Raw genomic sequence first — 111,093 nt, 5'->3', positions numbered from 1 at the left:
TCGCCGGATGGACCTCCAGGCGATAGGGGTCGATCTCCCGGACGAAGCGGCCGAGGGGTTCCTCGAGTTGTGGCCGAAGGTGCGCTCGACGCCCCAGCGCCGCGGAATCATCCTGAGTCCTTCGGCGCCCGGCCCGCGTTGGACGACTCCGACGTCGACTTCGACGCCGACGCCGACGCCGACGCCGATGCCGCGCCCGATGCCGAGGCGGGCGCCGTGGTCGATGGCTTTGGTGCGGTGGCCGGTGTCGGCCCCTGCTTTGGTCACGCGGGGTGAGCGGCGGCGATGTGGGACATCAGGTGTATGCCGACGTCGTCGGAGACACTCGCTGCGGTGACCCAGACGGCCAGGAGCAGGCCGGCTGCCGCCGCGGCCGCAGGCGTGCCAGGCCCTCAAGGCGCTGCACGGCTGCGGTCCCTCTCCGCGACTACGGGTACAGCTTTTCGCCCTTGGCCAGCATCGCTACGTACTTCTCGATCCGGCGCGCCCGGGTCTCGGGCCTCTTGGCGTCTTGGACCCGGTACAGGATCGCGTAGCGGTTCTGCCGGTCCAGTGTCTCGAAGAACTCCGCCGCGGCCGGGTCGGCGGTCAGGGCCGCCGCGAGGTCGTCCGGCACCGTGGCGTTCTTCGCCCCGTCGTAGGCCGCCTCCCAGCGGCCGTCTGCCTTGGCGCGGTCGACCTCGGCCTGCCCCGGGGGATGCATCCGGCCCTGCTCGATCAGGGCGGCCACCTTGTCCCGGTTGACCTTGGACCACTTGCTGCGCGGCTTGCGCGGGGTGAACCGCTGGAGCCACCACTGGTCGTCGAACTTGGCCTTCTGGCCGTCGATCCAGCCGTAGCAGAGTGCCACGTCGAGCGCCTGGGCGTAGTCCAGCGCGACGATTCCGGGGCCCTTCTTGCGAAGCTTGAGCCAGATGCCGGGCGAGACGGCGTGATTCTCGCCGAGCCATGCCTGGAATGCCTCGGCGGATTCGAATGCGACGATCTCCAAGTCCTGAGTCACCCCAGCAGCGAACCACACCCGGCCGGTGGGCATGACGCATTCGGGCCCGGCCCCGGATGCGGGATGCCCGTGGACCTGCGTGATCATCTGTGTTCTCGACGCAGAACGATCATGCGGGAGCCACGGGCTTGCCCAACCGTACGACGTCGCTGCTCGACCTCGACGAGACAGTGAAGGCCTGCCCGACCTGCGGGGGTGTTCCACCCAGGTGAAAGGCTCGGCGGTGACCCGGCCACGCGATCTCCCTTACGGCGAGAGCGGATTGGAGTTCCGCTGGCACAAGCGCCGCTGGTGGTGCCGCGAGGCCGGCTGCCCTCGCCGGTCCTTCACCGAGCAGATCCCGCAGATGCCGGCCGGTGCCCGGCTGACCGCCCGGCTGCGGGGTACGGCCGGGCGCCGCATACGGGATGCCGGCTGCACGATCATCCAGGTCGCGCGGGATCTGCGTCTGTCCTGGCCGACCGTGATGGAAGCCTCCGCACGCAGGCCCGCGACATCGCCGAGGCACCTCCGCCGCAGGTCGCAGTCCTGGGCATCGATAAGACCCGGCGCGGACGGCCCAGGCGCCACTTGCCGGGATCCGCATCTCATTCCCGGCGGGCCGCAGCCACCTGCGCCGCCAGCGGTTCGAGCAAGGAGAGTTCGGTCGCGGACAGGGTGAGCGCCGTCGCGGCGGCGTTCTCCCGCAGTCGGGCGGACCTGCGGGAGCCGGGTATGGGCAGGACGGTGAGGCCGTGGACGCGGGACTGTTGGTGCAGCCAGGCCAACGCGATCTGTGCGGGGGTCGCGGCGTGGTCCGCGCCGATCGCGCGGACGGCTTCGAGGAGCGCGTAGTTGGTGCGAGCGTGTTCGCCGGTGAACCGGGGCATCGACAACCGGGTGTCGCCCGGGCTCAGTTCGCTGTTGTCGGGGAGCGCGCCGGTGAGCAGGCCACGGCCGAGAGGCGAGTACGCGACGAATGCCACGCCGAGTTCCGCGGCCGTGGGGACCGCCGACGTCTCGACGTCGCGGCTGAAGAGCGACCACTCGGACTGCAGCGCGGTGATCGGGTGGACGGTGTGGGCCGCGCGCAGTTCGGGGCCGGTCACCTCGCAGAGCCCTAACTGATTCTTTCAGAATGAGCCGTTGGCTGACCGCCCACCGTCGTCCTCTGCCGTCGTAGCCGCGAGCGTCGCTTTGGCGCGCTTCTCAGAGGGCGGTACGTGACTTGATGTCTGTATTGCCCTGTCGGCTGGAGTAGGCAGGCTGCTCGGAGGGCCGCCGGGCGGCTATGGTCGCGGCTGGGCGAACAATCCCTGCTCGGTCTCGACCAGGATGCCGCGCTCGGTCAGCCGCTTGAGTTTCAGGCGGGTGTTGTTCATGTTGTTGGGCGCGATCTCCATGTCCATCGCCTCGCAGACCTGCCGTGCCCGCAGCGGGGCGTGATCGCCGGCGTGACCGCGGGCTCACAGGGGCGGGCACAGTGTCGCCGGTCGGGCGCCTGTCCATGGGTGAGTGGGGCTGCCGCATGGACAGGCGTGACCGTGGGCCTCAAGCCGCTTCGAGGAAGGGATAGTCGGTGTAGCCCTCGGCGCCCGGCCCGTAGAACAGTTCCGGCCGCGGCTCGTTCTCCGGGTGGCCACCCTGCCAGCGCTCGACCAGGTCGGGGTTGGCGATGAGAGCCCGGCCCACGACCACGGCGTCGGCGTGGCCGGCCTCGATCTGCTGGAGCGCCTGCTCGCGGGTGGTCTGCCCCCCGAAGGGGCCGTTGTTGACGATCAGCTTGCCGTCGAAGCGCCGCCGCAGCTCCTGTACAAGGTCGCCGCCCGGCTCGGTGTGCAGTACGGAGAGGTAGGCCAGGCCCAGCGAGCGCAGTTGGTCGAGCAGGGTGCCGTAGGTGGCCAGGACGTCGTCCCGGTCGGTCTCGAAGACGTCCCCGAAGTCGACCTCCGGCGAGATCCGCAGCCCGACCCGATCGGCACCGACGGCCTGGGCGATGGCCGTGACGACCTCGACGACGAAGCGGGCGCGGTTGTTCGGCGAGCCGCCGTATCCATCGGTGCGCTGGTTGGCCGCCGGGGAGAGGAACTGGTGGAGCAGGTAGCCGTTGGCGCCGTGGATTTCCACGCCGTCCGCTCCCGCCTCGATGGCCCGGCGGGCCGCGGTGACGAAGTCCTCCACTGCTGCCCGGATCTCTGCGGTGGTCATCGCTTCCGGTACGGGGTAGGGCTGTTCGCCCTTCTCGGTGAACGTCTTATTGTCGATGGCGATCGCGCTGGGGGCGAGGATGCGGCGGCCGCCGTTGATGTCGGGGTGGGTGCCACGGCCGGCGTGCATGATCTGCAGGACGATGCGGCCGCCCTCGGCGTGCACCGCCTCGAACACCCGCTGCCAGCCGGCCGCCTGCTCGTCGGTGGCGATGCCCGGCTCACCGACATACCCCTGCGACGCGCGGTCGGGGTAGGTGCCCTCGGTGATGATCATTCCGACGCTCGCCCGCTGCCGGTAGTGCTCGACCATGAGGTCCCCGGGGATGCCGGAGGAGCCGGCGCGGACCCGGGTCAGCGGTGCCATGACGATGCGGTTGGTGAGCTCGATCTTCCCGAGTGCGACGGGGGAGAAAAGCGACGGAACGGGCGAAGCTTCTGAAGTGTTGACAGGCATGGGTTTTCTTTCTGTGATATGGAGGGAGATGGGATGAATGTCTGCGGCGCAGGGGGTCCAGGCTGTCCCGGGGCAGGCGCGGATGCGGTCCTCGGGCAGGCGCGGGCCCGCCGGCGGTGACGCGGTTCCAGGACCGCGATCGGGGTGTGGGTGGTGTTGGCGGCGAACGCGGTGAGAGCCGCATGCCGTCGGCGTCGGTGTCGACGCCGGTCAAGTGCAACTGCCCGCCGGGGTACGGGTGTTCACTCCTTGCGCACGATCAGCGGCCGGCCAGGTGACGAAGTCTTGGGTGCCGCCGCCGGAGTCGGTACGGATCGGTGTCTGCAGCGCGCGCCGCGGCCGACTCCCTTGACGCGCCCCCGCGATGAGGACCGATACACGGCTTCGCCTGGAACGCGAGTGCGGCGGGGGTGGGAACAGCGATCTCAGGGATCCTCATTCTCACCGGCCTGCGGCACGTCCGCCGGCCGATCGCCCATCGGACAGCCTGCTTCACGAAAGCGCGAGGCTAGTTGAGCGGGACGTCCGCGACGGCCTTGAGGTGGCTGAACGTCTCGAGGGAATACCGGCCGTGGTACCGGCCCATGCCGCTTTCGCCGACGCCACCGAACGGCAGGCCGGTCATGAGCAGCTGCATCACCGGCTGGCCCCAGGCGACGCCGCCGGAGGACGTCTCGTTCACCAGGCGCGACTTGGTGGCCTCGGACGTGGTGAAGGCGTAGAGCGCGAGGGGCTTGTCGCGTTCGTTGATGAAGGCGATGGCGGCATCGAGGTCTTCGACTTCGACGACGGCGAGGATCGGACCGAAGATCTCCTCCTGCATGACCGGCGACGCGGGGTCGACATCGGTGAGAACCGTCGGTGCGATGAACAGGTCGTCGCGGTCGTGCCGGCCTCCCACCGCCGCCCGGCCGGAGTCCAGCAGACGGGTGAGCCGGTCGAAATGCCGCTCGTTGATGATCCGGCCGAAGTCGGACGCGGTCTGCGGGCTGGTGCCGAACTGGGTGTCGACCGCCGCACGCAGGGCGGGAACCAGTGCGGCGGCGGTGGCAGGATCGGCCAGGACATAGTCGGGGGCTATGCACTGCTGCCCCGCGTTGCCGAACTTGGCGCCCACCAGCCGCTTCGCGGTCTCCTCCACGTCGGCGTCGGGCGCCACGAAGACCGGCGACTTGCCCCCGAGTTCGAGCGTGACGGGGGTGAGGTTCTTGGCGGCCGCGGCCATGACGATCCGGCCGACCGTGCCATTGCCGGTGTAGAAGATGTGGTCGAAGCGTTGTGCCAGGAGGGCCGTGGTCTCCTCGGCGCCTCCCTCGACCACGGTGAGCACATCGGCGTCGAAGTACTCACGCAGGAGTCGTGAAGCGACCGCCGAGGTGTGCACCGACATCTCGCTCGGCTTGGCCACCACGGTGTTCCCGGCGGCCAGCGCGCCGATGATGGGGTCGATGAGAAGGTGCAGCGGGAAGTTCCACGGAGCGATCACCAGGACGACCCCGAGCGGGTCGTACGTGGTGTAGGCCGTGGTCGTGGGACCGAAGTGGGCGGGAACCTCCACCGGGCGGGGCTGAAGCCAGTTTTCGAGGTTCGCCAGTGCCTCGTCGATGTCGGCGACGGTGAAGTCGATCTCCTGCGTCTTGGCCTCGGCGGGGTTCTTCCTCAGATCCGCCCAGAGGGCTTCGGTCAGTTCCTGCTCGTTCTCGACCAGAAGGGCCCGCAGCCGCTGCAGCTGGCTGACGCGCCAGTCCAGGCCGCGGGTGACGCCGGTGTTGAACGTCGCACGGAGGCGGCCGACCGCCTCCGCGGCCGTTTCCGTCCGGTGCGTCCTCGACTCGGTCGCCTGTGTTGTGGTCATGGGGTGTGCTCCGTTCTTGATGCAGGCCGCGCCGTCAAAGACGTTCGTGGCATGCCGTAGTACCGGTGATGGGCAACCCGGTGGATGACGGATGAAGGGTCAATCCGTGCCTTCACCGTAACCCATGTACGCGTAAACGCGAACATGAGGTGAGGGTTATTCTTTTCTCATGGCCAGCCGCACCTCATCCCCCCTCGTCCACCCCGACACGGACGACCTCGACCTCTTCAAGATCATGAGCGCGCTGACCGACGAGACCCGGCTCACCATCGTCGTCACCCTCTCCGTCTCCCCTGGCCTGGCCTGTAGCGGCTTCACGCAGGACGTCACCGCGTCCGTACTCACCCGCCACTTCCGCGTCCTGCGCGAGGCCGGTCTCATCCGGCAGCACGATGTCGGCACCCGCCGTTTCAACACCCTGCGCAAGGAAGATCTGGACCAGCGCTTCCCCGGACTGCTCGACCTCGTCCTCAAGGAGAGCGTCGGCCGCGTCGAGCCCTACACGAGCACCGAGAGCGCCTAACGCTCCGGGGCGCCCCTCCGCGGCCGCGACGAACCGGACCCACCGCAGCCAGGTGTCCAGCTTGCAGCCGGCTTCGATCACGTCGAACAACACCCCGTGCGCCGAGCGGCAGTAACCGGTGCCCCAGCAAGGCGATACGCCACCGGCCCCGACGTACCCGCTTACACGGAGGCGACGTACTACGCCGAACCCGGTTCCCCGTCGGCGGAGGCACTACGATTGCTGGCCAGCTGGGGCACCGACGCGGCAAGGGCGGGAGCCGGGATGCCGTCGGCACGCACGGCTTGATGAACAGTTGATCATCGGTAGTTGGCTGCGCGCCACGCCCAGCGTCCCTTCGCACGCCAGACGCCTCCGGGGGCAGTGCCGGATTCAGGACGGCGCGGGCGTGCTGCGGGTAGGCAGTGGAAGAACGGCGGCGCCGCTGCGCAGGGCGTCGTTTTCGAGGGCCGGCTGGCGGATGGCCTCCTCGTACAGGTTCCGGCGGGATGACTTCTCCCCGCACGTCTGCCGCGTCGACATCAGGCACCGCTCCAGGTGACGCACCCGCAGCTCCTCCACCCGTCGCGGCGGTTCCGTGAGCCCGTTGACCGTGGACACCTCCCGGTCCCAGCTCGTGTCCTACAGACGAGGTCCACGCTCGTCGCGACGACGCCACCACTCGTACGCCGCCCGGTCATCCATGGACGCGTCGCGCCAGTCAACGCCGGCCTCGCGCGAACCACAGAAAGTCGAAGTACGTGCGCAGATCCCGCCGCCCAGGTCGTGGCGGTCACCATCGACGCGGTCCAGTCGGGTGTCCTCCTGGAGAGGACCGGCCTGACCGCCGGCGACGCGTTCTCCGAGCTCGGTGACCTCCTGCTGGACGGGCTCAGTTCGGAGCAGGGCGCATTCGAGCCTCCGTCCACAGCTGTGCGCTCGCCCGGGGACCAGGTCTCGGCGCCCAGGTAAAGCCCGAGGCAAGGGGGGCACCTCCCGGATCGTCTCTGACAGGCACCACCCCCGCATCCCACGACGTGCGCTCTCAATGCCTTCCGAGGGCAGACCTCGGACCCGTTTTCGACACAGGCGCGCGTCAGAGACCCGACCGACTTGGCGCCGATGAGCGTCGGCACGTTGCGCTGTCACGTCGTGGACGGTCCGGCTTTCACTACATGAGGGCGCACGTGGGTGACTCGGACACGGCCAGGAACTGGTGAAACTGGCGCACCTTGCGCGGCGGCAGGAACACCCGGCGGCCCTGCGCCGCTTGGCCGCCGCCCCCGCCACCCTGAACTCCCCCAGCCCGCCCGGCGGGGGCACCTCAGGCACCAGCAGGGACCCCTCACCCAGCCGCATCCCGCAGTGAACAAGACCATCGGCGAACAGGGCGTTGCGCTCGCCGTGCCGTCCCCGCCACGCCGGGTCAGCGCCGCCTTCCGGTACCTCCCCGCGCAGTCCCACGTTCTGCCACAACAGGTTGTCCTCGAAGGACACGAACCGCAACGGCTCGTTCTCTGGATCTTGCTCTTCGATGCCTTTGCGGGCGATGCGGTGGCGGATGCCTCGCTTGCGGAGCCATCGGCGCACGGGCTGCGGATCACCCGGCTTTGCAAATCCACCGGAACGGCCATGCCGGAGCCGTGCACGAGCGGGCCGTGTCGGTTCTCTCAGCCGTCGCCGTCAGCGCTTTCGTCCTCGCTGCGGGCGATCCGCCACAGGAGCACGGCTACTGCGGCGCGTTGGCGTCCGCCGGGCTTCGTGACCGCGTAGCCGAGCTGGGTCGACAGCCAGGACAGGCGTTCTTGCAGGGTCGAGTGGTGGAGGTGGAGGCCGGTCGCGGCCTGCCGCAGACTCGCCTGGTCGAGCACTGCCCGGAGGGTGTCGATCACCCAGGGATGGGTGACCGGCACCTGGTCCAGGCGGTGCACGTCGGTGGTGGTGGCCGCCTCTCGCGGTGTGATCCGCTCGGCGAGCACGGCGAGGGCTCCGAGATCGTCGTATGCCACCAGGGACGGGCCGGGGCCGTCCGCGCGGTCGGACAGCCGCAGCGCGACACGGGCCCGCTCCAGGGCGGTCGGCAGGTGGGCCGGCCGCCGGGTGACGGCCGGCCCGGCCCGCAGGTCCTGGGGCAGGGCCGCTGCTTCCGGGACGAGGGCGACGGCGTCGGCCCCGATCCGGGTGGTGCGCGGTGTGGACGGTCCGGGGGAAGCCGTGACGACTACGGTCACGGGGCAGGTGAGCCCCAGCATGCCGACGGCGTCGAGCCGGTCGGTCTCGGAGACATCGAGGTCGCAGGCGATCCTCACCGCGGTATCGGCATCGCGTGGACGGAGTCGCCCGTGAGCGTCTGGATCGCACCGGTATCAGGTAGTGGACAGTGTTCCGGTCGTCGAGCATCGGGCGGATGAGGTTCTGGCCAAGACGTGGACGCCGGTGCCCGGTGCCCGGTGCCGTCGACGGTGAGGGCGGCTGGCTTCCCCCGACGGGGCAGGCCGGGTCACCGGCTGCTCGCGCTGGTGGCGATCGCGGGGAGGACGGCGAGAGCGAGGATGCCGCCGGTGATGGCGAGGACGGGGTAGCCGGAGGCACAGACGACGAGGCCGGACCTGAAGCCCCCGGTGGCTTGGCGCGGGTGGCCGGCGGCACGGCATCGGTGATCATCGCGGTGCCGGAGACGAGGCCCAGGTTCTAGCCCAGCCGCGGCTGGCGCTGCGGCGGCGGTGGTTCCGGCGGCGAGGGGGGGGGGAGGTCGGAGGCTGCGGCTATCGGCGTACGGCCGTACCGGTCGACAGCCAGCCGGTCAGCGGGGAGGGCAATACAGACATCAAGTCACGTACCGCCCTCTCAAGAGGCGGGGCTGTGCCCGTGTCGACCGCTACTGAGTTCCGGTGCACACGAGGGACGCACCCTAGTGTCGGCCAGCACCCCGCCTTCGGCGTTCCCGCAGACTCACCGCCCAGGCGGCCAGGACCAGGACGAGGCTCGAACCCGCGACGATCCGGTCCGCCGGGGTGCCGAACATCTGCTCCGACGCGGAGACAACCCCCGCCACTCCGGCGGCGAGAAGCAGCATCGGCAGCCGGCGCCACCAGGCTGGCAGCACGTCCATACGCCAGACAGACCAGCTCATCCAGGCAGTGACGAGCACGATGCACCAGGCCAAGCCACTCATGAGAACTCCATGAACTGCAGGCACCCGAACTTCGTTTGATCGGCGCGAGGATCTTGCTCCCTGCGGGTGGGCGAAGGCAAGGGCTCACTGCCGGGAGATTCCGGAGCACTTCCTTCGGGGCTGTGTGTGCAGACTAGGTAGGGCGTGTCGGCTGGTGGGCGACGATCTTCATCGGCAAGGTCTGTGGAGTGTCCGATGATCTTGTCCCTGATGACCTGTGGCAGCGCATAGCCCCACAGCTGCCGCAGCCCGCTCGAAGGCACCTGTACCCGGGCCGGCTTCGGGTGCCTGACCGTGTTGCACTGGCCGGCATTGTCTACGTGCTGCGCAAAGGTGTGGCCTGGCGGGATGTGCCCGCCAGTGTGGTGGGCTGCTCGGGCGTGACCCCCTGGCGCCGCCTGCGGGACTGGACCGAAGCGGGCGTCTGGCCCCGGCTGCACGCGGAACTCCTTGCCGAACTGCGCAAGGCGGGTTTGCTGGAGATGGACGACTGCGCGGTCGACGGCTCCCATGTCAGGGCCCTCAAAGGGGGGATCACGTCGGGCCGTCGCCGGTCGACCGAGCCCGTCCCGGCTCCAAGCACCACCTGATCGTCGACCGCCGCGGAACCCCGCTGGCCGTGTCCGTGACGGGCGGAAACCGGCATGACGTGACGCAACTGATCCCACTGCTGGACGCGATCCCGCGAATACGGGGGCTTCGAGGACGTCCGCGCAGCAAGCCCAAGCGCCTGTTTGCCGACCGCGGCTACGACTACGACAAGTACCGCCGGCGGCTGTGGCAGCGCGGCATCAAGCCCTTCATCGCCCGACGCGGCGTCACCCACGGATCCGGCCTGGGCAAGACCCGCTGGGTCCTCGAGCGCACCTTCGCCTGGCTCCACCAGTTCAAACGACTGCGCACCCGCTACGAACGCCGCCGACCTCCACCAGGGCCTCTTGGAACTGGCCTGCAGCATCATCTGCCTCCGACGACTCCGCACGTCATTGTGAAACGATCAGTAAGTAGCGGCGTTCATGAGATCGAGGGCGCTGTGCTGTCGTGCGGCGTCGACGGTGTCCACAGGGCCGTACCAGTGCAGGCCGTACTGGTCCAGGGCGTTGCGGTCGCTGCTGTGGGCAAGGTTGGCCTGGCGCTGGAGGTAGGCGGTGTAGGGGTGGTCGGTCAGTGCGCTGTTGAGCTGTGCCAGGCCCCGGACGTCGGCGCCCTTGAAGGAGGGCCCGTCGGCTCCGCAACTGCCCGTTTCGCAGGGGTCCTTCAGGGTGCCGTCGGCAGTGTTGAGCTGCGACGAGGTGGTGTTGGCGTCGGCGATACGCCGGGCGGTGTCCAGCAGGGCACTGTCACCGGTGGCGGTGTGGAGCTCGGTGAGGGCCGCGATGAGGACACCCTGGTTGTAGGACCAGACGGTGGTGTCGCCGGTCTTGCAGGTGGACAGTGACAGGCCGTCGGAGACGGTGTTGCCGGAGGTGATGAGACCGGTGCCTTTCAGCCATGACCATGCCGCCTGGGCCCGGCCCAGGTAGACGGTGTCACCCGGGATGCGGTTGTGCAGTGCCGCGTTGAGCTGGATGTAGAGGGAGTTGGGGATGGCGTTCTTGGTCGACTTGGCGGTGCTCCAGTACACCCCGCCACCGCATGTGGAGTCCCAGTACGACGCCATGTAGTCCGCGTCCGCTCGCGCGGTGTCGAGGTAGCGGCTGTCCTTGGTGAGATCGTAGGCCGCCACCCAGGCAAGGCCCCACCAGCCCGTGTCGTCGATGTAGGAGTTTCTGAACTGACCACTCTGGGCGTTGATGTTGAGGTCGTATGTCCGTCCGACGGCGTACTGGTAACTCGTGATGCCGGTCTTGCGGATATCGCCGATCAGGGATGTCAGCGCGTTGGCCGAGTTCCACCACCCGGTCGTCGAGAACAGCCCGGTCCCGTAGTCATAGAACTCCATGAGCGCGGTGGCCGCGGCGCCGCGGCGGTCCGCGGCATTCCAGGTGGTACGGGCCCAGGGCGTGCACGCGATGTCGGCTCGGTCGCCTGCCTTGCCGCAGGCCCGCAGGGCCCCCACTCCGTGGTTGGCCCAGTCGTCGGCGTTGTACATCAGGGTGCGCCATCCCCGCTGACCGGACGGGATGGTGGTGTCACCCAGTCGGCTGCCCGAACTCCATGTGCGGCCGCCGTCGAAGGACCGGTCGAGCCAGACTTCGTCCGTGGGGCTTCCGTTGTCGATCGAGGCCCAGCCCATGTCGTCGCTGTCGTCGAGGTGCAGCGTGATGGAGCGCGAGAACAGGGTGGTGGTGACGGGCATACGGTCGCCGGGGGAGAGCGCAGGATCCCTGCCGTCGCAGTACTTGTCGCACACGGTGACGGCGGCCTGGGCCGCGCCGGGCACGAGGACAGCCGACATCGTTGTCATCATGCTGAGGGCGAGAGCGGTGATGGTGGTGCGGAGGAGATGCATGTGAGCTCCTGTGGGGGTACGGCGCGCCATGCTGTGCTCGCGAACGGGGAAGGGGCACACGGCCGGGATCGAAGCTGCCGGCATGCGGTCTGCTGTCAGCTGCTGAGCCATGGTGCCGCTGCGTGCGGATGGTGAAGGCGGCCCGGGAGGCAGGGAGTTGGCCGGACACCCGGCTGGTTGCGGGTGACCGGATGGGTTGTGGGGGTCCTGGGCCGCTGCGGGGCTGAAGACCATCGTGTGCAGCCGGTGTCGGATGCGCCGTCTTGGTCTGTGCAGGCAGCCCCGCCCGTAGGATCGGGAAATTGCATGCGCCTGTCAATGGCCAAGTAACCTGAACTGCCCCTAAAGGCGGCTTGCATGGGGAACCTGGCAAGCCCAGCGGTCCAGGAGGAGGGGACGAGCCGTCAGTGATGGTGGGCGCCATCTACCAGTGTGCTGACGTGTGGGGTGCCATGCCCGGTGCGAGGCCTCCCGCGGATCCCCCCCCGGGGGCGGGAGGCGAGTCCAGGGAGACGCGGGAGACGACGCTTCGCGGTGTTCCGGCCGCGTGCTGGTGGACCCGACACGAGGTCGAGTCGCCGCTGACCATGCTCGAGCGTGAGGTGATCAATGAGGGCCTGGCCGCCTCGCGTTCGAATCCCGGAGGCTGGAAGTAAGGCCGGCGCTCTGACCACATACGTGCACCGACTCGGGTAGCCGGAACCCGGCTCACATGGGGCGGTAATCTCTGCGCTCGGCCGGATGTTCCGCCGGCAGTCGAAGGGAAGCGGGCAATGGGGTTTGCGCGGCAGGTCGGGACGGGTGCGGGAGCGGAGAGAGAGCCGAGCCTGCTGCCGGCTCTTGGGATGTTCATCGTGCTTGCCGCAGTACTGGAACGCTGTCTGTCGCTGGTCGGTGGACCGGAGACGTACATACTCTGCGGTGACCTTGTAGCGCTGTCCAAACGTCTCGACCGGGAAGCCGGCGTGAACCGGTGGCTCCTGCTGGCCGGCCTCGTGCTGTCCGTGGCCGCTCTGGTCATCCCACACGTGCGCCGCGGACGAGTTCTTCCCGTGCTCATGCTGTCGTCGGTTTTGATTTCGGTCGTTCTGGCGGACGATTATGCGGCGCGTGCGGATGCCGTCGCCTTGCGGATCTCGACATCCCAGACTTGCGACGAACCCACGAACGTCTACGACACTTCCCGAGGCTGGTTCAACTGGAATCCGCTCGGCTGACCGTGCACGAACTCGCTGCGGATGCGGCCACGTTCCCGGCGTTCGGCGGCCAGGACGTCACGGTGGCTGCCGTTCGCTGCGTTACGCCACCGGAGGTAGGTAGGCGGGTCGGGGCGCGGCGCTGTCCGACCTTGATGGAGGGCTTCACGGCTGTCGCCGACGGTCTTCCACGGTCCCTCTTGCTCGTCAACGGAAACGGCAGCACGGGCTGGTCGCCGGAGGGACAGGCAGGGGGGCGGCGGTCGCGCACGCGGGCGTGCCGCGTCCCGGCGGTGGACGATGCCCTGTGTCGAGCGGTACGGCGGTGGCGAGTGCCACCTGCGGCGAGGTGCCGCGGCAACAAGGACCGTCGCACGGCCAGCGGCTCACTCCTGGGCGAACACGGTGCCTCACGGGGCCGCGCGGTGGGCTCAGGCGGTGCTCCGGCGAATGCCGCGCTGTGACCAGTGGCCGGTGGCCGGTGGCGGTGGCGGTGCCGGAGCCGAGGCCCCGGCACCGCGCCGCAGCTACGCGCGCTTCACCGTCAGCGTCACCGCGTTGCCGCTGGCGTCGGTAGCGGTGACGAGCAGCCGAGAACCTCCACCAGTCGCCTGTGCCGACCGGGGCTTCCGTGTCGGGTTCGCGGTGTGGCTGCTACGAGGGAGGTGCTGGGTGTGTCTGCCGGGCTCGGGGTGGGCGTGGGTGGCGGGATCAGTGCGGGTCTCCTACCAGGCGACGGGCAGCTCGATCGGGAAGCGCCGGATTGTCTCGGTGTCCCAGCGGATTTCCTGAGGTGGGACCGCGAGCCGCAGACCGGGGAACCGGTCCAGCAGCCGTCCGATGGCTACTTCCAGTTCTGCCATGGCCAGGGGTACGGCGATGCAGCGGTGTCCGCCCCAGCCGAAGGTCATGTGCGGTGCCGGGGGCCGGTCGGGGTCGATGGACTGCGGGTCCGGGTATCGCTGCGGGTCGCGGTTCGCCGTCAGGTACGACACATGGACGAAGTCGCCCTTTCTGATCCGTACCCCGGCCATCTCCACGTCCTCCCGTGCCACGCGGGGAATGCCGACTCCCTTGCGGAAGGGGATGACGCGGAGCAGCTCGTTCAGGACGTCCGTGAGGGTCTCCGGCTGGCTGCGCAGGCGTTTCATCAGTTCGGGCCGGGTCAGGAGGAGGTAGCAGATGTCGCTGATCTGGCAGGTGGCCGTGTCCTGCCCGCTGAGCGTCAGCGTGAGCGCCATCACGGCCACTTCCTGGTCGTCGAGTGTGTCCTCGCCGTCCTTCGCGCTGGCCAACGCGCTGATCAGGTCGTCGCCGGGAGAACTCCGCCGCTGTTCGACCAGTGCGGTGAAGTAGTCGCGCAGTTCGGTCTTGGCGGCTGCGGCGGTCGTGCGGCTGTCCGGGCCGGTGGCGAGGAGTCGCTGCAGGTTCTGCTGCATCCGGCTCCAGTCGCCCTGGGGAATGCCGAACAGGTCGAAGACGGTGTGCCGGGGGAGAGGGTTCGACAGATGGCCTACGAGATCCGCCGGCGGTCCCTGCTCGGCCATCTCGTCGAGCAGGGCGTCCGCGAGGCGGGTGATCCTTGCTCGCATTGCGTCCACCCGCCGCTGGGTGAACGCCTGCGAGGCCAGGTGGCGCAGGCGGCTGCTGTGCGGCGGGTCCATCACATTGATCGACTCGGCGGAGACGATGGGCTCCGGCGTCAGCCGGGGGAAGTCGGACCCCATGATTCCCGCCCGGCTGAACCGCTGATCAGTGGTCACCTGCTGCACCCCCTCGAAGCCGGTGACCAGCCAGGCATCGGCGTCACCGTAGGGCAGCCGGATCCGGGCGATGGAACCACGGTCCATGAGCGCCGTCAGGGAGGGATCGAACTCCAAGCCCTCACTGAAGTCGAACGGACAGGTGATTGCTTCGTCGCCTGAGGTCATCGCACTGTTCTCCCTGGTTCGCCGACTTTGCTCTTTCATGAATAGGTCACTCGGCGGCATCGGGCCACCGCTGTACCTCCGGTGCGCTTCCCCGCCCCGACGCCCGCGCGGCCGGCGGACAGCGCCGTGGGTACACGGAGTCGCGCCGCTGGAGCCGCATGTGTCCGTTGAGCGGGCGGCGTGGAGAGCGATGGGCCCATCACAGGAGAGTGATCAAGGCAGCCCTGTTCCGGAAGCGGACTTGGATCCCCTGGCGTGATCCTTGAGAGCGTTTCGGCAGGTGGAAGGCGGTCCACGTACGACACGACGGCTGGCACCCCGGACTGCGCGGCGAGCGGCCTCGACAAATACCTCCACGCCCGCGACCAGCAGCCCGGCAGTGGCGTCGCCGCGCTGTCCGCCGACGCGTCGGGCGGTGCGACCCGCACGACCGCACGGCCCTGGGGCGTCCACACGCCCTACGTCGAGTCGGTGGCCGCGCCGGGCCATGCTCCCCGACCCCCACCCACACGCTCGCCGTCCCGTTCCAGCTCCCGCCCGCCGCCACCGCCCTCACCCTCAGTGCCCCGGCCATCTCGGCCCGGGCGGCGTGGCTGACCGTCGTGGGGGGCAGCTCGCCAAGGGCTTCAACACGACCGACAGCCGTACGAGCACGGGCTGCTCACGGCCGAGGTCGGCGAGGCACTCACGGCGTGGCGCAAGGGCCCGCCCGACCGCGGTGAAGAACTCGCCGACGTCTTCCGCCACCCCACGGCGATCGCGGAGATGCTGGGCGTCGACCTTGGTGAAGAGGACGAACGAAAGATCGCAAAGAACGCCCGACGTGAGTACACCGCCAGGGCCAACGGCGTACTGGTGCCATCCACGCCCTCGGCGTGTTCACCGGCGGCCAGGCCGTCCAGCAGGTCAATGCCGGCCTCCGAGCCATCTACCTGTCCGGCTGGCAGGTCGCCGCCGACGCCAACCAGGCCGGCACACCTGCCACGGAGGTCCAGCCGCCGGGCATGGCCGGCTCGGCGCGCCCCAACTGAACCCCGCGGACCGGCTGAGCACAGCGCCCCGACTCCACCCCCGCGGACCGGCTGACCGGCTGAGCACAGCGCCCCGACTCCCCCCGCTGAGCGGCTGAGCACAGTCGAGGCAGGCGGCTGCTTGTCGCCATACCGGTTTCACCACCGTTGCCAGACCTGAAAACGCTCTGAAACCGCGCTGAATGGGGGTTCGGCCACGCTCTGCGGCATGACGACGACGGCCCCGTCAGGGCCGGCGGCCCGGGAGGGGATCACCATGAACGGCCTGCGACTGATCCGTCGGCACGCGGCGGCCTTCGGGCGCTTCGCCGGGCTGGGCAGTGTGGTCACCCTGGCGGCTTCCGCAGCCCTGGTCCTGCTCTCGCGGTGGATTCCGTGGATGGCGGCGAATGCGCTGACCACCGTCGTCTCCACCGTGGTCGCGACCGAGCTGCACGCTCGTGTCTCGTTCGGCCACGGACGGCCCGGTCTGGCCGGCCACCTGAAGAGCGCGGCCACCACTGCCCTCGGATGGCTGGTCACGTCCGCCGCGGTCGGCGCGCTGACCGCACTTCGCCCCGGCGCCGGACTCGTCCTGCAGCAGACGGTGTACCTGTCGGCCACCGCGCTCGTCGGGATCGGCCGCTATCTCGTGCTGCGTACGGGTGTGTTCGCCCAGCGCACCCCTCGGCCGCGAACCGACGGCGTGCGCTTGCGGGCCGCGTACGACCCGGAGGTGCGACGGCGGGCGGCAACAGGACGGCGGCCCAAGGGTCTGGGCCGGCGGCGCGTGCCGTGGGGGTCGGCAGTAGCACGGTCAGGCAGTCAGGAGGTTGCGGCGTAGGTCCAGAAGTCGCGCATCCAGGCGGTGAAGGCTGGGCCGGGCAGGCCGCAGGGGGTGAGGAGGACGGTGACCGTATCGGTGGCCGGGACGATGTGGGCGGCGGTGCCGGTGCCGCCCACCCACCCGTAGCGGCCGGGGACGTTCCAGGGCTCCGCAGAGGTGATGTCGACCGATCCGCCGTAACCCCAGCCCTGGCCCTGCAGGAAGAGGGAGCCCTCTTCGCGCTGCACGGGGGTGAGGTGATCCGTCGTCATGAGGCGCACGGACTCCGGGGAGAGCACGGTGCCGCCACCGGCCAGCAGCATGCGGCCGAAGGCGAGCCAGTCCGCGGCGGTGGCCACCAGACCGCCCGCACCCGAGGGAAACACGGGCGGAGTGGACCAGGCGCCGTCGGGAGCGTCGGCGAGGGTGAGGGCGCCGTCGGGGTCGGTCCGGTAGTAGGGGGTGAGGCGGTGTCGCGCCGCGGCCGGTACGGCGAATCCGGTGTCCACCATCCCGAGCGGCTCGAAGATCCGTTCGGCCAGGAATTCCGGCAGCGGGCGCCCCGCCGCGCGTGCGACGAGTACTCCCTGCAAGTCGGAACTGGCGTTGTAGAGGAACGCCTCTCCGGGCTGGCGCAGCAGCGGAAGGCCCGAGAGCGCGGCTACCCACTCGTCCGGAGTCGCCGTCGGACGCGGCCCGCCGTTGTACACGGCCACGTCCGCGAACAGGGGCTGAAGGACCGGCGCGGCGAAATCCGCCCCGAAGCCCCACCCCGAGCGCGACGACAGGACGTCTTCCACGGTGATGGGACGGGCGGCCGGCACCACGTCGTCCAACCCGCTGGCGGGAGTACGGACGACCACCGGGGACGCCAGCTCGGGCAGCCAGCGCGCGATCGGCGCGTCCAGGGTGAGCACGCCATCGTCGACCAGCGCCAGCACGGCGGCGGCAGTCACGGGCTTGGTGATCGAGGAGAGCCGGAACAGAGCGTCGGCCTGCAACGGCGCCGAGCCTCCCGGCTCCGCCGATCCCACGGCCGCGACCTCCACGTCGCCGGCACGGTCCACCAGAGCCACCGCCCCGGGAAAGACCCCCTCGGCAACGTACTTCTCCAACATCGCGGTCAGGTGGCTCATCAGGCCCAGCCTCTCGTTGTCGGCGCCGGTTACAACTCTAGGACCGGCCGTCCGCCAAAAACTCATCGGCGCCGACCCGCACACCCCGCTTTGCCGGCCCTCGGGCAGAACACGCCGACGAAGCCCTGCCCTCGACCGCTGGTGCCCGTGGTTCCCCGCCCGATCGAGCACGCGAGGGGCACGACTCACTCCGACAACGCCAACGCGTGCGGGAGATCGTAGGCGTCCCGTAGCAGGCGTCGGACTCTCGAGTGGACCTCTGGAGGGAACCGCAGACCAGGGTGAGCTCGTGTCCTGGTGCAGACGGAAGGGGAGACGCGGCGCGGTACGGAGGAAGGGAAAGGAGGGACCATGCAGATCATCGAAGTGACCGGGTACGCCGTCCGCTCTGCTGTGATCCGCATGAGGCGGACGGGGACGCCACTTGAATTCGTGATCTTCCCGATGCTGCATGTGGCATCGCCGACGTTCTACTCCCAGGTCCGCCTCCGACTCAGGGAATGCGACCTCATAGTCATCGAGGGAATCCGGGGAAGATCGGCCGGAGTGAGCGCCCTCACGCTCGCCTACCGGTTCGCTCCGCGCCGACGGCGCAATGGCCTGCAGGAACAGCGCGATGAACTGGTGCTCCCCGAAGGCGTACCGGTGATCAACCCGGACGTGACCGCCGCCGAGGCGATCGCGGACCTGAAGACACTGCCGCGGTGGACGTACGTACTGCTCATGGTCGCGGCCCCCGTGATGGGCCTGGTGTTCGCGCTGCGCGGCCCCCGCGCCTTCCTCGACGAAGACCAGGAGGTCGAGGACCTGCCGTCGACACTGCGGGCGGAGATGATGGCAGACAGCCCTGTGGTGCACGCGATGACCGACCGGCGCGACCAGCGACTGCTCGACGCGCTCGGCGAGATCCACTCGGAACGCGGCGACGAAGCGATCCGGGTGGCCGTCGTCTACGGAGCCGGGCACGTCCCGGCGATCGTCTCAGGACTGTGGAACCACTACGGGTACCGGCCGCGCGAAGCCGAGTGGCTCACCGTCCTTGTCCCGGGGTAGACCGCTACGGGACTGTCCCCGCCCGTGGCGGGGCCGGCGCCGCACTTGGGCGGCGCGGCCCGTGCCGTTCCCGCCGGTGGTTGTCGCGGCAGCATCGACGGCGGCGGTCTGCATCCCGACCGTGCCGACGGCCCGTCAGTACCCGCCCGCCCTGCCGTTCGTGACCACGCAGCACTGGAGCCTGACTACAGGCAGCCGGGTCGCGGTACCAATACCGCCCGCGGACTCCGGCACCCGGCATCCCATCCCGTTCGTGTACCTCAACGGCGGACCGGTCCGTGGAATCTCGGTGCTCGACCACCGGTTCCTGCGGCTCCTGGCACGCCAGGGCTACGACGTCTACGTCTGCGAACAGGCCGGTGGCGGACGAAGCGATCTGTACCCGCGACGAGATCCCTGCCTTCCTGCACGACCACAAATGAAGACGTTGCAACCCGACACCGGCGACGGCGGGCCAACCCTCGAAGCCGCCCGGGCCCTGCGGCGATTACGGCAAAGGACTTGGAGCTTCCCTGAGGAAATGTGGTGGCGGATGCACGGCGGCGGGGCGACGATCTCCCGGTACTCGCCGATGAAGGGGATTCTTATGGGCGGTGTCGCTCCGAGGGAGCTCATCTCCCTCGCCGATGACGAGGGGAACAGCGTCACCGTCAACGTCCTGGGGCGCAGTCCCGGGTGGGCTGCCGGGCTCGATGCCGAGATCGTCGTAGGGACGCCCTTTGTGTCCGGCCGCTGCTACCTGGCGTTGTGCGTTTCGAAGCTGGAGAGCTGGTCCGACGCGCTGAACAGGCTCGACGCCGGCGAGGATGTCGCCTGGATGGAGATGAGCAGGGGGGCGTCCATCTTCATCCGGCTCACTGGCGAGCGTGACTGTCCGGAGGTGGTCGTGGAGGACGAGTCAGGATCCATGGTCACCGTGCATGTGCCGATCGCTCTGCCGGACGACTGGATCGCCGACCACCGACAGCGTCTGCACCAGCTGATGAAGCACTGGGTTCCGATGCTCTCGGCGTAGGGAGACAAGCTGCCGCCGGCAAAGGACACGACAACCGTGGTCGCACCCGTCCGCCGCCGTGGGCCACGGGTTTGACGGGGTATCAGCGGTGGTCGGCCGCGTCGAACCGGGCCCGTCGCAGGTTCACCTTTTCGAGTGTGGGGCCCACCGTGGCGGGCCCCACACCGGTCTCGGCGGGTCATGGCGTCGATCAGATGGTGGGCACCGTCGCGGATCAGGTCCTCGGCGACGGCTTCGCCGGGAACCTGGGGACGCTCTCTCGGAGCCCTGCGCATCTGCTCGCAGCCCATGTTCAATCTGTCCTGCGTGACGGTCCGTTTCACTCGCCTCGCGGCTGGACGCACATGGGCACCGTCATCTGCGACGCCGACTGTCATGCCCGACGCCGCCACCGCTCGGCCATCGGGCCGAGGCTTCTCCGGCGTCAGTCGGTGTGGCCTGACGCGGCACGGTCCGTGGCTCCCAGGCACGGATCACCACGGAAGACCTGGCCTTCGCCGTGGACTTCAACGCCCAGGGCAGCGTGGCGACGGCTCACGCCGTCCCCCTGGCCGCTCAAAGCGGCGTCGGCGAGGGTGAGGCCGTGGCAACCCGGGCAGCCTCCGGGTCATCGGCCCGCGGCTCTGTGAGCCACTGGCGGCGCGCGCAACGTGGGCGCGTGTAACCACCCACATGCCGCTGTCGCGCTGAGCCGGGCCGCGTGACCGGCTCGTTCGCGGTTGCCGCCCGTCCACTCACCGTGTGCGGCCAGGCGCAGGGCGACCAGCCGACGGTCCTGTGCCCCGCGGCCGTTCCTGATGTCCCGGGATCCGTTGCCGCGTCGATGCCGGCGGCCGTGGCCACCGGCCGTGACCGGGCGAGGACCGATTTCGGCCTCCTGCTGGTCGGCTGGTGCCATGCCCGGCTGGGAGCCTTGGACATCGGCGGCCTCCTGGAACCGGCGTAGCCGCGGGGCTGACCCTTCGGCCTCTCGCGCCGGCGCCGCCGGGCCGCTCTCCTCCTGCGGGCGACACCCGGTCCCTGGCGTGCGATGGGGGCCGGTCGGACAGACCGGAAGGCCGACAGGTGGCGGCCCATCCGGGAGCAATGTGCGGCGGCAGGCGCCCGATCGCCCGATCGGGTGAACGCGTCACCGGACGCGCCCCGCCCGACGCCGTGTCCACCCCCGCCACCCCGCCGCCCCCGGCTCGCACGGGTGCAGGCGCCGAGAACGGCTGCACGTCGGCGCGGCCCGGGCGCGGCTGTGCCCGTGGCGGGCTACCAGATCAGGCACCAGTAGTCGCCGTAGTGCCCGATGCCGATACGCCGGCCCTGCGGTACGAGGTTGGGGTCCGGCTGTCCCACGGCCGAAAGCGAGCAGACCGGGTCGCCGACCGCCTTGGCAGCTGCCATCCGCTTGGCGGCGGCCACCGCTTCCGGCGACGTGACCCAGGTGGTGGTTCCCGGTTTGTTGCCGGTGGTCGTCGGGGCCGGAGTCACGGGCAGCGGTGTCTGCGAAGGCTGCGAGGTTGCCGGGGGCGGGCTCGGCCGCGTCGTCGTGGGGACCGGCGAGGGCCGGGGCGGGGTCGGCCGGGGCGGGGTCACGGACGGTCTGGGCACCGGTGTCTGCGAAGGCGGTGGGGTGACCGGGGGCGGGGTCGGCCGGGGCGGGGTGACGGACGGTCTGGGCGTCGGTGTGCGGGGAGGGGCCGGCTTCGTGGTCGGGGTGTGCACCGGCGGCGGGGGAGCGGGTTTCGTTTGGTGAGGCGCGGGCCGGGTGGCGGTCGGCACCGGCCGTACGGTGCGGGTCGGTCTGGGTGCGGGGGTGCGTGCCGGCGGCGGGGTCGCCGGGGCCGGTGAACTCGGAGTCGCCGAGGCCGGTGAACTCGGGGCCGACGGCCGCGGCGAAAGGGACAGGGACGGACTCGGCGTGGACGGTGACACCGGTATCGACGGCAACGCTGTCACCGAGGGTGACAGCGTCGAGTGGGGGGCGCTGCCGCCGTGGTGGGACGACACCAGCGCCCAGGCCCCCAGACCGGCTCCCAGGGCGACCACGGCCGCTCCGCCCGCTATCCACGGAGTCCGCCGCGATGGCTGCCGGTGCCGGTTCATGGTTCTCACTGTCTATCCGATCGCCGACGGCCTCAAGCCGGAGCCCGAGCCGCCGCGCACCTCCCGGCAGCGTCCGCGGGTGCCGTGCTCGTGGCCTGGCACGGCATGTGCCGGGACGATAGTGACCCTTCGAGTGGCTGCCGCCTGCGGCACGAGCACCGGTGCCACAGGCACCGCGACCGCCTCGGTCGCCGCGAAAGTGATGCCGTTCCAGGCTGGTGACGGGGACCAGGTCGGCGGCGGGGACTGGGTCGAGTCCGCCGGGCGCCAGTCCGTCCCTGCTGCCGCCGCGACGGCCGAAGCAGGGACAGCGGCGTTCATCAGGGCGGATGCGGCGGCCTGTGCCGGCGACGGGCCATGGCCGCCCCAGCAGCCGCACGGCAACCGGCGCGCCTTGTCAGCCGACGCCTCGTCCAGGGCGTCCAGACCGGAGGGTGAGGCAAGCAGCCGGTCCCGCCCCGGCGTCCGGTCCCTCCCGGAGTTCGGACGCCGGGCACCAAGGTGGCGTGCTTGTTCTCGTCAACCTGCGTCTGCAGTGTCCGGGGCGTGTTTGACCACCGCCGCGGCAACCGCCGACCGCGGCTTCCAAGGGGTCTGGCTTCACTGGTGTGTGAGCACGCGGAACTCATTGCCGTCGGGGTCGGCCAGCAGCACCGCGCCGTCCTCGCCGTAGGTGGAGTCGAGACGCTTCGCTCCGAGGGAGAGCAGGCGATCGACCTCCGCCTGCTGATCGCCGTCCGGTGCGAGGTCGAAGTGCAGGTCCTTGCCGGGGTCCGGCATCAACGGTGGACCGCCCCACGTGATCTTCGTACCACCGTTCGGTGACTGGATGGCGGTCTCCTCGTCCTGGTCCCAGACCAGCGGCCAGCCCAGCGCCTCGCTCCAGAAGTAGCCCACGGCCTGCGAACCATCGCAGGCCAGCGCTCCGATGAAGCCACAACCGGCGAGGAAGCTGTTGCCCGGCTCGATGACACAGAACTCGTTGCCCTCGGGGTCGGCGAGCACCACATGGGCCGCGTCCGGTCCCTGGCCGACGTCGGCGTGCTGCGCGCCGAGGCTGAGCGCCCGGGCCACCGTCTTCTGCTGGTCCTCCAGGGAGGAGCTGGTCAGGTCGAAGTGCAGCCGGTTCTGGGCGATCTTCTGCACTTGGGTGGGGCGGAAGGCGACCCGGTACCCGGCGTCATTCCCGGATATCAGGGCGACGCTGTGGTCGGAATCGTCGGCTCTCTCCAAGCTCAGGACCCCGGACCAGAAACGCGCCAGGCGGTCCGGCTGGTGCGCGTCGAAGGAGAGTGCGATGAGTCGGCTGGTCATTGCGTCACGCTTCCTTGGTCCGTTGAGCGCCAACTGTCGGCAGGGCGCCATGTCAGCGCCTCGAACGAGGGTAGTTACAGCTCTCCCGCGCGGAAGTGCTGAGCTGCTGCTGATTTGTTGATCGGGGCTGTTGCCGTATCGCTGTCCTCAGACACGTGGGACGGCGGCCCACCGGTCACGGTTGATTCCGAGCGCCTTGTACGGACGTACCCGCGGTGCACACGGCACGGGCGCCAAGGGGCAACGCGACCGAGGCCGTTCGCGGCTCGGGGAGGAGACGAGAGAGAACGGCGCGCCCTGGACCGCCCCGTGAACGGTCACTTCTTCCCGCTGCCGAGGATCTGGCCGGGCAGGTCGGGTCGCCGAGTGGGCCGGTGTCCGGGCCGCGCGGCTCGCGTGCGTGGTCCCGGGGCCGGCGTTCCTGGCGGCGACCGCGCGCCTGGCGAGGGCGGACAGCACCACGGGATGAGCACGTCGATGACCCAGGCGGCTGTGCCGGTTTCTCCGGGGGCCGTCTGTTGGTGACTTCGGGCGTCGGGCCTTGCTCCTCGGCGTCGCTGCGTAGGGTTGGGACTCCGGAGGGATCAGGGGGGCTCGTGAGTCTGAAGAACGCTTACTTGGAGACCGCCGCGCAGGCCGTGGCGTTGCTGGACGCACCGGAAGTGGCGGCCTCGTGGGAGAAGCCCAGCGCGTTGGCGCAGTGGACTGTCGGCGGTCTGGCCGGCCACCTCGCGTATCAGGTTTTCAGCGTGGATCCGGCGCTGGAGGGCCCCGCCTCTGAGCAGGAACCCATCCCTGTGCTGGAGCACTATGCGCGGGCCCTGTGGATCGACTCGCCGCTCGACGGCGAGATCAACTCTGGGATTCGGGCGAAGGGTGAAGGCATCTCATCTGACGGTGCGCGACGGCTGGTCGAGCGGATCCGTGTCTCACTCGACCGGCAGCGAACCGGCCTTGAGGAGGTGCAGGGTGACCGGGTGGTGTTCATGCCTCAAACAGGGTGGGCGTTGAGGCTGGACGACTTCCTCGTGACGCGGATGGTTGAGCTCTCTGTGCATATGGATGACCTGGCGGTCAGTGTGGGCCTCGGCGCTCCGGAGCTTCCCGGCGACGCTCTCGATCCTGTCCTTGCCCTGTTGACCGGGCTCGCCGTCCGGCGCCATGGCCAAGCGGCCCTGCTCCGGGCCCTGACTCGCGCGGAGCGGGCACCGTCTGCGATCAACGTGTTCTGAACGCTGCGTCAGCTCGCGTCAGCCCGTTCGGCCTGGGCTTTGGTGTGGTCACCACGCCGCGCGGCTTGATGCGCTCCCTCGGCCTGGTCAAGCTCGTCGCCGCCGGGGACAGCGCGAGCGGCTGGTTCCGCGAGGACGACCCGAGCTTCATGATCGCCCGGCAGCAGGAGGCGCTGGAGAGCCTCGCAACGGCCCCGCAACCTGCCGACGGAACGAGGCGGAAGGCCGGGTACGCATCGGCGTTACGCACCGAGGCCGGGCCGGCGTTCATGGCGCACCGCACCGATTCCTCCGCCAACTCACTCGCCATAGACAGAGGCCGGCAGGTCCCTCAAGGTGGCTGCCGACGCCTCTGTGGACGCGATCGAGGCGGCGGTCGCCACTTGGGAGGAGCACGGCGCACCGGGCACCGCTGCGTTCGGTGTGACCGTCTCCCGCGGCCTTCGGTCCGTTCACGTGCGCCTCGGCCGGCGTGCGGGCGGCCGCGGGGTTCGGTGCCGGCGGCCGTCGCAGCGCAGTGCCGGCCGGTGCAGGAGCTCGCCCAGCAGCAGAAGGCGGAGGGCTCGGCGGCGACCGAGGTGCCGCTGATCCGGGAAGCGTGACCACAGGCCCTCTGCGGGCCTAATGAGACCAGGGCGGCGTGATGGTGTTGCCGTCGGCCAGCTTGGCAGTGAGCCCGACACGTGTGGTGACCCATATGTGCGCGGGCTGGTCGGTCATGTTGGCGACGGCCAGTTCGGAGCCTGCCGGAGCCACCGCCGCGTCATCGACGCCGAGTTCGGCGCTCTCGCCGTCGATGGTAAGCCGAAGGCGACCGGACAGAACGTAGAACGTTTCCTCGTGACTGATCGTGTGGGCCGGGGCCACCGTTTTGGCCGGGATCTCACCGCGCCAGGCGGCGAGATCCCGGCTCCCCGTGCCCGGACGGACGTAGGAAACGAAGCGGGCGCCGTGGAGCTCGTGCACGACGGCTTCGTGACTTCTGATGAAGGACACGCCAGCCTCCTTATAGACAAGGTACTTGTCTATAAAGACAAGCAGCTTGACGGCTTATAGCCAAGCCCATGGATGACGCTCTGGCCTTCTCCGCAGTCGTGTTGGCACTCTCCGGGCAGTTGGTGCAGGAGATCCACGCTCGCGTGTCCCAGCAGGGATTCGAGGACCTGCGGCCGGCACACGGCTTCGCCTTTGCCCGAATCTCCGTCGGCGACGCCACTACGGCCGACCTGGCCGAGCACCTGGGGGTGACCAAGCAGGCCGCCGCCCAGCTGGTCGAGGAACTGGTCCGCAAGGGATACGTGGAGCGGCATCCCCACCCCTATGATGCCCGCGCCCGGCTCCTGGGGCTGACCGAGGCCGGCTGGGCCGCCACCCGGGCCGCCGACCAGGCGGCCCGGGCAGCCGTCGCACCATGGCGGGAGGCGCTGGGCGAGGCGCGCTTCAGCGAATTGGTCGCCGACCTGACCCGGCTTACGCCACCGGGACCGATCCGCCCCGCCTGGTGAGCCGGTCAACCACCGGCCCGGACGGCCGTAGGTCAACAAGGAGGAGCCGGGCAACGAATCTGCGCATCCCCGTGTCGGGGATGCGCAGGAAGTCGTGAATCCCACAACCCCCCCGAAGTGCTCCCGGAGTTGACCACTACGGAGGCGACTGGCCGGCGGTCCACGGCAGGCAGGTGATATCAGTCGGTGACGTAGGTGCACCGGTAGCGGCGCGTACCGTGGCGGCCGATCGGTGGAGTCCTCGTCGGTCATGAACCGGTTGGAGGCCGCGGAGACGGCGTTGAGCACGCTGGGGTCGCCGAGGTCGTTGGCGTAGGCCTCACACTCCTTCACCGTCCAGGCCGGCCCGCCCGAGGTCCAGGCCTCAGCAAGCGGGACCAGGTGGTCGACGTCGAGCCTCCCCGTGCTGCCAGGTACCGGTCGTCGTACGGGCTGTCCCAGCTGCCCCCGGTCAGCGGGTACTTCGCGCCGATCTCGGGGGAGGCGACGGCCTCCTCGGGGAAGCCCTCGGCGCGGGTGTCGCAGCGTTCTTGTCCGCGTCAGTCCAGTGCTTGAACGCGTGCCGGGTGCAGCGGGCGCGGCTTTCGTCCGCGACGGTCAGGGCGGCCAGTGCGTCGTGGACGGGCAGGGTGATCGAAGGCCTTTTGACGGCTCTCGCGCGCCGGGCGGCAGATGCCGGAACTCCGCGTGCAATCCCCTTGCGAAATGGTCAAGAATCGTTGACCATTTCTCGCATGCCTGCCGATGACCTTCCCGAGACCTTTCACGTCACCACTGACGAGCAGCTGCGCGCCGTCTCCAATCTCACGCGTCACCGGATCATGGCCGTGCTCCGCTTCGAGCCGGCGACGATCACGCAGATCGCCGAGCGCGTCGGCCTGGCGAAGGGGAGTTCCAGCTATCACGTACGGCTGCTGGAGCGGGCCGGCCTGGTGAAGGTGGTGCGGACGCGGAAGGTGCGGGGGGTCACCGAGCGGTACTACGCGATGGCCGCGCGGGCGATCGTGCTGCCGGATCCGGGCGAGGGAGGGCCGGATGTGCTGATGCGGCATGCGGTGGCGGACTTGGAGGCAGCGCCGGCGGATGGCGCACGGCACGTGCGGATGGCGCATCTGCGGCTCACCGAAGAGCAGTTCGCAGAGCTGGGGGCGCGGCTGCAGGCGCTGGCGGACGAGTACCGGGAGCTGTCCGATCCGTCGCTGCCGGACGCGTCACTCGTCTTCGCACTGTTCCACCCGGCACCGCGCCTGCAGGCCGAAGGGGACGCCAAGTGACCTCAGACATCCAAAAGCTGCCGACCGGGTTCGGACGGCTGTGGACCGCACAGACGGTGTCCTCGGTCGGTGACGGGGTGACGCATGCCGCACTGCCGCTGCTCGCGTTGACGTTGACGCGGGATCCGATGGCGCTCGCCGTCGTCACGGCCGCCGGAACCCTGCCGTGGCTGCTCTTAGGGGTCCTCGGCGGTGCGCTGGTGGACCGCTGGGACCGCCGGCGCACGATGTGGGTCACGGACACGGCACGTGCGGTGCTGCTCGCGATACCGGCGGCAGCGGCCGCGCTCGACGTGCTGAGCATTCCACTGCTCGCGGCCGTCGCCTTCCTCCTCGGCCTCGGCGGACTCTTCTTCGATACGGCCGCCACGGCCTACCTGCCGGATCTGCTCGGCCGCGACCCCGCACTCCTGGAGCGGGCCAACTCCCGCCTGCGCGGCACCCAGACCGCCGCGTCCGGCTTCGCCGGGCCGCCCGCGGGCAGTGCCCTGCTCGTGCTCGGGCGGGCAATCCCGCTGCTCGCCGACGCGGTCTCGTTCGCGCTCTCCGCACTGCTCGTACGGTCACTGCCCGCCGCACCCCGGCCCGCACCACAGGCCCGTGAGTCGCTGCTGCGGCAGGCGCGGGCCGGCGCGTCGTACGTATTCCGGGATCAGCTGCTGCTCGGGCTCGCACTGCGTCCGGCCGTCGGGAACATCGCCTTCCTCGCCGTGGAGACCGTACTCGCCCTCTTCGCGCACGATCGTCTCGGCATCGACACCCTCGGCTTCGGCCTGCTCCTCACGGCGGAGGCCACCGGCGGTCTGCTCGGCGCAGGCATCGCCTCCTTCCTCGGCCGAAGACTCGGCACCGGGGCCGCGCTGACCTGCACGGCCGCAGTCGAGGGATTCGCCATCGTGGGCCTTGCCGCCGCCCCGAACCCGTATGTCGCCGGCCTCGCGCTCGCCGTCTGCGGAGCGGGCATGGGCGCCACGATGGTGCTCGCGCCCTCCCTCCGACAGGCGATCGTCCCCGCCCACCTGATGGGCCGGGTCGCCTCCACCTCCCGCATGCTCGCCATGTGCGCCGCCCCGTTCGGCGCCTTCCTCGGCGGCTGGCTGGCCACCACCTACGACGTACGCACCCCGCTCTACACCGCGGCCGGCCTCCTCCTCACCATGACCACCATCACCGCGACCATGACCAGCAACCGCCGGGTCACGGCAGCGCTGCGTGCCGCCGCCCAGGCCGATGATCCAGGTCGCCCCGAATCCCGGGACCGCGTTCAGGAAGGTGCCATCTAGGGCTCCGCGAGATTGTTGAGCCAGTGCTGAGCCCAGCCCGCGTTCCCCGGCCTCGACTGGCTATCCGTGCGCGGGGACACGCTGTTCGAGCTGACCGACACTTTCTTGTGCGCGGACGGGCCGGTGACCACACCGGTGGACCCCATGCTGACGGCCGAGCGCCGGCGCGGGCACGGCGCGATGTACGACGCGCCGAACCGTGGGAACGTCGATGTACCCCGGCTGCGGCAGGTCCCAGGCCGGGCTGCAGCCCGGGGCCGCCGGCGGGCGTCTGGTCCTGGCGGTGGACATCACCCACTGGCTCCGGCCGCACGCGCCAACCAGTCCGGGCCGCTTGTTCTGTCACGTCCATGGCCGTAGCGGGCGCTCGTCGGACCAGTTCGTGCCCGGCTGACCCTACTCGTTCGTCGCCGCCCTGGAGTCGGGCCGAACCCCGTGGTGCCAGATCCACCGGCGAACTCCCCGTCATCGGGGGCACGTTGATCCGCCTGGAGCCCGACGGCCTGCCCGGCGGCCACGCACCTCTCCCCATCTGGCTGTGGGCGTCGGCGTCCGGCCTGCCGGGCGAGAACACCGACCTGCGCCGGCAGGATTTCCTGCGCAGATTCGATCCTGACCACACCTTCCGGATGATCAAGCAGACGCTGGGCTGGACCCGCCCGAAGCTCCGCACATCCCAGGCAGCGGGCCGGTGGACCTGGCTGGTCGTCTCTGCCCACACCCAACTCCGGCTCGTCCGGCCGCTGGCCGCGGACTTCCGCCGCCCCTGGGAGAAGTCGGCCGAGCCCGGCCGGCTCACCCCTGCCCCGGTCCGCTGGGGGTCCAGGAACCGCCGCCCGAACCTGCCCTGCCCGGCCCGTGCACCGAAACCCACCAGACCTGGCGGCTGACGAACTGGACCTGTCCTGCGCGCTCGCGCAGTTCCCTCCGCCGTCGGAGCCCGACGGCGTGGCGGTGGGCGGGGCCGTCGCGATCGAGGGCGATCAGTGGATGGTGATGCTGATGGCCTACGGGGAAAATCGACCGTCCACGTCGACCGAGGCGTTCCGCTCCGCATGCGCGAAGATGCCGCCGGTCTTCAAAGAGGCGGCCAGCGGTCGCGTCACCCGCGAGATCCCGCCGAGGCGACGTTCGGCGCCACCCGGGGCCCTGCGATCCCCGACACGCCGTCGTCTTGGAGTGCATTCAATCGCAGCCGACCTCCGACCAAGGTCTCGCCCTTGCCTACCGGCCTACAGCCCTGTGCAGCGGCGGTCCATCGCGGCCGCGATACGGCATCCGGGCGATCACTCAGGCGTGATCGGCCAGATGTCGTCAGAGGTGGGGGAGAGTCCTCCATGGAAGCGCTGGTACAGCACGGCGCTCCAGACCCTGGAGGAGACGATCGTATGAACGATAGCGGTGACGGTGACGAACATGTACCCGTGCTGATTGCCGGGGGAGCGCTCGTAGGACTGTCCGCATCGTTGTTCCTCGGGCGCCTGGGTATCCGCCACCAGGTTGTCGAACGCCGCGCGACGCTGTCAGAGCACCCGCGCGGCCGGCGCACCAACATGCGGACGATGGAACTCTTCCGGACCGCAGGGCTGGAGCCGGCGATCCGACGGGCGGCGGGAACCCTGTCCCACAACCGGGGCATCCTCCGGGTGGACACGCTGCACGGCGAACACCGGGAGTGGCTGCAGGCGCCGGTCACCGGCAGACCGCCCGAGGACGGTCTTTGTTCGGCGGTTCGCTGCGATTGCCCCCAGAGCGACCTCGAACCGGTGCTGCTGCGGGGCATCAGGGAACTCGGCGGGGACGTACGGTTCGCGACGGAGCTGATGTCGTTCACACAGGACGATCGTGGGGTAGCGGCTGTCGTGCGCGACACGGAATCCGGTGAGTCCCGCACGCTGCGCGCGGACTACCTGCTCGCTGCCGATGGACCACGCAGCACCGTGCGCGAGCGGCTCGGCATCGGGCAGACGGGACCGGGAGTCCTGTTCAACCGCCTCAGTATTGCCTTCCGCAGCAGGATGTTGCGCGAGATGGTGGGGGAGGACCATTTCGTCCTGTGCTACGTCACCGATCCTGCGGGCCAGGGCGTGCTGCAGCCCGTGGACGACAAGGAGCGCTGGATCTTCCAGCTGCCCTGGTTCCCCGAAAGGGGACAGACGGCCGAGCAGTTCACTGACGAACTGTGTACCGAGCACATCCGCGCGGCGGCCGGAATCCGCGACCTGGATATCGAGATCACCAGCAAGGCGCCCTGGTGCGCCGCGGAGCGGCTGGCGGACGTCTACCGGGACGGCAGGGTGTTCCTCGTCGGTGACTCGGCACACGAAATGCCACCGACCGGAGCCTTCGGCGCCAACATCGGCATCCAGGACGCACACAACCTCGCGTGGAAGGTCGCCGCCGTCCTGCACGGCTGGGCGGACCCCCGCCTGCTCGACACCTACGAGGCCGAGCGCCGCCCCCTGGCCCAGGCCATCAGCGCACGCTCGACCGCTCAGGCGCGCAGCGACCAGAACTCCGGTTATACCGCCAGGAAATCGGCGGGCTACTCCGAGGTACCGATCACGATGGCGCTGGGATACCGCTACACGTCCCCGGCGGTGGCCGGTGCCGGCGGACCCGTCGTCCCCGACGTGTCGCGCCTGTGTGCCGACCCGGGCACCCGCGCCCCCCACATGCAGGTCGTACGCGACGGTGAGGTTCTCTCCACCATCGACCTGTACGAGCACTCCTTCGTCCTGCTCTGCGGGCGCCCGGACTGGTCTGAAGCGGCGCGTAGGTCGGCCGGACGGCTGGGTGTGCCGCTCGAGGCCTACCTCATCGGCAGCGGAGCCGCGTACGACCTCGACACCGGACAGGGTCCCGACTGGTCGGCGGTTCACGGGACGACCCCCGACGGCGCGGTCCTCGTACGCCCGGACGGATTCGTGGCCTGGAGGACCGACGATGAACCGGCAGCCGACGGGAGCGAACTGGACGACGTGATCCGGCGGCTGCTCGGACGGTGAACGACGGCCGACGACCGTGCTCCCGCATGCTTGCGACAGAGGTGCCGTTGGCGCGCTTGGGGCATCTGATCCGCTCAGGGTGGCCTCCGCTAGGTTGACGGCATGGCCGCCTCAATAGCTGAGTACGAACTGACCGAGCCGTGGGCCGGCTTCATCGCTGAGCCTCTAGAAGGTGGCGGCAGTGCGGGTGTCCTAGTGCTGTCCGGATCGAGCGGCCGGATCGAGAGGGAACGATGTCGGCTCTTCGCCCGTGCCGGAGTGGTCGCAGCGACGGTTCGGTGGTTCGGTGGGCCCGGGCAGCCGCCCGGCATCTGCGAGGTTCCGCTGGAGACCTTCGTCGAGGCGACCGGGCTGCTGCGTGAGCGTGGAGTTGAACGCGTCAGCGTTCTGGGGCTTTCGAAGAGCGCCGAGGCGGCCTTGCTGGTGTCCACGCTCTCGGAATGTGCTGATGCTGTGATCGCGCTTGCCCCCTCGTCGGTCGTCTGGGCCAATGTCGGCCCTGGACGTGACGGCCGGGATCGCCCTTATCGATCGAGCTGGACATGGCAGGGGCAGCCGCTGCCCTTCGTTCCTTATGCCGAGTCCTGGCTCCCTCCAGAGCCTTCAGGCGGACTGGTCGCCGTGCTCGACTGGTATGAATGCAGTCTCAAGGCATACGAGGACCGCCTCGACGCCGCAGCTATCCCGATCGAGAAGACCGACGCCGATCTGGTGTTGGTCGCGGGCGGCGCTGACAAGATGTGGCCGTCCGTGCGGTTCGCCCAGGAACTTGCTGACCGGTGCACTGCCGCCGGGCACGAGGCGATTGTGATCACCCAGATCGACGCGGGCCACCGCATCACTTTCCCGAACGAGCAGGCACCACCTCCATCTACTCGCTTTGACCACGGTGGAACCCCGGAGGCGGGCGCGGCGCTGGGAGCGGTCGCCTGGCCGCGCGTGATGGCGGCCATCCGCGGCTTCTGAGCATGTCGGGCATCGCTGCTCGGGAAGCCGGATCCCCCAAGACCGTCCTCATCGGCTTCGCTCGCGCCCTGCAGGGCTGGCTCCGCAAGCCCCAGGCCCGCCGCCTGCTCGACCGGATCACCGGCACCGTCATCGGCGTCTTCGGTATCAGGCTGGCACTCAGCAACTGACGATCCGAAGGCCAGGGTCCAGCGACCTGCTCAACAGCGGACCCAGATCAAGATGGACGCGAAGTGGTGTGCGGCCTGGTAGGCAATGGCGAGTTTGTCCGTCCGTAGGGCCAGGCGTTCTGATGGGGTGACGAACTCGAAGGTGTTGGTCAACCGGCGAGAGTGGTGTCTGTCCTGGCGGGAGGTTCTCGCGTGCTGGTACCAGGTACGTATTCGAGGTGCACGGTATTCGTGCGCTAGCCCGGTACATGGTTGAGGGAGAGCGCCTGCTCTCATGGGCTCAGCCCTGGTAGTCGCAGCCTGCTGCCGACGATGCCCTGGCGGGTCCTGGTAGGCCTGGGCCGGGGTGCAGCAGACTTTGTGTCGCAGCATGCATTGGTGGTGCCACCGTTTCGCATGCGCCCATCCTTCAGCCGAGCGATGGCCAATACCCGCCCTAGCCGGACCAGAGAAGAGCGCCCCATGAAGATCCATCTGACCAGTGTCTTCGTCGACGACCAGGCGAAGGCCGAGCATTTCTACACTGAGATTCTCGGCTTCGTGAAGAAGCACGACGTCCCACTGGGCGGGGAAGCCCGATGGCTGACCGTCGTCGCGCCCGACGAGGTCGACGGCACCGAACTCCTCTTGGAGCCCGCGGGCCACCCCGCGGTCAAGCCCTACCGCGAGGCGCTCGTCAAGGACGGTATCCCCCTTGCCCAGTTCGCCGTCACCGACGTAGAGGCGGAGTACGAGCGCCTGTATGCCCTCGGTGTGCGCTTCACCCAGGAGCCCCTGGCCATGGGTCCTGTCACCACCGCCGTCTTCGACGACACCTGCGGCAACCTGATCCAGATCGCAACGCAGGCGCAATGAGCAGTCGACCGTGACTCCGGCCGGGCGGAGCGGAAGGTGGCTTCCCGGCCGGACCGGTCGCGGTGTGCAGTCGACTTTTCCCACGTCAGGGCGTTAAGAGCCGACGGGTGGCAAACCGCTCCGGTCTGATGGAGGCTCTGATGTGCCACGGGTCTGATGGAGCCGGGTTGCCCGAGAATTGACCGTCCAGCAGCGTCCGGAGGCTGTCATGCCCCCTTCGCGCTCCCGACGACTGCCTGGGACCGGGCGGGGATCAGCTGTGGGCGCGGGACGCGTCGGAGTCGAAGTCCGCTCGTGCCGGCCAGTTGTCCCGCCGTTCCCGCGCCACTGCCGCGCGACTGCCGATCCGCTCGCCGCCGGAGCCGACCCTTTCTCCGCTCAAGGGCCTGTTCCCTGTCAAGTCGTGCGTGTTGAGGACTCTCAGACCGATTGCCGGCCTCCCAGGGTGCGTGCCCCGGGAGCCTCGTCGTGGATTCCGGGCTGTTCTCGGTCCAACGTCAGATTGCCCAGTGCCTCCGGGCCTCGGCGGTGACCGTACAGTTCCGCGCCGGCTGCGGCACTCCAACCGTCCCTCGACGCCCTTGGAGCGAGGTGGTCCAGGACCTTGACGCTGGTGTCGGACGACGGTCAGGTCGCGGTCGACAGAGGTGCCCCGGGCTCCGGTTGAGTGGCGGCGGTGGGAGTCGTGCGCACCGTCAGGGTTGGGCAGCGTCCGCCAGGGGGAGCCTGTGTCCTGCGGACCGCTGACTGGCGCGGAACCCCTGTGGTGTAGCGGCCGTTGTTCGAGAGCCGGAGAAACTTCAGGGATGGAGTTGATGCACGGTGGAACGACGCATGCCGGTGGCGACGCACTGGGGCAGTTTCGTAGCCGTGGTCGATTCGGGTCAGCTGGTGCGCATTGAGCCCAGGGGTGATGACCCCGCGCCGTCGCCGATCGGCCCGGGCATGGTGACGGCTGCTGAGGACAGTGCGCGTGTGCTGCGTCCCGCGGTGCGCAAAGGGTGGCTCAATGGCTTACCGCGCGCCGATGAAACGGCCAGAGGTGCGGACGCCTTCGTAGAGGTCAGCTGGGACGACGCGCTCACGCTGGTGAGCGAGGAATTGCGCCGAGTGCGCGCACAGCACGGGGACAGCGCGGTGTTCGGCGGCTCGTACGGCTGGGCCAGTGCGGGCGGGTTCCACAATGCGCAGGGTCAGCTCCAGCGGTTCCTGGCGTTGGGCGGGGGCTACACCGACTCGCGCAACACGTACAGCACCGCCGCTCTTGAGGTCATCCTTCCGCATGTGATCGGCGGGGCTCCGTGGAGCTACCAGTCCCGGATGCCGATGTGGGACGAGATCGCCGAGAGCTGTGAGCTCGTGGTGGCGTTCGGTGGGCTGGCTCTGAAGAACAGCCAGATCAACCCTGGCGGGCTGGCCCGGCACCAGACGCGGGACCTGCAGCGGAAGTGCCGTGAGGCCGGGGTGCGGTTCGTGAACGTCAGCCCGATCCGCAGTGACACCGCCGACTTCCTCGACGCCGAGTGGCTGCCGGTCATCCCCAACACCGACACCGCCTTGATGCTCGGCATCGCGCACACGATGCTGGTCAACGACTGGTACGACGAGGACTTCCTCACCCGCTGCTGCGAGGGGTTCGACCGCTTCGCCTCCTACCTGACCGGCGACGTGGACGGCGTCGTCAAGGACGCCGACTGGGCCGCGAGGATCACGGGCATCAGCCGAGACACGATCCCCGATCTCGCCCGCCGCCTGTTCACACAGCGTTCCCTCATCATGGTCAACTACGCCATTCAGCGGGCGGACCACGGTGAGCAGCCGATCTGGATGTCCGTCGTGCTGGCGGCCATGGCGGGTTCGCTGGGCCGGCCCGGCTGCGGCTGGGGCGCGGGCTACGCAACGATGGACGCGACCGGTGTTGCCCCGGGCCGCCCGTCTGTGGCGTCGATGCCGCGGGTGGCGAACCCTGTTGCGGACTTCATTCCGGTCGCCCGGATCGCCGATACCCTGCTGGAACCGGGCGCGACCATCGACTACGACGGTCAGCGCCTGACCCTGCCGGACCTGCGCCTGATCTACTGGTGCGGAGGAAACCCCTTCCACCACCACCAGGACCTCCACCGCCTCACCCGAGCCTGGCAGCGCCCGGACACGGTGGTGGTCCATGAAGCCTGGTGGAATACCACGGCGAAGTTCGCCGACATCGTGCTTCCCGTCGCGACCAGCCTGGAGCGTGACGACTTCGCCGCGGGGTTCTCCGACCCTCACCTCGTCGCGATGCCGAAGGTCCGCGAGCCGGCCGGCGAGGCACGCACCGACCACCAGATCTTCGCCGCTCTGGCTGCCCGGCTCGGCTATGAGCGCGAGTTCACCCAGGCGCGTTCCGAGATCGAATGGGTCCGGCACCTCTACGTCCAGACACGGGCGGACCTCGGCGACGACGCGGCCCTGCCAGACTTCGACGACTTCTGGCAACGCGCCTCCGGTGTCGAACTGCCGGCACTCAGCGGGCCGTTTCCTGGCAGCTTCGAAGCACTGCGCTCCGATCCGCAGCGCTTCCCCCTGACGACGCCGTCGGGCCGGATCGAGATCTTCTCCGAGGAGATCGACTCGTTCGGCTACGACGACTGCACCGGACATCCGACGTGGTTCGAACCCGTGGAGTGGCTTCGCGCCGACCTGGCGGACCGCTTCCCGCTGCACCTGATCTCGAATCAGCCTGCCTCACGCCTGCACAGCCAGTACGACAACGGTGGCCACAGCCTCAAGTCAAAGATCCACGGCCGCGAGCCCGTAACGATCAACCCGCAAGATGCGGCATCACGCGGTATCGAGAACGGCATGATCGTGCGCGTCTTCAACGACCGAGGCAGCTGCCTGGCGGGCGCGACCCTGTCGGACGCCGTTATGCCCGGCGTCATCCAGCTGTCCACCGGAGCGTGGTGGGACCCGGCCCAGCCGGGCCGGAGCGGAACCCTGGACCGCCACGGCAACCCGAACACCCTCACCGGGGACCGCGGGTGCTCGCGTCTGTCCCAGGGACCCAGCGCGCACAGTGCTCTCGTCGACGTCGAGGTCTACCACGGGCCGGTCGAGGAGGTACTCGCCTTCACACCACCACACCTCGAACACTGAAACGACGCCAACTCAACCACGGGCGAGTTTGCCGAGTTCACCCTCGTCGGGCGCCCGGTCGGCAGGTCCGGCCGGTGCCCAGCCTCCACTCGGACGTTTGCGTCGCCGTAACTGCGTTAATACGGTGCGCAGTCATGACTGCACTTCAAGATCTCAAGTACGGCCAGTGGTTCAGGGGCGCCGATGTCGACGGCGACGGGTTCATTACCCAGCACGACGTCCGCAAGATGAGCGAGCGCTACATCAGCGCCCGCGAGACCACGCCTGATGCCGAGACCGTCCGCCGGCTCATCGAGGGGATGGACCAGTTCTGGTCGAACGTCATCGCCCCGATGGATCAGGACGGTGACGGGAAGGTCGATGTGCGGGAGATGACCGAAGGCTTCAAGAGTGTCCTGACCGACCGCGCGCTCTACCCGCAGCAGATTGCGCCGGTCACCAACTGCTTCTTCGACCTCGTCGACCTCAACGCAGACGGCAAGATCGACCAGGCCGAGTTCCAGCAGATGTTCGACTCGGTCGCCGCCGTCCCCGGCGAGGACTGCGCCGCCGTTTTCGCCGCTCTGGACCTCGATGGTTCCGGCGGACTGGACCGTGACGAGTTCCACCAGGCACTCGAAGAGTTCTTCTACGGCAACGACCCCGACGCTCCCGCCAACCACATCTTCGGCAAGGTCACCGCCTGACAGTCCCCGGATACGCCCCCGGACCCGCGCCTATGCCAGGGCCTGCCCCCCTGGCTGGCGGCCGCGTGGCGGCGTGGGTCACGTAGCACCTCAGAGCGTCGGGTGTGGTGGGGTTGGCAGCGTGCGCACTGTGGCGGCGGGCTGCGACAGTGCACCGCGCAGTTGTCGGTTTCCCACGCTCAACTGGTTGACTGCGCGGACCAGGTGTTCGACATCGGTTCGCAACTGGGACAACTCTGCAGCGTCCTTGGCTCGGAGTTCATTGAGCTTGACGATCTGTTGGCGCAGACGGATCTCGGAGTCCGGCGTCCGCCCGCGTGCCCTGACCTGAGCATAGAAGCCGTTCTTTCAGGTCCGGGTGGCGTTGGGTGAGCGCGTTGCGCGGTACGCCGGCTTCCTGGGCCAGGGCGACGATCGTGAGCGCGCCGTTGGAGTGCTGTGCGGTTCCCTGCAGGATGTGGTCCATGGCCGCGCGGACACGGTCGCGTTCGTCGGGTACGGGACTCATTCGGCGCCGTCCTGGAGGCTGATGCGGGTGCGGTGGTGGGCGTCCGCGAGCTCGCGCAGCCGGGTGGCATTGCCACGCAGGCGCTCGCCCAGCGGGCCAGGAACGTGGCCTGCCTGCTGTTCGAGTGAGGTGGCACGGCGGATGAGGTCGGCTGCGTGCTGGTCGGCGGGCGATGTTTGCGCAGGCGGGGACGCACTGGTCGAGGCTGGGGACGTCCATGAGGCGGCGGTGGCACCGCGCCTTATCGCGCTTGTACACGCACATCAGCAGCGCGTGCGGGTTGTCGTAGACGGCCAGGTGGGGGTTGGCGAGAAGCTGCCGGACCTGTCGGGCACTGATGAAGGTGCCGGTGAACTGAGCGGCGGAGGCGGCGGCCTTGATCGCTCGGCGGGCGGCGGGCCCGGAGACGCCGAGGCCGTCCTCGAGTGCCGCGTTCAGGTCGGCGACGGTGTCGATGGTGGCTCGGGCCGTCTCGACGTCGAGGAGGTCGTGGATTCCGTCCCGCCGGAGCAGGAGACGGCCGCGTGGCGGGCGAAGCAAGCCCGGCAGATCCTCTTGCCCTCAAGCAGTTTAGACAGCGCCTTCACCTCGTGGCAGCGCGGGCAGGCCGGCCGGGCGACCTTGGTCGCCCGGGCTCGACGAGCTCGTTGATGAACCGCAGGGCAGCCGGGGTAGGGGCTTCGTAACCGGACCCGGTCAGCAGCTCGGGGCGGGCGACGACGGCCCAGGCCCGGCGCCTCTGCCCGGCGGGCCGGACGGTGGCTCGTCCCAGAGCGGCCAGGACCGCGTCGTCGGTGAGGGTCGGATCGAGGCTCGTGACCTGCTCGGTCAGTTCCCGAAGCGGATCGCCATCGGTGTCGGGACAGTTCTGGCAGCGGGGCTCGCCGTTGCGGCCCCGGTGACGACGCGTCGTTCTTCGTGGCAGCCCTCGCAGACGGCCGGCTTGTCGAAGCGGGGCGAGCATCCCCACCGTCCTCCGGAGCCGCTGCCGAGGTAGCGGCCATGCGCGGCCGCAGTTGCCGCAGCGGGGCAGCGCGACGTCCTGGGCTCCGGCGTCGTGCAGAGCCATCAGCAGTTTCGCGACGCAGTAGGGTGCCGGTGGCTGTCCGGTCCTCAGCAGCGACGGGTCGTCGTGCAGTGCCTGGGCGAGGCTGCGGCGACCTGCTCGTGCGCGTACGACCGTGAGGACGACGTCGCGGACGTGCTCGGCGGTCAGGTGCTTTTCGACGTTCCCGACGAGCCGCACGTTCGGGTGGCCGGCCGCGCCCGCAAGTGCTTGCCGTCGGCGCCTACGAGCGTTCAGGGGACCACCTTGAGCGGATGGCACTCGTCGAAGTCGAGGTAGCGGGCGAACGGACCCGGCTCGACCTACCAGCAGGAGCCGACCTGTATCTGGTCAAGGATGAAGACCTGACCTTCGCCTCGACGAGACCTGAGGCCACGACGAGAGACGCCTTCTTCGGCTACGCCGCCCGCCTGCCCACCGCGACCGCGCGGGGTGTCGCCGTCACCACGGCCTGGGACATGCTGATCAACGGCGAAGCGACAGCCGCCGAAGCCGTGCACTGCCTGACCGGAGTGTCGGCTGTCGAGACCCCGCGTCGGTGATCGAGCCGTATCTCAACCTGGCTGTCGAGGCCGCAGATCTGTAGAGCCCAAAGTCGGAGCGGGACGAAGTGCTGCGAGCAGGGGCCGCGGCGTGCCGCAGTCTCAGGCGTCGGCGCCTAGCGCAAAGCGGGGTTGCGCGGCTTCGCTCGCACCGCGGCCGAACCGGAGGAGGTGGCCTGGCTCCAGATCGAGGCCGGGGAGGACATCGATCTCCAGTGGCGAGAACTGGTTCGCAAGGCTCAGCTCGGAAGCCCGACCGCCACCGAGGCACAGGCTCTGCTCGACCGCGACCCGGACCCCGACGCACGGGTCAGCAGGCTCCAGGTCCGCGCTGCGACCCCGGACGCGGCAGAGAAGAACGCGGTGGGGCAGACGCTGGTGACGGACCGCGCGGTGCCTCTCATCACTTCGGTCCACTCAGTTGCGGCGCTGTTCTGGAGCGCCGATGGGACGACTTGCTGAGGCCCCACGCCGAGGCTTACCTCGATCTCGTGCAAACCATCCACCGCAGCGGAGCCATGTACCGGGCAAGCGGCAGAGGGGATCATGCGCGCACTGGTGGACTGTCGGTATTCGAGGCTTGCAGTATTCGCCGTAGAGCGAGCAGTTCCGTACCCGGCTCGGTCAAGTCAGCGGTGACAAGGTGCAAAGCTCTCGCCGCAACGGGCGCTGTCTGCGCGAAGACGTCGGATCAAGAAGAAGACCGGCCTCTTGCGGTGAACCCGCGACGGACGCCCGCGCTCCGGTGCGGGCCTTCGCCCTCTGCCACCGCGCCGTACGGCCCCCTCCCGGCAGCGGCAATCCCGCGCGGCAGAAGGCTCACCCGGCGCTACGAGGTTCACGGGGCCGGTACGGCACCGATCTGCTGCATCACCCCGAGGAGATCGGGCTGGCCCCGTTCGCCGACGATCCGGCCGTCGGCCAGGTAGTAGAAGTTCATGGCCTGCACCGAGATCTTGTTGCCGCTCGCCGGGATCCCGAAGAATTCACCGTCGTGGGTTCCCCGCATAGTGAATCGCGCGGCCACGGTGTCGCCTTCGGTGACCGTCTCCTCCAGCGTCCACTGGACGTCGGGGAAGGCGCTGCGCATCATCCCGATGACTTCCATGTACCCATCGGGCCCTCGCAGTGGTTCCGGGTGGCTTGGCGCGTGGAACACCGCGTCCGGAGAAATGACCTCGCGGGCGAGATCCTCGTTGCCCGTGTTGATGAACTCGACGAAACGGTTCATCACTGACTCGGTGGACTGCGATGGCATCTTGCTGTGCCTCTCCAGAGACGTTTGGGCGGGTACCTGCCACCATGACATCGAATCGATGTTCACATCGATTCGATGTTCACGTGCGAAGATGGACTCATGCTGGAACTCGCGATACTCGGCTTCCTCGCCGAGGGACCCCTGCCTGGACACGAGCTGCGCCGCCGCGTCTCACAGCTGACCGGCTATACGCGGCCGGTCAGTGACGGCAGCCTGTATCCGGCGATCAATCGCTTGACCAGGGCGGGCTTGATCGAGCGGCGCGCCGACCCGGCCGCGGGGGCGGCCCGGTACATGCTCAGCCTGACTGCGGCCGGACGGGCCGAAATGCTTCAGCGCCTGCGCAAGCCCGCCGACCACGAGATCACCGACTTCACCCGGTTCTACGTCGTCCTGGCATTCCTCTCCCACCTGCCCGACGTGGCCGAACAGCACACGGTGCTGCGCAGACGGCTGGAGTTCCTGGAAGAACCGGCGAGTTTCTTCTACGACAACGAGCGGCCCCTGCGCGCCGAGGAGATCGCCGACCCCTACCGGCGGGGCATGCTGCTCACCGCCCGCGCCACCAGCCGCGCCGAACGGACCTGGCTGCGCGAAGCCCTCGGGGAGGAACCGCCCGTATTCGACACCGCATGCCCCAACAGCGATCCGCATGCGCCCGCCGCTCCCGCGAGCTGACCGCCCACGGAGGTACCCCCATGCTTGCATCCTGGTACGACGCCCAGGGCCCCGCCGCCGATGTCCTGCACGTCGGTGAACTCCCTGATCCCGTCCCCGGCCCCGGCGAGGTCCGCGTCCGCGTCACCGTCTCGGGCGTCAACCCCGGCGACACCAAGAAACGGCGCGGCTGGCTCGGCTCGTCCATGCCCTTCCCGCGAGTGATCCCGCACAGCGACGGCGCCGGAGTCATCGACGCCGTGGGCGCCCAAGTCGACGCCCGCCGCGTCGGACAACGGGTCTGGGTACACGGCGCCCAGTCCTACCGCCCCTTCGGCACCGCCGCCCAGTACACCGTCGTACCCGACCACCAAGCCGTACCTCTGCCCGACCACCTCAGTGACGAGCTGGGCGCGAGCCTCGGCATCCCCGGCATCACCGCCCACCGCACCGTCTTCGCCGACGGCCCGGTCGACCGCCAACTGGTCCTGGTCCACGGAGTTCTCGGCGGCGTCGGCTCCCTGGCCGCCCAGCTCGCCCACTGGGCCGGCGCCACTGTGATCGCCACCGTCCGCCGCACCGCGGACCTCGACCACGTCGACCCGGCCGTCGCCCACGCCATCGCCCTGGACACTGGCGAGCCCGCCGCTGCCATCCGCTCGTACGCACCGCGGGGCGTCGACCGGATCATCGAGGTCGCGCTGTCCGACAACGCCGATCTCGACAACGCCGTCGCCGCCAACAACGCCGTCATCGCCGCCTATGCCACCCGCTCGGACCGCACCGAAATCCCCTTCTGGCCTCTGCTGTTCAACAACGTCACCCTGCGGCTGCTCGGCAGCGACGACTTCCCCGCCGAGGCCAAGCGCCAGGCCGCCCGCGACCTCACCTCCGCCGCCGCCGTCGGCGCCCTCACCGTCGCCGTCGGCGACCGTCACCCGCTGGACGACATCGCCAAGGCCCATGACCGCGTCGACGCTGGCGGTGGCCACGGCCGCATCCTGCTCACTATCCCCCAATAGCGCAGACTCGGAACAATGCCCTGCTCCACTGCCTAGCTCTGCGGGGCGGCCCGTCGTGTTGCCCAGTATTCGGACCAGTTCCCGCCAGCGAGGGTGGCCCAGCGTTCGGCTGTCTTGGGGTGGATGCCGAGCAGGTCGGCGATGACCATGGGAGGCAGGTCTACCAGGGCGTCCATCATGGCGGTGTTCCGTGCTGCGCGGGCGGGCAGACCGTGGTGTCTCAGGGTGTCGGCGAGGCCGAGGAGGTTGCGCGGGCGTCCAGGGCTGTGACCGGGCTAGAGGTATCTGCACCCGGCCGTGTTGCTGTGCCGGGAGCTGTGCTGGAGCTGATCGTCAATGAGGCGGGCGAGCTTCGGCGGGAGCAGGATGGGAGCAGGATGGGGAGGAAGTTGATGTCGGCGAGGACGTTGCCGCAGTTCCCCTTATGTGCGGCGTAGGTGTAACGGCCGCGGGATGAGCGTCGGCGGGCGTCGCGGATGATGTGCCACTCGGCGAACGGACGGATGAGATTTGCGTGCCGTGGTGGCAGTTCGGCCACGGTCCGTGCGACCCAGTTGGTGAGGAGGGCGAGATTCTCATCGCGTGGCGGCAGGATGCCGGCGGGGACGAGCAACCCGTGCACATAGGCGGTGGCAGTCCGTTGCGGCAGCGTGTCGAGGGATTTGCGGTTCAACGCTTCGGGATCGAGTGCCGGGCGTCCCAGGAGATGGGCGGCAGGGCTTCGGCGCAGCTACTGCAGGACGCGGTAGCCGCGGTACTGACCGGCGCGGATCAGGATGCGCTGTCGGTTGCATGAGGCGCACGGTGCAGGGGTCGACAGGGCTGTTCTGTAGCAGGAGTTGCACATCGGACCTCGCGGCCAGAAGACCTTGATCTTCGCGACGTGCCCGCACAGGGCACATGCGCACTCTTCGCGAGGGCGGCACGTGTCGCAGTGGAACGGTCCCAGGCCACAGTTGATGTGGTGGCCTGGGCGGACCCTGTCGCAGATGGCGCAGGTCTTCTCGTGTCGCTTGTAGCACCGGTCGCAGCGCTGCGTCCGACCAGGGTGCGCAGCATCGGCCACACCTCAAGGAGCAGGTCCTGGTCGAGGTAGCGGGGCAGGTCCTCGCGCAGGCCTCCGTGCAGGACGGTGCGGTACAGGCCCGTCCGCTGGCGGGGCTCGCTCAGGTCGAACGAGGTCATCCCCGACCACGCCACGTGCAGGGGCAGCTCCACCACACCGGTCGTCGGCCCGTGCAGCTCGTCCAGTGATGTCGGAAGACGCCGGCGAAACTTCTCCCAATACAGCGCAGCATCATCGGATTCCGCACCCGCAGGGTGCGTTCCGGACGCTGCATGCTGCTGTGAACTGCTGGACATGCCTCCCTTATCGCCGTCGGAGAACCGCAGCGGGACCCAGACGGCGATACACGGGACACGTGATCTTCCGTTCCGCGGGCATCCGACCTCCACATCAAGGAGGTTGTCCATGACTGCCACGCCGGCCGAGAGACAAGCGCCGACGCCGCACGGCGCGCAGCCCGGAAGCGAGGAAGACGCCCACGAGAGGGTCAACCGACGCTGGGCGGAGATCCTGCAGGAGACGCGCGTGGCCCAGACCGGCGTGCAGATCCTCTTCGGCTTTTTGCTCAGTGTCGCGTTCACTCCTCGCTTCGGTGATCTGGGCGCCTTCGACACGTCCGTCTACGTGCTGACGGTGATTCTCGGGGCGGCCGCGACCGGCGCTCTCATCGCACCGGTCTCCCTGCACCGGCTGCTGACCGGCGAGCGGATGAAGGACGATCTGGTGGCCGTCGCCGGGCGTCTGATGGTGACCGGGCTCGTTCTTCTCGCGCTCACCATCAGCGGCACGGTGCTGCTGATCCTCCACGTCGTACTGCCCGATCAGCTTGCCGAGATCCTCGCCGGCGGGGTTCTCCTCTGGTTCGCCATGTGCTGGTACGCACTGCCCCTGTGGCTGAAAAAGCGCGCCGAGCGCCGGCACCGGACGTCTGACTGACGCGTGCCGCGTTCCGTCCCAGGACGCGCGGCCACACAGAACGGGGATGCCCGCCGCGCGGTCGGGCATCCCCGTCCCGCCGGCCGGGGATGGCTCAGGGACCACGGCTGGCAGACCGCCCCATCCGCCCGGTGCCACGCTCCTCCCGGCCGAGTGTGCCCGCGTGTGCACCTGGCGCCCCTGCCGCATGGGTGTCGACCCGACGGTTCGATCAGTGGAGCAGGTACAGGGCAACCCCGCCGAGCAGCAGTACGAGGCACACAGCCAGATTCGTACGCCAGTAGGTGACGCACAGCGCGACGAACTCGCGGATGGCCGCACTCGGCCAGAAGTAGGCGGCGGTGCGTGATCCCACGACGTTGCCCCGGACGCCCTCCCGGCGCGCGGTCACCGCGGCACGGAAGACGTGGTAGTTGCTCGTGACGATCACACACCGGTACCCCGGGCGCGCCTCCTCCATGATCTTCCTGCTGAACCGCAGGTTCTGCTCGGTGCTCGTCGAGCGGTCCTCGCATGTGACGGACCTGGAGGGGAAGCCACGGTCGACGAGATAGGCGGCCATGGCGTGCGACTCGGGGAGTTCCTCGTCCGCTCCCTGGCCTCCGGAGACGAGAAGCACCGGATGACCGCCACGCGCGGTGATCCTCTCGTGCACGGCGCGCCCCCGCTCCAGCCGGTGCGCCAGCAGCGGCGGCACCGTGGAACCGCCCGTGAGTCCTGACCCGAGTACCACCACGAAGTCCGCTTTGCGGTTGAGCGGCAGACGCCCGTAGACGAGGGCGTATCCGAGGAAGCAGAGGAACAGAAAGCCGGCGTATCCGGCGGCGGCGGCCGCCGCAGCGGCTGTGGATGTCAGGACAGGATCGCGCACGGCCACCGCCGCGGCCACGAGTGCGAGCAGCGCCATCAGGCCGGCACCCGAGAGCAGTGACAGCAGATTGCCCAGGCCGAAGCCTTCCCTGCGGACCATGCCGACGCCGTTGACGAGCAGGAAGCAGGCCAGGGTGACAATGCCCAGCGCCACCACGGCGGCCAGGACGACGGAGATGTTCCTGGCGAGTTCGGGTCGTCGTTCCGCGAGGACCAGCAGCGAGCCGGCCAGAGCGAACACGAGGGACAGGCCGAGCAGGACGGCGTTGCCGACCTTTCGCCGCTCGCGCACCACTTTTACGCAGAACAGAAGAAACACCACGGCCGCCGGGACGTAGATCAGCATGCGGCACATCGTATGCAGGAGCCCGCACGGCAATGTTCCCGAGGCGCGGAACCGGCTACGCCCAGCGGGTCCGGGACAGGCGTCCCGGACCTGGGCGCCATCCCCGCGTCACCGCGGGGTTCACCTTCACGGTCGAGACGGCGGAAGGGCATTCAAGGGGTGCCGCGACGGTCGCCGGAGACGCGACGCGACGCCGCGCCGTGCTCCACGGCCGCCTCGGCGATCGCACGCGCCGCCCGGCGGCGCGCGGTGACGCTCGGAGGGGGACCTGTTGGTGTACGGGTCCACTGTTGATCTGGGGTGTGTTGGTTCGCTGAGAGGTGGGGCAAGCGATTTTGGTGGCGGGATGGGGGTGTGTGAGCTGGGGTTGTTGGCTGTGTGTGGTGGGGAGAGGCGGCTTGTTGTGGGTAGCTCTGGCGTGAACAGGCTCGACGTGTATTTGTGCTGGTGAGGGCTGTTTGTGCCTGTCGTTGGGGTGGTTAGCGGGTTGGTGTGGGGCGGTGGTGGGTTTCGGCGAGGCGGTCGAGGCGGATAGCTTCGAGTGAGGCTTGGGTCTGCAGGGCTGAGACGAGTTGTGGGCGTATCACGTACGCGGCCAGCGATGGCGCGGCCTGCTGTGCAGGAGCAAGAGGATCAGACACCGGCTCACCGTTGCCGCCCGGCCCGAGCATGGTGCGTGCTTGGCCAGCGCCCCGGCCCGGGCAGGAGGCCGGGGAACGAACCCGAGGGCCGGGCTTGTCCCTCAAGCCAGGGCGCCGTCTGGCTTGTGTGAGGATCGCCAGTCGTCTTGCGGTTTTGCCCGCCTCGCGGCGGGTTGCTATGGATACCGCGAGTCGCTGCGTGTCGGTGCGAGTTCGATGCCGCGAATTCTGCGGAGCCAGCTGACAAACAGCCGGAGTGTGATTCCGCACCCGGCACACCAGCCCCAGCCCTCTGTGACCAGAGCATGCAAACCGTCCTCGTGCTCGATATACAGAATCTGCGCACCGACGGCCAGCGCAATGAGCGTGCGTGCGCGCGACTCCACCACCAGCAGCCAGTCCACAGGCATCCACAGCGGTGCAACGAGGTCGCGGAGCCGCATCCGGAGCGCTGCCCACAGGAAGCCGATCGCGTAGTGCATCCTGCGGCGTGGAGAGAGGACGATGCCGTTCCCGGGGTCGCCGGCGAGGACCGCGGCCCACTCCTCCCGGAGGTGTGCCCGACGCTCTCCAGCGAGAGAGGAAGCGATGGCCAGAGTCCGAAGTCCGGCCCTGCCGCTCGGGACGTCTGTGCCGGTCGGTGCCTCGAGCTCCTCCTCCGCCCCCTGCGGAGCAGAGCGGTGGCGCACAGCAATGAGCAGCAGACCGACGGCGGCGGCCAGGATCGCGACAGCCGTTACCACGCCGCACACCCAGCCAGCCGTGAGCATGGTCTGGGCGAATGTCGGCGCGGGGTCGAGCGTCTTGAGGACGTAGCCGATGAGCAGCAGGATCGCTGCCACCGTACCGGAGAGCACCGGTGCCAGCACGGCGGCAATAGCAATCGCTCCGGCGCCGGCGCTCTCAGTACGTTGCTCTTCTGTGCTCACGCCGAGCCCCCTTCAGGTGCAGCATGCAGTCCGAAGAGCCGAGGCTTGCGTTCCCTGGCCTGGTGGGCTGCATGCTGGCCGAGGGCGGTGAGTTCGTAGTAGTACCGCTTCGGTCGGCCCGGGTGCTCGCCTGTCTCCTCGTACCGGGTGGCCCATCCGGCGTCGACCAGGCGCTCAAGGATCGGGTACACGGTCCCGGACCCGAGGTCGGCTTCCTCGCAGATCTTCAGACCCCATGCGGGGTCGTCGGCAGTGGACGCCAGCAACACCTTGATCACCTCAAGTGTTGGGCGTGTGAGGCGAATTGATGCCATGTCACGAGTGAAGCACTGCCTCGACCATATGTCGAGTACGACATTCGATCGGGTTTGGGCTTCCGCCGGGGGAGCAGGCGCAGACGCCGAGAGCCAGCCTGCCCACACGGCCCCGGGCCCCGAACTCGGAGGAGGCCTCTATGGGCTTCTTAGCAGGAGAGTGGCCGGTCCCAGGGGCGGGGGAGGCGTTTCCTGGGTGCTGTCGCGGACGTAGACCGTCAGACGGGGGAGAGACGGACACCGTCCGCCGTACGGCGGCCCCGTTTGTGGTCGCGGCGGGTGCCGGCACCCGGCCGGGCAGGCTGCAGTGCCTTGCGCACGGGCCGCCAGTCTGCGGGTTTGACCGCCGGCGCGGCGGTCGCCACGGCATGCCAGTCCTGCTGCACGAGGTCGAGGGCGTGCAGGACTTCGGCAGGGATGCCGGAGACGGGACGGGCGGCCGCGGGGGAGCCGGGCTGGCAGTTCGGGCAGTGGTTCCCTGTGGCCGTCATCGGGGTCAATCACGATGGGGCTGTCCGGGAGGGTACTGGCGACGGGAGCGCACGGGGCTCCGGCGACCGTCGCGGCACCCCTCGAATGCCCTTCCGCCGGCGGCATCGCGGGCCGAGGGTGAGTGTGCGCCGTATACCGGCACGCGCAGGCCTGTGGCTCCCGCCCGTCCGCTGGGACCCCGGCCACGGTCGCTGGCCTGCGGTGGGTCGGCATCGAGGCAACAGTCGCCGGTACGTCAACATGATCGTATGCGCGGATGGCCTGGAGAACTTCCGGGTCAAGGGTGTCTACAGCGAAGCTCTGGTGCGCAGCCTCAACGGTTACGAGCACGACCCGGCTGCCCCGCGGACCCTGCAGAACCCGTGGTCCCGCGAGCGCGCCCAGAACTGGGCGGACGGCCAGAATCGCCACCGGGAGCCTCTCTTCATCGAAGGCCACCGCTACGCCCACCCGCGGATCTCCGTTCCCAACCCTCCGCCGGCTGAAGTCCAGATTGACGGTGAGACCCTCCACCTCGCCCGCTACGGCACCAGAGGGGCCCACTACAGCCGCATGCCCCCTCCTGTGGAATGGACCCCGGAGCCGTGATCCGCACTTTCGAACGACAGGGCGGGGAAGTTGGCGTCACGGGTGGGGAATTACGTGACGCTCCACGGCAGGTGAGGACGCGGTGCGTACGGCCGTTGCCCGGGCAACGTCCCACTGGTGCACCAGCCCCTCCTTGGCGGCAAGCAGGATGAGTGGGGCGAGTGGCCTCTGCTGCGGCGAAGGTGTCGTAGTCGGTTGAGGTGAACTCCATGTTGTCGGCGGTGAGCCAGCTGGTGTAGTGCCCGGTAGCGGCCTGGGGAGTAAGGCCGGTGACCGATATACGGCAGGCCTCTTCGTGGCGGGGACTGCGGTGCTGGTGTTCTACGCGGGGCGTGTTGTCCTAGAGGAACCTGAACTCGGCGTTCCCGGAGTGAGCATGATCCGTCAGTTCAATGTGCTGGCAGACGTCGTGAGGCCAGCACCGAGCGCACAACCTGCAAGGTCAGGGGTCAAGTGGGGAGGGTTGCGAGGGCGGCGCTCACGGCGGCGAGGGTGACGGCCGCGACGAAAGCTGTGGCCGCACGGGTGAGGGCTTCGGGGTAGGTGGCGCCCAGGCGGGCGAGCTTGCCCGCACCAGCGGCGGCCAGCAGCGCGGCGACGAACACGAGCGCGGTGGTGAGAAGGACGACGTCGACGATCACGGCAAACTACCAGTACACGATGAGGTGTTGACGCAACCAACGCTCGTGAAAGTGGTGTGCGCCGGGGTTCACCGGGACGAAGATGAACACCGGCCAACACTTCGGGGCTCGGGGGGCATTCCTCCCCGCCACCGTTGTGGGCCGGCACTTCGGACGCGGGCAGACCTTGCCGACGGAGACTTCACCATCAGCCACCGCGACCTGTTCAGCGGCGACCTAGACCGCATCGAACGCCCGCAATCGATCCGCCCGCTGAAAGAGCAGCACGGGCGGGAGGGCGCATGTCCGCCCGAACCCGACACCACCCGATCAGGGCATGCATTCCCGCACCGGCCGCCGGTGGACCGGAGGTGGCGGAAAGCACAGGGATCCCGACCGCGATCCGTGCCGCCACGCGACCTGCACCCGCGCACGCGGCGTCCGCCCTTTGTTCGCCGCCTACGAACTGAGCAAAGATCAGCTCTACGCCGTGATCAAGAAGACTGAGCAGCTCATGGTTCAACCGCATCGAGCCCAGTTCGCCACCCTGCGTTGCCAGGGCACGGGCCTCATCGCTGAGATGCCCGAAGCGTCGAGCGGTATGGCCCAGGTACATCCCAGCCAGCCCGAGCAGCGGACTCCCCAACACGGCCCGCGTCCCGACCGGCACGCATCAGTGCTCGACGAACCGCGCGTCGTCGTCGTTCGACGCCGTGCCGACCAGGACTCCCGCCGCCTCGCCCTCTGCCGAGCGCTCACGCAGAGCCCGCTCCAACGCCTCGACCACCACCCTGTGAGGCAGCGCTGGAGGGTTCTCGACGCTCAGATGAGAGTGCACCCCGCGAGACTACGCACACGACATCCAAAGGCAGGTCGGATGTCACCACGTAAATTCCGTCCCAGGTCTAGGACTTCGAGGAATGGTTCCGTACATTCATCGGATGTCTGAGCCTTCGCTCGTCCTGTGGGAGATCGACCATGCGCACCATCGTCGCCGCGTGCCTTGCTACCGCCGTGGCCTGTCTGGGTTTCACCGGCGGCGCACCCGAAGCCGTCACCGCCGACGCGTCCGCCCACGCGCCGGACACTTTGCAAGTCGCGCCCGACGGGCGCGGTTCGGCCTGCAGTAACCGGAATCCGTGCAGTCTCGAGACCGCTCGCGACCGTGCGAGATCTCTCGTCCCGCACGCCTCGGGCGACGTCGTGGTCGAACTGGAGGGCGGGACCTACCGGCTCACCGCTCCCTTCCGGCTGGGCGTCCAGGACTCCGGCCGACGCGGCCACCCGGTGGTGTACCGGGCGGCCGCGGGGCAGACGCCGGTTCTCAGCGGCGCGACCCGGATAACCGGCTTCTCGCGCGTCGACGCCGCGAAGAACATCTACCGGGCCAGGGTTCCCGCAGGCACCGCCAGCCGGGAGCTGTTCGTCAACGGGACACGCGCCGACCGCGCACGCGGGCCGCGCAACCCGGCGGGGTTCTCGGTGACCGCCACCGGCTTCACCACCGCCGACGCCGCGTACACCGCGTGGACGAACCCCGCACAGGTCGAGGTCGTCTACAACAGCGGCTGGAAGCAGATGCGCTGCCCGCTGGCGTCCATCACCCGCTCCACGTCGGGCGGCTCGGACCTCACCGTCGATCCCGGCTGCTGGAACAACAACCACAACGCGGTGCCCAACCCGAGCTTCCCTTTCAACGGCGCCGGACTGCCGACGATGGATGGCATCAGCTGGCTGGAGAACTCCTACCAACTCCTCGGCACACCCGGCCAGTTCTATCTCGATGCGGACGCCGGTTACCTCTACTACGTGCCGCGCGCGGGCGAGAACCTGGCGACAGCGGACGTCGAACTGCCGGTGGCGCCCGAACTCGTCGACGCCTCGGGTACCCCGGGACACCTGGCCCCGGTCAACGACACCGACTGGCGGGCGGACTACACCGGCAACTGGGGCTACTCCGAGGGCCGGCACCTCGGTGACCTGAACGCAGACGTGCACTACACCTCCAGCGACGGCGACGCGGTCTCCTACACCTTCACCGGCACCGGGATCCAGGTGCTGTCCGAGACCAACTCCGACGAGGGCACCGCGGACGTATACATCGACGGCACAAAGGTCTCGACGGTCTCCGGCGACGGCCCGGAGCGCCTGGCCCAGCAGGCCATGGTCTCCGTCACCGGACTGCCGAAGGGCAAGCACATCGTGCGTCTGGTCAAGACCGGCGGCACCTATCTGCTCGTCGACGGATTCACCGTGATCCCCGACGTCGTGGCACCCGTGCACGACCTCGTCTTCTCCGGACTGACCTTCGCCTACACCACATGGAACGCCCCGTCCGCCGAGGGCTATGTGGACAACCAGGCCGGGGTGCTCTGGGACCCGGCGACACGCACACCGATCCGCATACCCGCAGCAGTCCAGGTGCATCGGGGCACACGGATCTCCTTCTCCGGCGACATGGTCCGGCACACCGGGACCAGCGGCATCGACCTGGCCGACCAGACACAGAACTCCACGATCGAGGACAGCTCCGTCACCGACACCTCCGGCAGCGGCGTCTCGGTCGGCGAGGTGGACGACTACTACCAGACCGACCCCGCCCTGATGACGAGCGGCAACACCGTCTCGGGCAACACCGTGCAGTTCCCCGGCCAGGAGTATCAGGACGCGGTCGGCGTGTGGGTCGGCCACAGCAGGGCGACGACCGTCTCCCACAACGACATCGGCTACACCCCGTACTCCGGCATGTCCATCGGCTGGGGCTGGGGATGGGCGTCGAACTGCACACTGCAAGCCGCGCAAGGTCTGCCCAACCCCTGCCTGCACGGCACCACGTACGCCGGCGGCAACAAGATCCTCGGCAACCACGTGCACAGTGTGATGGGTGCACTCTTCGACGGCGGTCCGATCTACACCCTCGGCGGCCAGTCCACACCTTCGGAACTCGCCGGGAACGTGCTGTCGGAGTGCATCGACGGCTGCAACATGATCTACCACGACGAGGGCAGCTCGCTGTGGAACACCCACGACAACGTCGTGCGCTTCGCCAACGGGTCGCTCTGGACGAACCTGTGGACGCCGAGCATCCACGACGACACGATCCACGACAACTACAGCGATACCGCCTCCTACAACAACAACGGCACCGACATCACGTTCCAGCAGGCCACCGTGGTGACCGACGGGAACTGGCCGCCGACAGCAAAAGCCATCATCAACGCCGCGGGCCCCGGCACCCTCCCCGGGAGAACCGTCGACGACGACGACCTGCGGATCTCGTACACCGGCAGCTGGTCCTCCAGCGGGTCCCGTGGCTACGGCGACCTCGACAACGGCGTGCACTACGCCCAGCACAACGGCGCCACCGCGACGATCACCTTTACCGGCACCGGGATCAGCTTCCTCACCGAAACGAACGCCGACGAAGGCGACATCTCCGTCTCGCTGGACGGCATCCTCAAGAAGACCGTCAGCGCGAACACCCCGGAACGGCACGCCCAGCAGAGCGTGTACACGGTCTCGAATCTGCCCGGCGGTACGCACACCCTGGCTCTCACCAAGGCCGGCGGCGACTACCTCCTGGTGGACGGCTTCACCCTGAACTGACCGCGGTCACAGGCAACTCATCGCCACCGGGCCGGCCATGTGCCGGGAGAAAGGAAACACCCATGCTCGCCGCCCCCAGACGTAAGCTGTTCACCGTGCTGACGGCACCCGCCGCGGTCGTCGCAATGCTCGCTGGCCCGCATCTCGCCGCAGGCCGAACGGCCGGCTCTCCGGCAGCCGACTTCATTGCGTCGCACACCCAGGTGCCGCAGCGCCAGCGAGTCGCGGCCTGGTCGCCCAGCATGACGGCCGGCGGACCGAACTTCAGCGACCAGACCATTCGGATGGTCGCGCACTCCACCGTCGACGGCAGCGCACTGCGCATCCACCTGTCCAATCTGCGCGGCACGATCCCGCTGTCGGTGGCGCATGTCACCATCGGCGCGCAGGTGGGACGGGCGACGGCGGTCGCCGGGTCACTGCTCCCGGTCACCTTCGCCCATCGGCGGTCCGTGACCGTCCCCACCGGCGGAGAAGTGGTGAGCGACCCGGTGGCGATGCACGTCAAGGCCGAGCAGAACGTCCTGGTCAGCATCTACCTGCCAGATGCGACCAGTTCCGCCACGTGGCACTCCGACGCCTTCGACACCAGCTATCTGTCGGGGCCAGGCGACCACAGCGCCGAGGTGTCCGACGCGTCCTATGTCGCGGCGAGGACCTCCTGGTACTACCTGTCCGGGATCGACGTCGTCCCGACGCACGCCCGCGGCAGCGTGGTGGCCTTCGGCGACTCGATAACCGACGGTTACAACACTCCGGCGGGGGCCTACCACCGCTGGCCCGACGACCTGGCCCGGCGGTTGGCCGGAACCCGTCCGATGGCCGTCGTGGACGCCGGTATCGGCGGCAACCGCGTGCTGACGGACGTCCCCAACATCTGGCAGGGCGTCAGCGCCACCAAACGCTTCGCCCATGACGCACTCGGCCAGGCAGGAGTGAGGGACGTGATCCTCTTGGAGGGCATCAACGACATCGGCAACAACCGCGGCCCCGGCGGCGCACCACTGACCGCGCAGGATCTGATCGACGGCTACCGCAACCTGATCCGGCAGGCGCACGCCGCGGGAGTCCGGATCATCGGCGGCACCATGCTGCCCGACAAGGGCAACGGTTACTACAGCGACTCCGCGGAGGCGATCCGTCAGGCGGCCAACCAGTGGATCCGTACCAGCGGCGCCTTCGACGGCGTGGTCGACTTCGACAAGGCCGTCGCCGACCCGGCCGACCCCGCCACGCTCAACCCGGCCTACGACTCCGGCGACCACATCCACCCCAACGAGGCCGGCATGCAGGCGCTGGCGAACGCGGTCGACCTCTCCCTACTGACGTGAGTGTCACCTCCCGGCGGTGATCCTTTGCAGATTCCGTCGAGGACGTGGGAGGGGTGGGCCATGGTGCAGGTAGCCGAGGGCATCTGCGACCAGCTCACTCGGCACTCGGGCACAGGGGCCGTCCGCACACCGCGGACGGGCCCCGCGCGTTCGTCGTACGCGTTCTCTATCGCGCCACTGTCTCACCGGCGTGCTCACCGCCGTTCCCGGACGAGTAGGCCTCCCCGCGACTTGGCGAGCGGTCTGCTTCCATCGTGGTGTTGTGCTGCCAGCCTTCAGCTCGGCCGGCCGTGTGGCGCCTGCGTTCGATGGACCCTGTGCCAGTGCCGGCCGACATCGACTGGGCATCCTCAGCGGTGAGGCTGAGGACTTCCGGGCCTTGGTTGGGGCGGCGGATCTCGCTGCGGTGAACGCGGTCGAGTTGAAGGTCTCGCCCTGTCGTGTCGTACGCACTGCGAAGACGACCCGGCAGGCGGATCCGGAAGAGGTCAGCGTGGCGGTGGCGTCCAGGGGGAAGCTCGTGATGAGCCAGGCCGGTCGCGAAGCGGTCCTCGAGCGACGGATCTCGCGCTCTACGACAGCTCACGTCCTTTCGGCCCACTGCTCTCCCCTCGGGTCCCGGTGGCCGCCGAAGGTGATCCTGCCCGCGGCAATGGTCCTCCTGTCCGCCGGATCGTTCGGGAAGGCTCAGCCGCCGGTCAACTCCGAATCGTGCGACCCAAGGCCGTCCGCGGGTCCCGCTCAGGAAGGTCCAGGGGCATCAGCAGTGCAGGGCGGGTTCCGGCTTCGCTCCCTTCACCAGCGACTTCACCAGCGTGAACAGCTCGCCGGTCTGGGGGGCTTGCTCCAGTCGGGTGTCGACCGGCGCGACGGCCACACGGTACGCCGCGAGCTGCGCTGGACTGGCTTGCCCCACGACCAGCCCTCCCGCGCAGAGTTGGGCGAGCTCGTCCGCATCCTCTGCCTGCAGTTCCGACATCGTGTCTTCGAAGGCGGCGGCCGCGGCGTGGGTGAGCGCCTGGCGTTGCTCGGGACTCAGGCGCTTCAGCGCGGTGTCACTGATGAAGGGGACGACCATGCGGGGCCACAGCACCTGATTCCCTGTGAGGTACTTCTTGGAGGAGACGTAGCCCTCGTGGTTGAAGGAGGCGATCGAGGACTCGATGCCGTCCATATCTCTGACCGACCCGGACAGCGGCAACCAGCGGGTGCGTGCACCCAGAGCGTGGAAGGTGTCGTCTGCCAGCTTCGACTGTGCCACGCCGACGAGCCGCCCGTGCAGACCGGTGGGGGTCGGGGCCGAGCGATTCGCGGTGAACAGGTAGCGAAACTGGCCCGGGAGCAGGCCGAGGCCAGTGATACCGGGGACGCTCAGTGCGGTTCCCAGCCGCTTGTAAAGGGGGCTCTTGAACAGCTGTTCCTGGGCTGCGTAACTGGTGATCAGCTCTGGCGCGCTGAGCATCCGCACCGGGCCGGGGAAGGCCCGCGTGCCTGCCACCCCCAGATCCGTTTTGCCCGCCTGGACGTCCGCGATCGTGCCGTCCTCGTAGGCGAGTTGGCCCGTCCGCCACTCGAGCTTGGCGTCGATCTGCAGGGATCCCCCGGTCGCCTCGCCGACCTGTTGGATGAACCTGTCAACCGAAGACGTGGTGCCGTAGGGCACGGCCATCGTCAGATGGACCACCTTTGGGGACACCCCCGCCGAGGCGGATGTGGACTGCTGCGCCTTCGGTGCGCCCGACGTGCAAGCGGCGAGCGCCAGCAGTGGCGCGAGCAGCAGCGCCGAGACTCCCAGGACCCTTCTCACCCTGACACCTCCTTGCGCCCTCGGGCGCTCCCTCGTTCACAGTGCAGTCACCGCGTCCCGGCGCAGGCTCGCCCGTACGCGCCGTGCCGTGCACTCTGACCGCCCCCGCAGCACCAAGTCGTGCAGCAGGAGCGTGGATACCTCGTTCAGCAGCTGCGCGTCGTCCACTGCCACAAGGAGCTGCACTCATCGGAATTAGGGTTCGGAGCATGCCTTCGAACCGTGTGACGGCGGCCGAAGGGTCCTGGACCTGAGTGAGATCTATAGAGGTCCACGCCACCAGCGGCCTGCTGGGAGCGTCGATGACGACCACTCGAAGCTCGTAGTCGGGCTGGAGGCCGAAGCAGTCCTTGTCGGGATCCGCTTCGGCCGTCGGACAGCCGAGTGATCCGTCCATCGGTTCATTGGTGGTGCCGGTCAGCAGTGTGGCGGCGCGACCACCGACGGTCGTGGGCTTCTCGTCCTGCCAGTTCGCGTGATATCCGGTCTGCTCATGAAGGAATGCCACGTAACCCCTGTAGGGGGCGGGCGGCTTTTCGGGGCTGCCACCGCCCCCTGGCCGGTACACGACCGCGGGCAGTAGGAATCGGACCTTGTTGCTCGACTTCACCCACGTCAGGAAGGTGCTCGTGTCCGATACCGGCAGCGTTCCCAGTGAGGTGGGGACGGTGATCGTGAGCGGCGTCGCGAAGGACTGGCTGGTGTACGTGCGCGATGCTGCTGTCGAATGTGAGGGCTTAGCGGCTCGTCCTGCGCCGCCACCGCAGGCCGCCACAGCGAGCAGGGCGCCCGCGCCCACAGTGGAAACCACTATTTGACGAGCGCGCGTACGCCTCATCCGGCCACCCCCAAGGTCGTGCAGTACAACTTTGGGGTCGCTGCATCGGCCGCGGCAAGAGCGAAGACGGGTAAACCGATCGTCACGGTTTCGGTGCTGCACGGGTTATCACCCAAACGTCGTGGCCCAGATACGCATGGACGGCCGGCGGCACGCAACATGCGGTGGCAGTAGCCCTCCGGCCGGCCGCCCCGCCCCTGAAACGACGCCGGAACGTGCTGCAACGGTTGATCCGGCCCGTCCGCCGCGTTGCCGAACCTGTGCGCGAGCACACGACGGAGACGGCGACTTGGATTCCACGGGCGCGAGCGCGAAAGCCTGCGGCAACAGACACCTCACGGTGCCAACGCGTCAAGTTGCGGTGGGTACTTGGGCAGGAAAGCCCTGGTCCTCGTCGAACAAGGTGTGTTTGCGGCGGCAGTGGAAGAGCTGACTGATCATCTTGGTGAAGAGGTTGCGCTGAGCGGCGGCGTGCCAGTCTCCGGCTTCGCGACGGCGGTCGTAGTGCGCCTTGGCCCCAGGCGATGGTTTGAGTGCGGCGAACGCCCAGAGGTAGCCGGCATGGTTGAGGCGGTCATTCTTCACCCAGCGCCTGGTGATGCTGGACTTCTTGCCGGAGGCCCTGGTGATGGGTGAGGCGCCGGCGTAGGCCTTCAGGCCGCGGGCGGTGGCGAACCGCTGGTGATCGTCCCCGATCTCAGCAAGGATCCGGGCGCCCAGTTGGGTTCGTAGCCCGGGGAAGCTCAGGATGATCTCGGCGTCCGGATGCTGAGGGAAAGCCTGGTCCACCGCCTCGGCGAGCTCATCAGCGGCGGTGCAAGCGGCGTCGAGCTGGCGAAGGAGCGCGAGCAGCTGCTTGCCGAGCGCTTCCTCGACCAGCGGCGGCTGATGGGCGTAGTCGCCCCGCAGGACGCTGCGGATGCGCTCGGCATCGGTGTCGATGCGACGCTGACGCCCGGCTCGCTTGAGCGCCGAGCGTAACTGCGCGAGCGACAGCCTGGCCGCCTGGGCCGGGGATCGGCGCGAGTTCCAGCAGGATGCGGGCCTCGGGGCGGCAAAGGGCGTTCTGCCGGTGCAGATAGGCGTCGAGTGCGGCGGGGAAGTACTCACGCAGGAGCGAACGGAGCTGGTTGGACATCTGCTGGCGGTTCCAGACGGCGTCCTGCTGGGCTCGGGCGAGGACCGCGATCGCGCGGGCCAAGTCGCTGTCCCGGGGCAGCGGCCGGTGCGCGTGCATGTCGGTGCGCAGAATGTTCGCCAGGACGAGAGCGTCGCCGGGGTCGGTCTTCTTGCGGGTCAGAGAATGGCGGTCGCGGTAGCGTGCGGCGGCTAGCGGGTTGATCGCGAATATCTGCCGCTTGCCGGTTCGCAGTACCGCGACCAGCAGGCCGCGAGAGGTCTCGACGGCGACCGGGATCGCGTTTTCCTCCGTGTCGCCGTGCTCGGCGAGCAGGTCCAGCAGGAGCCTGTAGCCGGCCGCGTCGTGGTCAGCATCGGCGCCCTGAGGATGCTCCGCAGCACCAGGGTGATCTTCGAGTGTCAACGAACGCGAATGTTCCCGACTTCTTGCAAAATATCCTCATGCAGCCGCTGCCGGTTCCCTGCCCCGCCCATCTCATCCCAGACGCTTCCGGCACCGATGCTTTCCACAAGGCATACAGGCAGGCCATGGCGCACCAAGCCGTGTTCGTCGCCATCGAATCCGACGGTCCGCACTGGACCGTGAAGGCGGACACGCTCACCGCCGGCCCCGGACACTCCGTCGACGACGCCGTGAACGAAGCTGTCCGGGCCGCCATCATCCGGATGGTTCACGACCGCGAGGTCGATGCGGACGCCTACACAGGGCCGATCTACTTCATGATGCACAGCGTGTCGAGCGAAGAGCGGGCCCGCGAACTCGCGGCCGCACTCCACTCCGCCCTGCACGGAGACCTCGAACCTCTAAACCGCGCCGTGCCTTCCACGTCCTGACCGGAACGCGAGAGGCCACCGACACAAACCGCGAACCCACGAACGAGGAGCACAGCTCAACGGCTGATTTTCGCAATCAGCCGAGCGCCTGGCATGCCGACCTGCATCGTGTCCGGGATCAGAAACACGCACTACTGTAAAGGGTGTTGCAGAAGGCCGTGTTTTTGCAGGCCAGAGGGCGATCATGGCTGTGATCATGTGCGGGGCTCGTGGCACCGGGGCCAGACATTCCTCTCCGGCTGTCGTGGAATTGCCAGAGCTCGAGAGCCAGTCCGGGCCGGTTCAGTCGGTGTCCGGTCGCTGCTCCGCCGCGGTGTCGTAGGCGGCGCGGGCCTCAGCGATGGTGGACCGGTGGCGCTCGGCCCAGCCGACCAGTCCGGTCAGTGAGGCGTGGAGTTCTCGGGCCATGGGCGTGAGGTTGTACTCGACCTTGGGCGGCACGGTCGGATAGACGGTGCGGATGAGCAGCCCGTCCCGCTCCAGTCGGCGCAGGTTGAGGGTGAGCATGCGCCGACTGATGCCGTTGATGGCGCGTTCGAGTTCGGTGAAGCGGACCGGGCCGCGGGCGGCTGCAATCAGGATCCCGATGCTCCACTTGCCCGCCACGCGGTCGAGCACCTCGGTGACCGGGCAGGCTTCGTCCCTCACCGCTTCCGCAACACGGGTGTGACTGCGTGACATAAATGTGCCTCCTTCCGCTGGGCAGCAAGGTTACCGATGATGACTGCTGTTACAAGTCGTGAACCAAGGGGGAAGACATGTCTGTTCGTGCTCTCGTCGTCGATCCGTCCGCACCCGCCGCCGTCCGCTTCGCCGAGGTTCCCGACCCCGTGCCCGGACCGGGCCAGGTCCTGGTGGACGTCTCCCATGTCTCCTTGAATTACGGCGACCTCAACGACGCTCGCTCCGGTCGGATGCCCGTGGGTGCGGTGCTCGGTTCGGACGCCGCCGGAGTGGTGGTTCGGGCTGCCGCCGACGGAACCGGCCCGGCGGTAGGCACCCGGGTGGTCGCCCTGACCTCGGGGGCGTTCGCCGAGCGTGTCGCGATCGATGTGGGTGCGCTTGCCGAGGTGCCCAAGGGCTTGGACCTGGCGAAGGCGGTCGCCCTTCCGGTCGCCGGAGTGGCCGCACTGCGCTCGCTGCGGGCCGCCGGGCTCGGGCCAGACAAGAGGGTGTTGGTCACCGGCGCCTCCGGCGGGGTCGGCCGGTTCGCCGTCCAGTTGGCGGCGAGGGCGGGTGCCCACGTGTTCGCGTCCGTGGGCTCGACGGCCCGCGGGGAGGGGCTGGCCGACCTCGGCGCCGACGAGGTGCTGGTCGGCCTGGAGGGGCTTGAGCGAGCCGTCGACGTGGTCATCGACAGCGTCGGCGGTCCCCAGCTGGTGGCGGCATGGAGCCTGCTCGCTCCCGGGGGCAGCGTGCAGAGCGTCGGCTGGACTTCCGGGGAGCCAGCGGTTTTCCCCCCGTATGCGACCGTGGGCCCGACCAGGTCGCTGACGTCCTTCGTCATCGAGGGCGATGCCGGCCCGGACCTGACCGTTCTCACCGAGCTGACCGCTGAGGGGGCCATCACTGTCGAGATCGGCTGGCAGGGATCCTGGGACCGCTTTGCCGAGGCCGCCGAGGCCCTCCGCGGGCGCCGCGTCTCCGGAAAAGCAGTCCTGCAGGTCACGCAGTGAGCGGGATGCGCCGGCACTGCCTCCGCAGGGCTAGGACGTCGAGGGCGATCATGTCGGAGCCATATAACCAGGGCTTCTGCGGTGGCTGTGCCAAGGAAGACGTAGCCACGTTTGTCATAGCGGGCGGCCACCGCCCGGGACTGCTTCAGCTTGTTGATCGCCCGCTCGACGGTGTTGCGCTTCTTGTACCGCTCTTCGTCGAAGCCGGGGGGCCGTCCACCACGTGAACCCTTGCGCAGGCGGGCGACCCGGCTGTCGGACTTCTCGGGAATGTTGTGGCGGATGCCCCGGAGACGACGCCGGTAGGTGCGGCATGGACTGTTGCCGTAGGCCTTGTCCGCCGAGAGGCTGTCGGGCTTCTTGCGGGGTCTGCCCAGCCCGGTCCGAGGGACGCGGATCTTCTCCAGCACGGCCGTGAACTGGGTGCAATCCGCCCGCTGACCGCCGGTGACGACCAGGGACAGCGGGCGGCAGCGGCCGTCGGCGCTCAGGTGGATCTTGCTGGTGAACCCGCCGCGCGATCGGCCCAGGCCCTCACCTCCCGCACCACCTCCGCCAGGCGGGCGAGCAGGCTCTGACAGGGCGTCTCGGCCTGATGTTCGACGTAGCCGACCCCCCTTGACGCCGCCAGAGCCGGCGGCGCAACGGTGCGGGCGCCGGCCGCGTGCTGGTGGGCCCGCACGACGGTGGAGTCCACCGCGATGTCCCAGTCGATCTCCCCGGCGGCGTCGACCGCGGCCTGGACCTCCTGTAGCAGCCGTTCCCAGGTACCGTCAGCCGACGACAGTCGGTGGCGTTCGTACACCGTCTTCCACGGCCCGTACCGCTCGGGCAGGTCAGGCCACTGCACCCCGGTCCGCACGCGGTGAAGGATGCCGTCGATCACTTGCCTGTGATTCCGCCACCGACTACAACGGCTGTTACTGACCGGCAGAAACGGCTGAAGCTGCTCCCATTCCATGTCGGTCAAATCGCCCCGCCCCACGCCCCCATCAACGAGGCGAGCACAGGTTACTGACCTTCAAAGCGTGGTGTCGTAGGGGCTGACGCCTCATGATCCCTGCGGTATGCCGACCGCATGAGGTATGCGCAAGGGGGCGGACTGACCGACGAACGGCGGGCCTTCCGCGAGAAGTTGAGGATGGAGGCGGCCGAGCGGTTCAGGCAGGGCGACGAGAGCGCGGTCATCGCGCACGACCTGCGGGTCAGCGTCCGGTCGGTTCAGCGGTGGCGCAGGGCCTGGTCACAGAACGGGCCCAGGGCCCTGGCCTCCAAGGGCCCGGCATCGCTGCCGCTGCTCAGTGACGAACTGTTCGCCGTGCTCGAGCGGGAGCTGGCCAAGGGCCCGGTGGCACACGGCTGGCCGGACCAGACCTGGACCCTGTCGCGGATCAAGACGCTGATCGGGCGCCGCTTCCACAAGAGCTACACAGTGCAAGAGGTGGCCGCCCTGCTCAAGCGGCACGGATGGAGCTGCCAGGTCCCCGCCCGGCGGGCGCTCGAGCGGGACCAGAACCTGGTGGACGGCTGGATGAAGGAGACCTGGCCGAGCGTGGAAGGACCGTGGCGGCGCTCGACGCCTGGCTCATCTTCGAGGACGAGGCCGGATTCTCGATGACGCCGCCGACCACCCGCACCTGGTCCCGCCGCGGCCACACCCCGGTGATCCGCGTGCGGGGCCGCTCCCGCCGCCGCTTATCGGTGGCCGCCCTGGCCTGCTACAAGGCCGCGAATCCTCGCGACTGATCTACCGGCCCTGCCCGGACGCCCGGCCTGAGGGGCGCAAGAGCTTCTCCTGGAAGGACTACCGCGACCTGATCCAGACCGCCCACCAGCAGCTTGGAGGCCCGATCGTGCTGGTCTGGGACAATCTCAACACCCACCTCACCGCTGGCATGCGCCGCTATATAGCCGACTGCGACTGGCTCACTGTCTTCCAACTGCCGCCCCACGCACCCGACCTCAACCCGGTCGAAGGCATCTGGTCCGTCCTACGACGCACCACTGTGGCCAACCGTGCCTTCGCCGACCCCGACGACTTGATCACTACAGTCCGACGCGGCCTCCGCCAGCTCCAGTACCGCCATGACGTCCTCGACGGCTGCCTCACCGGCACTGGACTCATCCCGCTCCACCAGGAGGACACCACACCCTGAAAGCAGCAGTCCGGAACCACTTGCGGTTACTCAGATGTGCCGCATCCAGATGTTGGGCTCTACGTAGGTTCCCTGATCAGCGGAACGGTCGAGCCGTAGCAAGCTCAGCCCTTCGGGGATGACGTAGTCACCCGTTTCGGGGAACACCATGCCGGTCCATCGCTCCCATTCGGCGATCGTGCCGGTCATGGTTTGCGACTCGGGAGCAACCGCGAGGATACGGGCGCCAAGACGCTGGTGCGTCCGGATCCATGGGTCGAGTGGCAAACCGTCCTCGCGGGTCCACCTCATGAACGCCTCAATGGACGTCAGTGGGTAGCGGGTTTTCAGCGTCGGGCGGACCGGTGCGATGACACGTGGCCACCCTGCATCCTCGGCGAGCTGACGTAGTGCTTTGAGCATCTCCCCGGCCAGGCCGCGTCCCTTGAGCGATGGGGTGACGATTGCCCCGCAGATCACCAGGGTGTCGGGTTGGACGCCTTGTTCTCGGCCCTCCACGGCGCAGATGGTGGCCTGGGTGTACCCAGTGGGGAGTGTCTCCGTTCGTCCATCCCAGCGGATCGGTATACCCCAGCCGGTCGCGACAGGCACGCCGCGCTCGTTCACCAGTGTGAGGTTGAGGTCGGCGAACCATTCCCTGATCCTGCCGATGTACTGCTTGGCTAGCCGATCGGCTGTGATGAACTCCGGGAAGCCCTCACTGAAGAGCTCCTGTATCTGCTCATCTGGCCACGTACGTGCGTCTGTTCGCTCAACGATCAATGTCACCAGCCCGTTTATAGCGCACGGCCCACAGACCAGGCGAGGAAGTTCAGCCCCGTGACTTGGTCGAGCCGCGTGGCCTCAGACCGTCGGGATCACAAGCCGTCAGCCGTCACGACACCACGCTTTGAAGGTCAGTAATTGAGGACATCTGGGGACCGTTCTGGAATGCACCGCAATGGCGCCGCAGCCGAGGGCTGCGGAGAAGCACAATCGATCAGATGTGCTGGCTGCTGCCGGGGCCGCCGCAATGATGCCGCAACTCTGGGCTGTGGAGAAGCCACCGTCAGTGGTACCGAAGATCGCCTTGTGCATCGCGCCGTAATGGTGTCACAGCCTTGAACTGCGGAGAGACGCTTCCCATCCTCGGCCGACCGCTTTTCTTCACCGAGCTGCAATGGTGCCTCAGCCGTGAGCTGTGGAGACACTTCCTCGTGCTACTGGTCTGGCTCTGGGCTGTGATGCCGGAATGGTGCCGCAGCGCGGGCCGCGGAATGACGAGGACGACCAGCACGTGGCGGACGCGAATGCCCTGGCCGTAACGATGTCGCAGCCGCGTGCTACCTGGCCCTTCACGGCCGGATGTCCCCTCCACGACAGACGCTTACCCAACCGGCGAGCCTTCCGCGCCACTCGCGCGGCGCCCTCTCGGCAGAGAACCCCAGGCACGATCCGCCTACAGCACCCGGTGCAGGCGCAGCAGGCGACCGGAGGACAGGGGCCGCTCCTCGGAATCGGAATGACTCACCACAAGGGTCCGGCCTCGCAGCTGCGGGGCCGGACCCTTGTGGCGTTGGGGGTGGTCGGCTGAGGGACACCCCCCGTGAGCGCTCTTCGGTGGATTATCACGCCGTGATAATCCGCGCCGGCCCGGAGACGCCTGCCACGGATTATCACGGCGTGATATTACCGGTACCACTTGTGCGGTGAAACTATGCCAGACCGCGTGAACCGGTTGCGGGTCATAAACGCCAACCAGAAGGGCGGTGTCGGCAAGACCACGGTGTCCCTCGGGATGGGCGAGGCCTACGCCGAAGACCCCGAGGTCGGCCGGGAAGCGCTCACCCGGTTCATCGACTCCCTCTCTTACGGTGACCTCAAGCGCATAGGGAGGAGGACCAAGACTGACGTCCAGGACCGGCTCGCCCGGGTGGCGATCGGAGGACGACGGGTCCTAGTTGTCGACTACGCCCCCCAGAGCCACCTGTCCGACCAGCTCGGCATCCCCCAGATCGAACCCGGCCCGGAAAGCCTCGTCTCCCACATGATCGGTGAGGCAGGGGGCGACCTGCGCGACCTCGTCGTCACCGTGGACGACCCGCGGTTCGGGACGTACTGCCCGGCGCGTTCGACGGGTTCGTACTCGACTCCCAGCTCGCACTCACCGCAGCCCAGTCCCGCCAGAGCGGCCCGCGCGGGTCGCGGTGACGAAGTTCGCGTGAAGCGGCCGCGAGCGGCTGGGGCTGCTGCGCGTGCGGGATGACGTGATCGTGCTGCACGCGATGCGCTGGCCCGACGAGGTCCGCGACCCGTCGGAGCTGTACCCGCCGCCGGCGGCGGACGTGTCGGATGCGGAGGTCGACGAGGCGGTGGAGCTGATCGAGCGGATGACCACCGACCGCCTGGAGGGCCTCGACTTCGTGGACCACGACACGGAGGCGCTGGAGTAGGTCATCGAGGCGAAGCGAGGGGACCGCGAGCTGCCGGATGTGCCGGAGCCGGAGAGGCCGGCGGGCAAGGTGCTCGACTTGATGGCCGCCTTGCAGGAGTCCGTATACAAGGCGAAGGCCTCGCGCGGCGAGGACACCGGCACCGACGCGCAGGTCCACGAGATGCCCACGAAGTAGACCACGGCCAAGACCAGGACCCCGCGAAGAAGACGGTCGCGAAGAAGGCCACGACGGCCAAGAAGACGGCCGCCCGCAAGCCCGCCGCAGCGCGTAGCCGCGGGCGGCGATCAGGGGCGGGTACGGATGTACCGCACGGCCGAACCCCATCCCGGCTCCACCGCCGCCCTGCACCACTGGCACAGCGGGCAGCCGCCGCTGCCGTACCGGTGTGTCCTGCGCCGGCATCCTGCGCGCGATCCGACACGGAGTCGGCTATGCCGTCAGGCGGTCGGTCCTGCGTGTCCGGTAGCGCGGCGGGGTCAGCCGGCGTAGCGGGCACGCCGTAAACGATGCTCAGGATGGCGACCGCGGCACTGTGGGGGCCGCATGCCTTGTCGATGGCGCGTCCTTCCGACCGGGCCCGCCACGTTCCGGCGATCCCGTCTGGAGAGGCGCCCGACGGTGGCCGTGATTCCCCGGACGATGACTCCGTGGCTTCGTTCACTTCAAGCGTTTGCCCACCGGATTGGGTTGCGATGGGCGGTCGGCGGGGCCGCGGATGTTCACGAGAAATGACGTCAGAACCCATTTTCCGGGCGAAGCGCTTTGTGTACAGCGAGGCGGAGCAGTCGTTGCAGCACGGCGGTGGCGTCGGAGGGGGCACCTGCTGGGACGTCGGAGTGGTAGTCGGCCTGGAACACGACGTTTCGGCAGAGAAGAAAGGCGTGTACGAAGACGCCGGGCTCTCGGTCGTCGCTCCCCGACCAGATGGACTCGTGCTCCCAGTCGCAGGGAGTGGCCGCGGGATCGGCCTGGGCCGGGGCGACCGGGTTCGTCATCCCGACGAACATGCGCCGCGCGATCTGGGCGCCACTCTTGTCAGGTGTCGGCGTCTCCGTGTCGGTGGCCAGTGCCAGTGCCGAGGTGTTGGCCTCGGTGTGCCAGCTGCACCACACGTCATCGCGCCTGGGCCAGGGCTCGTACAGCCCGCCCATCCGTTGCGCCTCACGGTCGCGCACAGGAGCCCCGTGGAGGGCCGAGGTGACCGTGTGTCTGTCGAGGAGAGCGCAGGCCGGCGGAGGAGCGGCGTAGGGACCGGCCTGCCGGTTGATCCGGCTGATGGACTGCGTGAGGTAGGCGCTGCCGAAGAACAGCACGATTCCCGTCAGGAGGAGGGCGGGCCATCGACCCAGCAGCCAGGTGGCCCGCGGCCACAGGCAGAGACGGACCCTACCGTCCCGCGCCGGCGGCGCTTCGCTGATCAGGTGCTCCTGCAACCGTGCGTGGCGGAACTGGAACACCCCGCCGGTCTGGCGTAGGACACCGCGCGCGTGGGCGTCCTCCAGGAAGGCCGTTGTCCGCCAGGGCAGCCGGCCGGTGGCCGCCAGGACGACGCGTGCCGCGGCGTGGCGCCCCCAGGCCGTGTTGGTGATCCCGTGCAGGACGGTGATGACGAGGGTGCCCGAGACCACGGTGGCCCACGTCCCCGGGCCCGTCACCCCCGCCCCCGCGTGGTCGCTCCAGGTGTTGACGCACAAGATGGGCAGCAGCACCACCGCTTCCAGGCACCACCGGCGCGGCCCGGTGACCGAGAAGTTGACCGCCAGGGTCAGCGCCGACACCCGGTCGGCCCGCAGCAGCGAACGAGGGGTGACTGACGCCACGTCGGTCGCCATGCTCGGTGCGGCGCGGACGACGAAGAGAACGCCCAACGCGACGGCCGCGGGAATCGGGAAGCCAGACGGGTAGGGATGGTCCTTGGTGGGGATATTCGTCCCCCAGGCGAAGCCGATCCCGGCGGCGCTTCCTGCGGCGCGCCAGAGAATCGTGGGCGTGCGCTGGCGCAGTTGCAGACGCGCGGGCACCGGCACGGTGGCGTAGACGTCGACGACGGCGACGAGCAGGGGAAGCACGCCGATCAGTGCCAGTGCGGCCCAGGGCGGCAGCGTCATGCCCCACCAGCGGATCGTGCCGTGCGGCGGCAGGGCCGCGGTGAGGGCCACGGCAGCGGCGTAGACCAGGATGACGGCCACCGCCGTAGCGGCCTTCGCCTGCTCGGGATACCAGCGCCACCAGGCGAGTTCTCCACCGGGCGCACCGTGCCGGGCGGCGTCCCGGGCCAGTCGGCTGAGATGGCGTTCGGCGTCCTCCGCGCGCCATCGCGGCGGTTTTCCCACGTTGGGCGGCGCCGTGTAGGCCGCCGGCACGAGCCGTGCGATGAGGTGCTTCTCGATCCGCGCTCCGGTGGGGAACGCGGCTGTGTCCAGGAGTTCGGCCGGGTCGGCGGACGTCTCGCCGTAGACGGCCAGGGCCAGCCCGAGCATCAGCGGCGACGACAGCGCGGCGCGCAGCCGCCGGGCGTGCGGATCGTCGCTGTCGCGCATGCGGGCGAGGACGGGCTGCCACAGCGGGCTGCCGTCCGTCCGGGTCCGCCGGGTACTGGTTCTCAGGTGCTCGCTCAGCTCCCGCACGGTCAGCGGCTGGAGCGTCACGGCCGCCGCGCCGCTGAACACGTCCGCCTGGCGCACCACGTCCCGGTACTGCTCGGTGCGGCTGGTGAGGATCAGGTGGGTGTCCTCGTCCAGACTGTCGTTGAGAGTCCGCAGGGCCACGGCCCGCCGATCGGCGGGCATTTCGTCGAGGCCGTCGAGGATCAGCAGGAGCCGCTCGGGTGTGGCCACCTCCTCGGCCAGTACGGTGCCGAAGCCGGTCGGTGCCGCCAGTTCGGGGTGGTCAGTGGCGAGGCGCTGCGCGGCCCACCGCCACAGACCCGTCTCGCCGGGGTTCCAGGAGGCGAGGGGGAGGATCACGGGGACCCGGCCGTCCGCCCCTCGTCGCTCCAGCAACCGCAGCCCGAGCCGGAGCGCCGCCACGCTCTTGCCCGCTCCTGGTTCGCCCAGGATCACCAGCCGTCCGGAGGGCACCCGGTCGTAGATCCGGTCGATCTCCGCGACGTCGCCGTCGAGGGGCAGGGGCTGGTCGCTCCGTTCCCCGGCGCGGATGTTGGACCAGTGGTCGAACAGGTCGCGCCCGGAGGCCCGGCACAGTATGGGCAGCAGGCGCGGTCCTTGGACGCGGCGCGCGATCGCCTCGTCGCGCCACTGTTTGGTCTGCTCCCGGGCCAGTCCGGCCAGCACGCCGTTCACCGTGGCACGTAGCGCGTTCTCGTGGCGGCCGCGGGCCAGTTGCCGGCACTGCCAGGTCACCCACCCCACCGTGTAAGCCGTCATCAGCAGCGCGAGCCCGGCGACCACTAGCCACGGCGCTATTCGACCGGTCTTGGCGGTGAGTCCGGTCTCCAGCAGGAAGCCGCCGAGAGCCACCAGGACCGCCGTGACGACACAGCGCCGGACGACCGACCAGCGGGACAGGGGCGTCAGCTGGAACGGGATGCCGTAGAGGTGGACACGGCCGATGGAGCCGGCCTGGATGACAGTCTCCGCGTCACCGTGGAAGGTGTTGCGCACGTCGTGGAACCTGCTCCCCCCGGCTCCCCACATGTCTCGCGCACCTCCGCCGTCTCCCGGCCAAGCACGATAGCCCGCGTCACGGACGTGCTCCAAGTACGCTGGAGAGGACCGGAGTTCGGGGAACCGGCGACAGGCTGCGGAAGCGGAGGAGGCCGTGTGGAGGCTGAACTGACCGCCTTGGCTGTGTCCGGGGCGACGACCCTGGTGCAGCTGATGGCGGGTGAGGCATGGGCTGCGGCCAAGAGCCGGGTGACCGCGCTGTTCGGGCGCGGGCGGTCCGGCGAGGAGCAGGCGGCGGACGTCGAGCTGGAGCAGGCCCGCACCGCGGTCGTCGACGCCGCACACAGCGGTGACCGGGCGGCCCTCGCCGGGTTCGAGTCGCAATGGCAGGCGCGGTTGCTGCTCCTGCTCCGCGAGGACCCGGCGGCGGAAGGCGAGCTGCGTGCCCTGATCGCGGCGGCCGGGCACGCTCCGGAGCGGGGCTCCACCGTGCACAACACCATCAGCGGAGGCGACATCCGCGGTCCTGTCATCCAGACCGGTACCATCCAGGGCGACCTCCACTTCGGCTGACGCCTTCACCGCCACTGTCCTCGCGGATGTCTATGGCCGGTGGCGCAGGAACAGAGCGGGGGCGTGGCGGGTGAGCCAGGCGCTGGTCAGGCCGATGGCGGCGCCGGCGGCTACGTCGCTGGGGTAGTGGGCGCCGGACTGTACCCGTTCGAGAGCCACCAGGGCGGCCGGCACCGCGCACAGCGCGCCAGCGGCCGGCCAGGTGGGGGCGACGGCGGCGGTGAAAGCGACTGCGGCCGCGGTGTGCCCGGAGGGGAACGAGGAAGAGTCGGGGCGGTCGGCGACCTCGTCGTGCGGGATCCACTCCGCGGGCGGCCTGGGGCGGTCGGCGAGTGGCTTGCACAGCCCGTTCGACGCCAGCTGCGCCACCACCAGGGCCCCCAGCCCGGCGGCCGCCGCCTTGCGGCCCTTCCACCCGCCCCACCACGTCATCGCGGCCGCCGCCCCGCACCACAGCTTCGACTTCTCCGCCGACTCCTCCACCGCCGACAGCACCCTGGCCACTCCCGGCGGGATGCGGGAGGCCGCCCGCTGCGTCACAACCCGGTCAGTCTCACACAAGCCCGTCAGCAACCTCATGAACTGCGGATATCCCCAAGCGCTGCCCGGTAAGCGCCCGAGCGTTAAGGATCAGTCCGTCCCCGCTGTGCGACAGTCATGATTCGTCCAGGCGGCGCAGGTCCTCCTCGGTCCACTTCCTGGTGTCACGCGGCTCGGTGTAGGGCTCCTTGTGCGGCGGCAGGCCGCCGGTGACCGCCCGTTGCCGGACGGTCTCGGCGTCGAACTCCAGGCCGAGCAGGATGGCGAGGTTGCTGATCCACAGCCAGATGAGGAAGACGATGACCCCGGCCATGGTGCCGTAGGTCTTGTTGTACGAGGCGAAGTTGGCGACGTAGAACGCGAAGGCGGCGGAGGCGATCAGCCAGATGACCAGGGCGAGGAAGCTGCCCGGTGTGATCCACCTGAACCCCTTCACCCGGGCGTTGGGGGTGGCCCAGTACAAAAGGGCGATCATGATCGTGACCAGGACCACCAGGACGGGCCACTTGGCGATCGACCACGCCGTCAGCGCGCTGTCCCCGATCCCCAGCGTCTTCCCGGCCTCGCGGGCCAGAGTGCCGGTGAAGACGACGATCAGGGCGCTGACGACGGCGAGCACCAGCAGGACGACCGTCAGTCCGACCCGCACGGGAAGGACCTTCCACACCGGGCGGCCCTCCGGCATGTCGTAGACCCGGTTGGCCGCGCGGATGAACGCGGCCACGTACCCCGAGGCCGACCACACCGCCAGAACGATCCCGACGATCGCGATGAGAGAACCGACGCCGGCACTGTTCTGCAGCTGCGAGACGGCCCCGGTGATGATGTCCCGGGCGGAGCCCGGAGTGAACCGCTTGAGATTGCTCAGCACCGTGTCCGTGGTGGACTTGCCGGCGACGCCGAGCAGCGACACCAGGACAAGCAACGCCGGGAACAGCGACAGCAGCCCGTAGTAGGTCAGCGCCGCGGCCCGGTCGGTCAGCTCGTCGTCCTTGAACTCCCGCAGACTGCCCTTCAACACCGCTCCCCACGCCGTCTTCGGCAGTTGCGTCGGCTTGTCCGGAGCACGGCGTTCCACGGCCCGCCCAGGGCCCGCCTCCTCAGGCGGCGGGATCTCACGCTCGGGAGCCTCGTCACCGCCATGATGCCCTTTCCGCCCGGGCAGATGCAGCTTCATGCCCGCCGAGTACCCCCAAGCACCCTCTCAATCAGGATGCAGATGCAGACGCAGCCCCTGCAGCCCCCACTTTCCTGGACGAGCTCGCCGACGCGGGCACCCGCACCGGCTGGTTCCCGTTTCGCTTGCCCAGCTCCCCAAGGGCCGAGCTCCCCGAAACAGTGCCGGAGAGCTCGACCGGGGGCTGCTTCCGAACCCCGCGTGGGTGGTAACCCAGATCGTGATAGCCATGCGGCAGCGACACGCCGCCTCGGTATGCCGCGCGGTCTGCCTGGCCGGACTCGGCTCAGTGGCGGACGGACCGGCCGCAGCGGTCTGTGCCGGGCGCCCGCGGCGCCGTCACCGGCGGGCGTCACCTGGCGCGAGCAGGCTGGTCACCTCGGCGATGGCATCTGGGCGTGATCAATCACCACCAAGATCCACTTCCGCAACAGACCCTCTAGCGCGCCCACCGCAGAAGTGACCTACGCCACTCATACTTCACTGACACTGATCAACCTTCGTTGTCGCAGGACAACCTGCCCAGCCCGGCGTGCGGTGTCGGCCCTGCGTCGGTCTCGCGCGGGCGTGATCTTCACGACATACTCACCGCCATGAGTTTTGCGAGCGGTGAGGACAGGCCGCCGGATCCGACCACGGCGCATGCGGGCTCGCTGCCGCATGTCATGCAGTGCGAACAGGGCGACGCGTGGCTGGTGACCGTCGTCGGCGCCTTCGACCTGGACTCAGTCCCTGTACTGTCGGCGGCGCTGGAGACCGGGGCCCGGTACTCCAAGGTGGTGGTGGATGCCGCCGGCCTCACATTCGCGGAATCGACCGTCCTGAACCTGCTGCTGCACTGCCATCGGACGGCCGTGCTGCGGGTGGCCAGGCCCGCGCCGGCGCTGGCGCGGGTTCTGGAGCTGACGGGCGCGGACACCGTCCTGGACGTACGGCCGACGGTGGAGGACGCGCTCGCGCCGTGACGGGCATGCCAGGCACCGGCGGAGATCGTAGGCTGAGGGACGGGGGCCTGGCATGGGGAGGTCTGCGATGCCGCGGAGCATCTGGTCCGGCGCGATCAGCTTCGGCCTGGTCACGGTGCCGGTCCACGTGGCCAGCGCGACCGAGGACCACTCGGTGCGCTTCCACCAGTACCACGTGGAGGACATGGGCCGGGTACGGGTGCGGAAGTTCTGCGAGGTGGAGGACCGGGAGGTCCGCTCCGACGAGATCGCCAAGGGCTACGAACTCACGAAGACCCAGGTCATCCCGATCACCGACGAGGACCTGCGCAACCTGCCGCTGCCGACGGCGAAGGCGCTGGAGATCCACGGGTTCGTGCCGTGGGAGTCCATCGACGCCCTGCGCATCGGCGAGGGCTACTATCTTCAGCCCGACGGCCCGGTGGCTGCGAAGCCGTACGAGCTGCTGCGGCAGGCGTTGCGGCGGTCCGCGCGGGTTGCGGTGACGAAGTTCGCGTGGAGCGGCCGCGAGCGGCTGGGGCTGCTGCGGGTGCGGGATGACGTGATCGTGCTGCACGCGATGCGGTGGCCCGATGAGGTCCGGGACTGGGCCGGGGTGAACCCGCCGACGGCGGACGTGTCGGACGCGGAGATCGACGAGGCCGTCATGCTGATCGAGCGGATGAGCACCGACGGGCTGGAGGGCCCGGACTTCGTGGATCACTACACGGAGGCGCTGGAGAAGGTGATCGAGGCGAAGCGGGAGGACCGTGAGCTGCCCCAGGTGCCGGAGCCGGAGAAGCCGGCGGGCAAGGTCCTCGATCTGATGGCCGCGTTGCAGGAGTCCGTGGACAAGGCGAAGGCCACGCGCGGCGAGGACAACGGCACCGAAGCCGAGGTCCACGAGATGCCTGCAAAGAAGAAGACCGCGAAGGCCCCGGCGAAGAAGACCGCGGCGACGAAGAAGACGGCCGGGAAGAAGGCGCCGGCCAAGAAGGCCGCTGCCCGCAAACCGCGCCGCAGCGCGTAGCCGTACCCAACGCCGGGCCCCCTTGCTGCGCAACCGGCCTCGGTGGCTGTCATGCTGCGCCGGGTTACCGGGTCAGCCACCGTGGGTCCGGCTGGACGACTTGCCCTGGACGGACGTCCCGCCACGCCGAACGTGTTCGGCTGACGAGCGCAGGTCCGGTTAGGCGCGCCTCTTGCCCGTTGCCAGTGGGGTGAGCTCGCCCGGCACCGCCCAGCAGCTCGGTCCACCCCCTTGGCGGGGCCAGACCTCCGGACCGCCGCCGTACCACTGGATGAGCCCCGACTCGGCCACGTCCACCTCGTCCCGACACGCCAGCCCGGCGTGCCTCAGCATCAGAGTCAGCTCGTGCAGGGAATAGGCCGTGCCGAGGTCCTGGTGGTCGAGATACACGCGGCGGCCTCCACAATCACCGGGCGCCTCCACGATCGCGGAACCCTTGACCATGAATTCAGCTTCTCCCCATAAAAGCCTGACCGCATTGTGGAGGACGACCGCCTGTGCCTTGGACCGGCTATCAGGCCGGTCATCCATCTTGGCGACCGGCGGTGACCGGACGACTGCTCGAATACCTCGGTGGGGCTCGATTGGGCGCTGGGTCAGCCGCTGTCGGAGCCGGTGGACCAGGAGCTGGGAGTGGCCGTGCAGCGGTACTCCCGGCAGGAGGACACTCGGACCGGATCAGGGGGTCAGGGCCTGCTCGACGCTGGGGTAGCAGGCGATGAGGGCGTCGACGCCAACCAGCTGCAGGACGTGCAGGACGGGTTTTTGCGCGGCGGCGATACGCAGCCACCCCTCGGCAGCGCGGACGGCCTGGTAGACGGTGACGAAGACGTTGATGCCGCTGGAGTCCATGAAGGTCACGCCGCCGAGGTCCACCACGATCCGCGACGGTGGCGCCGCGCCGTACCCGGACAGCAGGGCTGCGCTGAGCAGTTCCCTGACGTCATGGTCGATCTCGCCCTCTACGGTCACGACCCGCACGCCGTCGACCATGTGGTGGACGGCGGAGAACCGGTCCGTGCGGTCCGTGTTCTCGATGTCGCTCACCGTCTCCTCGACTGCGTTCGGGCCTGCCCGGGGCTGGGCGTGCACGGACGATTCTGCCCCACCGGCTGGCCCCATGCGCACAGGGGATGCTGCCGAATAACATGCCTCTGACATGTATGACGGAATCGGGGGTAGTGGCGCGCTCGTGAACCACGAATGAGGGCGACGTCCCAGGCATCTCACGACGACGGTGACGACTGTATCGAGCCGGAAGAGCACCTGATACGCGCCGGCTACGCACTGGACGGAGACCGCGGCTGCATCGCCGAGGCCCGCCACCACGCCGTCGCCTTCCTCGAGCAGGCCCACGCCGACCATCACCTGAGGGTGTCAGCACGCGCACGGAACCTGCCCCGACTGGTCGTCAGCGAACTGGTTACCAACGCCCTCAAGTACGCCCCAGGGCCGGTTCTGATGGAACTGCGCATCACCGCCCACCTCGTGGACGTCGTCGTGTGGGACAGCGACCCCATGGTGCCGGCGGCCCGGGCTGCCGATCCCGACCGGATCGGCCAGCACGGCCTGGAGATCGTGAAGGCCGTCACCGCGGAATTGTTGATAGAGCAGCAGCCGGTCGGCAAACGCATCACCGCCCGCATCGCCCTGTCCGACGCGCCTGACACGGCTGACCACAGTCAGAGGTGACGGCAGGCTCTCGGCTGGCCCCCCGACCGACACTCGCCATGGCGCAGTCCAGCAAGAGGCGCCGGCGATCCGTGCCTGCGACATCCACGCACGTCACCCCGACGTACGGCACGCCGCGTCCACCGCAGCCGATACCGGCATACGACACCCCCAGCGTGCTCACCCCTCACGAGATTCGCTGACAGAGAAGCCGAAACGACTGGTCGATCACTACACGGAGGCGCTGGAGAAGATCATCGTGGCGAAGCGGGAGGACCGCGAGCCGCCTCAGGCGCCGGAGCCGGAGAAGCCGGCGGGCAAGGTGTTCGATCTGATGGCGGCCCTGGAGGAGTCCGTGGACAAGGCGAAGGACACGCGCGGTGAGTACACAGGCACCGAGGCGCAGGTCCATGAGATGCCCGCGAAGAAGGAGACCGCGAAGGCCCCGGCGAAGAAGACGGCAAGAGGACCGCGTCGAAGAGGAAGGCGTCGCGAAGAAGACGGCGGTGAAGAAGGCGACGTCCACGAAGGCCGCTGCCCGCAAACCACGCCGTAGCGCGTAGCCGGTGCAGCGGGTAAGGCGTGCGTTCGCGCGACGCGCGAGCGGCACGGTTCGCGGGGCGGCCGTCGGGTCAGCTGGCCTGCTTCACCGCGTGCAAGGACCCGGTGAGGGTGCCCTCCTGCTGTTCGTAGTGGGAAAGCGCCAGGCCGAGGCCCATGAAGGTGGGCGCCCATTCGCCGACGAAGATCCCCCATCGGTCGGCTCGCTCGATGCCGGCTTGTTCAGCTTTGAGGCTGGTGAGCCAGGACGCGACGCTGAGGCCGATGGATGTTATGGCGGCGAGGTAGGCGTGTTCGCTGCGGATGCCCATGTCGTGCATCTTTTTGATCACCATGGGGGCTCTCCGATCTTTGGTGGGTTCTCTCGGGTACCATCCTGAATTCCTCCTATGCGTCCTTTATGGATGTATTTGAGGCTTACCCGGCGCGAGGCGCGCCCGTGCTGCCCGGCACCGCGCTGGTCTCCCGCTGGATCGGCCCGCACGGCGCCTTCTTTGCCGCCGTGGCTGTCCTGGTGGTCATCGCCTACGCCGCACCGGGCTGCGCCCGGCGCATTGCGATCTGCAGTGGCCAGGCTCACTAGGTGCTGCCTGGGCGCGGCTTGATGACCTCGGTTTGAGGGGTAAATGCTTGTCGTCACGGGCCGCTGGCCGTGTACGTGGCCCAGCACGCATTTGCCCCGGCGGTGACGGCTGCCCGGACCCCGTCGACGGGTTCGCCATGACCCTGGGCCTCGTTCCCTGCGGCAGTGCCGCAGGGCGCCCATCTGCCTCATCACACCTGGCCATGGCCACTGCTGTCCGCGCGGACAGAGCCCCACGCGGGGGCCTCCAGGCTGTGTGCTCTGCGTCGTCCGCCTGGTGGCGGGGTCTTGGTTGCTGGTGCAGGGGCGTTTGCGTTCTGCCGACCGCTCGCTATCGACCGCCACCGGATGGCCGGATCGCTAGGGAGGGTCGGAGCTGCCGGCGACAACGCGGCCATGGAGTCCTTCTTCAGTCTGCTGCAGAAGAACGTCCTCGACCGCCGTGTCTGGGCCACCCGCGAAGAACTCCGGATCGCGATCGTGACCTGGATCGAGCGGACCTACCACCGACGCCGCAGACAAGCCTCACTCGGCCGGCTGACCCCCATCGAGTTCGAGACCGTCATGACCACGCTGGTCCTCCAGGCCGCGTGACCGAACCTGTCACCCGAACCTGCATCAGACCCAACTTGTGCCAGACCCCGAATCAGACCGTCAAAGCCGCGGAGGGAAGCGCTCGCGGAGGCGTCAGTGGCGACCCGCCGCGACAGCAGCGTGTCGCCTTCGGCGTCCAGGATCAGCGTGTGGTGGTGGGTCTTCCCGCAGTCGGTCCCAGCCCGTATCCGGCTCCTCGCGCTCCAGTCGTTCGTACGTGCCTCGCGTACTCGGCGAGGGCGGCCACCACGCCACCCAGACCACGCGGAGACGGTGCCGGGGGTCGCGCCAGGCGTCCACGGACGACCTCGCCGGCATTGCTCTACTCAGCGACAGGTTCGCACTTCCCAATCGGCGGCCGAGTCGTCATGGGGAACCTGGCGGCCAAGCCTTGGAAGCCAAGGACGGCAGCAGCATGAAAGCCACACCCGGTTCCCCTGGGTGGCACAACCCTACGAATGGCTGGGGCGAGCCCAGAAGGAAGGTAGAGCAGCATGACCCGCAGAGCCTACTGCCCTGCGCACGGCCTCCAGGATGCGCATACCCGTGATGAGCCTGGCGGGGTGGCTCGTAGTACGGTGAACGAAGGTGTTGTGAAGCACTGGGGCGTGTGAAGCACTGGGGCGAGTGACATGCGGACTCCGGCATCCTCTTCTCGGTCGTGGCCCCGCGCCGGCAACATGACGGACGCGGAGGCCCGCGACAACCTCTGCGTGTCGGCGGCTCGTCGCTGTATGCGCGACCTGCGCGCGTCAGCTGTCGCGGTCTATCTGGGCGTGCCTGGGGAACCGATGTTGGCGGCTGTGGCCGTCGTCACCTCGCCCTTGGGCTTGGTCGTACCCGAGCGTCTGCCGACCGAGGACCTGGCCCTTCCCTCCGTCCGGGCCTACCGAACGCGGCGGGTCTGCACGGCCCACTCCTACGACCTAGCGGCACGGCATCTCGATTTCGGGGTTTACGCGGCTGCTCCGCACATCGTGACCGCCGCACCGCTGGCAGCAGGAGAGCAGAGGTTCGGCGCTTTGATGGCGTTCTTGCCGCACCACGCTCAAGAGGTGTCCGCGGACGATACGGATTACCTGCGCGAAGCGGCAGAGCATCTCTCGGTCGAGTTGGACCGCCTGTCCGGCCGCGGTGTCTCTCTGTCTCCTCCGAAGCTTCCGTTGGTGGTCTCCCTGGAGACCGGTGCCGCTGCGGAGATCGGCGGGGCCTCCTCCCAGGAAGGGGAGGGATCGCCGATCAACTGGAGTGCACCCTTCATTTTTCACCTGCACAAACTGGCCGTCTCCCTGATGCCTGTCGTGCATACGAGGGACGCGATCGCGCTGACGATCGAGCGACTGGTCTTCGGATTCGGGGCCCGTGCGGTGGCCATCAGCCTGGTCGAGGGCGACCGGCTCCACGTGGTGGGCGCATCGGGCTGCTCGAAGGAGTACCTGAAATCCCTCAACGGAAGCTCCGTCAACCCGAAGTCCCCTGAGACCGAAGCCATCACGCACCGGAAGCAGATCATCTACGAGGCAGGAGAGCAAGGCCAGTTGCCTGGGCAAGGCCACATGACAGCGGACGGCCGTGACGAGCACCTGTGGGTTGTTCTCCCGCTGCTTGCAGGAGACCACGTACTGGGCACATGCTCGGTCGGACTCGCACCGAAGCACCGCCTGATCACCACGCGGCTGTCGCCCCTGTCCACCCTGTCGACGTTGCTCGGCCAGACACTCGAACGCACCCAGCTCTACGACGCCAGCCACGCGTTGGCACAGAAGTTGCAGGAAGCCCTGCTGCCCCGGATGCTTCCCCAGCTCGCGGGTGTGCTGACCACGAGCCGGTACGAGCCGCCCACCGGCGCGATCGAGCTCGGAGGCGACTGGTACGACATGTTCACGCTCCCCAGCGGCGAAGTGGCCGCGGTGATCGGCGACGTCGAGGGCCACAACACGGCAGCAGCTGTGGTGATGGGGCAGCTCGGCAGTGCGGTGCGCAGCTATGCGCTGGAAGGCCACGACCCGAGCACGGTGCTGTATCGCGCGAATCGCCTGATGATCGACTTCGAGACAGATCATTTCGCGACCTGCTGCTGCGTCTGGCTCGACCCCGACACAGGCACGGCCCAGGTCGTCAGCGCCGGTCATCCGCGCCCACTGATACGAACCCCTGGCGGTGCTTACCTGGCGGCAGCCACCGACGTAGGTGTCCCGCTGGGAGTCGAGCCGAGTCCGTCGTATCAGGCCGACATCCTCACCATGGAACCGGGAACGCTGCTGGTTCTCTACACGGACGGCGTGTCTGGCAGAGGTGGCGAGCTGGCCCGGAAAACGCTGGAAGCCGCCCTCGCGGACTCCGGTGATGAACTGGAACGGCTCGGCGACGGACTGATGGGCTCAGGTGTGGGACAGGCCCGGCGGGTGGACGACGCCGCTCTTCTGCTGCTGCGGTACGAAGGACCCGCGAGGGAGGTCAAGGAATCCATCAGACGACTCCACCTGCACCGCCACGACTACCAAGGCGTACGGCGCGCCCGGCGTTTCCTCACCACGTCCCTGGACAGCTGGCATCTGGCTTCGCTATCCGATTCTGCCGAGGTACTCGCATCGGAGGTCGTCACAAACGCGATCGTCCACGGGGACAGCGACGTGGACGTATGTCTGCGCAAGTACCCCGACCACCTCCGGATGGAAGTACGGGACAGTGACTCCCACCCTGCCATGCTCGTGGACCTCGGTCCGGACGAGGACAAGGCCGAAGGGGGTCGGGGGCTGGTGATCGTGTCTGCCCTGGCTTCCTCCTGGGGGAACTCACCCAGCGGTAGGGGGAAGACAGTGTGGTTCGAGATGGATACCCAACAAGAGTCGTAGCCGGATCCGTGAGCGGGCCAGGTGGAGGGTGAGGGCGGCCTGAACAAGGCTGGTGATGCGGGTGGTGCTGCACCGCAGCTTGCGCAGCAGTCGCCGGGTATTGAGCGTGGCCATAGCCCGCTCGCCGGGGGCCCGGCTTTTGGCATGAGCACGGCAATTGGGTCGCACCTTCGAATGTAGGCGCGGAAGAGCCTTGCTGTTAACGGGAGTTGGGCGAAGCGCCACCCCTGCGGCGGGTCAAAGTGAACAGGCCGGGGACATCCTCGGCCAGCCAGCCGCGTTCCACCAGCCGCTTCAGCTTCGAACGTGTGCCCTCAATCTTCCCGGTTTCGGCCGGCAACCCGATCCTGGGCACAATCTGCTTGGCGCGGACCGGCCCCGGCGCGTCCGCCACCACCTCCAGAATGTCCCGATACACACGCGGCAGGACCTCCGCCCCCATCCCAGGCTGCCAGTTCGGCACCGTCAGCACCCCGATCACCTGCCGCTCGGCCCCCGCATACGCCGACGTCGCCACCGACTCGCCCACGGTCGGCCCGTCGGCCGACGCCCACCGCCGACTTCTCCGGGATCATCTCCGCGAGCACCTCGGCGACTGTCTCCCGTGCGATCTGCAACCGTTCCAGACCTTCCCGGGCCAGTGCCAGCTTCCCGTTCAGCTCGGCGAGCTTGGCCTCCAGCTCCTCCACTTGGAATCGAGCAGCCGCCTCGCGCGCTTCCAACTCCTCGAACAGAGAGCCCATTTGTCACCCCTCCTCCGCCATCACGGTAGAGATGAGGAGCGCCGAGCACAGCCCCGCTCAGCATTCCTCCAGCCTCCTTCCCTTGAGAGGAGCCGCACCCGTCTCCGACCACATCGCTGAGCATGTCAGGCGTGGCGTCCAGGGCCACGACGGGACAAACGGGAGACTTGCCGGCCGCCGACACCGCCGCGGGGTCCTTGAACGGCTCCTGGATGAGCTCGGGGCGAACGAGATCTCTTGCCAGATGGTCCGCGGCTGTGTTGCGGACCGCCGAGAAAATCCGGGTCCCGGAGGCCGACTTCCTCGCGGAGGCCGGGTCCTCCGGTCGGCCCCGGACCGGTCAAGCGGACGCCCCGCCTTTGCCGACGGTGCTGAGCGTGAGCTCGCGGCGGTTCCACGTGACGACCGCTGCCAGGACGAGCAGCACCGCTGTTGGTGCCGGACTTTGGTCGATGACGAACACGCAGGTCAGGAATCCGCCTGCCATGACTCCGGTGAGTGCCAGGCCGCCCAGGGCGCTCAGTCGGGGAACGAGCAGCAGTATGGCCCCGGCCACCTCCAGGGAGCCGGTGACGTATCGGAGCCATTGCCCGACACCGACCTCCTGGAAGAGGTCGACCATGGCCTTCGCGCCGGCCAACTTTGAACCCCCCGCCATGACGAACACGACAGCCAGGATGACCTGAAGGACCCACAGGGCGACGTTTCGGGCCTTTCCTTCGACCTTACGGGCATCCTGTACAGAATTAGACATATCTACTTCCTTGATGTGTGAAACGGGTGGCGCACGTTGCTCGATGAAGCGAGGTGTTCACTTGAACGTTCATTTAACGGAAGCGTGATTCATGAAGGTTCAAGTCAGGATCGTGAGTATCAACCCACGCTTGTCCGGTCCGCGGTCTGACTCAAGTTGGTGTGAGGGCGAGCGCCCCGCGGGGCGGAGTGTGCCGGTTGCGGGGCGCCCGGCGCAGGGGGCGCGCCGCAACCGGCCCGCCCTCATCGCGCTCCCCCCTCGGGCTGATGACCGGCACCGATGCAAAGGTCCGGCTGGAGCATCAGGCACGGCAACCGCAGCTGAGGTTCTGTAGAGCCGCACGCAGTGGGGCATGCCCCCAGGTGACGGGGCCTTGTCGGGGCGGCTTCGCTGAGGAGTCAGGCGTCCTCCGCCGCGCGCTCGATTCGGTCGAGCAGTCGGTGGTGTCGGGCTCCGTGGGCGAAGTCGGGTACCTCGGAGCTGCCCTGTGTCAGATCACGCTGGATCTGCGCGTACGCGGCGCCGACGTTGTACGCGGGGGTGCCGCGCAGTTCCTGGAGCGCGGTGTCGAAGTACCGTTCGGGCACGGTGAGCCGACCCGGCCTGGCGTCGGATCCGTGGGCCCCGTCGATGGTGAACTCGCCCAACTGAAGGTGTCCGATGTCGCCGGTGACAACCAGGTCTCCGTCCGTTCCGTTGATCTCCCAGTGGAAGTTGGTGCCGCGGGAGGTGCCCCCGCGGTAGTGGACGCAGGCCACAGCGCCGGAGGAGAGCACGCCGCCGAACACCACCTGGTCGGCGACGTTGGGCCGGTAGACCCGGCCGGACTGCGGGTCCTTGACTTCTCGGTGGCGCGTGGCGGTGACAGCGGTGACCTTCTCGACATCCCCGAGCACCATGGTCAGGCCGTCCATGGCGTGCCCGAACGGGATGGTCAGCATCGTTGCACCGTTGGCGCGATCCAGCAGATAGGTGCCGTTTTCAGGGAAGGCCGCTCCCCAGCCGCCACCCGAGGCCACCAGGCTTGTTGAGAGCACCTCGCCGACGTAGCCGTCGGCGACCAGGTCGCGCAGGTAGCGCACTGCGGGAGCGGACCGCGCCTGCAGTCCGGTGAAGGTGCGCAGCCCACGATCGGCAGCGGCGGTCGCCAGTTCCTCGGCCTCGGCCAGTCCGGTGCCCAACGGCCACTCGGACAACACCATCTTCCCTGCGGCCAGGGCTGATTGGATGATCTCCCGATGATCTGGCACCTTCACGGTGACCACCACAAGGTCGACCTCGTCGGCCTCCGCCAGTTCGCCGGCCGCCCCGAAGGACCGCGCGACTGCGTACTTCTCCGAAGCCTGCCGCGCAGACGCGGCGCTGCTCGCAGAAAGTGCGCGCAACTCAAAGCCGCCCAGCTGTCGCAGTGCGGGCAGGTGGGCCTGGGAAGCCCAACCGCGCCTGGCGGAAAGACCGACGATGCCCACGCCGATGGGGGCCGGTTCAGGGGATGGCATGGTGGGACTCCTCTGCAATTCGAGTCACTGTTTAATGAACGGCACGATGGCGGCCGTTCTCACATGAAGGCGGCCTTGCAAGCCTGAACGGGCAAGGACAGGGTCAGACGGTGATGTGGGCGGGGACGCCGGCGAACAGGTCGTCCTCGGGGAGTGAGGTGTCGACCAGTGAGCGGGCGAGTTCGTACTCCTCGGTCGGCCAGATCTCACGCTGGACGTCGAGCGGCACCCGGAACCACGGGCCGTCCGGGTCGATCTGGGTGGCGTGGGCGATCAGTGCCCGGTCGCGTACCTCAAACCAGTCGGCGCACTGCACTCGGGTGGTGAACTCGCGGTCCTTGCGGCCCTCCTTGTCCCAGTCGGCGATCCACTCGCCGTAAGGGGATTCGTGGGCGTGCTTCACCAGGTAGGCGTGAAGGGCGCGGATCCGGGCCATCGAGAGGCCGTGGTTGTAGTAGACCTTCAGCGGCTGCCAGGGCTCACCGGACTCCGGGTACGCGTCGGGGTCCCCGGCTGCATCGAAGGCGGCCATCGTGATCGTGTGGGTCATGATGTGGTCGGGGTGGGGGTATCCGCCGTTCTCGTCGTACGTGGTGATCACGTGCGGCCGGAACTCCCGGATGAGCCGGACCAGCGGTTCGGCCGCCTTCTCCACCGGCTCCAGCGCGAAGCAGCCCTCGGGCAGCGGATCGCCTTCCGGCATTCCGGAGTCGGCAAAGCCCAGCCAGGCCTGCTTGACGCCGAGGATCTCGCGGGCAGTGTCCATCTCCCCGCGCCGTACCTCGTGGATATTGGCCTCGATCTCGGGGTCGCCCTGGAGCTTCGGGTTGAGAATGGAACCGCGTTCGCCCCCTGTGCAGGTGGCCACCAGGACGTCCACCCCCTGGGCGACGTACTTCGCCATGCTGGCGGCGCCTTTGCTGGACTCGTCGTCCGGGTGGGCATGGACCGCCATCAGCCGCCACTGCTCTGTCAACGCATGTTCCTTCCGCATCGCCCCGCTTACGGGGGCGGTAGTCCTTGGCCGGGCCCTCTGCGCCGAACGGAGGACCACTCGGCGAACTGCCATGCCTTTCATGGCGATGATGTTGAACGCGTACTGCTTCACCGTCGTCGCGCGGGAGTCGGCTCGACTCTTTCGTCGGGTGTCTGAGTTCACGTCACGGTGAAGGTGCTAGCCGACCCGATGCCGCGGGCTGCTCAGTTCCCGCACGCCGTCAGCACCGCGTCGGGCCTCGGTGAAGGTGAAGCCCCCTACGGGGCACCCTCGCCGGACTGAAGGCGGGGTGGGTCTGACACCGGTTGTGGCCGGTGATTGAACCCCGGGCCGTCATCACACCCGTAACGGGGCCCTGGGGCGCGGGCCCCCGTTACGGGTTCAGCCTTGGAGTCGGCCGGACATACCTTGGGCGCGGCGTTCGCGTCCTCGCACGGTTACGGCAAGGGGAGTCCCCGCGCTCGCGTTCCGGCGGGTGGGGGTGTCAGGCTCGGACCGTCTTGAGGGCGCCGGCCCAGGATTCCAGCTGGTCGAACAGGGTGGTCGCGGCGGCGTCATGGTGCTCGGCCGGCTTGAAGACGGAGAAGTTCTCGAAGTCGGTGACCAGCGAGAAGGACAGCTGCTGACGCACGTGAGCCAGCTGCAACTCACTGGCCACACCCCGCAGGTGCTCGATGGCCCGAGCCCCGCCGAGGGAACCGTAGGAGACGAAGGCGGCGGCCTTGTTGTTCCACTCGCCGTACAGGTAGTCGATCGCGTTCTTGAGGACACCCGACGTGGAGTGGTTGTACTCGGGGGTCACGAAGATGTACCCGTCGAACTCGGCGATCCTGGCCGCCCACGCCTTGGTGTGCTCGCCCTGGTACTGCCCCATGGCCGGCGGGAAGGCCTCGTCCAGGTGAGGCAGCTGGTAGTCGGCAAGGTCGACCAGTTCGTAGTCGACACCGGCGCGGGCGCCGGAGCGGTCCACCACCCAGTCCGCGACAGCCTTGCCGTTACGGCCGGGCCGGGTGCTGCCGAGGATGACGGCGATTTTCAGGTGACTCATGGGGTCTTCTCCTTGATGGGCCGCCGAGGCGAGGCCGGCCCCTTCATATGAACTTTCATGTCTAACTCTAAGGCGACCATCCATGAAATTTCAAGTCCGGACTCTGACGTGTGAGCGTTCATGCCGGATAGACTCCGGGCATGCCTGAACAGCCTCGTCCGACGAACGATCAGCCCCGCTGGCTGACACCGGCAGAACGAGAGACGTGGCAGCAGTTCGCGATGATGGCGCACAGATTGCCCGCCGCCCTGGGCGCGCAGCTCCAGCAGGACGCGCAGCTCAGTTACGTCGAGTACTACGTCCTTGCCGGGCTGTCCGACCAGCCGGGACGCCGTATGCGCATGAGCGACTTGGCCGTTCTCGCCAACTCCGAGCAGTCACGCCTCTCTCACATGATCAGCAGGCTCGAGCGCCGGGGTTTCGTCCGCCGTGAACCCGACCCTGCCAACGGCCGTTACACCCATGCGATCCTGACCGACGCCGGCCATGCCCACCTCACCGAAGCCGCCCCAAGGCACGTGGCCCAGGTGCGTGATCTCGTCTTCGACGTGCTCGACCCCGCCGAGCTGGACACCCTGCGCACCGCCGCCGAGAAGATCAGTGAAAGGATCGACCGCCAGGAGCAGCAGGCCGCCCGCAAGGACACCGCCTCTCAGCCCTCACGCCGGGGTGCCGCGCCGTGATGGCCTTGGTGGCAGACACGGACCAGGAACGCCGAGGAACACTCGCTCCTGCCCCAGGCGAGATCGTTGAGATCGTCGCCGGAGGTCTTCGGCCGGACGAATCGGGTACAGACCTGTCCTGGCTCCGCTGAGCCGAGCACTCGGGGCCCGGAAGCCGGTCCCAGGGGCCGTGGGTGCGTGCGGCGTCCGGGCAGGTCCTCCGGGATCCCCGAGGCCCAGGCGAGCAACCACCGCCACTGCCACCGCGACGCCCCGCGGTCCGGACGGCGGTTGACCAGAGTCAGGACGATGAGCGTGGCGATCACCAGCAGGCCGACGGCGAACCGGATGGCATTGACGTAGCGCCTTGGCCACCGGGGTCGGTGGATCGGGCTCTCAGTCCCTGCGGGGGTCAGGAGAGCAGGTCGATTTTCGCTCCGATGTCCTGCTGTTCTGCCTGCTGGTAGGCCATCCATGCCAGCGCGAGGTCTTGCCAGGGGAGTCCGACGGGCGCGTAGACGGAGCGGGCCACCGCGTTGGTGCGTCCCGGATGGTCACCGCGCAGAATCTCCCCGAGTGTGGCCTCGGCAGCCGAGGTGGGAAGGCGGTGGCCGCCAAAGCGCCCGTGGCCGCGGAGAGTTCCCGGTCGTCGACGACCAGGAGGGCTGATTCGAGCAAGTCGGCGGCGAGTTCCTGTTTGCCGGGTTCATCAGCTCCCAGGCTCGTGAGGTGCTGCCCTGGCCGCGTGTCCGCCAGCGCGAGCAACGGTGAGCGTGACCAGGTGGCGAGCAGGACGATGTCGGCGGCTGCGGCGACCTCCTTGGCAGATGTCACGGGGCGGCCGTCGTGGCGTGAGGCGAAGGCGCTGGCGCGATCCGGATCCGAATCGTGAACCACGAGCTCGCGGAGGTGGCGCAGGGTGCTCAGGCCCCGCACCATGAGGTCGGCCTGCGCGCCCGCGCCGATCACTCCGAGAACCGAGCCCTCCTGGGAAGCGGGGCCGGCCAGGAGGTGGCTTGCGAGGGCCGCGGCCAGCCCGGCGCGCCATGCGGTGACGGTGGCGGAATCCATCAGCGCGAGAAGCTCCCCGTCGTGACCGCTGTGCAGGCAGATCACCCCGCGCAGAGCCGGCCGCGCCGCCGGGAACTTGGCGTTGGTCTTGACCGTGTGGGCCTCGATGCCAGGCAGCAAACCAGGGATCAACGCCGTGGCCGTTCCCGGAAACGGCAGATCAGTGCGTATGCGTTGGCCCGCTATCGGGGAAGCGGCGGCGGCGCGGAAGCCGTCGCGCAGCGCAGCGACGCAGGACACCGGCTCCAGCACGGCCTGCAGGTCACTTCGAGTCAGTAGGCGGGTCACCCGCTCATGAGCCCGTACCGCCACCCCGTCGTCGGCGGACCCGGTGTGGATGCTGTTCGGGTCTGTCCAAGGCACGGACCGGCGACAGGTGTGGGCGCGGGATCTCGATGCAGTGTTGACCGGAGAAGGCCCAGGTCGCGGGGACCAGTTCCACGCATCGTCCCCACGGCTCTGAGAGTGGCGCGCGTAATCCTCCTGGGCTCGGCGCTACTCGGCACCCATGACACGGTGATCGACCAACGCGACAAGTCCGACGCCACGCCGACTGCCGAGGAGTTCCTCGGCTGGACCCCGGCAGGGGCGAAGGCGGCCGCCCGAGATCAGGGGGAGCAGCAGGGGGTTTCCTGGGGCGGGGGCTCGGCAGGAACGGCTCCATTCCAAGCGCCCACTGCAGGTTCCTCAGTGCTGCCCGGAGCCTCAGTGGGCAACCACCGGCACCGTCACCTCGAGGCCCTCGCTGGCCGGGCGCCGCTTTACCAGAGTCAGGACGATGAGCGTGGCGATCACCAACAGGCCGACGGCAAACCAGATGGCATTGGCGTAGCCATGCACCACGCCCTGCAGGTGGACCAGTTGCCGCTGCGGCTCTGTCCCGGCGCCGGCGATGTGTCCCCTGATGTACGACGTCGTCGCGGACGCGGCGATCGTGTTCAGCAGGGCGGTGCCGATCGCGCCGCCCACCTGCTGCGAGGTGTTGATCATCGCAGAGGCGACACCGGCGTCCTGAGGCTCGACGCCCACGGTGGGCAGGGACATGGCGGGTGCGAACGTCGTACCCATGCCGAGACCGAGTAGTACCAGTGCTGGCAGGACGGTCGAGGCGTACGACGAGCCGACCTCCAGCCGAGCCAGCAGCAACATGCCGGCCGCGGCCACAAGGAAGCCGGGGCCCATCAGGAACCGGGCCGGGACGCGGGTCACCAGACGCGTGCCGATCTGGGTGGAACCGACCATCATGCCCGCGACCATCGGCAGGAAGGAGAACCCGCTCCTGACTGGCGAATAGCCCTTCACGACCTGCAGGTAGTAGGTCAGGAACAGGAAGCTGCCGAACATCGCTATGACCGCGATGCCGAGGGAGAGGTAGACCCCTCCGCGGTTGCGGTCGGTGACCACACGCAGGGGCAGCAGTGGGCTCTTGACCTTGGCCTCGGTGACGACGAAGGCAAGCAGGAGGACTGCCGACACGACGAACAACGAGATGGTCGTGGTGTCGCTCCAGCCGTCGGACTCGGCGCGGGTGAAGCCGTAGACCAGCGAGACCAGGCCCAGAGTGGACAGGACGACGCCGGGGATGTCGAGCGGGGAGCGGTTGCGGCCGACCGCGGGCTCACGGACGACGAGACAGGCACCGGTCGCCGCGACGATCGCGAACGGAACGTTGACGAAAAATGTCCAGCGCCAGTCCAGGTACTCGGTGAGCACGCCGCCGAGGATGAAGCCGACGGCACTGCCGCCACCGGCGATCGCGCCGTAGATACCGAACGCCTTGGCACGCTCCTTGGCGTCCGTGAACATCACGGCGAGCAGGGAGAGCGCGGCCGGCGCGAGCATGGCGCCGAAGGCACCCTGGAGGGCGCGGGCGCCGAACATCATCGCGCCGGTGGTCGCCGCGCCGCCGAGCGCGGACGCGGCGGCGAAGCCGGTCAGGCCTATGACGAAGGCCCGCTTACGGCCCCACAGGTCGGCGATCCGGCCGCCGAAGAGCAGCAGACCACCGAAGGCGAGGGCGTAGGCCGTGACGACCCACTGCCGGTTGCCGTCGGAGATGCCCAGGTCGGTCTGGGCGGAGGGCAGTGCGATGTTCACGATGGTGGTGTCGAGGACGACCATCAGTTGGGCGAGCGCGATGAAGACGAGCGCTCTCCAGCGATTGTCGTGTGCGTCACTGGGGGCCCTGAAAGCTGTGCGAGACACGGTGGTATCCACTTCGCGGATGGACGAGAGACTGGCTGAAGGTGGCTGAAGCGTGAGGGACGACCGGCTCGTCCGCATCGGCGGCGGACGGTCGCGGGTGACAAGCAGGTAAAGGTCGACGCTCACCGACTGGTGCAGGGCCAGCCCTTCATGTGAAATTTCATGAGACACTTTAAATGTTGACTCATGAATGATCAAGTGTGTGCTACGTGGCAGGTGTGGCCTATCGGTCGGGTCGCGTGCAGCACCCTGTGCGTCGCGTCTGGGCGCCTAGGTCATTCCGGTCGGCGGATCCGGTCACGTGAAGTGCTCCGCGCATGGTGTGCTCCTGTCGTGCCGAACATCGACAGCAGCGGACCGGGGTGCATGGCGGCCAGCAGTCGCCGAACCGGACGGCCGGTGTCCGTTGCTTCACGGCCTCCGGACCTCCCATGAACGACCCGCGGGCGGCGGACTGTCACCCGTGGGCTCCGTCATTGTTCGCGCCTCCAGTCCAGGCGGCCTAAAGGGGCATCTCGAGTCGGTAGTCGTCGACGGCTGCAGGCCAGGCGTGTGATGGTTTCATAATGAAACCGTTGCAAGGGCGTCGCGCATGCAGCGTGCGCCGCGAGGGCCATGCCTCTCCACGGCCAAGCCGTGTGGTTTAATAATGAAACCAATGATCGGAAGGAGGGCGCAGGTGCACAAGGCGGATCTCCGCAGGGCTTCCTGCCCCATCAACCGCTCAGTGAAATGACATCGGCGACTGGTGGTCGCTGCTCATCGTCCGTGACGCCTTGTCCGGCACGACCCTGTTCAGCGAGTTTCAGCCTCGAACTGCCCCGCACGGCATCGACTGAAGCAGACCTGCCTGCGGTTGCCAGCACATCCGCAAGAGCACCCGATCACAGCCGGTCGACGCCGGCAGGAAGGACACTCATGCCCAATTTGACCCACCGGCTCGCCCTGCCCGCCTTCACCACCCGCAACCGCGTGTTCATGGCGCCCCTGACCCGCATGCGCGCCGCCCAGCCCGGTGACGTCCCCACCGACCTCATGCGCGAGTACTACACGCAGCGCGCCGGGGCGGGCCTGATCGTCACCGAAGGCACGCAGATCAGCCCTGAGGGCAAGGGCTACCACGCCACTCCGGGCATCTACTCCGAGGAGCAGGTCGCCGGGTGGCGCCGCATCACCGACGCCGTCCACGAGGCGGGAGGCAGGATCGCCCTCCAGTTGTGGCACGTCGGCCGCATCGCCCACCCTGCCGTCCACGGTGGCGAGCCGGGAGTCTCTGCCAGCGCCCTGCCCTTCAAGGGCACCACGAGGATCCAGGGCCCCGACGGCAACCTCATCTCCGTTGACGCGCCGACCCCGCGTGCTCTGGCAACCGACGAACTGCCCCGCGTCGTCGACGACTACCGCCGTGCGACCCTCAATGCGCGTGCCGCCGGCTTCGACATGGTCGAGATCCACGGCGCCAACGGTTACCTCCTCCAGCAGTTCATGTCCACCAGCAGCAACCACCGTGAGGACCGGTACGGCGGCAGTCTCGACAACCGTGCCCGTTTCCCTCTGGAGGTCGTCGATGCCGTTGTGGACGCCTGGGATCCGGCCCACGTCGGCATGCGCATCTCCCCTATGATCAAGGCTGGCGGCCTCGACGACAGCGACGGCCTGGAGATGGGCCTGCACGTCGCCGGTGAACTCGACCGGCGCGAGCTGGGCTACCTCCACCTGTGCGAGCCCGACTGGGTCGGCGGCCCGGAACTTGACGACGATTTCCGCATCAAGCTCCGCGAGGCGTTCGACGGCGTCATCATCGCCGCCGGCAACTACACCCCAGACAAGAGCGCCCGCATCCTGCGCGCGGGCTGGGCCGACGCCATCGCATTCGGACGCCTCTTCATCGCCAACCCCGACCTGCCACGCCGCCTTGCCGACGGTTCCCCGTTCAACGAGCTGCGGCCCGAGGTCATCTCCGGCGGCGACGCCACCGGATACACCGACTACCCCTCCTTGAGCGGCTGACCGGCCATCGCGGGACCCGTGACCCGCGTGCCTTCCCCCTGCGGCGGCATCGCGAGCAGGGCCGTGGAGGCGGCTTGAACGCCGACGAGTAGTTCCCGCCTGCAACTTGATGAGTTATCGCCCAGCACGCGTTGCGACGGTTCAATTGGAGGCCGCGCGAGCTTAGGCGCCCGACAAGGGCCCGGGTTGACTGCCACAGCAACGGCGGAGCGGTACGGGAACAGCGTGGCAGGTGGCGCTTACGGCTCTCCGGTCGAGCGATCAGGCCACATTCCGCTGCGACGGAAGAAGTATCATGAACTTTCATGAGTGATATATCCGAGGTGATCGCCCGGCTGGAACGGGTCGAGACCGAGTTTGCCCTGCGCCGCGCGGCGCAACAGTACTGCGTCGCAGGCGACCTGCGCGATCTCGAGCTTTGGCGTGGTGTATGGACACCGGACGCCGTGTGGGAGCTCAGCCCCGAAATGGTGTTCACCGGTATCGAGGCGATCTGCGAAACCGTCGAACGGCAATGGCAGATGTTCCCGGCCATGTCGCACGGAACGGTCAATCTCGACGTCGACGTGGAGACGGCCACCGGCCGCAGCGACGTCATCGTCCACATCCAGCTCCAGGACACCACCTGGGTCACCGGCGGAGCCACCTACCTCGACGAGTACCGCCGCCACGAAGGCGCCTGGCGCATCGCGAGGCGGACGGTCACCCGGACCTTCAACATCGGGCCGATCCCCGACTGGGGGCCGCCGGGGGAACGCTAGCCGGTCACGGGCCTGTACGAAGGTCACCGCTGTTCGGGCATCGCCTCGCACAGGTCCGCCGGAACATGTGCGCCTTTACGAACGACTCGTCGGAGGCGATGGCGACGCCGTTCTCCTCCTCGCGCTCGGCTAGGACGTGGAACAGCGACTCGGCGCCGTACCGCTCCGGTTCCGCACCTCCGAGCTCGTCAATGCCGGCGCTTCAGATCAGATGAGTGCCGGCGCGGGAGCGGGCAGATAGGGGGTGATATTCCGCCACGCGCGCTCGATGTACGCCTCCTTCTCGCCGACCGGGGCGACATAGTGCAGCGCGCTGTCGACGGCGTCGTCGCCCTCCAGGCGGGCGATGATCCAGGCCGCGAGGTAGTGCGAGGAAAGGCATCCGCCGGCGGTGGCGATGTTGTCCTTGGCATAGAAGGGCTTGTTGAGCACCTCGACGCCGGCGGCCGCGACCCAGGGCTTGGTGGTCAGGTCGGTGCAGGCGGGGATGTCGTCGAGGAGGCCGAGCTTGGCCAGGACGAGTGCACCGGAGCACTGCGCGGCGATGAGTTGGCGCGCGGGGTCCAGGCCGCGCAGGATGCTCATGATCGCCTGATCTTCGACGACCTCCCGGGTAGCAATGCCACTGCCGACGATGACGGCGTCCGCGGCGCACGCCTCCTGAAGTGTGGACATCTGCTCGATGACCACTCCGTTCCTTGATGTCACCCGGGGGCTGGGGGTGGCGAGGGTGATGTGCCAGTCGTCGTTCTCCACTCGGTTGAGGACGTTGAGCGCGACCAGGGAGTCGAGTTCGTTGTAGCCCTCGAAGGTGAGGATGGCAATGTGCATGTCGGCTGTCCTTCCGGGCGAGTGACCCTGATGGTGACGACCTGCGAACAGCACAGTGAAAGAATTGTCATGGATACAATTCGGCGCAGGCAGCCCCGCGGTACAAAGCGCTGGTTGACGCGCTCGCATCCGACATCCGGACAGGGCAGGCTCGCCGCGGGCGGGCGGCTGCCGACACATCGCGGGCTCGCATCGCCTTGGCAGTTTCGAGATCGGCCTGCAGGTCGTTGACGTGCAGTTCGATCGCGGGTCAGGCAGGACGGGGCGGGCGATAGAAGCCGCAGCCGGCGCACTGGAAGCGGATTCGGGCATGCCTTGCCGCCGGCCTTGACGTTGCTGGGCTCGCGGCAGTTGCCGAACGGGACGGCGACCGACTGGGCCTCGTAGTCGGTGGTGCTGGTGAACGGTGCTGGGCGGCCGGAACGGTCGACGGTGTACTTCCGCATGGTGGTGATGGCTTCGCGTTTCCGCTTCAAAGACACCTGGTAGTACGACATCGTGGTGACGATCGATCGGCGGTCCATGAGCTCTTTGAGTACGTCAACCGGGATGCCGGCGTCGGCATGGCGCTGGGCATAGGCGTGCCGAAACGCGTAGGGGAAGATCAGCGAGCGGTCGAACGGCACGTCAGCAGGTCCCAGCGGCTCGCCGCTGATCACGCTCGCGTCCACGGTCCGGGTGCACACCGGTGAGGGCCGCGACCGTAAGGCGGAGGTCTTCCAGGACCGGCGTGCCGACGTGTGGAACAACGACCGGGACACCGCGACCCTGCGCAACGACCACGGCAAGGTCGTCGAGGCCCTGGCGTGGGGCCACCGCGGCGACCTCCGCCGCTGACCACCGGCCGGTTGGCGGCCCCCCGGACCGGCAACCCTTACGGCCGGTGGTACGTCTGTCCTCCGGTGTACCGTCGGCCGCCGCGTACCCTCCCCTTCTGGCCCCTCTTCTGCCGGGGGACGGGCCAGACACGTGCGTGGTGAGGCTGGCGTGCGGGGCGGTGGAGTCGTGGCAAGCGGCTGGGTTCCCGTCCCTGTCCCTGTAGTCAGGGATACCTGATTCCGTGGAGTTGCCGCACCGCTGAACGCCAGCGCTCTGCCGGTGCTCAGCGTGCCGACGACCGGTTCCAGGTCGGTGGTACCCGCGGGAGGTCCGTGGTGGGGTCCGGCTCAGGCTGGTGGGCATCTGCGTGCCGCCGCGGTATGGAGTCGGGCGGCGGCTCAGCGTCGGCGCAGGTGGCTGCCGAAGAAACGGATGGCGGCCGCGGTGCTGGTCTCGAAGCCGGCGAGGTACGGATCGAAGTGGCCTCCGGGTATGAGGACCAGTTCCTTCGGTTCGAGGGCGCGTTCGTAGGCCCGCAGGGCGAGGTCGGTGGGGGCGACCGTGTCGCCGGTGGCGACGAGCATCATCAGCGGGGTGGGTGCGATCTGGTCGATCCAGTGGCCCGGGTCGTAGGACCGGAAGCGCCGGTTGGACTGGACGGTGACCTTGTTCTCCCACAGCCCCTCCGGTGCGCTGTGCCCGAGATAGAACTCGATGGCGTCCGTCGCCCGGTAGGACGCGGTCGTGGATCCGTCGGCACTGACGAACGCCTGGGTCGCCGGGGGTTCGCCCTGGGCCTGGGCGCGCTCGTCGGCGGCGAAGGACTCCTCCAGTCGGCGGGTCAGATGCGGCGGTACGCGTCGGCGTCCCGTCTCGGAGCCGCTCACGGTGGGGACCTGTGAGTAGACGGCCTTGATCCTGCGGTCGGTGGCGGCCAGGAGGAGGGCATGTCCGCCGGAGTAGCTGGAGCCCCACAGTCCGATGCGGTCGGCGTCGACGCTCGGGAGCGTCTGGAGGTGCGAGACGACCCGTCGCCAGTCCTCGATCTGCTGGTAGGGGTCGATGTCGTGACGGGGCTCGCCGCCGCTGTCGCCGAAGCCGCGGTGGTCGTGGAGCGAGACCGCGAAACCGGCCTCCGCGAGCTTGTGGGCGATGGGCTCGATGTTGTGGTACTTCGTGCCGCCGAAACCGTGCGACATGGTGATGGTCGGGTGGGGTCCGGGGCCCTCCGGCAGGAACAGCCAAGCGTGCAGCACGGTGCCGTCGGGAAGCCGGATGTGTTCGTCGGTGCGGTTGACCATGGTGATTCTCCTCAAGGGGTTCGCCCGGTGTGCGGCGGCCATCTGGTTGCAACTTTAAACCGCTGCTGCCACGATAGAGCCGTCGGCTCGTGAATCGCAACGGACTTCGGACGACTTCAACCGGCATCATGTGGAATACACCGACATCAATCGAGATCAAGAAGAAGAGACCCGTATGCGTTCTTACGAAACGATCAGGACCGAACTGGCGAACGGTGTGCTGTGGGCGATGATCGACAACCCGCCGCTCAACCTGATCGACGAGCGGTTCGTCGCGGACCTGATAGCCCTGCTCGATGACTCGGAGGCCGACGGCGGCCCGCGGGTCGTAGTGTTCCGCAGTGCCGACCCGGACTTCTTCATTCCGCACGTCGACGTCAAGCGGATCCCGCAGTACACGGCCGTGGCGGCGACCTCAGGTGGCCCCGACGACGTCAGCCTCGGCGCGCTGTACCGCAGGCTCAGTGAGGCGCGCCCCGTCACCATCGCGGCCCTGGAGGGCCGGGCCCGCGGCGCGGGGGCCGAGTTCCTCTATGCGTGCGACATGCGGTTCGCGTCTCTGGAGCGTGCGGTGATCGGCCAGATCGAGGTGGGCAGCGGTCTCTTCCCCGGAGCCGGAGCCGTGCAGCAGCTGGTCCGGCTCGCCGGCCGCGGTCAGGCCATGCAGGTGATCCTGGGCTCCGAAGACCTGGACGGGCGCGAGGCCGAGCGGATCGGCGTGGTCAACAAGGCTCTGCCGGACGGGGAACTGATCCCCTACGTTCAGCGTCTCGCCGGGCGCATCGCGAGGTTCCCGGAAGCCGCCGTGCGGCTCGCGAAGCGCCGGATCAACGCGGCCGGCCTGGCGCCGAAGGAGGACGTCCAGGTGGACTCGGGCTTCTTCCAGATCCTGGCGCGCGACCCCTCGGGTGCCGCGCGTCTGGGGGCCCTCATGGAGCGCGGTATGCAGGAGCGCTCCCGCACGGAACTCGAGTTCGGCGCGGCGCTCGGCGAACTCTGAGCCGTCCGGTCGTGGATCAGTCGGTGGTGGTGCGGATCTCGACGTCGTCGGGGGCCAGGGCGCGACCGTCCTGGGCGTGCATCGAGAGGCGGGCCACCGGGAGGCCGTCGCGCTTGTCGACGAGGCTCAGCCGCTCCTCGTCCGCGTCGAACAGGTGCTCCTCGCCCCACTGCCGCAGTGCGACCAGCGGGACGCGCAGCGCCTTCCCCTTCTCGGTCAGCCGGTACTCCTTGTAGGCGCTCCCGTCGGCCGCCGGAGCGAGGGTCAACACGCCACGCTCGACCAACTTGGCCAGGCGGGTGCTCAGGATGTTCTTGGCGCAGCCGAGGCTGCGCTGGAACTCGCTGAAGCGGGTCGTGCCCGCGAGGGCGTCCCGGACGATGAGCAGCGACCACCAGTCGCCGATGTCGCTGAGCGAGCGGGCGATGGGGCACGATTCACCGCTGAGGTCGGTCTTGCGCATGTGCGTCCTCCTCTCGGAACTGAAGGTTTCACCATTAAACCATGTGGGCCCAAGCGCCCTTCCTCGGTGGGTTCCACGGGGTCGCTGGGCCTGATCGGCTTCTCGCACCGCGGGCACGTCTGCCAGCGGGCCGGGTGACCCTGGAACGGCGAAGTGATGGCTTGCTTCGGCCGGGGTGATGGAACCGCCGCCGGGTCGACACGGGACACCTCCACGGGGCCAGGCCCACGCTGCGGTCGACGAGCGTTCTTCTGCGCCTGCGCCTTGGCCTTCAGTTCGCCCGCAACCGCACGGTACGCCTCGGCACGGGCCTGGTGGCCGCCGCGGAGAGTGCACGCCATCCCGGGTGAAGCCTGGCACGCGGGGCACGACACCCGAAGAATCTGCGCAAGGGTGGGCGTCTGCAACTTCGGCCGTGACGGCTTCTTGGGTGACTTGTCCGGGCGGTCACGCCGAGACACGAGCGGCTGACGCGACACGGGCGGCTGGTTGCTCGCGCCGCCGGCGTCGGCGGCCTTCGCCTGCTTCAAACACGCCTCGTGGCAGACCTTTCCGGACCGGGACGTCGCCCGCGCAGCTGTACCGATGGGCTTCTTGCAGATGGCACAGCGGGACATGGAGCCCGCTGGCCGGGGGGCTGTCGCCCTAGTCACGGTCGGCAGCCTAGCGGCGCCTTCACGACCCGACGGGGACCGGTGGAGCAGCCGACATCGCTGTTCCACATGCGAGCGTGCGCCCAAGGGTTCAGCTCCCCTGACATCGGGCCGGTGCCGTGACCGGTCAGGCGACGTCGATGCCCAGCGCGGTGTCCGGCCGGCACGGCGGGCACGGCGTGAAGAACGCGCCGTCCTTTGCGAGCACCTGGCGCGCGACGTTCGGGGTGATCGGGTGTAGCTGCATGTGCGGCATGCAGGATGGCGTGTGGATCATCCCGCCGGTGGTGCGGCCGGCCTGCCGCTGCTCCTCGACCACGAGCCCGCCCGGCTGGACAGACCTGCCGCCCGTCGGCTGGCTTCGCTGGAGCTGATGCGGCGGCCGCTGGGGTGCTGACCTGTACGCCCAGGTGTTCCTCGACGACGATCAGCGCGACAGCGCTGTCTCCGGCACCTTCGACATCCTCTGGCTGCGCTGGAACGACGCGCTGGCCAGCTCCGACACCCGGCGCTTCGCCTGGGAAGTCCTGCGTGCCACCGTCATGTCGAGGACGCCGCACATCGATGGCCGGCCCGAGTTCGGCGCCGCGGCCTTCGACACCCTCGTCCTGCGGGTGCTGACCGACGACACCGCACGCGTGCACCAGATGGCAGAGAGCCTGGAGCTGTTCAAGGCGATGAGCAGGCTGCCGGACAACCAGCTGGACGTCATGGTGCTGCGGCGGCTGTGCGGATTCGCACTGGACAGCGCCTCCGCCCTCCTCGGCGTCCCGCTGGCCACCGTGGGATCGGACGAGCGTCACGCCGTCCACTGCAGGTGCTCGAGGAGTCGGACGTGCTGTTCGACCTTCATGTGCACCGCTTCACCCGCAAGCTGCGGCGTGCCTGGGCCAGAAGGCATTGCGGGTAGCCCCCGGCTGTTCGCGGTGCCCCACGCCCGGCGACGAGGGCACAGCGCCGAGGCCGACACCAGCACCGCTGACGTCCGCTGTCCCCGTGGCTTGCTAGCGCCGGAGGGCGATCGGCGCCGCTTCGGTCGTGGGGGCGTCGCGCAGGCCGAGGCGCAGGTGCTCGACGTGGAAGAGGGCCTGTTCCAGGAGTTCGGCGACGTGATTGTCGTGGAGCGCGTAGACGATGGAACGGCCCCGGCGCTCCCCGGTGACGAGCCCGAGATTGCGCAGCAGGCGGAGCTGGTGGGAGCAGGCGGAGGCTTCCATGCCGACGGCCTCGGCGAGGTCGCCGACCGCGCAGGGGCCTTCCTGGAGGCGGGCCAGGATGTACAGCCGCGAAGGGGTGGCCAGGGCCTGGAGTGTGGCGGCGACGTCGGTGGCCCCTGCCGCGTCCAGGCGCTCGCGGGGGGTGGCGTGGTTCTTGTCGTCGGCTCCGTGACCCATGGCGCCCATCCTACCGGTCACATGTGAAGATCTGTTCAGATATTCCTGTACGGTGGAGTGTCGCCGTCTTCTGCCCTGAAGGGGTTGTTTTGTCATGCCTTCCGCCTTGCTCCAGCGGCCCGGACGGGTCGCTCCGGCCGCCCCGCGTACGGCGCCGAAACGGCGCACGCGGGTGTTCGCCCTGGCCGAGGCACGCTGGGCCGCCGCGGCGCTGGTGCTGTTCCTCATCGCGCTGCCGCTCCAGCTGGCCGGCGCGCCCGCCTGGGCGTGGGGTCCGCTGTACGCCGCCGCCTACGTCACCGGCGGGTGGGAACCGGCCTGGGCGGGGCTGACGGTGCTGCGGGAGAAGACGCTGGATGTGGACCTGCTGATGATCGTGGCCGCGATCGGTGCGGCCGCGATCGGGCAGGTGATGGACGGTGCGCTGCTGATCGTCATCTTCGCGACCTCGGGCGCTCTGGAGGCGCTGGCCACCGCCCGCACTCAGGACGCGGTGCGCGGTCTGCTCGACCTGGCCCCCGCCACCGCGGCCCGGCTGGCCGATGACGGGAGCGAGGAGAACGTCGCGACCGAGGACCTGGTGGTCGGAGACATCATCCTGGTCCGGCCCGGGGAGCGGGTCGGCGCGGACGGCCGGGTGCTGGAGGGGGCCAGCGAGGTCGACCAGGCCACCATCACCGGCGAGCCGCTGCCGGTCGCGAAGGGGGTCGGTGACGAGGTCTTCGCCGGCACTGTGAACGGCACCGGGGCCCTGCGGGTCAAGGTCGAGCGGGACCCTTCGGACTCGGTGATCGCCCGGATCGTGGCCATGGTCGAGGAAGCCTCCGAGACCAAGGCGCCCACCCAGCTGTTCATCGAGAAGGTCGAGCAGCGCTACAGCCTCGGCATGGTCTTCGCGACCCTGGCCGTCTTCCTGATCCCTCTCGCGTTCGGTGCGGACCTCACCGGCTCGCTGCTGCGAGCGATGACCTTCATGATCGTGGCCTCGCCGTGCGCGGTGGTCCTGGCGACGATGCCGCCCCTGCTCTCGGCCATCGCCAACGCCGGACGCCACGGCGTCCTGGTGAAGTCCGCCGTCGTCATGGAGCGTCTCGGGCAGGCCGACGCGGCCGCAATCGACAAGACCGGCACCCTCACCGAGGGCACCCCCCGCCTCACCGACATCCGCCCCCTGTCCGGCTCCGGCCTGGACGAGGGCACCCTGCTGGCGCTGGCAGCAGCCGCCGAGCACCCCAGCGAACACCCCCTGGCCCGCGCCGTCGTCGACGCCGCCCGCACCCGCGGCCTGGCCATCACCGGCATGCGGGACTTCACCTCCACCCCCGGCGTCGGTGTCACCGCCACCGTCGCCGGCCACACCGTCGCGGTCGGCGCCCCCGCCCGCCTCCTCGACGACAGCCACGACACCTGCTCGGTCCGCGCCGCCGAGGTCGCGGCCGACCTGGAGAACGGCGGCCGCACAGCCGTCCTGGTCCTGCGCGACGGCGCCCCCGCCGGGGTATTGGGCATCGCCGACCGGCTGCGTCCCGACGCTGCCGCGACCGTCGCCGCCCTGACCACCCTGACCGGCAGCACCCCGGCGCTCGTGACCGGCGACAACCCGCGCGCCGCCGCACGCCTGGCCGCCGAGGTCGGTATCACCGGCGACGACGTCCACGCCGGCCTCCTGCCCCAGGACAAGGTCGAAGCCGTGCAGCGCCTTCAAGCCCAAGGGCGCAAGGTGCTGGTCATCGGCGACGGCGTCAACGACGCCCCCGCCCTGGCCGCCGCCCACACCGGCATCGCCATGGGCCGCGCCGGCTCAGACCTCGCCCTGCAAACCGCCGACGCCGTCATCGTCCGCGACGAACTCGCCACCGTCCCCACCGTCGTGAACCTGTCCCGCGCCGCCCGCCGCCTGGTGGTGCAGAACCTCGTCATCGCCGCAGTGTTCATCTCCGGCCTGGTCATCTGGGACCTGGCGGGCCACCTGCCGCTGCCCCTCGGCGTGCTCGGCCACGAGGGATCGACCGTCATCGTCGGCCTCAACGGACTGCGGCTGCTGCACGACGCCGCATGGAACCGCGCCGCAAAGGACCTGCGGTGAGCCGCCGGACCAAGAAGGCCGCCCCCACGCCGGGGGCGGTCCGGCCCACCGTCACCGTCTGCCGCGGCTGCTGCTGCGGCACTCCGGCCAAGGTGCCGCGCCTGGACCACGAAGCCCAGATCACTGACCTGCGCACCCAGCTGGCAGGAGTCGCGATGGTTCGGCGAACCGACTGCCTCGATGCGTGCGAGCGCGCCAACGTCGTCGTCATCCAGCCCTCCGCCGAAGGCCGTAAGGCCGGCGGACGCCCGGTCTGGCTCGGGCAGGTCAACGACCCCGGCGCCGCTGCTGATATCACCGCCTGGGTCAAGAACGGAGGCCCCGGCCTCGCCGAGGCGCCCGACGTCCTCGACCTCTACACCTTCCAGCCCTCCCGACGCATCCGGCACGAACTCGAAGACTGACCTGCGCCAGGCCGGGGGCTGTCGCATCCGGTCGGAGTGGAGGCCGTGTAGCGGCCCAGGTCGTTGAGATTGCGGTGCTTGAGCAGGAACAGGCGGGCGACGTCCTCGTCCCGGAGCTCGTGCCCTCGGCGCCGACAAGGACGACCGCTGTGCCCGCGCTCTGCAGACCTTCTGCCAGATCTACTGGCTGGAGCTGTTGTGCCGCGTGGGTGTGGACAGCGACTGGCTTGCCAGGGAGCGGTTCGTCATCGCCAACCGTCTCGCGGTCATCGGCGCCGGCTGGCTCAACGTCACGGAGGGCGGCGGCTACGCGTTCTTCGGCGTCATCGGTGTTGACGGCGACGACGGGATCGGCGAGGACGTGTTTGCCTGCGTTGTGGGGGAGGTGTGGAAGACTGGCGTGCCTGGCGTGATGGACCTGTTTCAGAGGATGGGCACCGGCGGGGACGGCGGGGTCTTGCGCCTTGAGTTCGTCCGTCTGGTACGCGAGTTCTGTCTCTCCTACGGCCCGGAGGCCTCTGGCGGCCTGTTCTTCGGGTACGTCTGGCGCGGCGTGTCCCTGGCGCGGCACTGCAGCGCCGTTGCCCGTTCCTGTGAACTGTGCAAGCGGGCGGCGGTGTTCTGAGTCGTTCAGGTGGCTCGTAGTGGCCTGGATGCGCGTAGGACTGGCACCCGGTCCGCGCGAACGCGGGTGGCAAGGGCTCCGGCCGTCAAAACCATCCCGAGGGGAGATCACCCTCAGTCTTTCTGCCGGGGCGGGGCGGGGCGGGGCGGGGCTCCGGGTGGGGTCAGGGGGGTGTGAGGGTGTCGAGTCGGGCGGCGAGGTCGGGGTGGGTGGCGGTCAGGTGGGGGCGGGTGGCGGTGAGGGGGGCGAGGAGGTCGGCGGGGTCGTTGTGGGCGAGGGCGGTGTGGAGCTGGTGGAGCGGGCGGCGGGCGGCGGGGGGGAGGTCGGTGAGGGCGGTGATCTGGCCGGCGAGGCGGCGCAGGTCGGCGGCGTTGCGGCGGGCCCAGGTGGCGGTGTTGCGGTCGGCGGCCCGGGCCTGACGGGTGGCCCTCACGCGTTGTTCGCCGGTGGTTCCGGCGGGGCCGGGGCGGCCGCGCAGGTAGCGGCGTTCGGCGGCCTGGCGGCTGGCGACACCCAGGGGAGAGGCGAGGTCGGCCCAGCTGGCGCCTGCGTCCCGGGCTGTTTCGATCAGGCCGGTTTCCCATCCGGCGAGCCGCTCGCGTACCTGCCGCAGCAGCATGAGCGAGGCGAGGGCCTGTTCCGGGGCCGGCCCGGCGCCGAGGGTGTCGGGAATCTCGTGCTGGGCGGCGCGCAGGGCGCTGTCTATGGCTTTCAGGGCCGCTGCGGCGGCGAGGAACGACGCCGGGCTGTGGGTGTCGGCGTCGGTGGAGACCGGCTGGTCGGGTGCGGTCACGGGCACCTCCCTCAGGTTGTCATCAGGTTGACGACATCATGTTTGTCATCCATTGGATGACATGTTACAACGGTGTCAGTGAAGCGCGTTGGCAGCAACTGCCTGAACCTGCTGGAGGTGTTTTCACGATGTTGATGCGCACTGACCCCTTCCGTGAGCTGGACCGGCTGGCGCAGCAGCTGATGGGCCCGGGTACCTGGTCGAAGCCGTCGGCGATGCCGATGGACGCCTACCGCGAGGCCGACGAGTACGTGGTGGCCTTCGACCTTCCTGGCGTCAGCGCGGACGCGATCGACATCGACGTCGAGCGGAACATGCTCACCGTCAAGGCGGAGCGCCGGCCGGCGGCGAAGGCCGACGACGTGCAGATGGAGCTGTCCGAGCGGCCGCTGGGCGTCTTTTCCCGCCAGCTCGTGCTCGCCGACACCCTCGACACCGAGCACATCAAGGCCGACTACGACGCGGGCGTGCTGACCCTGCGCATCCCGATTGCCGAGCGCGCCAAGCCCCGCAAGATCTCCATCGGTGTCGGGACCGGCCACAAGGAGCTCTCCGGCTGACACCGGCCGGCCGGGCGCGGAGGACGGGCACCTGATCTCCCCCTCACCCCGTCCTCCGTACCCCGTGGGCAGGCCGTGGAACAAGAAGGGGTGGCGGCGAGATGACTCTGCGACGTGAAGCGTTCCTCGACCACGTGAAGGAGCGCGGCGAGTACGCCACTGCGGAGGAAACCGAACGCGCGGCCCGTGTGGTGCTCGCCCTGCTCGGCGCGCATCTGGTCGGCGAGGTTCGCGCCCAGCTCGCGGCACGTCTCCCGGAGGAATTCGCCCTGATCCTGCTCAACCCCCTGCAGAGCGCCGAACCGCTGCCCCCGCAGCGGTTCGTACGGGCGACCGCGGCCTGGATCGAGGGCGCCACCGAACAGACCGCGGCCTGGGACGTCAGCGCCGTGCTGTCCACGGTCGCCGACACGGCCGGCGAGGACCTGCTGGGGCAGATCCTGCTCCAGCTCCCCGCCGGCTACGACCTCCTCTTCGGCCGCCCCCAGCTCACCTGACCCCTACCTCGGTGCCACACACCCGCACCCCTCTACGAAAGGCATGCACTGCAGTGATCACCGACGTGCGCGTACCGGCTGAGCACCAGCAGCCGTACTCGACGGCGTATGAGCAGATGCTGGAAAAGGTCCGCTACGAAGGCGCCTACCCCACCCCGGGAAAGGCCGACGAAGCCGTCCGCCTGGCTCTCGCGGGGCTGGGACGCCAGCTGACCGGCGACGAGCGCGTCGACCTGGCGGGCTGTCTGCCCCTGGAAGCGGCGCGCGTGCTGACCCTGCAGATCCCCGACCCCCGCCCCCTCACCGGCTGGGCCTTCGTCAAGGACCTCGCCGCCCGCACCGGTGTATCCCTGGCCACCGCCCGGTGGGACACCGGATCCGTCTTCTCCGTCGTCTCCGCGCACGCCGGCCCCGATCTGATCACCCGTATCCTCGACCGGCTGCCTGCCGGCTACGCCCTCCTGTTCGGCCGCGCCGAACTCACCCGAGCTGCTTAGACATGCCTGCTGGGGGCCGGGGCGGCGACCGCTGCGTTGTGCCCACTCTGCTGTTCGAGATCGTGGACGGCGAGTTCGGTCACGGGAAGGCTGCACGCCGGCTGCGGAGGCGAGGGGAGGCTGCCCGCTCTCGGGCGGCGCGTGGGTGAAGTCGGGGGCGGGGTTCAGGCCGGAGGTTGCGCGGGTTCCACGCGCGTGCCCGCCCCGCCCTCGACGGTGGCCGCCTACCCCCGCATCCCATGTGCACTCCCTGGGGCACCTTGTCCACTGTCACCCGAGGCGGTGTCGGCTCCCCGAACGCCGTAGGGGTCCCGCCGGCATGTGGCGGGACCCCGACGGCCGGGATCGTGGATGGGTCAGGTCACCATCGGTACCAGCGTCCGCGGCCGCCGCTGGCGTTGGTGGAACGCGCGACGAAGCCGAGCAGCCACAGCACCAGAACCACGACGGCGACCCACCACAGGATCTTGACGGCGAAGCCGGCACCGAAAAGGATCAGCGCGAGAAGAAGAACAAGCAGCAGGGGAACCATAGTTATCTACCTCCTGCGCCACCGATTGCCCCCCACGGGTGAACTCATTCCTCGAAATCGCCTTGTTTGTGAAGGTGAGTGAGGGGCACCTGGACTCTGCCGCGAGAGCGGTGAAAGAACGACCAGGAGGCGCGATCCGTGACTGCCGGCGAGAAGGCCAAGGCGAAGAGCGAGCAGGCCAGGGGCAAGGCCAGGGAGACCCTCGCAAACGCCGTCGGCAACGAGCGTATGGCTGCCGAGGGCCGGGTGGAGAAAGCACGGGGGATGCCCGTGAGGCCAAGGAGAAGGCCAAGGACGCGTTCAAGCGCTGACAGCTCCCACCGTCCTGTGAGATCGAGAGGGGCTGTTGCGGACCAGATCCGCAACAGCCCCTCTCCTGCTGTCGGGACGGCCCGCAGCGCGCCAGGCGTGCTTCGGGATGACCGCGTCCATGCGCAAGCGCGACCGCGTCCGTGCCGCCTCGGAAAAGCCGCCGGGAAGGAATGCTGCACGGCGAGCCGGAAGCCCCAGACAGTGCCCAGGAGTCCGACGGGCAGGCCGGATCGGGACGCGCGGCGGAGCAGTTCAGGGCGCGGGATCGCCGTGCGGTCGGTGCGGGGAGAGCGCGGCCTGCACGGCGTCGCGCTGGAGCCGCAGGTAGGAGGCGATGGTCTCGGTGTCGGCGAGCTGCCGGTCCTGGTGCGCCAGGACCGCCCGCAGGCGCGGCGGATCCGGCGGCAACTCGCCCATGCGTTCGATTCTAGGTGGCGCCCCCGTCGTCAGCACGGGCGCCGCTCGTGGTGCGTCTCCTGGGACTTGTCCTCCTGCGCGCATCAGGAGGACAAGTCCATATGGCTTCCTTGTCACGGGGCAGCATGGATGCGGCCGCGTCACGCTTTCGCCCGGCTTCCTGGACCAGAGCCCGTGTCGTGACAGCGAATGTTCATGGGTTCGGGAGGCGCCCGTTTTTCTGGATGGGTGATGTTCACGAGTTCTGACAGCACTCGGCAGCTTGGCATCAGGCGGATTTGTGGCGGGCGCCGCCCTCGATGTGGATCGTCTCACCGGAGACAAAACCCGCACGGAGGAGCCACATGACCGTGTCGACGACGTCGTCGGTTGCGCCGTAGCGTCCGACGAAGGTCCCGGCCGCGCTCTTGCCCAACAAGCCGGCCTTTTGGTCACCCAGGCGATCCCACGTGCCCGAGTCCACGACACCAGGCGAGACGGCGTTGACCCGTACCGGCGCCAGATCCGCCGCGAGGTGGCGCGCGGCGTACTCGACCGCACCGTTGGTGACCCCTTTGACGAGTGATCCCCGCCCGGGGCGCCAGCCGACAACACCGGAGAACAGCACCATCGACCCGGTGGGCCGCAGTACCGACGCGAAGTGTTTGGCGACCAGCATCGGGCCGACCACCTTCGCCGTGAACGCAGCCAGCAGTTTGTCGCGGTCCAGCTCGCTCGCGCGAACATCGTGCGGCGCCGAACCGGTCGTCACGATGTGGTCAATTCCGTCCTTCAGCAGCTCCGCCGCGGCCGCGAGCGTCGACTCGTCCTGCAGATCGACCCGCACCGTGGTGGCGCCGATCTCGCGCGCCAGCACGTCGGCCGCAGCCAGATCGCGGGCACCGACAACAACGTCGTAGCCGTCCTGCGCTGCACGCCTCGCGACGGCCGCGCCGAGCGCCCGTGCACCGCCGATGACCAGGATCCGCTCCATGCGTCTCACTCCCTCTCGTAGGATCGGGTGCAACGGTATGGATTTGATACCGGTATCTTCAACGGAACTGGGAGCAGCCATGGGCAAGGCGTACAACGTGATGGCGGCGACCTGCCCGAGCCGCACGGTGCTGCACCGTATCGGCGCCCGCTGGACCGTGTTCGTCGTCAACGCCCTCGAGGACGGACCTCGCCGCTTCACCGAGCTGAAGGGGCATATCCAGGGGATCACCCCGAAGGTCCTGACCGAGACCCTGCGCTCCCTGGAAGCCGACGGTCTGGTCAGCCGTTACGCGTACGAGGAGAACCCGCCCCGCGTCGAGTACGCGCTGACACCGCTGGGCCGCTCTCTGCTCGTCCCGCTCCGCGCCGTACGGCTCTGGGCCGAAGAGCATGTCCCGGACATCGAGGCGGCCCGAGCCCGCCAGCCGATTCTCTGACCCATGAGTCGACTGCCGGCATGAACCGGAGCGGCAAGACCAACGCCCGGCAGGTCACCGTCCGCAGACCGCCCACTACTTCTCCACCGCCCAGGAACTGCGCGGCTGGGCCAAGGACCACCTGCCCTCCCACAGCACGGCAGTGCTGTCGAAACTCGTGAACATCCCTCGACGGAGTGATCGCCAACTGCCTCCGGAACTCAGGCTCTGGTCCCCTTCGTGTGGTCGTGTGACTCTCGGTTACGCCAACAGGACTCGTTTGCGGAGGGGTTCGAATCCTGCGCGGCCGGAGATCTGGCGCTTGAGCGTCTTGATCCTGTTGACATGGCCCTCCACGACGCCGGAGTTCCAGTGAAGGGTGAGGCCGGCGGTGACGGCGTCGAGGTCGCGCAGGAGGTGCTGAGCAAAACTGGCGGAGGCTGGGCCAGTTCGGTGGTGGCGCTGGCCGCTTCGGTCCATGCAGGGAGTCGGTCGCCTTGCAGGTGGGTGAGCATGTGGGTGAAGGAGCGCACGTGCTCGGCGAGCGCTGTCAGTTCGGGGCAGTGGGACAAGGCGGATTTGAGGTGGAGCCGGTCGCCTTCGGGTAGGGCGTCGGGGTGGGTGAGGATCCAGCGTGTGACAGCTCGGGCTGATGGCGGGCGGGGGCCGGCCGGCTGGGGTTTGCCGCGAAGCGTCCTGCTGACGTAGGCACGGACACTGGCGTAGCCGCGGGGACAGCCCTGTTCCCTGATCTCCTCCCACAGTTTCCAGGCGTCGGTGCAGCCTTCCTGCCAACGCTGATCGAGGTAGGGCTTGTCGTCATCGAGCCTGGTCGTACGGCTTTGCCACTGCCCGGTGAACATCTCCTCCCGCGGTAGCGGCACGGGAGAAACGCAAGATCGTGTTGAGGGTCATCCCGAGCTGCCGGGCGACGGACCGCTTGCTGTGCCCGGCGGCGAGGAGAGCGTGGATGGCGGCGTGCTTGGCGCGGGTGCGTTCGGCGAACCGGTGCGCGGTCGATGCTGGTATCGGTCGGTCTTGCGCTCGCGGGCCGGGCCGGCGCCCGGATGACGGACGCCTTCAAGGTTCCGGTCAGCCGGAACACCCTGCTGAGGCTGATCGCCTCGCTTCCGGACCCCGCCAACGCAGTACCCCGCGTGGTCGGCGTGGACGAGTACGCCCAGCGCAAGGGCCGTGTCTACGGAACCGTGCCGCTCGGTCCGCCGCCCGAACCTGCGGGTGAGACCGGGTACTTGCTCGGCGAAGGTCATGCGCTCGCAGGATTCCTCCTCGCAGACGAACCTCCGCACCCGCAACGACACCACGACGAACTTGCCCGCCGTCGGCAGATCACGAGGAAATCGCAGGTAGGAGCCGTGTATTCGCCCCGACCAGCACCCGCACCCCGGACAGGCCGGCCGCCCTGCGGTCGTACGGGCCTCGACCCGGACGACCGTGTCGATCATCTCGACCGATTCCACCAACACGCCCTCGACCGAGGAAAACAGCAGCTCGTTCAACTGCGGCAGCACTTCGTTCACGGCGAAGGACTGTCGACCACACCACCGTCCAGCCAGGCGATTTCCGGGCGGACTTTAGTGGTCGTAGGCGGTCAGCGCGCGCATGACCGGCTGGCCGCGCATGAAGCCAGCTCCACTCATCAGGCCCCCTTGGAATCGATCATCTAGTGCTGTGACCGCGTAGGTTCGCCGGGTTGGTGGTGCTGGCGGTTGGATGTGCGGTTACGTCCATTCGACCGCTGGAGACGCGGTGGCTGAGCCTGTCCGTGTACGCCGACTGACCGACCAGGAAGGACAGAAGCTGCAGCAGATCGTGCGCCGGGGAAGTACCAGTTCGGTGCGGTATAGGCGGGCGATGATGCTGCTGGCGTCTGCCGGCGGGAACCGCGTTCCGGTGATTGCCCAGCTGGTCCAGGCTGACGAGGACACCGTGCGCGATGTGATCCACCGGTTCAACGAGATCGGCCTGGCCTGCCTGGACCCTCAATGGGCGGGAGGCCGTCCCCGCCTGCTCAAGCCTGACGACGAGGACTTCGTCATCCAGACGGCCATCACCCGCCCGACCAAGCTCGGCCAGCCCTTCACCCGCTGGTCGATCCGCAAACTCGCCGCCTACCTGCGCCGCGTCCACGGACGCGTCATCCGCATCGGCCGTGAAGCCTTACGGTGCCTGCTCCTGCGCCGCGGCATCACCTTCCAGCGCACCAAAACCTGGAAGGAGTCACCCGACCCCGAGCGCGACGCCAAGCTCGACCGCATCGAGCAGGTGCTGGAACGCTTCCCGGACAGGGTCTTCGCCTTCGACGAGTTCGGCCCACTCGGGATCAGGCCCACCGCAGGCTGCTGCTGGGCAGAGCAGAACAAACCCAATCGCCTGCCGGCGACCTACCGCCGCACCCATGGCATCACCTACTTCCACGGCTGCTACTCCGTCGGCGACGACATCCTGTGGTGCGTCAACCGCCGGCGCAAAAGCACCGCCAACAGTCTGGCCGCACTGAAGTCGATCCGCGCCGCCCGCCCCGATGGCGCCCCGATCTACATCATCTCGGACAACCTCTCCGCCCACACGGGAGCGGACATCCGCCGCTGGGCGAAGAAGAACAAGGTCGAGCTGTGCTTCACCCCGACCTACGCCTCGTGGGCGAACCCGATCGAAGCGCACTTCGGACCGCTGCGGCAGTTCACCATCGCCAACTCGAACCACCCCAACCACACCGTGCAGACCCGGACCCTGCACGCCTACCTGCGCTGGCGCAACGCCAACGCCCGCCACCGCGACGTCCTGGCCGCCGAACGCAAGGAACGCGCCCGCATCCGCAGCGAGAAAGGCATCCGCTGGGGCGGCCGACCCGCTCTCGACGCATGATCAGGCAACATGGCGAACGTTCCAGGTCACAGCACCACTTCAGCCGCGGATCTGTCTGGGCTACTTGACCAGCCGGAAGGCGGGGTGCCCAACCCAGGCCCGCAGGAACTCCGCCGTTCCCAGCGCCATCCAGTCGTCGTCCGCGATCCCCAACACCCCCGGAAGGCCAGCGACGACCGGCGCCTGCCCGTCCAGCAGCTCGGCTTTGGCCACGCCCCCGGTGACGTCCATGACAGCGGCGGTCAGCAGGGCCGTGGCCACATGGTCGATCTCGCGATTGCAGCCGGCGCTGACATTGACGGCATGGGTCGGCCTGAAGCCGAGGATGGCCTCCACCTCGGGCTCGTCTGCGTGTTCGGCCTCGAAGATGCTCTCGTCGCCGACACCCGGCCCCATCAAGTAGACCAGGAAGGGCCGACGCCAGTCCTCGCGCTGCGGATTGAATCCCACCAGGGCCGTGAGCTCCTCGTCCGCGGAGGTGTTGCCGAGGAGTGGAAGCGGGAACGGCTTTCGCCAGTCCTCCTCTCGCCTGTCCTCGACGCCCAGTCGCTCTGCGGGCACGTTGACGTCGAAGAACCCGGGCCGCTTCTCGTCGAAGTGGGAAGAGAGCCCCACCATCAACGCGCGGAACTCCCGCAGCGCAGCCGGGGAGAGCGGCTCCGCCAACTCGATCACCAACGTCGGACCAGACATGCTGGGAGCCTAGTTTGATCGGCTCCGCGACCGCTCAAATTGTTCCCACACCGAGTCCAGCCGGTTCGAGCACCGACGCCGCCGACCCGGCGAACCTACGTGGTCACAGCACTAGGGGACCGGTAGGCGCTCTACCGGCGGACCGCCGAGATCAGTCCGCCGGGCTGCTCCTCGCGCTGCGGCGGGGTGCTGATCGGGCGGCCGTAGGCGGCAGCGCGCTCGCGCAGGCGTCGGTGGCCGGGCCGCAGCGCCAGCCGAAGGGCATCTCGGCGGGGTACTCGTAGTCGTCGGTGAACCGATGAGGTAGCCGTTTTCACCGAGCTCGACGGTGAACGAGGACGCACGAACCAGCATGAGGGGCCTCCTGGAACGGGCACGGTGCCTCTATCCGCTGTGAAGCGGATAGAGGCACCCTGTCTGGCTTGGCGGGAGTGTAGCGAGGCTCAGGCGATCACGTAGAACGGGTCGCCGTCCATGACGTGCATCTGGCCGCGCCACGCGGTGATACGTCCGCCCTGGGACTTTGTTCTCCTGGACCTTGACCCAGGTGATCTCCCGCTAGCGGGCCGGAAGGCGCGTACCGCCTTCCTTTGTGGAGGCGAAGGGGTACTCGTCGCACGAGGTGCGGCCGGCGCGTCGCATGTCCGCCGGGGCGGTGCGCGGGCACACCGCGGTCCTGTTGATGTTCTCCTGCGTCTTGTTGATCATCCAGTGCAGGGCCTTCCCGCCGTTCGGGTCGCCGTAGTGCCCTCCGCGGGAGCGCAGCTTGCGGATGCCCTCGTCGATGCGGGCCGGGCCGACCATGCTCACCGCGGTGGGAACTTCGGGGATCGCGCATCCGCAGCGGTTGGTACGGCTGCTGCCGTAGTAGTTGTCACAGCGGTAGACGGCCGAGCCGTAGGAGACCCCGCCGGGGCTGCAGCCCGGCTTGGTGAACGTGTAGGTGGTCTTCGCCTTGGCGAGGATCTTCTTCGGGGCGATGGTCGTCTTGTAGTCGACGCTGCCACCGGCGGCACTGTCCAGGGTGTGGCCCTGCGGGAAGGACACGGACGCCTTGGTGCCGGCGCCGGACTTGGCGGCCACGTCGACGGCCACGCCTTTGCAACAGGCTGAAGGGCTTCCGCGCCGTGGCGACGCGCTACGACAGGCGCGCGTACGTCTTCCACGGCACGGTCACAGCCGCTGCCGTCCGGCTCTGGTTAGTCGAATGACCATGGGTGCGGTTCGTCTCGAGTGAAGCCTGCATCCCGGATGCGCATGCGAACGCCGCGTCCGGGCCACACCCGGCCCAGGTCCGCACGGGTCAGAAGTGCGACGGTGGAGCTACCTCTGCGAACCTCCACCGCAGCGGGCGCACCTCGGGACAGCAACTGCTCGTCGGCGAGGATCAACGCGTCTCGCAGCTGTGCTGCGCGGCCGAGGCAGATCAAGACGTGCCGTTTGTCCAGCGTCCGGACCTGGTAGGTGTCTTGCCGGCGCGGCTCATCGAGCACACGCACGTCGAATCGTGAGATCGCAAGGGCTAGTCGTTGCCGGTTGAGTACCTCAACGCGGTCGGCGATCCCCTTGCGGATCCAGAAGCTCGCAATGCCGACGGCTTGGGCCAGACCGTTCACCCCCGTCACGTCCAGAAGGTTCGGGGGGCCTTCCGGTCGCGTGACATCGCGCCGGAACTGGTAGAACGGCTCATTGGATTCTATGCATCCTCCTAATGTTGCCTCCAGTCTGCCTGCTGGCCAGACCGCCCGCTCACGGATGGGACACCTCCGAGCAGGGGCAGTTGATTTCACGAGCAGCCCCCCTTCAAAGGGACTGCACCCAATGACCATTCACCGGACACGGCCTAGTGGCCCGTGCCGGAGTCTCGTCGTCTTCGGTGCGCCCTGCGTGCGTGCTTCTGGACCACGTTCCGTCCGGACCGTGAGTAAGATTACAACCTGATTTGAGGGGCCCCTCATGTTAGCCTGGACGCATGAGCCACCAGCACGTCCTGTCCGCGCCTCAGGCGCCGGCCAAGGCGCTGCGCCGTGACGCG

Annotated in this window: 104 protein-coding genes and 20 pseudogenes; 62 read left to right on the top strand and 62 right to left on the bottom strand. The window is 68.8% G+C overall.

Going from position 1 to position 111,093, the window contains the following annotated elements; genetic code table 11:
• Positions 1-72 precede the first annotated feature (72 nt).
• Both ACZ4N4_RS24290 and ACZ4N4_RS24285 read right to left on the bottom strand, forming a co-directional pair.
• Positions 73-359: pseudogene (locus ACZ4N4_RS24290) on the bottom strand (hypothetical protein); the annotation flags it as partial.
• A gap of 68 nt (positions 360-427) precedes the next feature.
• Entirely contained in the window at positions 428-1,036 is a 609-nt protein-coding gene (locus tag ACZ4N4_RS24285) for a YdeI/OmpD-associated family protein (protein ID WP_467592030.1), read from the bottom strand.
• On the opposite strand from ACZ4N4_RS24285, the gene ACZ4N4_RS24280 reads away from it, so the two are divergent.
• On the top strand, positions 1,035-1,664 hold the full coding sequence (locus ACZ4N4_RS24280; protein WP_467592802.1) for a helix-turn-helix domain-containing protein: 630 nt from the start codon (positions 1,035-1,037) through the stop codon (positions 1,662-1,664). The genes ACZ4N4_RS24285 and ACZ4N4_RS24280 overlap by 2 nt on opposite strands.
• Here ACZ4N4_RS24280 and ACZ4N4_RS24275 read toward each other — a convergent pair.
• The 3 genes and pseudogenes from ACZ4N4_RS24275 to ACZ4N4_RS24265 all read right to left on the bottom strand — a co-directional run.
• A pseudogene (locus ACZ4N4_RS24275) lies at positions 1,591-2,109 on the bottom strand (aldo/keto reductase); the annotation flags it as partial. The gene ACZ4N4_RS24280 and the pseudogene ACZ4N4_RS24275 sit on opposite strands and share 74 nt — an antisense overlap.
• 424 nt (positions 2,110-2,533) lie before the next feature.
• Positions 2,534-3,646, bottom strand: a complete 1,113-nt coding sequence (locus ACZ4N4_RS24270; protein ID WP_467592028.1) for an alkene reductase — start codon at positions 3,644-3,646, stop codon at positions 2,534-2,536.
• 508 nt (positions 3,647-4,154) lie between these two features.
• Entirely contained in the window at positions 4,155-5,501 is a 1,347-nt protein-coding gene (locus tag ACZ4N4_RS24265; RefSeq protein ID WP_467592026.1) for an aldehyde dehydrogenase family protein, read from the bottom strand.
• A gap of 169 nt (positions 5,502-5,670) precedes the next feature.
• Between ACZ4N4_RS24265 and ACZ4N4_RS24260 the strand changes: the two genes are divergently transcribed.
• Together ACZ4N4_RS24260 and ACZ4N4_RS24255 are read left to right on the top strand one after the other, a co-directional pair.
• Positions 5,671-6,024 (top strand): ArsR/SmtB family transcription factor, encoded by a 354-nt coding sequence (locus ACZ4N4_RS24260; RefSeq protein ID WP_101416083.1) that lies wholly within the window; start codon positions 5,671-5,673, stop codon positions 6,022-6,024.
• Positions 6,025-6,198: 174 nt separating this feature from the next.
• A pseudogene (locus ACZ4N4_RS24255) lies at positions 6,199-6,312 on the top strand (transcriptional regulator); the annotation flags it as partial.
• 84 nt (positions 6,313-6,396) lie between these two features.
• Here the strand turns inward: ACZ4N4_RS24255 and ACZ4N4_RS24250 are convergent.
• The gene (locus ACZ4N4_RS24250) at positions 6,397-6,624 is read right to left on the bottom strand and encodes a hypothetical protein (protein ID WP_467592024.1); all 228 of its coding nucleotides are present in this window, start codon (positions 6,622-6,624) and stop codon (positions 6,397-6,399) included.
• 165 nt (positions 6,625-6,789) lie between these two features.
• Here ACZ4N4_RS24250 and ACZ4N4_RS24245 point away from each other — a divergent pair, with 165 nt between their 5' ends.
• Positions 6,790-6,975 (top strand): hypothetical protein, encoded by a 186-nt coding sequence (locus ACZ4N4_RS24245; protein WP_467592022.1) that lies wholly within the window; start codon positions 6,790-6,792, stop codon positions 6,973-6,975.
• Between the two features lie 698 nt (positions 6,976-7,673).
• Here the strand turns inward: ACZ4N4_RS24245 and ACZ4N4_RS24240 are convergent.
• Complete coding sequence (locus ACZ4N4_RS24240; RefSeq protein ID WP_467592020.1) at positions 7,674-8,312, bottom strand: helix-turn-helix domain-containing protein; 639 nt, start codon at positions 8,310-8,312, stop codon at positions 7,674-7,676.
• 602 nt (positions 8,313-8,914) lie between these two features.
• A complete protein-coding gene (locus tag ACZ4N4_RS24235; RefSeq protein WP_467592018.1) occupies positions 8,915-9,178 on the bottom strand; it encodes a hypothetical protein in 264 nt (87 codons plus the stop codon).
• Between the two features lie 188 nt (positions 9,179-9,366).
• Here ACZ4N4_RS24235 and ACZ4N4_RS24230 point away from each other — a divergent pair.
• Positions 9,367-10,170: pseudogene (locus ACZ4N4_RS24230) on the top strand (IS5 family transposase).
• Between the two features lie 5 nt (positions 10,171-10,175).
• On the opposite strand, the gene ACZ4N4_RS24225 reads toward ACZ4N4_RS24230, so the two are convergent.
• A complete protein-coding gene (locus ACZ4N4_RS24225) occupies positions 10,176-11,630 on the bottom strand; it encodes a glycoside hydrolase family 76 protein (RefSeq protein WP_467592016.1) in 1,455 nt (484 codons plus the stop codon).
• 845 nt (positions 11,631-12,475) lie between these two features.
• On the opposite strand from ACZ4N4_RS24225, the gene ACZ4N4_RS24220 reads away from it, so the two are divergent.
• Positions 12,476-12,847 (top strand): hypothetical protein, encoded by a 372-nt coding sequence (locus tag ACZ4N4_RS24220; protein ID WP_467592014.1) that lies wholly within the window; start codon positions 12,476-12,478, stop codon positions 12,845-12,847.
• 704 nt (positions 12,848-13,551) lie between these two features.
• Here the strand turns inward: ACZ4N4_RS24220 and ACZ4N4_RS24215 are convergent.
• Positions 13,552-14,757 carry a cytochrome P450 gene (locus ACZ4N4_RS24215; RefSeq protein ID WP_467592012.1) on the bottom strand — a complete coding sequence of 402 codons (1,206 nt, stop codon included), beginning with the start codon at positions 14,755-14,757 and terminating at the stop codon, positions 13,552-13,554.
• A gap of 875 nt (positions 14,758-15,632) precedes the next feature.
• Here ACZ4N4_RS24215 and ACZ4N4_RS24210 point away from each other — a divergent pair.
• Both ACZ4N4_RS24210 and ACZ4N4_RS24205 read left to right on the top strand, forming a co-directional pair.
• A complete protein-coding gene (locus tag ACZ4N4_RS24210) occupies positions 15,633-15,788 on the top strand; it encodes a hypothetical protein (RefSeq protein ID WP_467592010.1) in 156 nt (51 codons plus the stop codon).
• A gap of 208 nt (positions 15,789-15,996) precedes the next feature.
• Positions 15,997-16,611: a hypothetical protein gene (locus tag ACZ4N4_RS24205; protein WP_467592009.1), complete on the top strand. Its 615-nt coding sequence runs from the start codon at positions 15,997-15,999 to the stop codon at positions 16,609-16,611.
• Here the strand turns inward: ACZ4N4_RS24205 and ACZ4N4_RS24200 are convergent.
• Positions 16,593-17,729 (bottom strand): serine hydrolase domain-containing protein, encoded by a 1,137-nt coding sequence (locus tag ACZ4N4_RS24200; protein WP_467592007.1) that lies wholly within the window; start codon positions 17,727-17,729, stop codon positions 16,593-16,595. The two genes, ACZ4N4_RS24205 and ACZ4N4_RS24200, sit on opposite strands and share 19 nt — an antisense overlap.
• Positions 17,730-18,080: 351 nt before the next feature.
• On the opposite strand from ACZ4N4_RS24200, the gene ACZ4N4_RS24195 reads away from it, so the two are divergent.
• From ACZ4N4_RS24195 to ACZ4N4_RS24185, 3 genes are all read left to right on the top strand, one after another.
• The gene (locus tag ACZ4N4_RS24195; protein ID WP_467592005.1) at positions 18,081-18,782 is read left to right on the top strand and encodes a hypothetical protein; all 702 of its coding nucleotides are present in this window, start codon (positions 18,081-18,083) and stop codon (positions 18,780-18,782) included.
• 61 nt (positions 18,783-18,843) lie between these two features.
• Positions 18,844-19,797, top strand: coding sequence for a DUF5959 family protein (locus tag ACZ4N4_RS24190; RefSeq protein WP_467592003.1), 954 nt, complete (start codon positions 18,844-18,846; stop codon positions 19,795-19,797).
• Between the two features lie 700 nt (positions 19,798-20,497).
• Positions 20,498-20,743, top strand: a complete 246-nt coding sequence (locus tag ACZ4N4_RS24185) for a hypothetical protein (protein WP_467592001.1) — start codon at positions 20,498-20,500, stop codon at positions 20,741-20,743.
• 311 nt (positions 20,744-21,054) lie between these two features.
• On the opposite strand, the gene ACZ4N4_RS24180 is transcribed toward ACZ4N4_RS24185, so the two are convergent.
• Positions 21,055-21,276: a hypothetical protein gene (locus tag ACZ4N4_RS24180; protein WP_453574135.1), complete on the bottom strand. Its 222-nt coding sequence runs from the start codon at positions 21,274-21,276 to the stop codon at positions 21,055-21,057.
• 1,215 nt (positions 21,277-22,491) lie between these two features.
• Positions 22,492-23,205 carry a VOC family protein gene (locus ACZ4N4_RS24175; RefSeq protein WP_467591999.1) on the bottom strand — a complete coding sequence of 238 codons (714 nt, stop codon included), beginning with the start codon at positions 23,203-23,205 and terminating at the stop codon, positions 22,492-22,494.
• A gap of 596 nt (positions 23,206-23,801) precedes the next feature.
• On the opposite strand from ACZ4N4_RS24175, the gene ACZ4N4_RS24170 reads away from it, so the two are divergent.
• Positions 23,802-24,437: a maleylpyruvate isomerase N-terminal domain-containing protein gene (locus ACZ4N4_RS24170; RefSeq protein WP_467591997.1), complete on the top strand. Its 636-nt coding sequence runs from the start codon at positions 23,802-23,804 to the stop codon at positions 24,435-24,437.
• 621 nt (positions 24,438-25,058) lie between these two features.
• On the opposite strand, the gene ACZ4N4_RS24165 is transcribed toward ACZ4N4_RS24170, so the two are convergent.
• Positions 25,059-25,433 carry a cupin domain-containing protein gene (locus tag ACZ4N4_RS24165; protein WP_467591995.1) on the bottom strand — a complete coding sequence of 125 codons (375 nt, stop codon included), beginning with the start codon at positions 25,431-25,433 and terminating at the stop codon, positions 25,059-25,061.
• A 68-nt stretch (positions 25,434-25,501) separates the two neighbouring features.
• On the opposite strand from ACZ4N4_RS24165, the gene ACZ4N4_RS24160 reads away from it, so the two are divergent.
• The 4 genes and pseudogenes from ACZ4N4_RS24160 to ACZ4N4_RS24145 all read left to right on the top strand — a co-directional run.
• Positions 25,502-25,942 carry a MarR family winged helix-turn-helix transcriptional regulator gene (locus ACZ4N4_RS24160; RefSeq protein WP_467591993.1) on the top strand — a complete coding sequence of 147 codons (441 nt, stop codon included), beginning with the start codon at positions 25,502-25,504 and terminating at the stop codon, positions 25,940-25,942.
• 734 nt (positions 25,943-26,676) lie between these two features.
• Positions 26,677-27,216 carry an ArsR/SmtB family transcription factor gene (locus ACZ4N4_RS24155; protein ID WP_467591991.1) on the top strand — a complete coding sequence of 180 codons (540 nt, stop codon included), beginning with the start codon at positions 26,677-26,679 and terminating at the stop codon, positions 27,214-27,216.
• Positions 27,213-28,499 carry an MFS transporter gene (locus ACZ4N4_RS24150; protein ID WP_467591989.1) on the top strand — a complete coding sequence of 429 codons (1,287 nt, stop codon included), beginning with the start codon at positions 27,213-27,215 and terminating at the stop codon, positions 28,497-28,499. Before ACZ4N4_RS24155 ends, ACZ4N4_RS24150 begins: the two co-directional genes overlap by 4 nt.
• Before the next feature lie 66 nt (positions 28,500-28,565).
• A pseudogene (locus ACZ4N4_RS24145) lies at positions 28,566-29,383 on the top strand (transposase); the annotation flags it as partial.
• Positions 29,384-29,785: 402 nt separating this feature from the next.
• On the opposite strand, the gene ACZ4N4_RS24140 reads toward ACZ4N4_RS24145, so the two are convergent.
• Positions 29,786-29,917, bottom strand: coding sequence for a hypothetical protein (locus ACZ4N4_RS24140; RefSeq protein WP_467592885.1), 132 nt, complete (start codon positions 29,915-29,917; stop codon positions 29,786-29,788).
• On the opposite strand from ACZ4N4_RS24140, the gene ACZ4N4_RS24135 reads away from it, so the two are divergent.
• From ACZ4N4_RS24135 to ACZ4N4_RS24120, 4 genes are all read left to right on the top strand, one after another.
• Positions 29,888-31,507 carry an FAD-dependent oxidoreductase gene (locus ACZ4N4_RS24135; protein WP_467591987.1) on the top strand — a complete coding sequence of 540 codons (1,620 nt, stop codon included), beginning with the start codon at positions 29,888-29,890 and terminating at the stop codon, positions 31,505-31,507. The two genes, ACZ4N4_RS24140 and ACZ4N4_RS24135, sit on opposite strands and share 30 nt — an antisense overlap.
• A gap of 102 nt (positions 31,508-31,609) precedes the next feature.
• Positions 31,610-32,473, top strand: a complete 864-nt coding sequence (locus ACZ4N4_RS24130) for an acyl-CoA thioester hydrolase/BAAT C-terminal domain-containing protein (RefSeq protein WP_467591985.1) — start codon at positions 31,610-31,612, stop codon at positions 32,471-32,473.
• Positions 32,474-32,475: 2 nt separating this feature from the next.
• The gene (locus tag ACZ4N4_RS24125; RefSeq protein ID WP_467591983.1) at positions 32,476-32,643 is read left to right on the top strand and encodes a hypothetical protein; all 168 of its coding nucleotides are present in this window, start codon (positions 32,476-32,478) and stop codon (positions 32,641-32,643) included.
• Between the two features lie 462 nt (positions 32,644-33,105).
• Entirely contained in the window at positions 33,106-33,498 is a 393-nt protein-coding gene (locus ACZ4N4_RS24120; protein ID WP_467591981.1) for a VOC family protein, read from the top strand.
• 253 nt (positions 33,499-33,751) lie between these two features.
• On the opposite strand, the gene ACZ4N4_RS24115 is transcribed toward ACZ4N4_RS24120, so the two are convergent.
• Positions 33,752-33,880 carry a hypothetical protein gene (locus tag ACZ4N4_RS24115; protein ID WP_467591979.1) on the bottom strand — a complete coding sequence of 43 codons (129 nt, stop codon included), beginning with the start codon at positions 33,878-33,880 and terminating at the stop codon, positions 33,752-33,754.
• Between the two features lie 452 nt (positions 33,881-34,332).
• On the opposite strand from ACZ4N4_RS24115, the gene ACZ4N4_RS24110 reads away from it, so the two are divergent.
• From ACZ4N4_RS24110 to ACZ4N4_RS24090, 5 genes are all read left to right on the top strand, one after another.
• On the top strand, positions 34,333-36,633 hold the full coding sequence (locus tag ACZ4N4_RS24110) for a molybdopterin-dependent oxidoreductase (RefSeq protein WP_467592799.1): 2,301 nt from the start codon (positions 34,333-34,335) through the stop codon (positions 36,631-36,633).
• A 134-nt stretch (positions 36,634-36,767) separates the two neighbouring features.
• Complete coding sequence (locus ACZ4N4_RS24105) at positions 36,768-37,319, top strand: EF-hand domain-containing protein (RefSeq protein WP_467591977.1); 552 nt, start codon at positions 36,768-36,770, stop codon at positions 37,317-37,319.
• Positions 37,320-38,100: 781 nt separating this feature from the next.
• A complete protein-coding gene (locus ACZ4N4_RS24100) occupies positions 38,101-38,478 on the top strand; it encodes a hypothetical protein (protein WP_467591975.1) in 378 nt (125 codons plus the stop codon).
• A 669-nt stretch (positions 38,479-39,147) separates the two neighbouring features.
• Positions 39,148-39,435, top strand: coding sequence for a hypothetical protein (locus tag ACZ4N4_RS24095; protein ID WP_467591973.1), 288 nt, complete (start codon positions 39,148-39,150; stop codon positions 39,433-39,435).
• 171 nt (positions 39,436-39,606) lie between these two features.
• Entirely contained in the window at positions 39,607-39,897 is a 291-nt protein-coding gene (locus ACZ4N4_RS24090; RefSeq protein WP_467591971.1) for a hypothetical protein, read from the top strand.
• A gap of 376 nt (positions 39,898-40,273) precedes the next feature.
• On the opposite strand, the gene ACZ4N4_RS24085 is transcribed toward ACZ4N4_RS24090, so the two are convergent.
• Positions 40,274-40,759: an ester cyclase gene (locus ACZ4N4_RS24085; protein ID WP_467591969.1), complete on the bottom strand. Its 486-nt coding sequence runs from the start codon at positions 40,757-40,759 to the stop codon at positions 40,274-40,276.
• 33 nt (positions 40,760-40,792) lie between these two features.
• Between ACZ4N4_RS24085 and ACZ4N4_RS24080 the strand changes: the two genes are divergently transcribed.
• Positions 40,793-41,371: a PadR family transcriptional regulator gene (locus ACZ4N4_RS24080; protein WP_467591967.1), complete on the top strand. Its 579-nt coding sequence runs from the start codon at positions 40,793-40,795 to the stop codon at positions 41,369-41,371.
• Between the two features lie 20 nt (positions 41,372-41,391).
• Entirely contained in the window at positions 41,392-42,372 is a 981-nt protein-coding gene (locus ACZ4N4_RS24075) for an NADPH:quinone reductase (protein ID WP_467591965.1), read from the top strand.
• 32 nt (positions 42,373-42,404) lie between these two features.
• On the opposite strand, the gene ACZ4N4_RS24070 is transcribed toward ACZ4N4_RS24075, so the two are convergent.
• Positions 42,405-42,548, bottom strand: coding sequence for a hypothetical protein (locus tag ACZ4N4_RS24070; protein WP_467591963.1), 144 nt, complete (start codon positions 42,546-42,548; stop codon positions 42,405-42,407).
• Positions 42,549-42,886: 338 nt separating this feature from the next.
• Between ACZ4N4_RS24070 and ACZ4N4_RS24065 the strand changes: the two genes are divergently transcribed.
• Positions 42,887-43,168: a hypothetical protein gene (locus ACZ4N4_RS24065; protein ID WP_467592882.1), complete on the top strand. Its 282-nt coding sequence runs from the start codon at positions 42,887-42,889 to the stop codon at positions 43,166-43,168.
• Positions 43,169-43,395: 227 nt separating this feature from the next.
• Here the strand turns inward: ACZ4N4_RS24065 and ACZ4N4_RS24060 are convergent.
• A pseudogene (locus ACZ4N4_RS24060) lies at positions 43,396-43,734 on the bottom strand (hypothetical protein); the annotation flags it as partial.
• 109 nt (positions 43,735-43,843) lie between these two features.
• Here ACZ4N4_RS24060 and ACZ4N4_RS24055 point away from each other — a divergent pair.
• Positions 43,844-44,374 carry a DUF6328 family protein gene (locus ACZ4N4_RS24055; RefSeq protein WP_467591961.1) on the top strand — a complete coding sequence of 177 codons (531 nt, stop codon included), beginning with the start codon at positions 43,844-43,846 and terminating at the stop codon, positions 44,372-44,374.
• Positions 44,375-44,585: 211 nt separating this feature from the next.
• On the opposite strand, the gene ACZ4N4_RS24050 is transcribed toward ACZ4N4_RS24055, so the two are convergent.
• The 4 genes and pseudogenes from ACZ4N4_RS24050 to ACZ4N4_RS24035 form a co-directional block, all read right to left on the bottom strand.
• Positions 44,586-45,590 (bottom strand): YdcF family protein, encoded by a 1,005-nt coding sequence (locus ACZ4N4_RS24050; RefSeq protein ID WP_467591959.1) that lies wholly within the window; start codon positions 45,588-45,590, stop codon positions 44,586-44,588.
• Positions 45,591-46,893: 1,303 nt separating this feature from the next.
• Positions 46,894-47,136: pseudogene (locus tag ACZ4N4_RS24045) on the bottom strand (hypothetical protein); the annotation flags it as partial.
• Between the two features lie 20 nt (positions 47,137-47,156).
• Complete coding sequence (locus ACZ4N4_RS24040; RefSeq protein ID WP_467591957.1) at positions 47,157-47,474, bottom strand: PadR family transcriptional regulator; 318 nt, start codon at positions 47,472-47,474, stop codon at positions 47,157-47,159.
• Positions 47,475-47,692: 218 nt separating this feature from the next.
• Positions 47,693-47,965 carry a hypothetical protein gene (locus tag ACZ4N4_RS24035; RefSeq protein WP_467591955.1) on the bottom strand — a complete coding sequence of 91 codons (273 nt, stop codon included), beginning with the start codon at positions 47,963-47,965 and terminating at the stop codon, positions 47,693-47,695.
• Between the two features lie 241 nt (positions 47,966-48,206).
• On the opposite strand from ACZ4N4_RS24035, the gene ACZ4N4_RS24030 reads away from it, so the two are divergent.
• The gene (locus tag ACZ4N4_RS24030; RefSeq protein ID WP_467591953.1) at positions 48,207-48,554 is read left to right on the top strand and encodes a hypothetical protein; all 348 of its coding nucleotides are present in this window, start codon (positions 48,207-48,209) and stop codon (positions 48,552-48,554) included.
• A 449-nt stretch (positions 48,555-49,003) separates the two neighbouring features.
• Here ACZ4N4_RS24030 and ACZ4N4_RS24025 read toward each other — a convergent pair whose 3' ends face one another.
• Together ACZ4N4_RS24025 and ACZ4N4_RS24020 are read right to left on the bottom strand one after the other, a co-directional pair.
• Positions 49,004-49,195: a hypothetical protein gene (locus ACZ4N4_RS24025; RefSeq protein ID WP_467591951.1), complete on the bottom strand. Its 192-nt coding sequence runs from the start codon at positions 49,193-49,195 to the stop codon at positions 49,004-49,006.
• A 652-nt stretch (positions 49,196-49,847) separates the two neighbouring features.
• Positions 49,848-50,012, bottom strand: a complete 165-nt coding sequence (locus ACZ4N4_RS24020; protein ID WP_467591949.1) for a hypothetical protein — start codon at positions 50,010-50,012, stop codon at positions 49,848-49,850.
• 140 nt (positions 50,013-50,152) lie between these two features.
• Here ACZ4N4_RS24020 and ACZ4N4_RS24015 point away from each other — a divergent pair, with 140 nt between their 5' ends.
• Together ACZ4N4_RS24015 and ACZ4N4_RS24010 are read left to right on the top strand one after the other, a co-directional pair.
• On the top strand, positions 50,153-52,780 hold the full coding sequence (locus ACZ4N4_RS24015) for a hypothetical protein (RefSeq protein WP_467591947.1): 2,628 nt from the start codon (positions 50,153-50,155) through the stop codon (positions 52,778-52,780).
• A 62-nt stretch (positions 52,781-52,842) separates the two neighbouring features.
• Positions 52,843-54,111, top strand: a complete 1,269-nt coding sequence (locus tag ACZ4N4_RS24010) for an SGNH/GDSL hydrolase family protein (protein ID WP_467591945.1) — start codon at positions 52,843-52,845, stop codon at positions 54,109-54,111.
• 760 nt (positions 54,112-54,871) lie between these two features.
• Here ACZ4N4_RS24010 and ACZ4N4_RS24005 read toward each other — a convergent pair.
• Positions 54,872-55,918, bottom strand: a complete 1,047-nt coding sequence (locus tag ACZ4N4_RS24005; protein WP_467591943.1) for a TRAP transporter substrate-binding protein — start codon at positions 55,916-55,918, stop codon at positions 54,872-54,874.
• A 593-nt stretch (positions 55,919-56,511) separates the two neighbouring features.
• Between ACZ4N4_RS24005 and ACZ4N4_RS24000 the strand changes: the two genes are divergently transcribed.
• The gene (locus tag ACZ4N4_RS24000; RefSeq protein ID WP_467591941.1) at positions 56,512-56,736 is read left to right on the top strand and encodes a hypothetical protein; all 225 of its coding nucleotides are present in this window, start codon (positions 56,512-56,514) and stop codon (positions 56,734-56,736) included.
• Between the two features lie 371 nt (positions 56,737-57,107).
• On the opposite strand, the pseudogene ACZ4N4_RS23995 reads toward ACZ4N4_RS24000, so the two are convergent.
• Positions 57,108-58,239: pseudogene (locus tag ACZ4N4_RS23995) on the bottom strand (IS110 family RNA-guided transposase); the annotation flags it as partial.
• Positions 58,240-58,292: 53 nt separating this feature from the next.
• On the opposite strand from ACZ4N4_RS23995, the gene ACZ4N4_RS23990 reads away from it, so the two are divergent.
• The gene (locus ACZ4N4_RS23990; RefSeq protein WP_467591939.1) at positions 58,293-58,730 is read left to right on the top strand and encodes a hypothetical protein; all 438 of its coding nucleotides are present in this window, start codon (positions 58,293-58,295) and stop codon (positions 58,728-58,730) included.
• A gap of 282 nt (positions 58,731-59,012) precedes the next feature.
• On the opposite strand, the gene ACZ4N4_RS23985 is transcribed toward ACZ4N4_RS23990, so the two are convergent.
• Positions 59,013-59,411, bottom strand: coding sequence for a winged helix-turn-helix transcriptional regulator (locus ACZ4N4_RS23985; protein WP_467591937.1), 399 nt, complete (start codon positions 59,409-59,411; stop codon positions 59,013-59,015).
• 77 nt (positions 59,412-59,488) lie between these two features.
• Here ACZ4N4_RS23985 and ACZ4N4_RS23980 point away from each other — a divergent pair, with 77 nt between their 5' ends.
• Positions 59,489-60,406, top strand: a complete 918-nt coding sequence (locus tag ACZ4N4_RS23980; RefSeq protein ID WP_467591935.1) for a zinc-binding dehydrogenase — start codon at positions 59,489-59,491, stop codon at positions 60,404-60,406.
• 53 nt (positions 60,407-60,459) lie between these two features.
• On the opposite strand, the pseudogene ACZ4N4_RS23975 reads toward ACZ4N4_RS23980, so the two are convergent.
• Positions 60,460-61,391 (bottom strand): annotated as a pseudogene (locus ACZ4N4_RS23975) (IS5 family transposase); the annotation flags it as partial.
• Between the two features lie 93 nt (positions 61,392-61,484).
• On the opposite strand from ACZ4N4_RS23975, the pseudogene ACZ4N4_RS23970 reads away from it, so the two are divergent.
• A pseudogene (locus tag ACZ4N4_RS23970) lies at positions 61,485-62,562 on the top strand (IS630 family transposase).
• Between the two features lie 30 nt (positions 62,563-62,592).
• Here ACZ4N4_RS23970 and ACZ4N4_RS23965 read toward each other — a convergent pair.
• Positions 62,593-63,330 (bottom strand): hypothetical protein, encoded by a 738-nt coding sequence (locus ACZ4N4_RS23965; RefSeq protein ID WP_467591933.1) that lies wholly within the window; start codon positions 63,328-63,330, stop codon positions 62,593-62,595.
• A gap of 928 nt (positions 63,331-64,258) precedes the next feature.
• Here ACZ4N4_RS23965 and ACZ4N4_RS23960 point away from each other — a divergent pair.
• On the top strand, positions 64,259-64,807 hold the full coding sequence (locus ACZ4N4_RS23960; RefSeq protein ID WP_467591931.1) for a ParA family protein: 549 nt from the start codon (positions 64,259-64,261) through the stop codon (positions 64,805-64,807).
• The gene (locus ACZ4N4_RS23955) at positions 64,797-64,994 is read left to right on the top strand and encodes a hypothetical protein (protein ID WP_467591929.1); all 198 of its coding nucleotides are present in this window, start codon (positions 64,797-64,799) and stop codon (positions 64,992-64,994) included. Before ACZ4N4_RS23960 ends, ACZ4N4_RS23955 begins: the two co-directional genes overlap by 11 nt.
• 737 nt (positions 64,995-65,731) lie before the next feature.
• Here the strand turns inward: ACZ4N4_RS23955 and ACZ4N4_RS23950 are convergent.
• Positions 65,732-68,620 (bottom strand): NACHT domain-containing protein, encoded by a 2,889-nt coding sequence (locus ACZ4N4_RS23950; RefSeq protein WP_467591927.1) that lies wholly within the window; start codon positions 68,618-68,620, stop codon positions 65,732-65,734.
• A gap of 159 nt (positions 68,621-68,779) precedes the next feature.
• Here ACZ4N4_RS23950 and ACZ4N4_RS23945 point away from each other — a divergent pair, with 159 nt between their 5' ends.
• A complete protein-coding gene (locus tag ACZ4N4_RS23945) occupies positions 68,780-69,196 on the top strand; it encodes a hypothetical protein (RefSeq protein ID WP_467591925.1) in 417 nt (138 codons plus the stop codon).
• A gap of 30 nt (positions 69,197-69,226) precedes the next feature.
• Here ACZ4N4_RS23945 and ACZ4N4_RS23940 read toward each other — a convergent pair whose 3' ends face one another.
• Together ACZ4N4_RS23940 and ACZ4N4_RS23935 are read right to left on the bottom strand one after the other, a co-directional pair.
• Positions 69,227-69,736, bottom strand: a complete 510-nt coding sequence (locus ACZ4N4_RS23940) for a phosphatase PAP2 family protein (protein ID WP_453579697.1) — start codon at positions 69,734-69,736, stop codon at positions 69,227-69,229.
• Between the two features lie 115 nt (positions 69,737-69,851).
• A complete protein-coding gene (locus ACZ4N4_RS23935) occupies positions 69,852-70,913 on the bottom strand; it encodes a YihY/virulence factor BrkB family protein (RefSeq protein WP_467591923.1) in 1,062 nt (353 codons plus the stop codon).
• Positions 70,914-71,506: 593 nt separating this feature from the next.
• On the opposite strand from ACZ4N4_RS23935, the gene ACZ4N4_RS23930 reads away from it, so the two are divergent.
• Both ACZ4N4_RS23930 and ku read left to right on the top strand, forming a co-directional pair.
• Positions 71,507-71,878, top strand: a complete 372-nt coding sequence (locus ACZ4N4_RS23930) for an STAS domain-containing protein (protein ID WP_467591921.1) — start codon at positions 71,507-71,509, stop codon at positions 71,876-71,878.
• A 67-nt stretch (positions 71,879-71,945) separates the two neighbouring features.
• The gene (gene ku, locus ACZ4N4_RS23925) at positions 71,946-72,887 is read left to right on the top strand and encodes a non-homologous end joining protein Ku (RefSeq protein WP_467591919.1); all 942 of its coding nucleotides are present in this window, start codon (positions 71,946-71,948) and stop codon (positions 72,885-72,887) included.
• A 159-nt stretch (positions 72,888-73,046) separates the two neighbouring features.
• Here ku and ACZ4N4_RS23920 read toward each other — a convergent pair whose 3' ends face one another.
• Entirely contained in the window at positions 73,047-73,331 is a 285-nt protein-coding gene (locus ACZ4N4_RS23920; protein WP_453579714.1) for a hypothetical protein, read from the bottom strand.
• Between the two features lie 234 nt (positions 73,332-73,565).
• Entirely contained in the window at positions 73,566-73,934 is a 369-nt protein-coding gene (locus tag ACZ4N4_RS23915; protein ID WP_467591917.1) for an STAS domain-containing protein, read from the bottom strand.
• Positions 73,935-74,090: 156 nt separating this feature from the next.
• On the opposite strand from ACZ4N4_RS23915, the gene ACZ4N4_RS23910 reads away from it, so the two are divergent.
• On the top strand, positions 74,091-74,579 hold the full coding sequence (locus ACZ4N4_RS23910) for an ATP-binding protein (RefSeq protein ID WP_467591915.1): 489 nt from the start codon (positions 74,091-74,093) through the stop codon (positions 74,577-74,579).
• 238 nt (positions 74,580-74,817) lie between these two features.
• Positions 74,818-75,114 carry a hypothetical protein gene (locus ACZ4N4_RS23905; RefSeq protein ID WP_467591913.1) on the top strand — a complete coding sequence of 99 codons (297 nt, stop codon included), beginning with the start codon at positions 74,818-74,820 and terminating at the stop codon, positions 75,112-75,114.
• 76 nt (positions 75,115-75,190) lie between these two features.
• Here the strand turns inward: ACZ4N4_RS23905 and ACZ4N4_RS23900 are convergent, their stop codons facing one another.
• On the bottom strand, positions 75,191-75,454 hold the full coding sequence (locus ACZ4N4_RS23900; protein ID WP_453579723.1) for a hypothetical protein: 264 nt from the start codon (positions 75,452-75,454) through the stop codon (positions 75,191-75,193).
• A gap of 65 nt (positions 75,455-75,519) precedes the next feature.
• Between ACZ4N4_RS23900 and ACZ4N4_RS23895 the strand changes: the two genes are divergently transcribed.
• From ACZ4N4_RS23895 to ACZ4N4_RS23885, 3 genes and pseudogenes are all read left to right on the top strand, one after another.
• Positions 75,520-75,702: a hypothetical protein gene (locus tag ACZ4N4_RS23895; protein WP_467591911.1), complete on the top strand. Its 183-nt coding sequence runs from the start codon at positions 75,520-75,522 to the stop codon at positions 75,700-75,702.
• 339 nt (positions 75,703-76,041) lie between these two features.
• Positions 76,042-76,296: pseudogene (locus ACZ4N4_RS23890) on the top strand (integrase core domain-containing protein); the annotation flags it as partial.
• A gap of 680 nt (positions 76,297-76,976) precedes the next feature.
• Positions 76,977-79,151 carry a SpoIIE family protein phosphatase gene (locus ACZ4N4_RS23885; protein WP_467591909.1) on the top strand — a complete coding sequence of 725 codons (2,175 nt, stop codon included), beginning with the start codon at positions 76,977-76,979 and terminating at the stop codon, positions 79,149-79,151.
• Between the two features lie 9 nt (positions 79,152-79,160).
• Here ACZ4N4_RS23885 and ACZ4N4_RS23880 read toward each other — a convergent pair.
• The 7 genes and pseudogenes from ACZ4N4_RS23880 to ACZ4N4_RS23850 form a co-directional block, all read right to left on the bottom strand.
• Positions 79,161-79,304, bottom strand: a pseudogene (locus ACZ4N4_RS23880) (IS5/IS1182 family transposase); the annotation flags it as partial.
• 46 nt (positions 79,305-79,350) lie between these two features.
• Complete coding sequence (locus ACZ4N4_RS23875; protein ID WP_467591907.1) at positions 79,351-79,680, bottom strand: hypothetical protein; 330 nt, start codon at positions 79,678-79,680, stop codon at positions 79,351-79,353.
• A gap of 311 nt (positions 79,681-79,991) precedes the next feature.
• Positions 79,992-80,090 (bottom strand): annotated as a pseudogene (locus ACZ4N4_RS23870) (PTS glucose transporter subunit IIA); the annotation flags it as partial.
• 144 nt (positions 80,091-80,234) lie between these two features.
• Positions 80,235-80,648, bottom strand: a complete 414-nt coding sequence (locus tag ACZ4N4_RS23865; protein WP_453579733.1) for a DoxX family protein — start codon at positions 80,646-80,648, stop codon at positions 80,235-80,237.
• A gap of 398 nt (positions 80,649-81,046) precedes the next feature.
• Positions 81,047-82,147, bottom strand: coding sequence for a Gfo/Idh/MocA family protein (locus ACZ4N4_RS23860; protein ID WP_467591905.1), 1,101 nt, complete (start codon positions 82,145-82,147; stop codon positions 81,047-81,049).
• Positions 82,148-82,250: 103 nt separating this feature from the next.
• Positions 82,251-83,123, bottom strand: a complete 873-nt coding sequence (mca, locus tag ACZ4N4_RS23855) for a mycothiol conjugate amidase Mca (RefSeq protein WP_467591903.1) — start codon at positions 83,121-83,123, stop codon at positions 82,251-82,253.
• A gap of 505 nt (positions 83,124-83,628) precedes the next feature.
• Complete coding sequence (locus ACZ4N4_RS23850) at positions 83,629-84,192, bottom strand: NADPH-dependent FMN reductase (protein ID WP_453579742.1); 564 nt, start codon at positions 84,190-84,192, stop codon at positions 83,629-83,631.
• A gap of 140 nt (positions 84,193-84,332) precedes the next feature.
• On the opposite strand from ACZ4N4_RS23850, the gene ACZ4N4_RS23845 reads away from it, so the two are divergent.
• The gene (locus tag ACZ4N4_RS23845) at positions 84,333-84,875 is read left to right on the top strand and encodes a MarR family winged helix-turn-helix transcriptional regulator (RefSeq protein WP_467591901.1); all 543 of its coding nucleotides are present in this window, start codon (positions 84,333-84,335) and stop codon (positions 84,873-84,875) included.
• A 391-nt stretch (positions 84,876-85,266) separates the two neighbouring features.
• Here the strand turns inward: ACZ4N4_RS23845 and ACZ4N4_RS23840 are convergent.
• A pseudogene (locus ACZ4N4_RS23840) lies at positions 85,267-86,213 on the bottom strand (ornithine cyclodeaminase family protein).
• Positions 86,214-86,630: 417 nt separating this feature from the next.
• The gene (locus ACZ4N4_RS23835) at positions 86,631-88,130 is read right to left on the bottom strand and encodes an MFS transporter (protein WP_467591899.1); all 1,500 of its coding nucleotides are present in this window, start codon (positions 88,128-88,130) and stop codon (positions 86,631-86,633) included.
• Positions 88,131-88,788: 658 nt separating this feature from the next.
• Between ACZ4N4_RS23835 and ACZ4N4_RS23830 the strand changes: the two are divergent.
• From ACZ4N4_RS23830 to ACZ4N4_RS23820, 3 genes and pseudogenes are all read left to right on the top strand, one after another.
• A pseudogene (locus ACZ4N4_RS23830) lies at positions 88,789-88,939 on the top strand (winged helix-turn-helix transcriptional regulator); the annotation flags it as partial.
• A gap of 109 nt (positions 88,940-89,048) precedes the next feature.
• Positions 89,049-90,140 (top strand): alkene reductase, encoded by a 1,092-nt coding sequence (locus ACZ4N4_RS23825; RefSeq protein ID WP_467591897.1) that lies wholly within the window; start codon positions 89,049-89,051, stop codon positions 90,138-90,140.
• A 323-nt stretch (positions 90,141-90,463) separates the two neighbouring features.
• Entirely contained in the window at positions 90,464-90,901 is a 438-nt protein-coding gene (locus ACZ4N4_RS23820) for a nuclear transport factor 2 family protein (protein WP_467591895.1), read from the top strand.
• 46 nt (positions 90,902-90,947) lie between these two features.
• Here ACZ4N4_RS23820 and ACZ4N4_RS23815 read toward each other — a convergent pair.
• From ACZ4N4_RS23815 to ACZ4N4_RS23805, 3 genes and pseudogenes are all read right to left on the bottom strand, one after another.
• Positions 90,948-91,094 (bottom strand): annotated as a pseudogene (locus tag ACZ4N4_RS23815) (IS21-like element helper ATPase IstB); the annotation flags it as partial.
• A gap of 14 nt (positions 91,095-91,108) precedes the next feature.
• Complete coding sequence (locus ACZ4N4_RS23810) at positions 91,109-91,732, bottom strand: DJ-1/PfpI family protein (protein ID WP_467591893.1); 624 nt, start codon at positions 91,730-91,732, stop codon at positions 91,109-91,111.
• Positions 91,733-91,916: 184 nt separating this feature from the next.
• A pseudogene (locus ACZ4N4_RS23805) lies at positions 91,917-92,358 on the bottom strand (tyrosine-type recombinase/integrase); the annotation flags it as partial.
• Between the two features lie 52 nt (positions 92,359-92,410).
• Between ACZ4N4_RS23805 and ACZ4N4_RS23800 the strand changes: the two are divergent.
• On the top strand, positions 92,411-92,569 hold the full coding sequence (locus ACZ4N4_RS23800) for a hypothetical protein (protein WP_467591891.1): 159 nt from the start codon (positions 92,411-92,413) through the stop codon (positions 92,567-92,569).
• 380 nt (positions 92,570-92,949) lie between these two features.
• Here the strand turns inward: ACZ4N4_RS23800 and ACZ4N4_RS23795 are convergent, their stop codons facing one another.
• Positions 92,950-93,852: an alpha/beta hydrolase gene (locus tag ACZ4N4_RS23795; RefSeq protein WP_467591889.1), complete on the bottom strand. Its 903-nt coding sequence runs from the start codon at positions 93,850-93,852 to the stop codon at positions 92,950-92,952.
• Positions 93,853-94,027: 175 nt separating this feature from the next.
• Here ACZ4N4_RS23795 and ACZ4N4_RS23790 point away from each other — a divergent pair, with 175 nt between their 5' ends.
• Positions 94,028-94,852 (top strand): enoyl-CoA hydratase/isomerase family protein, encoded by an 825-nt coding sequence (locus ACZ4N4_RS23790; protein ID WP_467591887.1) that lies wholly within the window; start codon positions 94,028-94,030, stop codon positions 94,850-94,852.
• Between the two features lie 16 nt (positions 94,853-94,868).
• Here the strand turns inward: ACZ4N4_RS23790 and ACZ4N4_RS23785 are convergent, their stop codons facing one another.
• The 4 genes from ACZ4N4_RS23785 to ACZ4N4_RS23770 form a co-directional block, all read right to left on the bottom strand.
• Positions 94,869-95,315: a winged helix-turn-helix transcriptional regulator gene (locus ACZ4N4_RS23785; protein WP_453579758.1), complete on the bottom strand. Its 447-nt coding sequence runs from the start codon at positions 95,313-95,315 to the stop codon at positions 94,869-94,871.
• Positions 95,316-96,095: 780 nt separating this feature from the next.
• Positions 96,096-96,287: a DUF6233 domain-containing protein gene (locus ACZ4N4_RS23780; protein ID WP_467591885.1), complete on the bottom strand. Its 192-nt coding sequence runs from the start codon at positions 96,285-96,287 to the stop codon at positions 96,096-96,098.
• Positions 96,288-96,395: 108 nt separating this feature from the next.
• Entirely contained in the window at positions 96,396-96,749 is a 354-nt protein-coding gene (locus ACZ4N4_RS23775; protein ID WP_467591883.1) for a hypothetical protein, read from the bottom strand.
• Between the two features lie 223 nt (positions 96,750-96,972).
• Entirely contained in the window at positions 96,973-97,362 is a 390-nt protein-coding gene (locus ACZ4N4_RS23770) for an ArsR/SmtB family transcription factor (protein WP_467591881.1), read from the bottom strand.
• Positions 97,363-97,456: 94 nt separating this feature from the next.
• Between ACZ4N4_RS23770 and ACZ4N4_RS23765 the strand changes: the two genes are divergently transcribed.
• The 3 genes from ACZ4N4_RS23765 to ACZ4N4_RS23755 all read left to right on the top strand — a co-directional run bounded on the left by ACZ4N4_RS23765 (position 97,457) and on the right by ACZ4N4_RS23755 (position 100,477).
• Entirely contained in the window at positions 97,457-99,448 is a 1,992-nt protein-coding gene (locus ACZ4N4_RS23765) for a heavy metal translocating P-type ATPase (protein WP_467591879.1), read from the top strand.
• Complete coding sequence (locus ACZ4N4_RS23760; RefSeq protein ID WP_467591877.1) at positions 99,445-99,852, top strand: (2Fe-2S) ferredoxin domain-containing protein; 408 nt, start codon at positions 99,445-99,447, stop codon at positions 99,850-99,852. The genes ACZ4N4_RS23765 and ACZ4N4_RS23760 overlap by 4 nt, the downstream gene beginning before the upstream one ends.
• Before the next feature lie 205 nt (positions 99,853-100,057).
• Entirely contained in the window at positions 100,058-100,477 is a 420-nt protein-coding gene (locus ACZ4N4_RS23755) for an EF-hand domain-containing protein (RefSeq protein WP_467591875.1), read from the top strand.
• 163 nt (positions 100,478-100,640) lie between these two features.
• Here the strand turns inward: ACZ4N4_RS23755 and ACZ4N4_RS23750 are convergent, their stop codons facing one another.
• Positions 100,641-101,270, bottom strand: a complete 630-nt coding sequence (locus tag ACZ4N4_RS23750) for a type III effector protein (protein WP_467591872.1) — start codon at positions 101,268-101,270, stop codon at positions 100,641-100,643.
• A gap of 128 nt (positions 101,271-101,398) precedes the next feature.
• On the opposite strand from ACZ4N4_RS23750, the gene ACZ4N4_RS23745 reads away from it, so the two are divergent.
• From ACZ4N4_RS23745 to ACZ4N4_RS23735, 3 genes are all read left to right on the top strand, one after another.
• Complete coding sequence (locus tag ACZ4N4_RS23745) at positions 101,399-101,830, top strand: Hsp20/alpha crystallin family protein (RefSeq protein ID WP_453580025.1); 432 nt, start codon at positions 101,399-101,401, stop codon at positions 101,828-101,830.
• Positions 101,831-101,931: 101 nt separating this feature from the next.
• Positions 101,932-102,327, top strand: coding sequence for a DUF2267 domain-containing protein (locus ACZ4N4_RS23740; protein WP_467591870.1), 396 nt, complete (start codon positions 101,932-101,934; stop codon positions 102,325-102,327).
• A gap of 53 nt (positions 102,328-102,380) precedes the next feature.
• Positions 102,381-102,824, top strand: coding sequence for a DUF2267 domain-containing protein (locus ACZ4N4_RS23735; protein WP_467591868.1), 444 nt, complete (start codon positions 102,381-102,383; stop codon positions 102,822-102,824).
• A gap of 361 nt (positions 102,825-103,185) precedes the next feature.
• Here the strand turns inward: ACZ4N4_RS23735 and ACZ4N4_RS23730 are convergent, their stop codons facing one another.
• Positions 103,186-103,356 carry a DUF5670 family protein gene (locus ACZ4N4_RS23730; protein WP_411771703.1) on the bottom strand — a complete coding sequence of 57 codons (171 nt, stop codon included), beginning with the start codon at positions 103,354-103,356 and terminating at the stop codon, positions 103,186-103,188.
• Between the two features lie 138 nt (positions 103,357-103,494).
• Between ACZ4N4_RS23730 and ACZ4N4_RS23725 the strand changes: the two are divergent.
• Positions 103,495-103,667: pseudogene (locus ACZ4N4_RS23725) on the top strand (CsbD family protein).
• Between the two features lie 253 nt (positions 103,668-103,920).
• On the opposite strand, the gene ACZ4N4_RS23720 reads toward ACZ4N4_RS23725, so the two are convergent.
• Together ACZ4N4_RS23720 and ACZ4N4_RS23715 are read right to left on the bottom strand one after the other, a co-directional pair.
• Positions 103,921-104,085, bottom strand: a complete 165-nt coding sequence (locus tag ACZ4N4_RS23720) for a hypothetical protein (RefSeq protein WP_467591866.1) — start codon at positions 104,083-104,085, stop codon at positions 103,921-103,923.
• Between the two features lie 268 nt (positions 104,086-104,353).
• Complete coding sequence (locus tag ACZ4N4_RS23715) at positions 104,354-105,058, bottom strand: SDR family oxidoreductase (protein ID WP_467591864.1); 705 nt, start codon at positions 105,056-105,058, stop codon at positions 104,354-104,356.
• A 79-nt stretch (positions 105,059-105,137) separates the two neighbouring features.
• Between ACZ4N4_RS23715 and ACZ4N4_RS23710 the strand changes: the two genes are divergently transcribed.
• Entirely contained in the window at positions 105,138-105,497 is a 360-nt protein-coding gene (locus tag ACZ4N4_RS23710) for a winged helix-turn-helix transcriptional regulator (protein ID WP_467591862.1), read from the top strand.
• A gap of 890 nt (positions 105,498-106,387) precedes the next feature.
• Here ACZ4N4_RS23710 and ACZ4N4_RS23705 read toward each other — a convergent pair.
• Positions 106,388-107,017, bottom strand: a complete 630-nt coding sequence (locus tag ACZ4N4_RS23705; protein WP_467591860.1) for a transposase family protein — start codon at positions 107,015-107,017, stop codon at positions 106,388-106,390.
• Positions 107,018-107,246: 229 nt separating this feature from the next.
• On the opposite strand from ACZ4N4_RS23705, the gene ACZ4N4_RS23700 reads away from it, so the two are divergent.
• The gene (locus ACZ4N4_RS23700; RefSeq protein WP_467591858.1) at positions 107,247-108,365 is read left to right on the top strand and encodes an IS630 family transposase; all 1,119 of its coding nucleotides are present in this window, start codon (positions 107,247-107,249) and stop codon (positions 108,363-108,365) included.
• A gap of 60 nt (positions 108,366-108,425) precedes the next feature.
• On the opposite strand, the gene ACZ4N4_RS23695 is transcribed toward ACZ4N4_RS23700, so the two are convergent.
• The 3 genes and pseudogenes from ACZ4N4_RS23695 to ACZ4N4_RS23685 form a co-directional block, all read right to left on the bottom strand.
• The gene (locus ACZ4N4_RS23695) at positions 108,426-109,058 is read right to left on the bottom strand and encodes a DUF6368 family protein (protein WP_467591856.1); all 633 of its coding nucleotides are present in this window, start codon (positions 109,056-109,058) and stop codon (positions 108,426-108,428) included.
• A gap of 131 nt (positions 109,059-109,189) precedes the next feature.
• Positions 109,190-109,285: pseudogene (locus tag ACZ4N4_RS23690) on the bottom strand (SAM-dependent methyltransferase); the annotation flags it as partial.
• Positions 109,286-109,616: 331 nt separating this feature from the next.
• The gene (locus ACZ4N4_RS23685) at positions 109,617-109,700 is read right to left on the bottom strand and encodes a NucA/NucB deoxyribonuclease domain-containing protein (protein WP_467592796.1); all 84 of its coding nucleotides are present in this window, start codon (positions 109,698-109,700) and stop codon (positions 109,617-109,619) included.
• 365 nt (positions 109,701-110,065) lie between these two features.
• Here ACZ4N4_RS23685 and ACZ4N4_RS23680 point away from each other — a divergent pair.
• A pseudogene (locus ACZ4N4_RS23680) lies at positions 110,066-110,269 on the top strand (hypothetical protein); the annotation flags it as partial.
• On the opposite strand, the gene ACZ4N4_RS23675 reads toward ACZ4N4_RS23680, so the two are convergent.
• Positions 110,258-110,683: a hypothetical protein gene (locus tag ACZ4N4_RS23675; RefSeq protein ID WP_467591854.1), complete on the bottom strand. Its 426-nt coding sequence runs from the start codon at positions 110,681-110,683 to the stop codon at positions 110,258-110,260. The pseudogene ACZ4N4_RS23680 and the gene ACZ4N4_RS23675 sit on opposite strands and share 12 nt — an antisense overlap.
• Between the last annotated feature and the right edge of the window lie 410 nt (positions 110,684-111,093).

The organism is Streptomyces sp. NPDC026538 (assembly GCF_055567535.1).
Note: the sequence above shows the minus strand (reverse complement) of the source record. Positions and strands in the feature narration are given on the sequence as shown.

Coding starts and splice junctions, on each gene's coding strand:
- ACZ4N4_RS24015 (WP_467591947.1), top strand. CDS start 50,153: ATGCGCACCATCGTCGCCGCGTGCCTTGCTACCGCCGTGGCCTGTCTG.
- ACZ4N4_RS24265 (WP_467592026.1), bottom strand. CDS start 5,501: ATGACCACAACACAGGCGACCGAGTCGAGGACGCACCGGACGGAAACG.
- ku (WP_467591919.1), top strand. CDS start 71,946: ATGCCGCGGAGCATCTGGTCCGGCGCGATCAGCTTCGGCCTGGTCACG.
- ACZ4N4_RS24125 (WP_467591983.1), top strand. CDS start 32,476: ATGTCGGGCATCGCTGCTCGGGAAGCCGGATCCCCCAAGACCGTCCTC.
- ACZ4N4_RS24120 (WP_467591981.1), top strand. CDS start 33,106: ATGAAGATCCATCTGACCAGTGTCTTCGTCGACGACCAGGCGAAGGCC.
- ACZ4N4_RS24075 (WP_467591965.1), top strand. CDS start 41,392: ATGCTTGCATCCTGGTACGACGCCCAGGGCCCCGCCGCCGATGTCCTG.
- ACZ4N4_RS23960 (WP_467591931.1), top strand. CDS start 64,259: ATGCCAGACCGCGTGAACCGGTTGCGGGTCATAAACGCCAACCAGAAG.
- ACZ4N4_RS23715 (WP_467591864.1), bottom strand. CDS start 105,058: ATGGAGCGGATCCTGGTCATCGGCGGTGCACGGGCGCTCGGCGCGGCC.
- ACZ4N4_RS23895 (WP_467591911.1), top strand. CDS start 75,520: ATGGATGTATTTGAGGCTTACCCGGCGCGAGGCGCGCCCGTGCTGCCC.
- ACZ4N4_RS23930 (WP_467591921.1), top strand. CDS start 71,507: ATGAGTTTTGCGAGCGGTGAGGACAGGCCGCCGGATCCGACCACGGCG.
- ACZ4N4_RS24220 (WP_467592014.1), top strand. CDS start 12,476: ATGTTCATCGTGCTTGCCGCAGTACTGGAACGCTGTCTGTCGCTGGTC.
- ACZ4N4_RS23935 (WP_467591923.1), bottom strand. CDS start 70,913: ATGAAGCTGCATCTGCCCGGGCGGAAAGGGCATCATGGCGGTGACGAG.
- ACZ4N4_RS23795 (WP_467591889.1), bottom strand. CDS start 93,852: ATGGTCAACCGCACCGACGAACACATCCGGCTTCCCGACGGCACCGTG.
- ACZ4N4_RS23730 (WP_411771703.1), bottom strand. CDS start 103,356: ATGGTTCCCCTGCTGCTTGTTCTTCTTCTCGCGCTGATCCTTTTCGGT.
- ACZ4N4_RS24080 (WP_467591967.1), top strand. CDS start 40,793: ATGCTGGAACTCGCGATACTCGGCTTCCTCGCCGAGGGACCCCTGCCT.
- ACZ4N4_RS23825 (WP_467591897.1), top strand. CDS start 89,049: ATGCCCAATTTGACCCACCGGCTCGCCCTGCCCGCCTTCACCACCCGC.
- ACZ4N4_RS23710 (WP_467591862.1), top strand. CDS start 105,138: ATGGGCAAGGCGTACAACGTGATGGCGGCGACCTGCCCGAGCCGCACG.
- ACZ4N4_RS24070 (WP_467591963.1), bottom strand. CDS start 42,548: ATGGACGCCCTGGTAGACCTGCCTCCCATGGTCATCGCCGACCTGCTC.
- ACZ4N4_RS24095 (WP_467591973.1), top strand. CDS start 39,148: ATGGCACTCGTCGAAGTCGAGGTAGCGGGCGAACGGACCCGGCTCGAC.
- ACZ4N4_RS24050 (WP_467591959.1), bottom strand. CDS start 45,590: ATGCTGATCTACGTCCCGGCGGCCGTGGTGTTTCTTCTGTTCTGCGTA.
- ACZ4N4_RS23810 (WP_467591893.1), bottom strand. CDS start 91,732: ATGCACATTGCCATCCTCACCTTCGAGGGCTACAACGAACTCGACTCC.
- ACZ4N4_RS24140 (WP_467592885.1), bottom strand. CDS start 29,917: ATGTTCGTCACCGTCACCGCTATCGTTCATACGATCGTCTCCTCCAGG.
- ACZ4N4_RS24215 (WP_467592012.1), bottom strand. CDS start 14,757: ATGACCTCAGGCGACGAAGCAATCACCTGTCCGTTCGACTTCAGTGAG.
- ACZ4N4_RS24010 (WP_467591945.1), top strand. CDS start 52,843: ATGCTCGCCGCCCCCAGACGTAAGCTGTTCACCGTGCTGACGGCACCC.
- ACZ4N4_RS24110 (WP_467592799.1), top strand. CDS start 34,333: ATGCCGGTGGCGACGCACTGGGGCAGTTTCGTAGCCGTGGTCGATTCG.
- ACZ4N4_RS24055 (WP_467591961.1), top strand. CDS start 43,844: ATGACTGCCACGCCGGCCGAGAGACAAGCGCCGACGCCGCACGGCGCG.
- ACZ4N4_RS23845 (WP_467591901.1), top strand. CDS start 84,333: ATGCCTGAACAGCCTCGTCCGACGAACGATCAGCCCCGCTGGCTGACA.
- ACZ4N4_RS24260 (WP_101416083.1), top strand. CDS start 5,671: ATGGCCAGCCGCACCTCATCCCCCCTCGTCCACCCCGACACGGACGAC.
- ACZ4N4_RS23910 (WP_467591915.1), top strand. CDS start 74,091: ATGAGGGCGACGTCCCAGGCATCTCACGACGACGGTGACGACTGTATC.
- ACZ4N4_RS24175 (WP_467591999.1), bottom strand. CDS start 23,205: ATGACCAGCCGACTCATCGCACTCTCCTTCGACGCGCACCAGCCGGAC.
- ACZ4N4_RS23785 (WP_453579758.1), bottom strand. CDS start 95,315: ATGCGCAAGACCGACCTCAGCGGTGAATCGTGCCCCATCGCCCGCTCG.
- ACZ4N4_RS24205 (WP_467592009.1), top strand. CDS start 15,997: ATGACGACGACGGCCCCGTCAGGGCCGGCGGCCCGGGAGGGGATCACC.
- ACZ4N4_RS23740 (WP_467591870.1), top strand. CDS start 101,932: ATGACTCTGCGACGTGAAGCGTTCCTCGACCACGTGAAGGAGCGCGGC.
- ACZ4N4_RS23985 (WP_467591937.1), bottom strand. CDS start 59,411: ATGTCACGCAGTCACACCCGTGTTGCGGAAGCGGTGAGGGACGAAGCC.
- ACZ4N4_RS23865 (WP_453579733.1), bottom strand. CDS start 80,648: ATGTCTAATTCTGTACAGGATGCCCGTAAGGTCGAAGGAAAGGCCCGA.
- ACZ4N4_RS23745 (WP_453580025.1), top strand. CDS start 101,399: ATGTTGATGCGCACTGACCCCTTCCGTGAGCTGGACCGGCTGGCGCAG.
- ACZ4N4_RS23685 (WP_467592796.1), bottom strand. CDS start 109,700: ATGCGACGCGCCGGCCGCACCTCGTGCGACGAGTACCCCTTCGCCTCC.
- ACZ4N4_RS23790 (WP_467591887.1), top strand. CDS start 94,028: ATGCGTTCTTACGAAACGATCAGGACCGAACTGGCGAACGGTGTGCTG.
- ACZ4N4_RS24030 (WP_467591953.1), top strand. CDS start 48,207: ATGATCGTATGCGCGGATGGCCTGGAGAACTTCCGGGTCAAGGGTGTC.
- ACZ4N4_RS23920 (WP_453579714.1), bottom strand. CDS start 73,331: ATGGTCAAGGGTTCCGCGATCGTGGAGGCGCCCGGTGATTGTGGAGGC.
- ACZ4N4_RS24135 (WP_467591987.1), top strand. CDS start 29,888: ATGAACGATAGCGGTGACGGTGACGAACATGTACCCGTGCTGATTGCC.
- ACZ4N4_RS24160 (WP_467591993.1), top strand. CDS start 25,502: ATGGATGACGCTCTGGCCTTCTCCGCAGTCGTGTTGGCACTCTCCGGG.
- ACZ4N4_RS24280 (WP_467592802.1), top strand. CDS start 1,035: ATGACGCATTCGGGCCCGGCCCCGGATGCGGGATGCCCGTGGACCTGC.
- ACZ4N4_RS24155 (WP_467591991.1), top strand. CDS start 26,677: ATGCCTGCCGATGACCTTCCCGAGACCTTTCACGTCACCACTGACGAG.
- ACZ4N4_RS23980 (WP_467591935.1), top strand. CDS start 59,489: ATGTCTGTTCGTGCTCTCGTCGTCGATCCGTCCGCACCCGCCGCCGTC.
- ACZ4N4_RS23885 (WP_467591909.1), top strand. CDS start 76,977: ATGACGGACGCGGAGGCCCGCGACAACCTCTGCGTGTCGGCGGCTCGT.
- ACZ4N4_RS24105 (WP_467591977.1), top strand. CDS start 36,768: ATGACTGCACTTCAAGATCTCAAGTACGGCCAGTGGTTCAGGGGCGCC.
- ACZ4N4_RS23850 (WP_453579742.1), bottom strand. CDS start 84,192: ATGAGTCACCTGAAAATCGCCGTCATCCTCGGCAGCACCCGGCCCGGC.
- ACZ4N4_RS23770 (WP_467591881.1), bottom strand. CDS start 97,362: ATGGGTCACGGAGCCGACGACAAGAACCACGCCACCCCCCGCGAGCGC.
- ACZ4N4_RS23860 (WP_467591905.1), bottom strand. CDS start 82,147: ATGCCATCCCCTGAACCGGCCCCCATCGGCGTGGGCATCGTCGGTCTT.
- ACZ4N4_RS24200 (WP_467592007.1), bottom strand. CDS start 17,729: ATGAGCCACCTGACCGCGATGTTGGAGAAGTACGTTGCCGAGGGGGTC.
- ACZ4N4_RS23765 (WP_467591879.1), top strand. CDS start 97,457: ATGCCTTCCGCCTTGCTCCAGCGGCCCGGACGGGTCGCTCCGGCCGCC.
- ACZ4N4_RS24130 (WP_467591985.1), top strand. CDS start 31,610: ATGGCCGCCTCAATAGCTGAGTACGAACTGACCGAGCCGTGGGCCGGC.
- ACZ4N4_RS24270 (WP_467592028.1), bottom strand. CDS start 3,646: ATGCCTGTCAACACTTCAGAAGCTTCGCCCGTTCCGTCGCTTTTCTCC.
- ACZ4N4_RS24195 (WP_467592005.1), top strand. CDS start 18,081: ATGCAGATCATCGAAGTGACCGGGTACGCCGTCCGCTCTGCTGTGATC.
- ACZ4N4_RS24225 (WP_467592016.1), bottom strand. CDS start 11,630: ATGCATCTCCTCCGCACCACCATCACCGCTCTCGCCCTCAGCATGATG.
- ACZ4N4_RS24040 (WP_467591957.1), bottom strand. CDS start 47,474: ATGGCATCAATTCGCCTCACACGCCCAACACTTGAGGTGATCAAGGTG.
- ACZ4N4_RS23720 (WP_467591866.1), bottom strand. CDS start 104,085: ATGGGCGAGTTGCCGCCGGATCCGCCGCGCCTGCGGGCGGTCCTGGCG.
- ACZ4N4_RS24285 (WP_467592030.1), bottom strand. CDS start 1,036: ATGCCCACCGGCCGGGTGTGGTTCGCTGCTGGGGTGACTCAGGACTTG.
- ACZ4N4_RS24035 (WP_467591955.1), bottom strand. CDS start 47,965: ATGACGGCCACAGGGAACCACTGCCCGAACTGCCAGCCCGGCTCCCCC.
- ACZ4N4_RS24235 (WP_467592018.1), bottom strand. CDS start 9,178: ATGAGTGGCTTGGCCTGGTGCATCGTGCTCGTCACTGCCTGGATGAGC.
- ACZ4N4_RS23695 (WP_467591856.1), bottom strand. CDS start 109,058: ATGTCTGGTCCGACGTTGGTGATCGAGTTGGCGGAGCCGCTCTCCCCG.
- ACZ4N4_RS23900 (WP_453579723.1), bottom strand. CDS start 75,454: ATGGTGATCAAAAAGATGCACGACATGGGCATCCGCAGCGAACACGCC.